112 protein-coding genes, 9 tRNA genes, 2 pseudogenes and 1 riboswitch (2 of these 124 cut by a window edge) are annotated in these 107,504 nt (G+C 66.2%); of the genes and pseudogenes, 41 read left to right on the top strand and 82 right to left on the bottom strand.

Annotated elements, in window-relative coordinates; translation table 11 throughout:
- The 5 genes from Q9Q79_RS07690 to Q9Q79_RS07670 form a co-directional block, all read right to left on the bottom strand.
- On the bottom strand, window positions 1–187 hold the 5' portion of the coding sequence (locus Q9Q79_RS07690) for a hypothetical protein (RefSeq protein WP_044569798.1). Its footprint begins 143 nt before the window's first position; 187 of the gene's 330 nt are visible here — the first part of the coding sequence; the start codon lies at window positions 185–187; its stop codon lies off the left edge, out of view.
- Window positions 187–534 carry a hypothetical protein gene (locus tag Q9Q79_RS07685; protein ID WP_005412922.1) on the bottom strand — a complete coding sequence of 116 codons (348 nt, stop codon included), beginning with the start codon at window positions 532–534 and terminating at the stop codon, window positions 187–189. The genes Q9Q79_RS07690 and Q9Q79_RS07685 overlap by 1 nt, the downstream gene beginning before the upstream one ends.
- Complete coding sequence (gene kdsA, locus Q9Q79_RS07680) at window positions 531–1,361, bottom strand: 3-deoxy-8-phosphooctulonate synthase (protein WP_005408999.1); 831 nt, start codon at window positions 1,359–1,361, stop codon at window positions 531–533. The genes Q9Q79_RS07685 and kdsA overlap by 4 nt, the downstream gene beginning before the upstream one ends.
- Window positions 1,362–1,450: 89 nt before the next feature.
- On the bottom strand, window positions 1,451–3,115 hold the full coding sequence (locus Q9Q79_RS07675) for a CTP synthase (protein WP_005408998.1): 1,665 nt from the start codon (window positions 3,113–3,115) through the stop codon (window positions 1,451–1,453).
- Between the two features lie 400 nt (window positions 3,116–3,515).
- Window positions 3,516–3,749: a hypothetical protein gene (locus Q9Q79_RS07670; protein WP_005408997.1), complete on the bottom strand. Its 234-nt coding sequence runs from the start codon at window positions 3,747–3,749 to the stop codon at window positions 3,516–3,518.
- Window positions 3,750–3,921: 172 nt separating this feature from the next.
- Here Q9Q79_RS07670 and parE point away from each other — a divergent pair, with 172 nt between their 5' ends.
- The 3 genes from parE (at window position 3,922) to Q9Q79_RS07655 (ending at window position 8,188) form a co-directional block, all read left to right on the top strand.
- Complete coding sequence (gene parE, locus Q9Q79_RS07665; protein WP_201861763.1) at window positions 3,922–5,811, top strand: DNA topoisomerase IV subunit B; 1,890 nt, start codon at window positions 3,922–3,924, stop codon at window positions 5,809–5,811.
- 191 nt (window positions 5,812–6,002) lie between these two features.
- Complete coding sequence (locus Q9Q79_RS07660; protein WP_012479721.1) at window positions 6,003–6,581, top strand: GNAT family protein; 579 nt, start codon at window positions 6,003–6,005, stop codon at window positions 6,579–6,581.
- A 110-nt stretch (window positions 6,582–6,691) separates the two neighbouring features.
- Complete coding sequence (locus Q9Q79_RS07655; protein WP_005408994.1) at window positions 6,692–8,188, top strand: S10 family peptidase; 1,497 nt, start codon at window positions 6,692–6,694, stop codon at window positions 8,186–8,188.
- Between the two features lie 371 nt (window positions 8,189–8,559).
- Here the strand turns inward: Q9Q79_RS07655 and Q9Q79_RS07650 are convergent, their stop codons facing one another.
- Window positions 8,560–9,681: an inorganic phosphate transporter gene (locus tag Q9Q79_RS07650; RefSeq protein WP_005408993.1), complete on the bottom strand. Its 1,122-nt coding sequence runs from the start codon at window positions 9,679–9,681 to the stop codon at window positions 8,560–8,562.
- 13 nt (window positions 9,682–9,694) lie between these two features.
- Window positions 9,695–10,321: a DUF47 family protein gene (locus tag Q9Q79_RS07645; RefSeq protein WP_004152833.1), complete on the bottom strand. Its 627-nt coding sequence runs from the start codon at window positions 10,319–10,321 to the stop codon at window positions 9,695–9,697.
- A gap of 292 nt (window positions 10,322–10,613) precedes the next feature.
- Between Q9Q79_RS07645 and Q9Q79_RS07640 the strand changes: the two genes are divergently transcribed.
- Window positions 10,614–11,918, top strand: coding sequence for a hemolysin family protein (locus Q9Q79_RS07640; RefSeq protein WP_032966609.1), 1,305 nt, complete (start codon window positions 10,614–10,616; stop codon window positions 11,916–11,918).
- Window positions 11,902–12,561: an exopolysaccharide biosynthesis protein gene (locus Q9Q79_RS07635; protein ID WP_201861760.1), complete on the top strand. Its 660-nt coding sequence runs from the start codon at window positions 11,902–11,904 to the stop codon at window positions 12,559–12,561. The genes Q9Q79_RS07640 and Q9Q79_RS07635 overlap by 17 nt, the downstream gene beginning before the upstream one ends.
- Before the next feature lie 93 nt (window positions 12,562–12,654).
- Here the strand turns inward: Q9Q79_RS07635 and Q9Q79_RS07630 are convergent, their stop codons facing one another.
- The 4 genes from Q9Q79_RS07630 to Q9Q79_RS07615 all read right to left on the bottom strand — a co-directional run bounded on the left by Q9Q79_RS07630 (window position 12,655) and on the right by Q9Q79_RS07615 (window position 15,868).
- Window positions 12,655–13,152 (bottom strand): pyridoxamine 5'-phosphate oxidase family protein, encoded by a 498-nt coding sequence (locus Q9Q79_RS07630; protein WP_005412916.1) that lies wholly within the window; start codon window positions 13,150–13,152, stop codon window positions 12,655–12,657.
- 68 nt (window positions 13,153–13,220) lie between these two features.
- Entirely contained in the window at window positions 13,221–14,216 is a 996-nt protein-coding gene (locus Q9Q79_RS07625; protein ID WP_099529874.1) for an LLM class flavin-dependent oxidoreductase, read from the bottom strand.
- Between the two features lie 223 nt (window positions 14,217–14,439).
- Complete coding sequence (locus Q9Q79_RS07620; RefSeq protein WP_201861758.1) at window positions 14,440–15,207, bottom strand: sulfurtransferase; 768 nt, start codon at window positions 15,205–15,207, stop codon at window positions 14,440–14,442.
- Window positions 15,208–15,502: 295 nt separating this feature from the next.
- Complete coding sequence (locus tag Q9Q79_RS07615) at window positions 15,503–15,868, bottom strand: DUF6164 family protein (protein WP_005408987.1); 366 nt, start codon at window positions 15,866–15,868, stop codon at window positions 15,503–15,505.
- A 70-nt stretch (window positions 15,869–15,938) separates the two neighbouring features.
- Here Q9Q79_RS07615 and Q9Q79_RS07610 point away from each other — a divergent pair, with 70 nt between their 5' ends.
- Together Q9Q79_RS07610 and Q9Q79_RS07605 are read left to right on the top strand one after the other, a co-directional pair.
- Entirely contained in the window at window positions 15,939–16,373 is a 435-nt protein-coding gene (locus Q9Q79_RS07610; protein WP_005408986.1) for an FKBP-type peptidyl-prolyl cis-trans isomerase, read from the top strand.
- Window positions 16,360–17,607, top strand: coding sequence for a TIGR03862 family flavoprotein (locus Q9Q79_RS07605; protein WP_201861754.1), 1,248 nt, complete (start codon window positions 16,360–16,362; stop codon window positions 17,605–17,607). Before Q9Q79_RS07610 ends, Q9Q79_RS07605 begins: the two co-directional genes overlap by 14 nt.
- Window positions 17,608–17,661: 54 nt before the next feature.
- On the opposite strand, the gene Q9Q79_RS07600 is transcribed toward Q9Q79_RS07605, so the two are convergent.
- The 4 genes from Q9Q79_RS07600 to Q9Q79_RS07585 all read right to left on the bottom strand — a co-directional run bounded on the left by Q9Q79_RS07600 (window position 17,662) and on the right by Q9Q79_RS07585 (window position 21,764).
- Window positions 17,662–18,123: a GNAT family N-acetyltransferase gene (locus tag Q9Q79_RS07600; RefSeq protein WP_043034339.1), complete on the bottom strand. Its 462-nt coding sequence runs from the start codon at window positions 18,121–18,123 to the stop codon at window positions 17,662–17,664.
- Between the two features lie 99 nt (window positions 18,124–18,222).
- Complete coding sequence (locus tag Q9Q79_RS07595) at window positions 18,223–19,845, bottom strand: FMN-binding glutamate synthase family protein (protein ID WP_005412910.1); 1,623 nt, start codon at window positions 19,843–19,845, stop codon at window positions 18,223–18,225.
- Window positions 19,846–19,900: 55 nt separating this feature from the next.
- Window positions 19,901–21,187 (bottom strand): nucleotide sugar dehydrogenase, encoded by a 1,287-nt coding sequence (locus Q9Q79_RS07590; protein WP_065183386.1) that lies wholly within the window; start codon window positions 21,185–21,187, stop codon window positions 19,901–19,903.
- Between the two features lie 142 nt (window positions 21,188–21,329).
- On the bottom strand, window positions 21,330–21,764 hold the full coding sequence (locus Q9Q79_RS07585) for a BLUF domain-containing protein (RefSeq protein WP_005408981.1): 435 nt from the start codon (window positions 21,762–21,764) through the stop codon (window positions 21,330–21,332).
- A gap of 128 nt (window positions 21,765–21,892) precedes the next feature.
- Between Q9Q79_RS07585 and Q9Q79_RS07580 the strand changes: the two genes are divergently transcribed.
- Window positions 21,893–21,979, top strand: a tRNA-Leu gene (locus Q9Q79_RS07580).
- A gap of 23 nt (window positions 21,980–22,002) precedes the next feature.
- Here the strand turns inward: Q9Q79_RS07580 and hemN are convergent.
- Both hemN and Q9Q79_RS07570 read right to left on the bottom strand, forming a co-directional pair.
- Complete coding sequence (gene hemN / locus Q9Q79_RS07575; protein WP_012479716.1) at window positions 22,003–23,412, bottom strand: oxygen-independent coproporphyrinogen III oxidase; 1,410 nt, start codon at window positions 23,410–23,412, stop codon at window positions 22,003–22,005.
- A 44-nt stretch (window positions 23,413–23,456) separates the two neighbouring features.
- On the bottom strand, window positions 23,457–23,894 hold the full coding sequence (locus Q9Q79_RS07570; RefSeq protein WP_012479715.1) for a group III truncated hemoglobin: 438 nt from the start codon (window positions 23,892–23,894) through the stop codon (window positions 23,457–23,459).
- Window positions 23,895–24,072: 178 nt separating this feature from the next.
- Here Q9Q79_RS07570 and Q9Q79_RS07565 point away from each other — a divergent pair, with 178 nt between their 5' ends.
- On the top strand, window positions 24,073–24,360 hold the full coding sequence (locus Q9Q79_RS07565) for a hypothetical protein (protein ID WP_005408925.1): 288 nt from the start codon (window positions 24,073–24,075) through the stop codon (window positions 24,358–24,360).
- Window positions 24,357–25,400 (top strand): 4Fe-4S dicluster domain-containing protein, encoded by a 1,044-nt coding sequence (locus tag Q9Q79_RS07560; RefSeq protein ID WP_201861753.1) that lies wholly within the window; start codon window positions 24,357–24,359, stop codon window positions 25,398–25,400. The genes Q9Q79_RS07565 and Q9Q79_RS07560 overlap by 4 nt, the downstream gene beginning before the upstream one ends.
- A gap of 1 nt (window position 25,401) precedes the next feature.
- Here Q9Q79_RS07560 and Q9Q79_RS07555 read toward each other — a convergent pair whose 3' ends face one another.
- Entirely contained in the window at window positions 25,402–25,638 is a 237-nt protein-coding gene (locus Q9Q79_RS07555) for a hypothetical protein (RefSeq protein ID WP_005408923.1), read from the bottom strand.
- Window positions 25,639–25,990: 352 nt separating this feature from the next.
- Entirely contained in the window at window positions 25,991–26,200 is a 210-nt protein-coding gene (locus Q9Q79_RS07550) for a hypothetical protein (protein WP_005408922.1), read from the bottom strand.
- 111 nt (window positions 26,201–26,311) lie between these two features.
- Here Q9Q79_RS07550 and Q9Q79_RS07545 point away from each other — a divergent pair, with 111 nt between their 5' ends.
- Both Q9Q79_RS07545 and crcB read left to right on the top strand, forming a co-directional pair.
- Window positions 26,312–26,713: a transcriptional regulator gene (locus tag Q9Q79_RS07545; RefSeq protein ID WP_005408921.1), complete on the top strand. Its 402-nt coding sequence runs from the start codon at window positions 26,312–26,314 to the stop codon at window positions 26,711–26,713.
- 22 nt (window positions 26,714–26,735) lie between these two features.
- Window positions 26,736–26,799, top strand: a riboswitch (Fluoride riboswitch).
- 82 nt (window positions 26,800–26,881) lie between these two features.
- Entirely contained in the window at window positions 26,882–27,274 is a 393-nt protein-coding gene (gene crcB / locus Q9Q79_RS07540) for a fluoride efflux transporter CrcB (RefSeq protein ID WP_005412844.1), read from the top strand.
- A 3-nt stretch (window positions 27,275–27,277) separates the two neighbouring features.
- On the opposite strand, the gene Q9Q79_RS07535 is transcribed toward crcB, so the two are convergent.
- Window positions 27,278–28,111, bottom strand: coding sequence for an AraC family transcriptional regulator (locus Q9Q79_RS07535; RefSeq protein WP_005408919.1), 834 nt, complete (start codon window positions 28,109–28,111; stop codon window positions 27,278–27,280).
- A gap of 134 nt (window positions 28,112–28,245) precedes the next feature.
- Here Q9Q79_RS07535 and Q9Q79_RS07530 point away from each other — a divergent pair, with 134 nt between their 5' ends.
- Window positions 28,246–28,740 carry a DUF6265 family protein gene (locus tag Q9Q79_RS07530; RefSeq protein WP_049396368.1) on the top strand — a complete coding sequence of 165 codons (495 nt, stop codon included), beginning with the start codon at window positions 28,246–28,248 and terminating at the stop codon, window positions 28,738–28,740.
- Window positions 28,741–28,798: 58 nt separating this feature from the next.
- Here Q9Q79_RS07530 and Q9Q79_RS07525 read toward each other — a convergent pair whose 3' ends face one another.
- Together Q9Q79_RS07525 and Q9Q79_RS07520 are read right to left on the bottom strand one after the other, a co-directional pair.
- Window positions 28,799–29,209: an SRPBCC family protein gene (locus Q9Q79_RS07525; RefSeq protein ID WP_033834665.1), complete on the bottom strand. Its 411-nt coding sequence runs from the start codon at window positions 29,207–29,209 to the stop codon at window positions 28,799–28,801.
- 20 nt (window positions 29,210–29,229) lie between these two features.
- Complete coding sequence (locus Q9Q79_RS07520) at window positions 29,230–30,249, bottom strand: aldo/keto reductase (RefSeq protein ID WP_049449138.1); 1,020 nt, start codon at window positions 30,247–30,249, stop codon at window positions 29,230–29,232.
- A 103-nt stretch (window positions 30,250–30,352) separates the two neighbouring features.
- Here Q9Q79_RS07520 and Q9Q79_RS07515 point away from each other — a divergent pair, with 103 nt between their 5' ends.
- The gene (locus Q9Q79_RS07515; RefSeq protein ID WP_099529871.1) at window positions 30,353–31,270 is read left to right on the top strand and encodes a LysR family transcriptional regulator; all 918 of its coding nucleotides are present in this window, start codon (window positions 30,353–30,355) and stop codon (window positions 31,268–31,270) included.
- 10 nt (window positions 31,271–31,280) lie between these two features.
- Here Q9Q79_RS07515 and Q9Q79_RS07510 read toward each other — a convergent pair whose 3' ends face one another.
- Window positions 31,281–31,799 carry an ATP-binding protein gene (locus tag Q9Q79_RS07510; RefSeq protein WP_024956607.1) on the bottom strand — a complete coding sequence of 173 codons (519 nt, stop codon included), beginning with the start codon at window positions 31,797–31,799 and terminating at the stop codon, window positions 31,281–31,283.
- 261 nt (window positions 31,800–32,060) lie between these two features.
- Here Q9Q79_RS07510 and Q9Q79_RS07505 point away from each other — a divergent pair, with 261 nt between their 5' ends.
- Window positions 32,061–33,137: a hypothetical protein gene (locus Q9Q79_RS07505; protein ID WP_062607586.1), complete on the top strand. Its 1,077-nt coding sequence runs from the start codon at window positions 32,061–32,063 to the stop codon at window positions 33,135–33,137.
- Between the two features lie 259 nt (window positions 33,138–33,396).
- On the opposite strand, the gene Q9Q79_RS07500 is transcribed toward Q9Q79_RS07505, so the two are convergent.
- A complete protein-coding gene (locus Q9Q79_RS07500) occupies window positions 33,397–33,666 on the bottom strand; it encodes a hypothetical protein (RefSeq protein ID WP_005408911.1) in 270 nt (89 codons plus the stop codon).
- Between the two features lie 124 nt (window positions 33,667–33,790).
- Window positions 33,791–34,495, bottom strand: coding sequence for a winged helix-turn-helix domain-containing protein (locus Q9Q79_RS07495; protein WP_032967134.1), 705 nt, complete (start codon window positions 34,493–34,495; stop codon window positions 33,791–33,793).
- Between the two features lie 103 nt (window positions 34,496–34,598).
- On the opposite strand from Q9Q79_RS07495, the gene Q9Q79_RS07490 reads away from it, so the two are divergent.
- The gene (locus Q9Q79_RS07490; protein ID WP_032966564.1) at window positions 34,599–35,240 is read left to right on the top strand and encodes a flavin reductase; all 642 of its coding nucleotides are present in this window, start codon (window positions 34,599–34,601) and stop codon (window positions 35,238–35,240) included.
- Between the two features lie 10 nt (window positions 35,241–35,250).
- On the opposite strand, the gene Q9Q79_RS07485 is transcribed toward Q9Q79_RS07490, so the two are convergent.
- From Q9Q79_RS07485 to Q9Q79_RS07475, 3 genes are all read right to left on the bottom strand, one after another.
- Window positions 35,251–35,796, bottom strand: coding sequence for a DUF4124 domain-containing protein (locus Q9Q79_RS07485; RefSeq protein WP_024956604.1), 546 nt, complete (start codon window positions 35,794–35,796; stop codon window positions 35,251–35,253).
- 74 nt (window positions 35,797–35,870) lie between these two features.
- Window positions 35,871–36,419 (bottom strand): GNAT family N-acetyltransferase, encoded by a 549-nt coding sequence (locus Q9Q79_RS07480; RefSeq protein ID WP_050557858.1) that lies wholly within the window; start codon window positions 36,417–36,419, stop codon window positions 35,871–35,873.
- A 43-nt stretch (window positions 36,420–36,462) separates the two neighbouring features.
- Window positions 36,463–36,960: a GNAT family N-acetyltransferase gene (locus Q9Q79_RS07475; protein ID WP_043034350.1), complete on the bottom strand. Its 498-nt coding sequence runs from the start codon at window positions 36,958–36,960 to the stop codon at window positions 36,463–36,465.
- Between the two features lie 107 nt (window positions 36,961–37,067).
- Here Q9Q79_RS07475 and Q9Q79_RS07470 point away from each other — a divergent pair, with 107 nt between their 5' ends.
- Entirely contained in the window at window positions 37,068–37,472 is a 405-nt protein-coding gene (locus Q9Q79_RS07470) for an NUDIX domain-containing protein (protein WP_062607584.1), read from the top strand.
- 49 nt (window positions 37,473–37,521) lie between these two features.
- Here Q9Q79_RS07470 and Q9Q79_RS07465 read toward each other — a convergent pair whose 3' ends face one another.
- The 3 genes and pseudogenes from Q9Q79_RS07465 to Q9Q79_RS07455 all read right to left on the bottom strand — a co-directional run bounded on the left by Q9Q79_RS07465 (window position 37,522) and on the right by Q9Q79_RS07455 (window position 40,505).
- Window positions 37,522–37,875 (bottom strand): nuclear transport factor 2 family protein, encoded by a 354-nt coding sequence (locus tag Q9Q79_RS07465; RefSeq protein ID WP_005408904.1) that lies wholly within the window; start codon window positions 37,873–37,875, stop codon window positions 37,522–37,524.
- 214 nt (window positions 37,876–38,089) lie between these two features.
- Window positions 38,090–38,450 (bottom strand): annotated as a pseudogene (locus tag Q9Q79_RS07460) (hypothetical protein); the annotation flags it as partial.
- Window positions 38,451–40,271: 1,821 nt separating this feature from the next.
- On the bottom strand, window positions 40,272–40,505 hold the full coding sequence (locus tag Q9Q79_RS07455) for a hypothetical protein (protein ID WP_049396383.1): 234 nt from the start codon (window positions 40,503–40,505) through the stop codon (window positions 40,272–40,274).
- Window positions 40,506–40,533: 28 nt separating this feature from the next.
- On the opposite strand from Q9Q79_RS07455, the gene Q9Q79_RS07450 reads away from it, so the two are divergent.
- Window positions 40,534–40,956 carry a hypothetical protein gene (locus Q9Q79_RS07450; protein WP_154344331.1) on the top strand — a complete coding sequence of 141 codons (423 nt, stop codon included), beginning with the start codon at window positions 40,534–40,536 and terminating at the stop codon, window positions 40,954–40,956.
- A gap of 356 nt (window positions 40,957–41,312) precedes the next feature.
- Here Q9Q79_RS07450 and Q9Q79_RS07445 read toward each other — a convergent pair.
- The 3 genes from Q9Q79_RS07445 to Q9Q79_RS07435 form a co-directional block, all read right to left on the bottom strand.
- A tRNA-Cys gene (locus tag Q9Q79_RS07445) sits at window positions 41,313–41,386 on the bottom strand.
- A 66-nt stretch (window positions 41,387–41,452) separates the two neighbouring features.
- Window positions 41,453–41,528: transfer RNA gene (locus tag Q9Q79_RS07440), tRNA-Gly, on the bottom strand.
- A 142-nt stretch (window positions 41,529–41,670) separates the two neighbouring features.
- Window positions 41,671–41,746 (bottom strand) — tRNA-Gly (locus Q9Q79_RS07435).
- Window positions 41,747–41,876: 130 nt separating this feature from the next.
- Here Q9Q79_RS07435 and Q9Q79_RS07430 point away from each other — a divergent pair.
- Together Q9Q79_RS07430 and Q9Q79_RS07425 are read left to right on the top strand one after the other, a co-directional pair.
- The gene (locus Q9Q79_RS07430; protein WP_201861751.1) at window positions 41,877–42,278 is read left to right on the top strand and encodes a hypothetical protein; all 402 of its coding nucleotides are present in this window, start codon (window positions 41,877–41,879) and stop codon (window positions 42,276–42,278) included.
- Window positions 42,271–42,720 (top strand): hypothetical protein, encoded by a 450-nt coding sequence (locus Q9Q79_RS07425; RefSeq protein WP_049402550.1) that lies wholly within the window; start codon window positions 42,271–42,273, stop codon window positions 42,718–42,720. Before Q9Q79_RS07430 ends, Q9Q79_RS07425 begins: the two co-directional genes overlap by 8 nt.
- 2 nt (window positions 42,721–42,722) lie before the next feature.
- Here the strand turns inward: Q9Q79_RS07425 and Q9Q79_RS07420 are convergent, their stop codons facing one another.
- The 19 genes and pseudogenes from Q9Q79_RS07420 to Q9Q79_RS07330 form a co-directional block, all read right to left on the bottom strand.
- Window positions 42,723–43,643, bottom strand: a complete 921-nt coding sequence (locus tag Q9Q79_RS07420) for an HlyD family efflux transporter periplasmic adaptor subunit (RefSeq protein ID WP_024956598.1) — start codon at window positions 43,641–43,643, stop codon at window positions 42,723–42,725.
- Window positions 43,640–44,368, bottom strand: coding sequence for an ABC transporter ATP-binding protein (locus Q9Q79_RS07415; protein WP_012479691.1), 729 nt, complete (start codon window positions 44,366–44,368; stop codon window positions 43,640–43,642). Before Q9Q79_RS07415 ends, Q9Q79_RS07420 begins: the two co-directional genes overlap by 4 nt.
- A 10-nt stretch (window positions 44,369–44,378) precedes the next feature.
- Window positions 44,379–45,518 carry an ABC transporter permease gene (locus Q9Q79_RS07410; protein WP_060380152.1) on the bottom strand — a complete coding sequence of 380 codons (1,140 nt, stop codon included), beginning with the start codon at window positions 45,516–45,518 and terminating at the stop codon, window positions 44,379–44,381.
- On the bottom strand, window positions 45,515–46,978 hold the full coding sequence (locus Q9Q79_RS07405) for a TolC family protein (protein WP_188246325.1): 1,464 nt from the start codon (window positions 46,976–46,978) through the stop codon (window positions 45,515–45,517). The genes Q9Q79_RS07410 and Q9Q79_RS07405 overlap by 4 nt, the downstream gene beginning before the upstream one ends.
- 369 nt (window positions 46,979–47,347) lie before the next feature.
- Window positions 47,348–47,423 (bottom strand) — tRNA-Gly (locus Q9Q79_RS07400).
- Between the two features lie 115 nt (window positions 47,424–47,538).
- Window positions 47,539–48,658: pseudogene (locus tag Q9Q79_RS07395) on the bottom strand (NAD(P)/FAD-dependent oxidoreductase).
- 138 nt (window positions 48,659–48,796) lie between these two features.
- Window positions 48,797–48,872: transfer RNA gene (locus Q9Q79_RS07390), tRNA-Gly, on the bottom strand.
- Between the two features lie 236 nt (window positions 48,873–49,108).
- Window positions 49,109–49,735 (bottom strand): CDP-diacylglycerol--glycerol-3-phosphate 3-phosphatidyltransferase, encoded by a 627-nt coding sequence (pgsA, locus tag Q9Q79_RS07385; RefSeq protein ID WP_005412825.1) that lies wholly within the window; start codon window positions 49,733–49,735, stop codon window positions 49,109–49,111.
- Between the two features lie 18 nt (window positions 49,736–49,753).
- A complete protein-coding gene (gene uvrC, locus Q9Q79_RS07380) occupies window positions 49,754–51,598 on the bottom strand; it encodes an excinuclease ABC subunit UvrC (RefSeq protein ID WP_005408879.1) in 1,845 nt (614 codons plus the stop codon).
- Window positions 51,595–53,007, bottom strand: a complete 1,413-nt coding sequence (locus Q9Q79_RS07375; RefSeq protein WP_076739091.1) for a hypothetical protein — start codon at window positions 53,005–53,007, stop codon at window positions 51,595–51,597. The genes uvrC and Q9Q79_RS07375 overlap by 4 nt, the downstream gene beginning before the upstream one ends.
- Window positions 53,004–53,492 carry a low molecular weight protein-tyrosine-phosphatase gene (locus Q9Q79_RS07370; RefSeq protein ID WP_005408877.1) on the bottom strand — a complete coding sequence of 163 codons (489 nt, stop codon included), beginning with the start codon at window positions 53,490–53,492 and terminating at the stop codon, window positions 53,004–53,006. The genes Q9Q79_RS07375 and Q9Q79_RS07370 overlap by 4 nt, the downstream gene beginning before the upstream one ends.
- Window positions 53,489–54,262: a 3-deoxy-manno-octulosonate cytidylyltransferase gene (kdsB, locus tag Q9Q79_RS07365; protein WP_062607579.1), complete on the bottom strand. Its 774-nt coding sequence runs from the start codon at window positions 54,260–54,262 to the stop codon at window positions 53,489–53,491. The genes Q9Q79_RS07370 and kdsB overlap by 4 nt, the downstream gene beginning before the upstream one ends.
- 74 nt (window positions 54,263–54,336) lie before the next feature.
- A complete protein-coding gene (gene lpxK, locus Q9Q79_RS07360) occupies window positions 54,337–55,356 on the bottom strand; it encodes a tetraacyldisaccharide 4'-kinase (protein ID WP_049397614.1) in 1,020 nt (339 codons plus the stop codon).
- A complete protein-coding gene (gene msbA, locus Q9Q79_RS07355; RefSeq protein WP_076739092.1) occupies window positions 55,356–57,104 on the bottom strand; it encodes a lipid A export permease/ATP-binding protein MsbA in 1,749 nt (582 codons plus the stop codon). The genes lpxK and msbA overlap by 1 nt, the downstream gene beginning before the upstream one ends.
- Entirely contained in the window at window positions 57,101–57,523 is a 423-nt protein-coding gene (locus Q9Q79_RS07350) for a biopolymer transporter ExbD (RefSeq protein WP_004152323.1), read from the bottom strand. The genes msbA and Q9Q79_RS07350 overlap by 4 nt, the downstream gene beginning before the upstream one ends.
- Window positions 57,524–57,526: 3 nt before the next feature.
- Window positions 57,527–58,189 (bottom strand): MotA/TolQ/ExbB proton channel family protein, encoded by a 663-nt coding sequence (locus Q9Q79_RS07345; protein WP_005412819.1) that lies wholly within the window; start codon window positions 58,187–58,189, stop codon window positions 57,527–57,529.
- A 3-nt stretch (window positions 58,190–58,192) separates the two neighbouring features.
- On the bottom strand, window positions 58,193–60,592 hold the full coding sequence (locus tag Q9Q79_RS07340) for a DNA internalization-related competence protein ComEC/Rec2 (RefSeq protein WP_201861749.1): 2,400 nt from the start codon (window positions 60,590–60,592) through the stop codon (window positions 58,193–58,195).
- 59 nt (window positions 60,593–60,651) lie between these two features.
- A complete protein-coding gene (locus Q9Q79_RS07335; protein ID WP_005408871.1) occupies window positions 60,652–61,995 on the bottom strand; it encodes a HAMP domain-containing sensor histidine kinase in 1,344 nt (447 codons plus the stop codon).
- Between the two features lies 1 nt (window position 61,996).
- On the bottom strand, window positions 61,997–62,668 hold the full coding sequence (locus Q9Q79_RS07330; protein ID WP_005408870.1) for a response regulator transcription factor: 672 nt from the start codon (window positions 62,666–62,668) through the stop codon (window positions 61,997–61,999).
- A gap of 145 nt (window positions 62,669–62,813) precedes the next feature.
- On the opposite strand from Q9Q79_RS07330, the gene Q9Q79_RS07325 reads away from it, so the two are divergent.
- Entirely contained in the window at window positions 62,814–63,581 is a 768-nt protein-coding gene (locus tag Q9Q79_RS07325; protein ID WP_201861743.1) for a MipA/OmpV family protein, read from the top strand.
- Window positions 63,582–63,611: 30 nt separating this feature from the next.
- Window positions 63,612–63,896: a hypothetical protein gene (locus tag Q9Q79_RS07320; protein WP_005408868.1), complete on the top strand. Its 285-nt coding sequence runs from the start codon at window positions 63,612–63,614 to the stop codon at window positions 63,894–63,896.
- A 42-nt stretch (window positions 63,897–63,938) separates the two neighbouring features.
- Here the strand turns inward: Q9Q79_RS07320 and Q9Q79_RS07315 are convergent, their stop codons facing one another.
- Entirely contained in the window at window positions 63,939–64,079 is a 141-nt protein-coding gene (locus Q9Q79_RS07315; RefSeq protein WP_173364575.1) for a hypothetical protein, read from the bottom strand.
- A 162-nt stretch (window positions 64,080–64,241) separates the two neighbouring features.
- Here Q9Q79_RS07315 and Q9Q79_RS07310 point away from each other — a divergent pair, with 162 nt between their 5' ends.
- From Q9Q79_RS07310 to Q9Q79_RS07300, 3 genes are all read left to right on the top strand, one after another.
- Window positions 64,242–64,811 (top strand): TlpA disulfide reductase family protein, encoded by a 570-nt coding sequence (locus tag Q9Q79_RS07310; protein ID WP_201861741.1) that lies wholly within the window; start codon window positions 64,242–64,244, stop codon window positions 64,809–64,811.
- A 112-nt stretch (window positions 64,812–64,923) separates the two neighbouring features.
- Window positions 64,924–65,112 (top strand): hypothetical protein, encoded by a 189-nt coding sequence (locus tag Q9Q79_RS07305; protein WP_005408865.1) that lies wholly within the window; start codon window positions 64,924–64,926, stop codon window positions 65,110–65,112.
- Between the two features lie 257 nt (window positions 65,113–65,369).
- Window positions 65,370–65,702, top strand: coding sequence for a hypothetical protein (locus Q9Q79_RS07300; protein WP_005408864.1), 333 nt, complete (start codon window positions 65,370–65,372; stop codon window positions 65,700–65,702).
- Between the two features lie 94 nt (window positions 65,703–65,796).
- Here the strand turns inward: Q9Q79_RS07300 and Q9Q79_RS07295 are convergent.
- The 3 genes from Q9Q79_RS07295 to uvrB form a co-directional block, all read right to left on the bottom strand.
- Window positions 65,797–65,871, bottom strand: a tRNA-Val gene (locus tag Q9Q79_RS07295).
- Window positions 65,872–65,969: 98 nt separating this feature from the next.
- Window positions 65,970–66,044, bottom strand: a tRNA-Val gene (locus Q9Q79_RS07290).
- Between the two features lie 107 nt (window positions 66,045–66,151).
- Entirely contained in the window at window positions 66,152–68,176 is a 2,025-nt protein-coding gene (uvrB, locus tag Q9Q79_RS07285) for an excinuclease ABC subunit UvrB (RefSeq protein ID WP_005408863.1), read from the bottom strand.
- Between the two features lie 171 nt (window positions 68,177–68,347).
- Between uvrB and Q9Q79_RS07280 the strand changes: the two genes are divergently transcribed.
- Window positions 68,348–68,842, top strand: a complete 495-nt coding sequence (locus Q9Q79_RS07280; RefSeq protein ID WP_076739096.1) for a GspH/FimT family pseudopilin — start codon at window positions 68,348–68,350, stop codon at window positions 68,840–68,842.
- Window positions 68,843–68,890: 48 nt separating this feature from the next.
- On the opposite strand, the gene Q9Q79_RS07275 is transcribed toward Q9Q79_RS07280, so the two are convergent.
- The 11 genes from Q9Q79_RS07275 to grxD form a co-directional block, all read right to left on the bottom strand.
- Window positions 68,891–68,967 (bottom strand) — tRNA-Asn (locus Q9Q79_RS07275).
- A gap of 80 nt (window positions 68,968–69,047) precedes the next feature.
- A complete protein-coding gene (locus Q9Q79_RS07270) occupies window positions 69,048–69,470 on the bottom strand; it encodes a type IV pilin protein (RefSeq protein ID WP_088430691.1) in 423 nt (140 codons plus the stop codon).
- A 38-nt stretch (window positions 69,471–69,508) separates the two neighbouring features.
- Window positions 69,509–73,273 carry a PilC/PilY family type IV pilus protein gene (locus Q9Q79_RS07265; RefSeq protein ID WP_099527152.1) on the bottom strand — a complete coding sequence of 1,255 codons (3,765 nt, stop codon included), beginning with the start codon at window positions 73,271–73,273 and terminating at the stop codon, window positions 69,509–69,511.
- Between the two features lie 11 nt (window positions 73,274–73,284).
- The gene (locus Q9Q79_RS07260) at window positions 73,285–73,803 is read right to left on the bottom strand and encodes a PilX N-terminal domain-containing pilus assembly protein (protein ID WP_076739099.1); all 519 of its coding nucleotides are present in this window, start codon (window positions 73,801–73,803) and stop codon (window positions 73,285–73,287) included.
- A gap of 2 nt (window positions 73,804–73,805) precedes the next feature.
- Window positions 73,806–74,966, bottom strand: a complete 1,161-nt coding sequence (locus tag Q9Q79_RS07255) for a PilW family protein (RefSeq protein ID WP_076739100.1) — start codon at window positions 74,964–74,966, stop codon at window positions 73,806–73,808.
- A gap of 2 nt (window positions 74,967–74,968) precedes the next feature.
- On the bottom strand, window positions 74,969–75,442 hold the full coding sequence (gene pilV, locus Q9Q79_RS07250; RefSeq protein ID WP_076739101.1) for a type IV pilus modification protein PilV: 474 nt from the start codon (window positions 75,440–75,442) through the stop codon (window positions 74,969–74,971).
- The gene (locus tag Q9Q79_RS07245) at window positions 75,439–75,954 is read right to left on the bottom strand and encodes a GspH/FimT family pseudopilin (RefSeq protein ID WP_099527150.1); all 516 of its coding nucleotides are present in this window, start codon (window positions 75,952–75,954) and stop codon (window positions 75,439–75,441) included. Before Q9Q79_RS07245 ends, pilV begins: the two co-directional genes overlap by 4 nt.
- A 161-nt stretch (window positions 75,955–76,115) precedes the next feature.
- On the bottom strand, window positions 76,116–77,504 hold the full coding sequence (gene ppnN, locus Q9Q79_RS07240; protein ID WP_005408855.1) for a nucleotide 5'-monophosphate nucleosidase PpnN: 1,389 nt from the start codon (window positions 77,502–77,504) through the stop codon (window positions 76,116–76,118).
- A 252-nt stretch (window positions 77,505–77,756) separates the two neighbouring features.
- The gene (locus tag Q9Q79_RS07235) at window positions 77,757–81,005 is read right to left on the bottom strand and encodes a TonB-dependent receptor (RefSeq protein ID WP_080101792.1); all 3,249 of its coding nucleotides are present in this window, start codon (window positions 81,003–81,005) and stop codon (window positions 77,757–77,759) included.
- Window positions 81,006–81,237: 232 nt separating this feature from the next.
- The gene (locus Q9Q79_RS07230; RefSeq protein ID WP_005412811.1) at window positions 81,238–82,014 is read right to left on the bottom strand and encodes an SDR family NAD(P)-dependent oxidoreductase; all 777 of its coding nucleotides are present in this window, start codon (window positions 82,012–82,014) and stop codon (window positions 81,238–81,240) included.
- Complete coding sequence (gene grxD / locus Q9Q79_RS07225) at window positions 82,011–82,331, bottom strand: Grx4 family monothiol glutaredoxin (RefSeq protein ID WP_005408852.1); 321 nt, start codon at window positions 82,329–82,331, stop codon at window positions 82,011–82,013. Before grxD ends, Q9Q79_RS07230 begins: the two co-directional genes overlap by 4 nt.
- Window positions 82,332–82,452: 121 nt before the next feature.
- Between grxD and Q9Q79_RS07220 the strand changes: the two genes are divergently transcribed.
- On the top strand, window positions 82,453–83,031 hold the full coding sequence (locus tag Q9Q79_RS07220) for a superoxide dismutase (RefSeq protein WP_012479673.1): 579 nt from the start codon (window positions 82,453–82,455) through the stop codon (window positions 83,029–83,031).
- Between the two features lie 115 nt (window positions 83,032–83,146).
- Here Q9Q79_RS07220 and Q9Q79_RS07215 read toward each other — a convergent pair whose 3' ends face one another.
- The 3 genes from Q9Q79_RS07215 to purE all read right to left on the bottom strand — a co-directional run bounded on the left by Q9Q79_RS07215 (window position 83,147) and on the right by purE (window position 85,249).
- Window positions 83,147–83,488 carry a carboxymuconolactone decarboxylase family protein gene (locus Q9Q79_RS07215; RefSeq protein ID WP_012479672.1) on the bottom strand — a complete coding sequence of 114 codons (342 nt, stop codon included), beginning with the start codon at window positions 83,486–83,488 and terminating at the stop codon, window positions 83,147–83,149.
- A 112-nt stretch (window positions 83,489–83,600) separates the two neighbouring features.
- The gene (locus Q9Q79_RS07210; protein WP_005408849.1) at window positions 83,601–84,749 is read right to left on the bottom strand and encodes a 5-(carboxyamino)imidazole ribonucleotide synthase; all 1,149 of its coding nucleotides are present in this window, start codon (window positions 84,747–84,749) and stop codon (window positions 83,601–83,603) included.
- Window positions 84,746–85,249 carry a 5-(carboxyamino)imidazole ribonucleotide mutase gene (purE, locus tag Q9Q79_RS07205; RefSeq protein ID WP_005412808.1) on the bottom strand — a complete coding sequence of 168 codons (504 nt, stop codon included), beginning with the start codon at window positions 85,247–85,249 and terminating at the stop codon, window positions 84,746–84,748. The genes Q9Q79_RS07210 and purE overlap by 4 nt, the downstream gene beginning before the upstream one ends.
- A gap of 58 nt (window positions 85,250–85,307) precedes the next feature.
- Between purE and Q9Q79_RS07200 the strand changes: the two genes are divergently transcribed.
- From Q9Q79_RS07200 to Q9Q79_RS07185, 4 genes are all read left to right on the top strand, one after another.
- Entirely contained in the window at window positions 85,308–85,577 is a 270-nt protein-coding gene (locus tag Q9Q79_RS07200; protein ID WP_005408847.1) for a Trm112 family protein, read from the top strand.
- A complete protein-coding gene (gene nadC / locus Q9Q79_RS07195) occupies window positions 85,574–86,425 on the top strand; it encodes a carboxylating nicotinate-nucleotide diphosphorylase (protein ID WP_005408846.1) in 852 nt (283 codons plus the stop codon). Before Q9Q79_RS07200 ends, nadC begins: the two co-directional genes overlap by 4 nt.
- A gap of 114 nt (window positions 86,426–86,539) precedes the next feature.
- Window positions 86,540–87,541 (top strand): DUF2272 domain-containing protein, encoded by a 1,002-nt coding sequence (locus Q9Q79_RS07190; protein WP_005412807.1) that lies wholly within the window; start codon window positions 86,540–86,542, stop codon window positions 87,539–87,541.
- Between the two features lie 67 nt (window positions 87,542–87,608).
- Window positions 87,609–87,959: a DUF3301 domain-containing protein gene (locus tag Q9Q79_RS07185; RefSeq protein WP_005408844.1), complete on the top strand. Its 351-nt coding sequence runs from the start codon at window positions 87,609–87,611 to the stop codon at window positions 87,957–87,959.
- Between the two features lie 46 nt (window positions 87,960–88,005).
- Here the strand turns inward: Q9Q79_RS07185 and Q9Q79_RS07180 are convergent, their stop codons facing one another.
- The 7 genes from Q9Q79_RS07180 to Q9Q79_RS07150 all read right to left on the bottom strand — a co-directional run bounded on the left by Q9Q79_RS07180 (window position 88,006) and on the right by Q9Q79_RS07150 (window position 94,134).
- Entirely contained in the window at window positions 88,006–88,458 is a 453-nt protein-coding gene (locus Q9Q79_RS07180; protein WP_005412806.1) for a ClpXP protease specificity-enhancing factor, read from the bottom strand.
- Window positions 88,459–88,542: 84 nt separating this feature from the next.
- On the bottom strand, window positions 88,543–89,178 hold the full coding sequence (locus Q9Q79_RS07175) for a glutathione S-transferase N-terminal domain-containing protein (protein WP_005408842.1): 636 nt from the start codon (window positions 89,176–89,178) through the stop codon (window positions 88,543–88,545).
- A gap of 134 nt (window positions 89,179–89,312) precedes the next feature.
- Window positions 89,313–90,062, bottom strand: a complete 750-nt coding sequence (locus Q9Q79_RS07170) for a cytochrome c1 (RefSeq protein ID WP_060380407.1) — start codon at window positions 90,060–90,062, stop codon at window positions 89,313–89,315.
- Complete coding sequence (locus Q9Q79_RS07165; RefSeq protein WP_005408840.1) at window positions 90,055–91,314, bottom strand: cytochrome bc complex cytochrome b subunit; 1,260 nt, start codon at window positions 91,312–91,314, stop codon at window positions 90,055–90,057. Before Q9Q79_RS07165 ends, Q9Q79_RS07170 begins: the two co-directional genes overlap by 8 nt.
- The gene (petA, locus tag Q9Q79_RS07160) at window positions 91,314–91,934 is read right to left on the bottom strand and encodes a ubiquinol-cytochrome c reductase iron-sulfur subunit (RefSeq protein ID WP_004151998.1); all 621 of its coding nucleotides are present in this window, start codon (window positions 91,932–91,934) and stop codon (window positions 91,314–91,316) included. The genes Q9Q79_RS07165 and petA overlap by 1 nt, the downstream gene beginning before the upstream one ends.
- A 264-nt stretch (window positions 91,935–92,198) precedes the next feature.
- A complete protein-coding gene (locus Q9Q79_RS07155; protein WP_005408839.1) occupies window positions 92,199–93,119 on the bottom strand; it encodes a lytic transglycosylase domain-containing protein in 921 nt (306 codons plus the stop codon).
- A 46-nt stretch (window positions 93,120–93,165) separates the two neighbouring features.
- Window positions 93,166–94,134: a WYL domain-containing protein gene (locus tag Q9Q79_RS07150; RefSeq protein WP_033834738.1), complete on the bottom strand. Its 969-nt coding sequence runs from the start codon at window positions 94,132–94,134 to the stop codon at window positions 93,166–93,168.
- A gap of 80 nt (window positions 94,135–94,214) precedes the next feature.
- On the opposite strand from Q9Q79_RS07150, the gene Q9Q79_RS07145 reads away from it, so the two are divergent.
- Window positions 94,215–94,835, top strand: coding sequence for a glutathione S-transferase (locus Q9Q79_RS07145; RefSeq protein WP_049395457.1), 621 nt, complete (start codon window positions 94,215–94,217; stop codon window positions 94,833–94,835).
- A gap of 148 nt (window positions 94,836–94,983) precedes the next feature.
- Complete coding sequence (gene miaB, locus Q9Q79_RS07140) at window positions 94,984–96,402, top strand: tRNA (N6-isopentenyl adenosine(37)-C2)-methylthiotransferase MiaB (RefSeq protein ID WP_005408836.1); 1,419 nt, start codon at window positions 94,984–94,986, stop codon at window positions 96,400–96,402.
- A gap of 190 nt (window positions 96,403–96,592) precedes the next feature.
- Here the strand turns inward: miaB and Q9Q79_RS07135 are convergent, their stop codons facing one another.
- Genes Q9Q79_RS07135 through Q9Q79_RS07125 form a run of 3 tightly spaced genes read right to left on the bottom strand, consistent with a single transcriptional unit; the run spans window position 96,593 to window position 99,602 of the window.
- Window positions 96,593–97,705, bottom strand: coding sequence for an ABC transporter permease (locus Q9Q79_RS07135; protein WP_005408835.1), 1,113 nt, complete (start codon window positions 97,703–97,705; stop codon window positions 96,593–96,595).
- The gene (locus Q9Q79_RS07130) at window positions 97,702–98,625 is read right to left on the bottom strand and encodes an ABC transporter ATP-binding protein (RefSeq protein ID WP_049396219.1); all 924 of its coding nucleotides are present in this window, start codon (window positions 98,623–98,625) and stop codon (window positions 97,702–97,704) included. Before Q9Q79_RS07130 ends, Q9Q79_RS07135 begins: the two co-directional genes overlap by 4 nt.
- Window positions 98,626–98,645: 20 nt before the next feature.
- Window positions 98,646–99,602 carry an HlyD family efflux transporter periplasmic adaptor subunit gene (locus tag Q9Q79_RS07125; protein ID WP_049396220.1) on the bottom strand — a complete coding sequence of 319 codons (957 nt, stop codon included), beginning with the start codon at window positions 99,600–99,602 and terminating at the stop codon, window positions 98,646–98,648.
- Between the two features lie 472 nt (window positions 99,603–100,074).
- On the opposite strand from Q9Q79_RS07125, the gene Q9Q79_RS07120 reads away from it, so the two are divergent.
- From Q9Q79_RS07120 to Q9Q79_RS07085, 8 genes are all read left to right on the top strand, one after another.
- The gene (locus Q9Q79_RS07120) at window positions 100,075–101,061 is read left to right on the top strand and encodes a PhoH family protein (RefSeq protein WP_201861739.1); all 987 of its coding nucleotides are present in this window, start codon (window positions 100,075–100,077) and stop codon (window positions 101,059–101,061) included.
- Window positions 101,058–101,543, top strand: a complete 486-nt coding sequence (gene ybeY / locus Q9Q79_RS07115; protein WP_012479661.1) for an rRNA maturation RNase YbeY — start codon at window positions 101,058–101,060, stop codon at window positions 101,541–101,543. Before Q9Q79_RS07120 ends, ybeY begins: the two co-directional genes overlap by 4 nt.
- A 48-nt stretch (window positions 101,544–101,591) precedes the next feature.
- Window positions 101,592–102,200 (top strand): hypothetical protein, encoded by a 609-nt coding sequence (locus Q9Q79_RS07110; protein ID WP_201861737.1) that lies wholly within the window; start codon window positions 101,592–101,594, stop codon window positions 102,198–102,200.
- Between the two features lie 74 nt (window positions 102,201–102,274).
- Window positions 102,275–102,883: a hypothetical protein gene (locus tag Q9Q79_RS07105; protein ID WP_065183365.1), complete on the top strand. Its 609-nt coding sequence runs from the start codon at window positions 102,275–102,277 to the stop codon at window positions 102,881–102,883.
- On the top strand, window positions 102,883–103,470 hold the full coding sequence (locus tag Q9Q79_RS07100) for a hypothetical protein (RefSeq protein ID WP_201861736.1): 588 nt from the start codon (window positions 102,883–102,885) through the stop codon (window positions 103,468–103,470). Before Q9Q79_RS07105 ends, Q9Q79_RS07100 begins: the two co-directional genes overlap by 1 nt.
- A 64-nt stretch (window positions 103,471–103,534) precedes the next feature.
- Window positions 103,535–104,416 carry a transporter associated domain-containing protein gene (locus Q9Q79_RS07095; RefSeq protein ID WP_005408827.1) on the top strand — a complete coding sequence of 294 codons (882 nt, stop codon included), beginning with the start codon at window positions 103,535–103,537 and terminating at the stop codon, window positions 104,414–104,416.
- Complete coding sequence (locus Q9Q79_RS07090) at window positions 104,413–105,663, top strand: DUF4105 domain-containing protein (RefSeq protein WP_154329328.1); 1,251 nt, start codon at window positions 104,413–104,415, stop codon at window positions 105,661–105,663. Before Q9Q79_RS07095 ends, Q9Q79_RS07090 begins: the two co-directional genes overlap by 4 nt.
- Window positions 105,664–105,669: 6 nt before the next feature.
- Entirely contained in the window at window positions 105,670–106,692 is a 1,023-nt protein-coding gene (locus Q9Q79_RS07085) for a magnesium and cobalt transport protein CorA (protein WP_005408825.1), read from the top strand.
- Window positions 106,693–106,865: 173 nt separating this feature from the next.
- Here the strand turns inward: Q9Q79_RS07085 and Q9Q79_RS07080 are convergent, their stop codons facing one another.
- A protein-coding gene (locus Q9Q79_RS07080) for an NAD-dependent succinate-semialdehyde dehydrogenase (protein ID WP_049417555.1) crosses the window boundary here: on the bottom strand, window positions 106,866–107,504 show its final stretch. The gene runs 726 nt beyond the window's last position; 639 of the gene's 1,365 nt are visible here — the last part of the coding sequence; its start codon lies beyond the right edge, outside the window — the gene reads right to left on this strand; it ends in the stop codon at window positions 106,866–106,868.

The raw sequence follows: 107,504 nt of genomic DNA, 5'->3' as shown, positions 1-107,504 counted from the left end.
CCATCGTGACCAGTGCGCCCAGCAACCACCACTGCGTGGCCTGCACGCCGTTGTTCCCGTCCCCCGGCGGCCGGAAACCGGCGGTGAAGGCCAGTACGCCCACCACCAGGGCGATCCAGGTCAACACGGACAGCCCCAGGGCGATCAGGCCCCAGGGCCAGCCTCGCGCCGATGTGGTCGCATTCATCAAAGCACTCCGTAGAACAGGGCGCCGAGCCAGAGCGAGAGCAGGATGATCGCCAGGCCAGCGGCCACCTTGCCGCGATTCAGCCTCCAGGCCTGCACAGCAGCAGCGACGCATCCCACTGCACCGAGCAGCTCTGCCACCAGCAGCGCAATGAAGTACGCCCGCAGATCGAGTGCGCTGCTGCCATCACCCGGCGGCCGCACGGACGCGGCACCGATCAGCACCAGCCCGAACATGCCTACAGTGAACAGCACGGCCAGGCCCAGTGCAATCAGGCCCCATGGCCACTGTTTCCAATGCCGGCGGCGGCGCTGGGTTTCCAGCGCCAGCCACGGGTCACGACTCACGCGAAGCGCGAGAAGCCGTGCTTCTTGGTCACTGCGTCGAGTTCCATCAAGGTCTCAAGCAGTGCTTCCATCTGGTCCAGCGGCCACGCATTGGGGCCATCGGACAGCGCCTTGGACGGATCCGGATGGGTCTCGGCGAACAGGCCGGAGATGCCCACCGCCACGGCGGCACGCGCCAGCACCGGCACGTGCTCGCGCTGGCCACCGGAACTGGTGCCCTGCCCGCCCGGCAGCTGCACCGAATGGGTGGCGTCGAACACCACCGGGCAACCGGTGTCGCGCATCACCGCCAGCGAACGCATGTCGCTGACCAGGTTGTTGTAGCCGAAGCTGGCACCACGTTCGCAGACCATGATCTGCTCGTTGCCGGTGGCCTTGGCCTTCTCCACGACCGGCTTCATGTCCCACGGCGCCAGGAACTGGCCCTTCTTGATGTTGACCGGCTTGCCGGCCGAGCACACCTTGCGGATGAAGTCGGTCTGGCGGACCAGGAACGCCGGGGTCTGCAGCACGTCCACCACCGAGGCCACTTCGTCCATCGGGGTGTATTCGTGGACGTCGGTAAGCACCGGCACGCCGATCTGCTTCCTGACCTCGGCCAGGACCTTCAGGCCCTCTTCCATGCCCGGGCCACGGAACGCGGTGCCCGAAGTACGGTTGGCCTTGTCGAAGCTGGACTTGAAGATGAAGTTGACGCCGAGCTTGTCGGTGACTTCCTTCAACTTGCCGGCGGTATCGAGCTGCAGCTGCATCGACTCGATCACGCAGGGGCCGGCGATCAGGAACAGGGGCTGGTCCAGCCCGACCTCGAATCCACACAGTTTCATGGCGTTTCCTTGTTGTCCGCAGCACCGGCCGGGCCGGTGCGCTGGGGGTTGAAGCATGCAGGATGGGGGCCGAAGCCCCCATTCACAAGTCAGGCGCGCGCTTCGGAAAGCAGCTTGCCGCCGGCCTTGCGCTCGCGTGCGGCGCGGATGAAACCGATGAACAGCGGATGGCCGTCACGCGGCGTGGACAGGAATTCCGGGTGCGCCTGGCAGGCCAGGAACCACGGGTGCGCGTCGCGCGGCAGTTCGACCACTTCCACCAGGGTGTCGTCCATCGACTTGCCGGCGATCACCAGGCCGGCATCTTCCAGCTGGGTGCGGTAACGGTTGTTGAACTCGTAACGGTGGCGGTGACGCTCGGCGACGACGTCCTTGCCATACAGCTCGCGGGCCAGCGTGCCCGGCTTCAGGCGCTGTTCCTGCAGGCCCAGGCGCATAGTGCCGCCGAGGTCGCTCTTGTCGTCGCGCTTTTCCACGTCACCGGTCGCGGTGCGCCATTCGGTGATCAGGCCGATCACCGGGTTCGGCGACTGGCGGTCGTTCTCGGTGCTGTTGGCACCTTCCAGGCCGACCACGTTGCGCGCGTAGTCGACCACGGCCGCCTGCATGCCGTAGCAGATGCCGAAGTACGGCACCTGCTGCTCGCGGGCGAACTTCGAGGTCAGCACCTTGCCTTCGAAACCACGGTCACCGAAACCACCCGGCACCAGGATGCCGTCGACATCGGCCAGTGCGGCCATGTCGGTGCCTTCCAGGTCCTGTGCTTCCAGCCACTTCAGGTTGACCTTGGTGCGCTGGCGCAGGCCACCGTGCTTGAGGGCTTCGCCGACCGACTTGTAGGCATCCTGGTGATCGACGTACTTGCCAACCACGGCGATGGTCACTTCGTCCAGCGGATGCAGGGTCGCGTCGACCGCGTCTTCCCACATCGACAGGTCGACCGGGCCGGCCTTGTCGGCCAGCTTCAGCTGGTTGACCACGATCTCGTCCAGGCCCTGCGCGTGCAGGCCCGACGGAATGCGGTACAGCACGTCCACGTCCGGCACGCTGATCACCGCGCGCTCGGAGACGTTGGTGAACTGGGCGATCTTGCGGCGCTCCGAATCCGGCACCGCCTGCTCGGAGCGGCACAGCAGCACGTCCGGCTGGATGCCGATCGAGCGCAGCTCCTTCACCGAATGCTGGGTCGGCTTGGTCTTCAGCTCGCCGGCGGCGCCGATGTACGGCACCAGGGTAAGGTGCATGAACAGCGCCTTCTCCGGGCCACGCTCGGTGCGCACCTGGCGGATCGCTTCCAGGAACGGCAGCGACTCGATGTCGCCGACAGTACCGCCGATCTCGACCAGCGCCACGTCGTAACCTTCGGTGGCTTCATCGATGCAGCGGCGGATCTCGTCGGTGATGTGCGGGATGACCTGCACGGTCGCGCCCAGATAGTCGCCACGGCGCTCCTTGCGGATCACGTTCTCGTAGATGCGGCCGGTGGTGACCGAGTTCTTGCGGCTCAGGCGGGTGCGCACGAAGCGCTCGTAGTGGCCCAGGTCGAGGTCGGTCTCGGCGCCGTCGTCGGTGACGTAGACCTCACCGTGCTGGAACGGGCTCATGGTGCCCGGGTCGACGTTGATGTACGGGTCGAGCTTCATCATCGTGACCTTCAGGCCACGGGCTTCGAGAATGGCGGCCAGTGACGCAGCGGCAATGCCTTTGCCGAGCGAGGACACCACGCCGCCGGTTACGAAAATCAAGGGAGTCATGGCTGCAAGCATCCTGTCTGGAAATGGAAAACGGCAGCACCACGCACACCCGGAGGGCGGGCATGGAGCTTGAAGGGGGTTTTCCGGTTCGCTGGGGCAGCGAGGGAGGTGCTAGGCCGTGCGGCGGCATGCGCCGGACGGGGACCACCCTGCGAGGTCGGGGCGGCCGTGCCGGTCAAATCGACCGTCACCTGCGACCCGCATTGCTGGCGACCACGCATGGCCGTGCCAGCCCATTCGCAAAGGGTGGACACGCACTTACTCCCGGAAAGCCATAGTTTACAGATTGATGGCCGCCAACCCAAGGGGCAGTTGCGGCCATCACCCAAAAGAAACGCCCCGCTGGGCGGGGCGTCGGGGGGCGAATCCCTTGCGGCAAGGGCTTCGGAGGGCGGAAGAATTACTTCTTCTTCCGCGCCTCTTCTTCCTCTTCCTGCTGCGGGGCCGGCTGGCCCTGCGCCTTCATTTCGGCATTGGCCTGGGCGCGGCGCTTGGCCTTGGCATCGGCTTCGGCCTGCGCCTTGTCTGCCTGGCCACCCTGCTGCGGGGCCGGCTGGCCGGCGTTCTGCGCCACCACCAGCGGCACTGCAACGGCGGCAGCGGCCAGGATCGCAATGGTCAGCAACTTCTTCATGAGGTCCTCCTCGCGGTATGGCTTGGATGTTTCGACCCAACGGGGGTCGCCGGCATTCAGATTCCAGCGGCTGCCATTTTACCCCCTCTGCGTCGCCGAGACTGAACCGCAGGCGTGCAAAATCCCGTGCCAGACCCCACACTTGCCCGTCGCTCCAAGCTTTCGAAGACAGATGAACGCCCGCTATAACGCCGCCGATATTGAAGTCCTGTCCGGCCTTGACCCGGTCAAGCGCCGTCCCGGCATGTATACCGACACCGCGCGCCCGAACCACCTGGCGCAGGAAGTGATCGACAACTCGGTGGACGAGGCCCTCGCCGGCCACGCCCGCTCGATCGAGATCACCCTGTACAAGGACGGCAGCGTGGAGGTCAGCGATGACGGCCGCGGCATGCCGGTGGACATCCACCCGGAAGAGAAGATCCCGGGTGTCGAGCTGATCCTCACCCGCCTGCATGCGGGCGGCAAGTTCAGCAACAACAACTACACCTTCTCCGGCGGTCTGCATGGCGTCGGCGTCAGCGTGGTCAATGCGCTGTCGACCCTGGTGGAAGTGCACATCAAGCGCGAAGGTGCCGAGCACCGCATCACCTTCCGCAACGGCGACCGCGCCACGCCGCTGGAAGTGGTCGGCAGCGTCGGCAAGAAGAACACCGGCACCCGTGTGCGCTTCTGGCCTGACCCGAAGTACTTCGACACGCCCAAGTTCGCGGTGCGCGCGCTGAAGCACCTGCTGCGTGCCAAGGCCGTGCTGTGCCCGGGCCTGACGGTCAAGCTGACCGATGAGGCCACCGGTGAAGTCGACACCTGGTACTACGAAGACGGCCTGCGCGATTACCTGAAGCTGGAACTGGGCGAACGCGAATCGCTGCCGGCCGACCTGTTCGTCGGCAACCTGAAGAAGGACACCGAGGTGGTGGACTGGGCCGTGGCCTGGCTGCCGGAAGGCGAGCTGGTGCAGGAAAGCTACGTCAACCTGATTCCCACCGCCCAGCACGGCACCCACGTCAACGGCCTGCGTACCGGCCTGACCGAGGCGCTGCGCGAGTTCTGCGACTTCCGCAACCTGCTGCCGCGCGGCGTCAAGCTGGCCCCGGAAGACGTGTGGGACCGCGTGTCGTTCGTGCTGTCGCTGAAGATGACCGATCCGCAGTTCAGTGGCCAGACCAAGGAACGCCTGTCCTCGCGCCAGGCCGCCGGCTTCGTTGAAGGCGCCGCCCACGATGCCTTCAGCCTGCTGTTGAACCAGAACGTCGAGCTGGGCGAGAAAATCGCGCAGATCGCCATCGAGCGCGCCAGCGCACGCCTGAAGACCGAGAAGCTGGTCGTCCGCAAGAAGGTCACCCAGGGCCCGGCCCTGCCCGGCAAGCTGGCAGACTGCATCAGCCAGGACCTGTCGCGCACCGAGCTGTTCCTGGTGGAAGGTGACTCGGCAGGCGGCAGCGCCAAGCAGGCCCGCGACAAGGATTTCCAGGCGATCATGCCGCTGCGTGGCAAGATCCTGAACACCTGGGAAGTCTCGTCCAACAGCGTGCTGGCCTCGGAGGAAGTACACAACCTGGCCATCGCCATCGGCTGCGACCCCGGCAAGGACGACATCAGCAGCCTGCGCTACGGCAAGGTCATCATCCTGGCCGACGCGGACTCCGACGGCCTGCACATCGCAACGCTGCTGACCGCGCTGTTCCTGAAGCACTTCCCGGCACTGGTCGATGCCGGCCATGTGTTCGTGGCGATGCCGCCGCTGTTCCGCATCGATGTGGGCAAGCAGGTGTTCTATGCCCTCGATGAGGAAGAAAAGCGCTCGATGCTGGACAAGATCGAACGCGAGAAGATCAAGGGCGCCATCAACGTCACCCGCTTCAAGGGCCTGGGCGAGATGAACCCGCCGCAGCTGCGCGAGTCGACCATCCACCCGGATACGCGCCGCCTGGTACAGCTGACCGTGGACGATGGCGAGCAGACCCGCTCGCTGATGGACATGTTGCTGGCCAAGAAGCGCGCGTCCGACCGCAAGGGCTGGCTGGAGAGCAAGGGCGACCTGGCCTCGCTGGAAGTCTGATCCCGGCACGGGGTCGGATCCCTTTGTGGCAAAGGGCTCTGACCCGGTTGCCCGGTAGTGCCGGCCGCTGGCCGGCAACCTCGACTGCCGGCCAGCGGCCGCCATTACCGGCTCATGCGCCCTTGGCATTACGCCGCCATCGGCAAACCCGGCGGCGGCATAATGCGCGTCCACCCGTGTGGACCATCGTATTGGCCAGCCACTCGCTGCTGTTTCCCGCCCTGCCGCTGCACAGCGCGCGGTTGGTGCTGAGCCCGATCCGCCGTGACGACGCGGCCGCGCTGTTCGCGCTGCAATCCAATCCGGACGTGATGCGCTGGTGGAACCATCCGGCCTGGACACGACCGGCCGAAGCCCGCGAACAGATCGACGACGACCTTGCCGCGCACGCGATCGGCACCCAGTTGAAGCTGGCCTTGCGCGAATCACCCAACGGCCCACTGCTGGGCGTCTGCGTCGCATTCGCCATTGATCGTGAGGCCATGCGGGCCGAGATCGGCTATCTGCTGGCGCCCGACCGCCAGGGCCAGGGCTACATGCATGAGGCCCTGCAGCAGATGCTGGGCTATCTGTTCCACACCCTGCACCTGCACCGCATCGAAGCCGAGATCGATCCACGCAACGTACCCTCGGCACATGTGCTTGACCGCCTCGGCTTCCACCGCGAGGGGGTGCTGCGCCAGCGCTGGCGCATCCAGGGCGAGCTTTCGGACTCGGCCGTCTATGGCCTGCTGGCCAACGACGAAGCGGCAGCCACCCTGCCCGTTTGATCCAATCTGGCCGCAAGCCGCTGCAGAACGTGGCCATGCCTTTGGACACATACGGCATGGCACTCCACCGGCCTAGCATCGGACCCCCCTTCCGCTGCCGATCCGGTGCCATGAAGTCCCTGCTGCACACTGCCGCGCTCTGCGTCGGCCTGCTCATCGCCCCCACCAGCGTGCTGGCCGCGCCCGCCGCTGACACCAAGCCCGATTCGAAAGACGACAGGACCGACGCGCCTGCGCTGCCTGCCGATGCGTCGGCGCGCCAGAGCATGCGCCTGGCCGGCCGCACCCTGGACTACACCGCCACCGTCGGCACCCTGCCGGTGCGCGATGAGAAGGGCAAGGTCATCGCCGATGTGGTGTTCACTGCGTACACGATGCCGGGCAAGGACCGGCCGGTGACGTTCGCGCTCAATGGCGGCCCCGGTGCCTCGTCGGTGTACCTCAACATGGGCGCGATCGGGCCCAAGGTGGTCACCTTCGGTTCGGAAGGCGACAGCGCCTCGGCGCCCGCGACCCTGCATGACAACCCGGGCACCTGGCTGGATTTCACCGACCTGGTATTCATCGATCCGGTCGGCACCGGTTTCAGCCGCGCGCGCATCGGCGATGACGAGGCGAAGAAGCAGCTGTACAACCCCGGCGCCGACATCGAGTACCTGTCGCGCTCGATCTACGACTGGCTGCTGCGCAACCAGCGCATGGCGTCACGCAAGTACCTGACCGGCGAAAGCTACGGCGGCTATCGCGGCCCGCGCATCACCCATTTCCTGCAGACCCGGCTGGGCGTGGCGATGAACGGCCTGGTACTGGTCTCGCCGTACCTGAGCCCGACGCTGGAAGACAACGCCGACGTCTCGCCGATGGCATGGATGCAGACGCTGCCGTCGATCGCCGCGGCGCACCTGGAGCGCCAGGGCAGGCTCACCGACGCGGCAATGCGCGAGGTGGTGGAGTACACCCGTGGCGATTACGCCACCGCGTTGATGAAGGGCCGCAGCGATCCGCAGGCGACCGAGGCGATGCTGCGCCGGGTGACCGAGCTGACCGGGCTTGACCCGCAGTTCGTGCGCCGTGCCGGTGGCCGTCTTGAAACCCAGGCCTACCTGCGCGAAGTATTCCGCGACAAGGGCACGCTGGGCAGCCGCTACGACTCCAATGTGACCGCGTTCGATCCATTCCCGAATGACCCGGAGCAGCGCGCCAATGATCCGCTGCTGGACAGCATCATTGCGCCGACCACCACGGCGATGGTCGACTTCGTGACGCGCGTGGTCGGCTGGAAGGTGGATGCGCGCTACCAGGCGCTGAACTACGACGTGAATCGTCTGTGGGACCGCAACGGCGAGCTGCGCCAGGGTGCGGTGACCCAGCTGCGCCAGGCGGTGGCGATCGATCCGCATCTGCAGGTGCTGATCGTGCATGGCTGGAACGACCTGTCGTGCCCGTTCATGGGCTCGATCCTGACGGTGGACCAGATGCCGGCGATGGGCAGCAACCCGGACCGGGTGCAGGTGCGGAGCTATCCGGGCGGGCACATGTTCTACAGCCGGGCGGACAGCCAGGCGGCGTTCCGGAAGGATGTGCAGGCGCTGTTCCAGCGCAATTGAGGGGTTCGGCCGGGCCTGCGGCCCGGCACCCGCCGGATCAACGGCAACGGCAACGGCAACGGCAAAAGCAGGGTTTCCGTGGGCTGGCGAGGTGGGGTGGGGTTGCTGGACACGCCGTAAACCCGTCCCTGGGGGCTCGATGGCGCCATCCATGGCGCCAACGGTCCTGCACCCCCCCCCCACCCCGCCGCTGACAGGTTCCTGCTGCTGTTGGTGGGTGCCGACCGTTGGTCGGCACGGGATCGGATCCCTGCTTCTGCTCTGGTAGGTGTCGACCTTGGTCGACACGATGTGTCCGGAAGAATTCTCTGCCCATGAAAAAGCCCGCCGGATATCGGCGGGCTTTTTCGTTTGCAACCCTGGCGTGGCGATCAGGTCCAGCCGAACAGCTCGAACAGCTTCAGGATCAGGTACGCACAGCCGCCGGCTGCCGGGATGGTCAGGATCCAGGCCCAGACGATGCGTTCGATCACGCCGAACTTCAGCGAGCGCGGGTTCTTGGCGAAGCCGACGCCCATGATCGCGGTGGAGATGCTGTGCGTGGTCGAGACCGGCATGCCGAAGTGGGCGGCCAGGGTCAGGATGGTGGCCGAGCTGGTCTCCGCGGCGAAGCCGTGGATCGGGTGCAGCTTGACCATCTTGTGGCCCAGGGTCTTGATGATCTTCCAGCCGCCCGAAGCGGTACCGGCGGCCATCACAACCGCACAGGTCAGCACGATCCACATCGCGATGCCGTCACCGGCGTGGGCGTCCGGGTGCATGAAGGCCAGCCAGGACGGCAGGTCATCCAGTGCGCCGGTGGCCTCGGCACCGATCAGGGTCATGGCGATGATGCCCATGGTCTTCTGCGCATCGTTGTGGCCGTGGGCGAAGCCCATGTAGGCCGCCGAGGCGATCTGGGCCTTGCCGAAGAAGGCATTGACGATGCGCGGGCGGGCCAGGCGACCGATGGCGCCACCGATCCTGGCCAGGCCGGCGATCAGGCCCCACAGCAGCACCATCACCACGATGCCGAGCAGGAAACCGGCGATCGGCGAGGTGATCATCGGCACGAACACCTTCCACAGCAGGCCCTTGTTCTGCGCCCAGCTGCCCAGGCGCTCGGACCAGATCAGGGCGTCCCAGTTGTTGTGGGCCGCCGCCAGGCCGGCGCCGCAGAGGCCACCGATCAGCGCATGCGAGGACGAGGACGGCAGGCCCTTCCACCAGGTGATCAGGTTCCAGATGATGCCGCCCAGCAGCGCGCACAGGATCACCTGCGGGGTGACCTCGACCACGTTGGTGTTGAGCAGGCCCGAAGCGATGGTCAGCGCCACCGCGGTGCCGGTCAGCGCACCGATGAGGTTCATGAAGGCGGCCAGCATCACCGCCCAGCCGGGCGAGAGCACCTTGGTCGCGACCACGGTGGCAATGGAATTGGCGGTGTCGTGGAAGCCGTTGATGAACTCGAAGACGAGTGCGGCCAGGATCACCACCAGGACAAGGGTCAACATGCGGCGGCGTCCGTCAGCTGTTCTTCAACACGATCTGGTACGCAACCACGCCGGCCTCGCGGCAACGGTCGATGGCCTTTTCCAGGATCTCGAAGAATTCCTTCAGCAGGAACATCTGCAGGTTGTCCAGGCGGCCGGAATAGATGTCGCGGTACAGCTCGAGCATCAGGCGGTCGGCCTCGTTTTCCAGCGAGCGCAGCTTCTCGTTCAGCGCGGTCATCCGGTCCAGGTTCATGTGGCGCAGGTCGGCCACCATCTCCACCACCACGCCGGCGGCCTGTTCCAGCATCGCCGCGCGCGGCGCGAAGTCGATGTGCTCCAGGTGGGTCGTGGCCAGCGAATAGCGATCGGCGAACTTCTCGATCTGCTTGGGAATCTTGTACAGGGCCGAGCCCAGCGCTTCGATGTCTTCGCGCTCGATCGGGGTCATGAAGCTGTCCACCAGCGCCTGGCTGATCTTGTCCGAGGCCGCGCGCTCGCGCAGGCGGGCCAGCTTGAAGGCGTCCAGCGCGGGCTGGCGGTCGGCCTCGCGCAGCATGGAATGCAGCGCCTTGGCGGCGTCGGAGGCCGCGACGGCGGCCTCATCGAGCAGGGTGTAGAACTGTTTGCCGGAACCGAAAATGGTCTGCAGAGAGAACATTGAGAAACCTGTCAGCCGTCGCGGGAAGGACGGCACCAGACGGAATTATGACGGCTAGATGACCATCACGGGTATCCCCGCCCCCTTTCCGGGGCTCGGAACCCTGAACCTGAACAGGCGGTTGCCACCCTGCCATGCCCCTTTGCTAAGATGCCAGCGCGCCTTCGGGCGCATCCTATGGACGACGACCCTTATCCCCCAGCGCCGCGCCGGACCCCGTTCCTGAGCGCCTGCCGCCATCGCAAGCACCCGCCCTCCCTGCCACCAACCGGGGACGACGCCCGTGTTTGAAATGATCCTGATTGTCTTTGCGCTTGTTCTGCTGAACGGCTTCTTCGCCATGTCCGAGATGTCGGTCATGACCTCGCGCAAGAGCCGCCTGAAGCAGATGGCCGCCACCTCCAAGCGCGCGGCCAAGGCGCTGGAGCTGTCCGAGAAGCCGGAGAGCTTCCTGTCCACCGTGCAGATCGGCATCACCGTGATCGGCGTGCTGACCGGCTACCTCGGCGGTGAAGCGCTGGGCGAAGCCTTCGCCGGCTGGATCCAGGGCCTGATGCCGGGCTTCGCCTATGCCGGCAACATCGGTACCGCGCTGGCGGTCAGCCTGATCACCTTCATCACGCTGATCTTCGGCGAACTGGTGCCCAAGCGCCTGGCGCTGACCCGTTCGGAGGCCATTGCCGGCCTGGTCGCGATGCCGATGAGCTGGCTGGCCAAGCTCGCCCTGCCCTTCGTCTGGCTGCTGTCCAGAACCACCCAGCTGGTGCTGCGCCTGTTCGGCCTGGGCAAGGATGAAGTCGCCTCGGTGACCGAAGAAGAGATCCGCATGCTGGTCGCCGAAAGCCACGAGGCCGGCGTGATCGATGCCCACGAGCGCGACATGATGAACCGCGTCATGCGCCTGGGCGACCGCACCGCCGACAGCCTGATGACCCCGCGCAACCGCATCGCGTGGCTGGATACCCAGGCCGGGCTGGAGCGCAACCTGGAAATCATGGCCGAACACGAGTTCTCCCGGTACCCGGTGTACCGCGACAACGACATGGACGTGGTCGGCGTGCTCGAACTGAAATCGCTGGCCACGCGCATGGCGCGCGGTGACAACGCGCTGTTCCAGACCCTGCGCGAACCCCTGTACGTCTCCGAATCGACCCACGCGATGAAGCTGCTGGAAATCTTCCGCGAGGAACAGCAGTCGATGGCACTGGTGGTGGACGAGTACGGCGAGATCCAGGGCCTGGTGACCATCAGCGACCTGATGGGCGCGGTGGTCGGCCGCCTGCAGGCGGTGGAGAACGCCGACGAGGACGCGCTGGTGGTGACCCGCGAAGACGGCTCGCTGCTGGTGGACGGCTCGCTGCCGATCGAAGACGTGCGCGAACTGATCGGCAGCAACGACCTGCCCGACGCCGAGGACGGCGACTACTACACGCTGGCCGGCATGTGCATCCATTACTTCGGCCGCATTCCGCACGCAGGCGAGTACTTCGACTGGGCGGGCTGGCGCTTCGAAGTGGTTGACCTGGATGGTGCGCGCGTGGACAAGCTGCTGCTGCGCACGTTGTCCGACGAGCAGGCCGATGAGCTCACCGCCTGAGGCCGGCAAGGGTCCGGGCGACGAGCGCCCGGCCTACCGCAACGAGGGCATCCGTACCCTGCTGGAGATGTTCGCCTCTGGCGATCCCGCCGAGCACATGCCGCTGGGCCAGATCCTCGGCAACCTGCAGCAGAGCTCGTTCGGCGTGTTCCTGTTCGTGGCGATCCTGCCGTCGTTCATCCCGATCCCGGGCATGGGCGGCGCGGTCAGCGGCCCACTGGTGGTCCTGATCGGCCTGCAGATGCTGTTCTGCCTGCGCCGGCCCTGGCTGCCCGGCTTCATTGCCCGCCGCGGGCCGAAGCGCGGCACCATGCATCGTTTCCTGGACCGCATCGACCGCCCGCTGCGGCGCCTGGACAAGATGCTGAAACCCCGCCTGCCGCAACTGCTGACACCGCTGATGGCGCACGCCTTCACCGGCCTGCTGCTGGTGCTGCTGGGCCTGCTGCTGTCGTTGCCGATTCCCTTCACCAATTTCCTGTTCGGCTTCCAGCTGCTGCTGTTCTCGCTGGCGCTGCTGGAACGCGATGGCGCGCTGATGCTGTTCAACTGGATCGCCGCCGTGGCAGCGATCGCGTTCTTCGGTTTCAGTTCGGGGCAGCTGGTGGGTCATACGGTGGAGCTGTTCCAGCGCTGGTTCTGATCCGGAATCCGGTAGAGCCGGCCGCTGGCCGGCTGCCACGTTTCCCAGGTTTGCCGGCCAGCGGCCGGCACTACCCATACCGGACATCGGTCATCACCGAAGATCGATGAAACCGTTGTCGGCCAGCGCCGCCGGTTCGTCCTGCACCGCCGACAGCACGAACGTCAACGCCTTGCCCAGCAGCGTGCCCGGACCGTCCCAGTACTCGGCACTGTCGGCGCGCACATGGATCAGGCGAAGGTTGGGGTCATCCTTGCCACCGGGGAAGAACAGCTTCATCGCCGGTGACCACAGCTCCTCGATCTTCGCGCGATCGTCGACCACGCGTGCCCGCCCCGCCACCGACACATAGGTGTTCTTCGAGGGCGAGGCATACGCCACGTTGACCCGCGGGTCGAGCGCGATCTCGGCCACCTTGGGGCTGTCGCCGGTGATCACGAACCACAGGTCACCGTCGAAGGCGACCTGCTGGGTGGCCAACGGCCGGCTGTAGAGGCGGCCATCGACGCCGGTGGTGGTGAACATCGCCACCTCCACGTCCTTGATCAGTTCGGCCAGCTGGGCGATGTGTTCGGCACGGGTGTCGGCCATGTGGGGGCTCCTTCGATATGAGCCCCCATCAGACGCGGTTTGGCCGCAATGGGCCGTGACGCAATTGTTCAGCCCGCGTGGCGGGCGTGCCAGGCCTGCATGGTGAGTCCGAACGAGCGCAGGCGCGCGCGGTGGTCGTACAGGTTGGCGGTGAGCATCAGCTCGTCGGGCTTGTGCCGTTCGACGAACGCGGCGATGCCCTCCGCCACCTGCTGCGGATCGCCCAGCACGGTGCAGGCCAGCGCCCGCTCCACGCCCGGTTTTTCGTGCGGCTCCCAGAAGGACTCGATGTCGTCGATCGGTGCCGGAATCTTGCCCGGTCGGCCGCGACGCAGGTTCACGAAACTCTGCTGCTGGCTGGTGAACAGGCGCCGCGATTCGGTTTCGCTGTCGCTGGCAACGACGTTCAGGGCCAGCATCGCGTGCGGCTGCTTCAGCGTGGCCGAGGGGCGGAACTCGCGCCGGTATACAGCAACGGCTTCATCCATCGCGTCGGGTGCGAAGTGCGAGGCGAACGCATACGGCAGGCCCATCGAGGCGGCCATGCGCGCACCGAACAGGCTCGAACCGAGGATCCAGGTCGGCACCCGCAGGCCGCCACCCGGAACCGCCTGCACCGCCTGCCCGGGTTGTACCGGCTCGAAGTAATGCAGCAGCTCGCGCACGTCCTGCGGGAACTGGTCGGCGCTGTCGAAGTAGCGGCGCAGCGCACGCGCGGTCGGCTGGTCGGTACCGGGTGCACGGCCCAGGCCGAGGTCGATGCGGTCCGGATACAGCGAAGCCAGCGTGCCGAACTGCTCGGCCACCTGCAGCGGGGCATGGTTGGGCAACATGATGCCGCCGGCACCGACGCGGATGCGCTTTGTGCCACCGGCGACGTGGCCGATCAGCACGGCGGTGGCCGCACTGGCGATGCCCGGCATGTTGTGGTGTTCGGCCAGCCAGTAGCGGCGGTAGCCCAGCGCATCGGCGTGCTGGGCCAGTTCCAGCATGTTGGCGAAAGCGGCGGTGGTGTCACTGCCCTCGCAGACCGGGGCCAGGTCAAGGATCGACAACGGGATCATCAGGCGTTTTTCCGTCACAGGATCCCCCATGCATGGGGTCGGCCAGGCGCCGCGGCCAGTGACGGTGGCGGGATGCTGATTCCCGTGTGGCGGGTTCAGGGCTGACCGGGCCGATCCGGGGTGCCCTGGTCCGCGCCAAGCGCGATTGGTAGTGCCGGCCGCTGGCCGGCATACAGGTAGATGGCTTCGCAGCCGGCCAGCGGCCGGCTCTACCCCGGAAGCGTCAGAACGCGCTGGGGCGCGGCTCCGGCAGCGGCTGGTCGACCATCGGCTTCAGCTCGGCATCCAGCGCCACGCGCTCATCGAACACGAAGCAGCGGCCTTCGTAGCCTTCGCCGCCCACCTCCTCGAAGTAGCCGAGGATGCCACCGTCCAGCTGCAGCACGTTGTCCATGCCGTCGTTGACCATCCACAGCGCCGCCTTCTCGCAGCGGATGCCGCCGGTGCAGAAACTGACCACGGTGCTGTCTTTCAGCGTCTCGCGGTGCGGCGCCAGCGCCTCGGGCAGGTCGGTGAACTTGTGAATCGGCAGCACCAGCGCATCCTTGAAGGTGCCGTACTCCACTTCCTGCAGGTTGCGGGTATCGAGCATCACCACCGGCTTGCCGGCGTCGTCATGCCCCTGCCGCAACCAGCGCTGCAGCGTGGCCGGATCGACCGCCGGCGCGCGCGGATAGTCCAGCGGCTGACCGTCGTCACGGCGGAAGCTGATGATCTCGTCCTTCACCTTGGCCTTCAGCCGCGCGAACGGCTGATGTTCACTGAAGCTGGTCTTGACCCGCATGTCGGCAAAGCGCGCGTCAGAACGCAGTGCCTCGTAGAAGTTCTCGACCGCCTCCGGCGTACCCGCCAGGAACAGGTTCAGCCCCTCGCCCGCCACCAGGATCGTGCCCCGCAACTGCGCCGCCTCGGCACGCGCCAGCAACTGGTCGCACAGGGCCTGGGGAGCGTCGATGACGGCGAAATGGTAGGCAGCAGTATTGGCGATCATCCTGGCATTTTAGCGCCTCCCGCCCCTCCGGGCAGATTCAGGGGTCAGAGCCCTCTGCGCAGCAGAGGGACCCGACCCCAAGCCCGGCAAACAACCGGAATCTGTCATGGGTGGGGCGGTGTGGGCAGGCGGGGGCGCAGAGCGCCATGGATGGCGCTCTACGAGGCACGCAGGAGCAGCTTTTGCCGTCCCCCGCCTGTCCACACCGCCCCGCCCTCCCACTGAAGCCCGGCTTTTGACGTTGCTGTTGCCGTTGCGTCTGCGGGTGCCGGGTGCAACCCGGCCAGAAGCCCCATTACCCCCGCAACAGCACGAACGGCAGCAGCACCAGCGCCGCCGCACCGGCCATCCCCAGCAGCACCAGCACCACGTAGACCGGCCGCCGCCGGAACAGGCTGCCGAAGGTCTCCGCCGTGCCATCACGCAATGCCTGCTCACGCTCGGCACGGATGCGCGGCCCGCGTTCGGCCTGGTATTCCGCCATCAGCGCCTTCGCACGTGGATGATCGGCGTCCTCGCGCAGCCACAGGCCACCATTGGAGATGCCCCAGGGGCTGGGTTCGGTGCGATACCAGGCGATGCCGTGCTGGTCGAGCAGCGTGCAGACATCGGCATATTCGTCGTCGCCGACATTGCGCAGATTGAGCAGGAGTTTTGCCATGCCCCCATGATACCCGGCGCCGATGCGCTACCCTTGCCGCCCTCGCCCTGCGCCCTTCCGGAGACGCCCGATGCGCCGCCTGCTGCTTCCCCTGCTGCTGTCCCTCGCCGCCGCTGGCTGCACAACCGAACCGTCCGGCCCACCGCCCGGCGGCACCCTGACCACCTTCGAGCGCATCGATACTGTGCCCGGCACCGGCACCGAAGCCGTTGCCGGCAGCAAGGTCACCGTGCACTACACCGGCTGGATCTACGACAACCGCACCGAAACCAAGCACGGCAAGACCTTCGACAGCTCCTTCAAGCACGGCGAACCGTTCACCTTCGCGCTCGGCGCCGGCCAGGTCATCCGCGGCTGGGATGAGGGCGTGGCCGGCATGAAGGTCGGTGGCAAGCGCACCCTGATGATCCCGCCGGATTACGGCTACGGCGACCGCCGGGTTGGCCCGATTCCGGCCGGCTCGTCGCTGGTGTTCGATGTCGAGCTGCTCGATGTCAAACCGTAATGCCGCACCGCTTCCGCGGGTCGCCGTCATCGGCGGCGGCCCGGCCGGCCTGTTCGCCGCCGAGCACCTGCGCGCCGCCGGTCTGGAGGTGGACCTGTACGAGGCCAAGGGTTCGCCCGGCCGCAAGTTCCTGATCGCCGGCAAGGGCGGGCTCAACCTCACCCATTCCGATCCGCGTCCGCTGTTCGACAGCCGCTACCGCGAGCAGTCCACGACCGTGGGCCGCTGGCTGGATGGCTTCGATGCGCAGGCATTGCGCGACTGGGCCGGCGGTTTTGGCGTGGAGACCTATGTGGGCAGCTCCGGCCGCGTGTTCCCGGTCGACCGCAAGGCCGCGCCGCTGCTGCGTGGCTGGGTGCGCCGGCTGAAGGAACAGGGCGTGCGCCTGCATGCCAACCACCGTTGGATCGGCTGGGGCAACGACGGCGCGCTGCGCTTCGCCACCGAAGCCGGCGAGATCGATGTCCACGCCGATGCCACCGTGTTGGCGATGGGCGGCGGCAGCTGGCCGCAGCTGGGCAGCGACGGCGCCTGGGTTGCACCGCTGCAGGCCCGTGGCGTGGACATCACGCCACTGCAGTCAGCCAACTGCGGCTTCGACGTGGACTGGACCCCGTTCTTCGCCCAGCGCAATGCCGGTGCACCGCTGAAGCCGGTGGTCGCGCACTGGATCGACCTGGCCGGACAGCCACAGTTGCTGCAGGGCGAATGCGTGGCCAGCGAGTACGGCATCGAAGGCAGCCTGATCTATGCGTTGGCGGCGGACCTGCGCGAGACCATCAACCGCGATGGCCACGCGATGCTGTGGCTGGATCTGGTGCCGGGCCGCGACGAGGCGCGCCTGCTGGCCGATCTGTCACGCCCGCGCAAGGGCCGCAGCTTCGGCGAGCACCTGCGTCGCCAGGCGGGCCTTGATGCGGTGAGGGCCGCACTGGTGTTCGAGATTCTGGGTAAGGAAGCCGGCAACGACCTGCCTGCCGTGGCGGCTACGCTCAAGCGCCTGCCGCTGCGCCTGCTGCGTCCCCGGCCGATGGCCGAGGTGATCAGCACCGCCGGCGGCGTGCGCCTGGATGCGCTGGATGATGGCCTGATGCTGCGGGCCGTGCCCGGCGTATTCTGCGCCGGCGAGATGCTGGACTGGGAGGCGCCGACAGGTGGCTACCTGTTGACCGCGTGCTACGCCAGTGGCCTGCGTGCCGCCGAGGGCGTAATCAGGTGGCTGGCCGGGCGGTGACGCCTGCATTGTAGAGTCGAGCCATCCTCGACTGCCTTACAGTCCCCCGGGCGCTCACCATGGCCTGCGCATGCTCACCGAAGCCAGCGCCACGCCGCTGGGATGCGGGTAGACCTGTTCGCGCACGCTGATGAATCCCTGCCGTTGGTAGAACGGCACCGCATTGAGCGAGGCCGACAGCACCACCTCACGCTCACGATCGGCCATTGCCAGCAGGCGCTGCATCAGCGCCTGGCCAATTCCCTGGCCGCCACGATCAGGATCAACGAACAACGCGTCGACTTCATTGGCATCGGCATCGAACACACCGAAGCCAAGAAGGCCGCCCTGCCCATCCTCGGCCACCACGCAGCCGCCCTGCCCCAGCAACCGCGCGTACTGCGACGGCGGCGGCGAGGCCGACCAGGGCGCAATCACTTCGGGCGGATAATGGCTGCTGCAGGTCTCGCGCACGCAACGCGTGCGCAACGCCCACAGCGTGGCGACATCATCCGTGGTGCCGGTCCGGAACCGCATGGCATCTCCTTGCAGCGTCGAGCCATGCTCGACGGTTCTTCGTTCCAACATCGCGATGAGAGAAGCAGCCGAGCATGGGCTCGGTTCTACAGCAACACGTTATCGCGACTTGCTGGCCCGCAGCGCCTGGATCTTCGGCGGCGGCTGGAAGGAATCGCTGCGCGCATCGGCCCAGAACGCATGGAACACGGCGTGGTCCGGCACCTTGTGCAGCAACTCGCCCGGTTCAAGGTAGCGGTACAGCGAGGCCAGCGAACGGATCTCAACAGGCGAAACCCGACGCAGGATATGCTCCGGACCCAGTTCCGCCGGGTCGTTCAGGCCCGCGGCACACAGCAGTTCCTTCAAGGCATGCAGCGTGTGCTCGTGGTAGCTGTACACACGGGTGGCCTTGTCCGGTGCATCCAGATGCTTCCAGCGCGCCGGGTCCTGGGTCGCGATGCCGGTGGGGCACTTGTCGGTATGGCAGCTCAACGACTGGATGCAGCCCAGCGCGAACATGAAGCCGCGGCCGGCATTGCACCAGTCGGCACCCAGCGCGATGGTGCGCGCGATGTCGAACGCACTGGTGATCTTGCCGGCTGCACCGATGCGGATGCGCTCGCGCAGATCGAGGCCGACCAGGGTGTTGTGCACCAGCAGCAGCGCTTCGTGCATCGGCACGCCCACATGGTCGACGAACTCGGCCGGCGCCGCGCCGGTGCCCCCTTCGGCACCGTCCACCACGATGAAATCCGGCAGCAACCCGGTTTCCTGCATCGCCTTGGCAATGCCGAACCACTCCCACGGGTGGCCGATCGCCAGCTTGAAACCGACCGGCTTGCCACCGGACAGCTCGCGCAGGCGGGCGACGAACTGCAGCAGCTCGACCGGTGTCGAGAACGCCGAGTGACGCGACGGCGACACGCAGTCCACGCCCATCGGCACGCCACGGGTCACCGAGATCTCGGCAGTCACCTTCGGCGCTGGCAGCACGCCGCCATGACCCGGCTTGGCACCCTGCGACAGCTTGATCTCGATCATCCTGACCTGGTCATGGGTGGCATTGGCAACGAAGCGTTCCTCGCTGAAACCACCCTTCTCGTCGCGGCAACCGAAGTAGCCCGAGCCGATTTCCCAGACCAGATCGCCGCCCATCTCACGGTGATAGGGCGAGATCGAACCTTCGCCGGTGTCGTGGTAGAAACCACCACGCCGTGCGCCTTCGTTCAGTGCGCGGATGGCATTGGCCGACAGTGAACCGAAGCTCATCGCCGAGATGTTGAACACGCTGGCCGAATAGGGCTTGGCACAGTTCGGACCGATCAGCACGCGGAAGTCATGCTTGGCGATGGCAGTCGGCGCCAGTGAATGGTTGATCCATTCGTAGTCCACCGCATAGGTGCTGCGCAGGGTGCCGAACGGTACCGTGTCCATCTCGTTCTTGGCGCGCTGGTAGATCAGTGCACGTTGCTGGCGCGAGAACGGCACGTCCTCCAGGTCACTCTGCACGAAGTACTGGCGGATCTCCGGGCCGATCGATTCCAGCCCGTAGCGGAAGTGCGCCATCACCGGATAGTTGCGGCGCAGCGTGCTGCGCTTCTGCAGCAGGTCCCAGGTCCCCAATGCCACCATCGCGGCAGTCAGGCCGACGCCCCAGTACCAGGCCGGCCAGATCGTGGCCAGCCACAGGCATATCGGGAACATCAGGATGGCGAGCAGGTAGACGATGTACCGGTGCATGGCTTTCCTCGGTTGCAACTGTTCCCGAGTCTACCGCGCCGCTCGCTGCCAAGGCTTACAAACGATCGTCAACCACGTTGCGCGGCCAGGCCGATTTGACGTCGTAGACCAGGCCGCCTGGCGCCAGCAGCGCCCGGATTGCGTCTTCATCCATTGCCTTGAAACGGGCGTGGGCCACCGCCAGTACCACCGCGTCATAGCGCCCCGCCCCGGGTTCGGCCAGCCAATCCAGGCCCTCGCCGGTCAATGCCGCCGGGCCGACCCACGGGTCGCTCACCTCCACCTGCGCACCCGCATCGCGCAGGCGCTGGGCCAGTTCCAGCGCGCGGCTGTTGCGCAGGTCCGGGCAATCCTCCTTGAAGGTCACGCCCAGCACCAGGATGCGTGCCTCCGCCGGTGCACGGCCACGCTCGGCCAGCATCGCCAGCACGCGCGCCGCCACGTGCTCGCCGACGCGGTTGTTGACCTGCCGCGCGGTGTGGATCAGGTCCGGGTGGTAGCCCACGCTTTCGGACTTGTGCAGCAGATAGTACGGATCGACGCCGATGCAGTGACCGCCAACCAGGCCTGGTCGGAACGGCAGGAAATTCCACTTGCTGCCAGCGGCGTCCAGTACGTCCTGGGTATCAATGCCGAGCCGGTCGAAGATCAGCGCCAGCTCGTTGACCAGCGCGATGTTGACGTCGCGCTGGATGTTCTCGACCACCTTGGCTGCTTCGGCCACGCGCATCGACGGCGCCGGGAACGTACCGGCGTCGATGATGCGCTGGTAGAGACCATCGATCACCGAAGCGACCTCCGGGGTCGAACCAGACGTGATCTTGCGGATGTCGGCCAGGCGCCGCTGGCGGTCACCGGGACTGACCCGTTCCGGGCTGTAGCCGCAATAGAAGTCTTCGTTGAAGCCCAGGCCCGAACCCTGTTCCAGCAGCGGCACGCACACTTCCTCGGTGGTGCCGGGGTACACCGTGGACTCGTAGATCACCAGATCGCCGGCGCGAAGATGACTGGCAATCAGCCGTGTCGCCGAACGCAGGGGCTCCAGGTCGGGCTGCTCGTATGCATCGATCGGGGTCGGCACGGTGACGATATAGACGTTGCAGGCATCGAGCAGCGAAGGATCGCTGCCGTACTGCAGATGCGTGGCTTCGGCCAGCTCGTCGGCCTCCATCTCCAGCGTGTGATCGCGGCCACCGCGCAGCTCCGCGATGCGGCCGGCATCGATGTCAAAGCCCAGTGTCGGCCAGTGCCGGCCAAACGCCACCGCCAATGGCAGGCCGACGTAACCCAGGCCGATCACGGCGAAACGCGGCGTCACCGCCGCCGCAACGGGCACGCTCATCGGCATGTCCCGTGCGCCGGGTGAAACCGGATGCGTGCCGCCATGGCTTGGGCCAACCCACTCATTCGCTGTACCACTCCGGGAAACCCGCACCAGAAAGGCTACAGCCTACCGGCCCCGATACCCCGCCGCCAAGGCGGGCTCAGGAACCCAGCGCGACCGCGGCGGGTTCCAGCTCGCCGTCGGCACCGGTCCAGGCCTGCAGCAGGCGCTCGAAACCACCGCTGCCAAGCAGGAAACCCGGCCACGCCGCGTCAACGATCTGGGTCAGCAGGTCCGCATCGATCCGCCGCGTCCCCATCGACCAGCGCGGGAACGCACGCTGCACCACCGGCGCGCGGCACAACAGCCTCATCTGCGCGTGGCTGCGTGCATTGAAGATGCGCTGGAACACCGAATCGATGCCATCTTCGGGGCCTTCCAGATACTGCAGGAAGCGGCTGCCGTCGAACATCAGGACACCGGTGACACCGGCTACACGATTGAATGCCGTGGCGTCGGCCAGCAGGCGATCAAGATCGGTTGTCCGCAGATCGGCGCGGGCCTCACTGGCATAGGCAATCGCGTGCAGCGACATCGGGTGGCTCCCCCCCTGGGAACGGTGGCTGGGACTATGACATGAACAGGGATAACAGTTAAGCACGTCGCTCACGCGCAATCCGGCTGCAGCGACACGGGTAGGCTACAATCGGCGCCGCGCTGCAGGCCCGGATGGCGAAACTGGTAGACGCATCGGACTTAAAATCCGCCGGGGGCAACCCCATGCCGGTTCGATTCCGGCTCCGGGCACCACACGCACGCAGCACATCCCGCTTTCAGATCGCCCGCGAGTAGCGTGGCTGCTCATGTGCGGCACGCAGATACGGGTCGAAGCACATTGCCAGCAACCGCAGCAACGGTCGCCCGGGTTCGCTCGCACGCACCACGCCATCGCGGTATTCGGCCAGGCCATCTTCCTGCAGCCGCTGTACCGAACGCAGGTCCTCGGCGAAGTACTGCTGGAAATCCACGCCGTGGCGCTGCCCCAGCACCGCACCATCCACCTCGCCCTGGCACATCAGCTGCTGGATCAGCTCCGCGCGCAGCTGGTCGTCGGCACTCAGCGCGACACCGCGCCAGACCGGCAACTGCCCCTGGTCCACCGCGTCCTCCCAGGACGCCAGGTCACGTGGATTCTGGCTGTAGGTGGCGCCGATATGGCTGATCGCACTTACGCCCAGGCCGAGCAGATCGGTATCGGCGTGGGTGGTGTAACCCATGAAGTTGCGATGCAGCTGGCCGGCACGCTGCGCGCGTGACAGATCCTCTTCCGGCAATGCGAAATGATCCATGCCGATGTACTGGTAGCCAGCCGCGGAGAGCTTGTCCACCGCCAGGCCCAGCAGCGCCAGCTTGTCTTCCGGCGACGGCAACCGGCTTTCGTCGATCTGCTTCTGTGCCCGGAACAGATGCGGCAGGTGCGCGTAGCCATACACCGCCAGGCGGTCCGGGCGCAGCGCCAGCACCCGTTCGAGGGTGCGGCCGAATCCTTCCAGGCTCTGCCCGGGCAGGCCGTAGATCAGATCGACGTTGACCGAACGCATGCCGCTGTCGCGGCAGGCGCGCAGGATGTCCAGTGTCTGCTGCACGCCCTGTATGCGGTTGATCGATTCCTGCACCTGCGGGTCGAAATCCTGCACGCCCAGGCTGGCCCGGTTGAAGCCCAGGCGCGCCAGCATGGCGACGTCACGGGTGTCGATGAAGCGTGGATCGAGTTCGATCGAGAAATCGCGCTGCGGTGAATCGCTGAAATCGAAGCGCCTGCGCAACCCTTCCACCAGTGTGGTCATCGCCTCGGCATCGAGGAAGTTCGGCGTACCACCGCCCAGATGCAGCTGGATGACCTCGCGCCCGTCCTCGAACTGTGGTGCCAGCAGATCGGCCTCGGCCAGCACGCGCGACACATAGCTGTGGCCACGGCCGCGATCGCGGGTGATCACCCGGTTGCAGCCGCAGTAGAAGCACGGGCTGGAACAGAACGGCACATGCACGTACAGCGACAGCGCGCGGGCCAGCTGGTTGCTGTCGGCGATCGCCTGGCGCAGCGCCGGCGCGTCGAACCCATCATGGAAATGCGGCGCGGTCGGGTACGAGGTGTAGCGCGGGCCCGGCCGGTCGTGCCGGCGCAGAAGGTCAGGGTCGAAAGTCCAGGCCAGGCCACCAGCGGCGGGAGAGAACGTGTCCATGGCGCCAGCATCGCGCCGGGCGGCCTGCGCCGCCTTGACCCAGATCAATCCTTGGCGGGCATCCCCAGCACCGGCAGGCCGACCTGCGGCCATCGCAGCATCTGGTAGCGCTTCCAGAAGGTGTCACCGATGCGCGCAGCCACGTCGTTGGCCAGCTCCTGCATCGGCGGGTTGTTGCATTCGGCGGTGGTGATCCGGAACAGCACCAGCCAGCGGTCGAACAGATCCTTGTCCAGCTGGATGGCCATGTGCTTGGACATCGGCGAACCCTTGAAGCGCCGGGTGCCGCGCAGCATCGCCGACCAGAAGTCGACCAGCTGGGCCAGATGCTCCGGCCAGTCGTGGACGTGGGCCTCGAACACCGGCCCCAATCGCTCCTCCCCGCGCACGCGGGCGTAGAAGTCGTGGACCAGGCGGGTCACTTCCTGCTCGGTGCACAGCTCGGGCGAGGCGACAGGAAGGACAGGCGGCGTTGCGTTCATCGGGGTACCCAAAGCGTGCCGGCAGTGTGCCGCAGCCGGCCGGCACCACCGTTGATCCAGATCAATGTCGGCGCAGTCCGCTGCACCTAGGCTGGCACGCTTGCAGGAAGCATGCCCTGCGGATGCCGCGCCAACCCAGGCGAGTATACGCGCCGCCCACTTTTCGATCCGGGACAGCATGAACAGACCCTCTCCCAACCGTCGCCAGCAGTTGATCCAGCAATGGGGCGCGATCCTCTGGCCCAGCTTCATCGCTGCCGGCCTGGCCAGCGTGGTGTTCTTCGCCTTCGTCGACCCGCTGCGGTTGCAGGCCATCAGTTTCCCGGGCACGCAGATCAGCCGTGAAATGGGCTACACGGCCGGCTTCTTCATGTTCTGGACGGTGACGGCGCTGTCCAGCGCGATCACCTGGTACCTGCAGCGACCGATGCCCAGCGGCGACGACGACGAGTTGCCGCTGGGATGAGTACGACCTGCACACCGAGACCACGGCACTGGCGCGGCACGCTCAGCGCCGCCTTGCTGGTGCTGTTCTACGCATTGCCATGGCTGCGCTGGGATGGCCGCCAGGCCTTGCTGCTGGATATCAACGCCCGCCGCTTCGATCTGTTCGGCTGGACGCTGTGGCCGGGAGACGTCGGGGTGCTGGTCGGCCTGCTGGCGGTGCTCGCGATGGGGCTGGCACTGCTCACCCACCTCGCCGGGCGCATCTGGTGCGGCCACGCCTGCCCGCAGACACTGTGGCGCCGTGCCTTCGACTGGATCGCCGACGGCATGGCCCGCACGCTTCCGGCACGCGTTGCGCGCGCGGCCACACAGCTGGCCTGGGGGCTGCTCTCGCTGTGGACCGGCATCACCTTCGTGGGCCTGTTCAGCCCGATCGCCGAGCTGGTGATCGCAGCGCCGCGCGCCGGCTGGAGCGGCTGGGAAACGTTCTGGGTGCTGTTCTATGCCGCCGCCACCTGGGCAAACGCCGGCTTCCTGCGCGAGCAGGTCTGCCGTTCGCTGTGCCCGTTCGCACGCATGCAGCCGCTGCTGACCGATCCACATACGCCGCGCATGCTGTACGACGCCCGCCGCGGCGAGCCACGCGGGCCTCGCCCATCCGGCCTGGGCGGCGTGCTGGGCCGTGCCCGCGGCCTGCTCGACCCGACCACTGCACAGGACTACGTGTTCCGCGCCGCGCATCCGCTGCTGGCCGGACCGATGCCGACCTTCAGCGCCGACCGTCTTGGCGATTGCACCGATTGCGCGGCCTGCATCAGCGCCTGCCCGATGCAGTTGGACATCCGCCAGGGGCCGCAGGCCGACTGCCTGGCCTGCGGCGCCTGTCTGGAAGCCTGCGCACAGCAACAGCACCGGGCCGGGTTCGGTCCGGGGCTGGTGCGCTACTGCAGTCCGCAGGCGATGGCCGGGCAACCGAAGCGCTGGTGGCGACCCCGGACCCTGGCCCTGCTGTCTTTGCTGCTGGCGCTGCTTGCCTGCGGCGCCTGGCGCCTGCTCTGAATCAACGCGGCCCGTCGGCGTGCGGTGGTACCAGCTGCGCGCGTCGGACAATGCCCAGCTGCTCGATGATCAGCGCCATTTCGTTGGTGAACTCGGTACGCTCGGTCCCCTGCGGGACGAGCCGGTCCAGCACCTGCTGGTAGGTATCCCAGAACGCCGGACCGCATCCGTGTTTGTGATAGCTGGCTTCCAGTTCGCGGCGTACCCGTTCAGCCAAGCCATGCATGCCGTATTCCATACGACCTCCGTTGGACTTGTTCTGCATCGTTGACGGTCTACCGACTCACTTGCGTGCTACTGAAAGACTCCCAGGCTTCACGCCCGGTTGATCCAAATTAGTCACAGATTTCACGACAGGTCAATTACATGCAGCGACTTTCGCGATTGAAATTATTAATCATTCACGAAACCACATACGGGACCCCGCCCCTCCCGGATGGGGTGAAGCCGACAACGCGACCCAGCCACCTGTCCGGCAGCTGGTAGGCCTCGACAATAGGTACTGCCAGAACGATCAGTTTTTCCTATTTTGCTAAGTGTACTTAACAAAATGCGCTTAGCACGCTAAATGCGACAAAAGGCGGCGTAATTCAGGCGGATTCGACTTCGGCGGCGCCCGTTGCGGGGAACAGGTTCGGGTAGCGCTGATGCAGGATGTACTGCCGCAGAGCGGGAATCGGGAAGTCTTTCGGCCATTGCGATACCGCGGAACGGCTGATGCCGAAGAAGCGCGCCAGCTCCGCATCGGTCTGGAACCCCAGCCGCGTACGCACCTGCCGCTTGTTCCAGAATTCGGTCATGGTCTGCCCTTTTGTTAACCAGACTTATTCTTGCGGCAAGGATTCTTCGCATTCCACGCGTTAAGCTGGCTTGCATAGATGAATACTCTCGGCCAACGACTCGCCGCCGCCATGAAGAAAGCCGGGCACCCCCGCCCGGCCGATCTGGCCCGCGCCGCCAAATCCACCACGGCAACCATCAGCAACTGGCTCAACGACCATGTCAGTGCGTCCCATGTGAAAGCCGAGCAGCTGTTCCGCATCGCCGATGCGGCCAAGCTGGACGCACGCGAGCTGCTGTATGGAGTGAACGGGCGCGGCGTCGGGGAGCCGGGTAACGCCTACATTCCCAGCCAGGCCCACCTTGACGTCTGGCAGGACGCCTACGAGCTGGTCAGTCACCTGGTGGCCGAGAATGGCCTGGAAATCGACCACCGCCGCCACGCGGCGCTGGACCTGCTCGCGTTCGAACTGCTGATGGATGGCTTCAGCCGCAGCAAGGTGGCCCGCGTGCTGACGACCTCGATGACGTGAATGCACCGCCGCTGGTAGCATGGACCGCGATGGGGATGGGGCTCCCCCGATAACCGCCTGAGAAGGCTGATGGCTCCTGCCAGGACGAACCCGGTGTTCGTCGACGGCAGGTCGTGCCTGCCCTCGGCGTTCGCCACTGACCCTGCGAACCCGCATTCGAGGCACGCCATGCAAGCATTGAACAACTATTTCCTGGTCTTCGTCGGCGGCGGCATCGGTGCCTGCCTGCGCCACGCCTGCAACCTGATCGGCGCCCGAGTGGCCGTCGGCAGCCCCTGGCCGTGGTCGACCTTCCTGATCAACATCAGCGGCGCCCTGCTGATGGGCGTGGTGGTCGAGGTCTTCGCGATGCGCAATGGTGCCTCGCCGCAGCTTCGCCTGTTGCTCGCCACCGGCATCCTTGGTGGCTACACCACGTTCTCTACCTATGCGCTGGAGATCGGCCTGCTGCTGCAGCGCGGGCAGCACGGACTGGCCGCGCTGTATGCCGGTGGCTCGGTGGCGCTGGGCCTGGCCGGCCTGTTCGGTGGCATGAAGCTGGCCCGGCTGGTGCTGGGCTGAGGCTCAGGCCGCTCCAGCACGCGCCTGTCCGCGCCATTCGCGTGGTGACTGCCCCGTGTGCGCCTTGAACGCGCGCGAGAGTGCCGCCTCGCTGCCATAGCCCACCTCGTCGGCAATCCGCTTCAGCGGCCGGCCCTGGCGCAGCGCCTGCTGTGCCAGCCCGACCCGCCAGCCTTGCAGGTACTGGCCCGGGGTGGTCCCCATCGCTTCGCGGAAGCTGGCGGCGAACACGCTGCGTGACATGCCGGCCACCTCGGCCAGATCCTCCAGCGTCCACCCCTGCGCCGGGGCTTCGTGCATCGCCACCAGCGCCAGCCGCAATCGCGGGTGGCCAAGCCCAGCGAACAGACCGCCGCGCATTTCGCCACCTTCCATCAGCTGGCGCAGCACCTGGATCATCACCACCTCGAACAGGCGGTTGACCATCGCCGCGCGCCCGCAACGCTGCTCGAACGCTTCTTCGAACAACAACTCCAGCGCTGCGTTGCCGCCATACAGCCCAGCCAGCGGCAGGCAGATGAAATCCGGCAACGCGGCGCTGATCGGATTGAGCCGGCCGCCTTCGAAATGCAGGTTCGCGCAGGCCATGTCGGCGCCCTGCTGCGGGTCGGTACTGAAGCGGTGCGGCATCGGCCGCGGATACAGCAGCAGGCTGGGCACATCCACCTGTACGGTCTGCTGGGCATGACTGACCTGCAGCGGTCCACGTCGCACCAGGTGCAGCTGCCCGGCTTCATCCTCCCCCTCCAGCGTGTTGATGCCGCACAGCGCACCGGCATGGAACACCGAGGCGGTGACCGCGAAGCGTTCAAGCAGAATGGCGAGACGGTCGACCATGACGGGACTCCGGGTCAAGCGAGACAAGCTCAATGTGACAGATCGTATCGGAATCAGCACTGGAAAGGACGGCACTGGCCGCATGATCTGGCGGGCGCTATACAGGCCGCACATTCCCGCGCATGGAGGCACCGATGTCACTCCGCATCGCCCTGGCCCTGTTGCCGCTGCTGCTCGCGGCCCCGCACGCGCTATCCGCCTCACCCTCGAAGATCGAGCACCTGGCCTGGCTGGCCGGTTGCTGGCAGCTTGATGGGCAGCCACCCGGTGCCGGCGAGCAATGGACCAGCCTGGCTGGAAACACCCTGTTCGGCAGCAGCCGCAGCCTGCGTGACGGGCGAACCGTCGGCTTCGAGTTCATGCAACTGCGCCAACACGATGATGGGCGCCTGGTGCTGACTGCCCTGCCCTCTGGCCAGAACGCCACGGACTTCAACGCGACCCGGGTCGATGCCAACGAGGCGGTCTTCGAGAATCCTGCCAACGACTTCCCACAGCGTATCCACTACCGGCGGCTCGACAACCAGCGCGCACATGCGCGCATCGAGATCGCGCAGGACAATCCGAAGCAGGCAATGGACTTTCCCATGCATCGCGTCGCCTGCGGTGGACCGACGCCCGCACCCTGACACGCAGACGCCCCGGACCCGCCGGGGCGCCTGCATGCGGTCAACGCCACACGGGCATTCACCCGGCCAGCGTGGTTTCCAGGGCCTTCAGGCCATCGCGATAGATGCCCTCGAACAGCGCGGACGCTTCTTCGTTGCTGACGCCCACCGGAGTGAACTCACCGGACCAGTCGATCCGCGAACCGTCGCCCTGCTCGACCACACGCAGGGTGGATCGATAGTCGCTGACCGGGAACGGGGCCTGCAGGATCGAGTAGGTGTAGCTGCGATCGGCCTGGTCGAAGGCTTCCAGGCGCTCGACGATGGCATCGCCATCGGGATTGGCCAGATGGCGCACGCGACCGCCTTCGCTGAGCGTGCTCTGGGGAATGTACGGAAGCCAGTCGGGCAATGAATCGAAGCCGCCGATGAGGTTCCAGACCTGGTCGGCCGGGGTCGGCACGGTGATGGATACAGAAGCAGTTGCCATGGGAATGTCTCCTTCGGGACTCAGATGTTGTCGATCGGCAGCGGAGCGTTGGCCGCGACCAGGCCCTGGGCGCGCAGCGCCTGCCAGAACCCGGCCGGGATGATTTCCTTCAGTGCGGCGTAGTCTTCGGCGATGCGCTCGGGACGGCTGGCGCCCGGAATCACCGCAGCCACTGCCGGGTTGGCCAGCGAGAACTGCAACGCGGCCGCCTTGATGCTGATGCCGTACTCGGCCGCGATGGCCTTGATGCGCTCGACCTTGGCCAGGATCTCCGGCGACGCCTTCTGGTACTCGAAGTGGCTGCCACCGGCCAGCACGCCGGAGCTGTACGGACCGCCGACCACGATGCCGGTGTTGCGCTCGGCCGCCTTGGGCATCACCCGCTGCAGCGCACGCTCGTGGTCGAGCAGCGAGTAGCGGCCTGCCAGCAGGAAGCCATCCGGACGGGCTTCGTCCAGGTCCAGGGTCAGCTCGATCGGCTCGACACGGTTGACGCCCAGTCCCCAGGCCTTGATCACGCCCTCCTCGCGCAGGCGGGTCAGCACCTTGAAGGCACCGCGGCGTGCGGTCTCGAAGTACGACAGCCACTCATCGCCGTAGAAGTCCTGTGCGATGTCGTGCACCCAGACGATATCCAGGCGATCGGTCTTCAGGCGCTTGAGGCTGTCGTCGATCGAACGCAGGGTGGCGTCGGCCGAGTAGTCGTTGACCAGCTTGTTGGGGCGGCCGGCGACGAACAGGCCGCCCTTCTCGCCAAGGTCGCGGGCGCTGGTGTCTTCCACTTCGTCCAGGATCAGGCGGCCGACCTTGGTGCTGAGCACGAAGTCATCGCGGTTGCGCTTGGCCAGCGCGTCGCCAAGGCGGATCTCGGCCAGGCCTGCGCCATAGAACGGGGCGGTATCGAAGTAGCGGGTGCCCTGTTCCCAGGCCGCGTCCACCGTGGCCTGGGCCTCGGCTTCCGGGATGTCACGGAACATGTTGCCCAGCGGCGCGGTACCGAAGCCGAGGGTCTTGCCAGCCAGCAGCGTGTTGATGCTCATGGGTTCCCCCTTGGGGAGGTTGTTGAAGTTGACGCACAGGCTAGGCTTGCCCGATAAGACTGTCCAAGACATAATTTAATTATCTTGAGTCCCGCAAGGTCTTATGCTCGACCTCCGCCAACTGCGCTACTTCGTGGCCGTCGCCGAAGATGAACACGTCGGCCGCGCTGCCGAGCGCCTTCACATCTCCCAATCCCCGCTCAGCCGGCAGATCGCCCAGCTGGAGGAACGGCTGGAACTGCAGCTGTTCGAACGCTCGCAGCAGCGCATCCGGCTGACCGCCGATGGCCGTACCTTCCTGGCCGAGGCGCGCGCCCTGCTGACCCACGCCAATCGGCTGGAATCGCTGGCACGCCGGCTCGGCCGCGGCGATGAAGGTGGCCTGTGCATCGGCTATCTGGAGTACGCGATGCACTCCGGCGTATTGCCGACCGCCCTGCGCGAACTGCGCGGCGACCGTCCTGCCGTACACATCGCGCTGTACAACCAGCAGTCGGACGTGCAGCTGGAAGGCCTGCGCCAACGCAGCCTGGACATCGCCCTGGTCTGCGAACCACCCGCGTTCGACGATCCAGACCTGGAAGCCACGCAGGTGCTGAACGATCCGATGCTGCTGGCGCTGTCGGCCGGCCACCCATTGGCCACTGCAGAGACCATCACGCCCGAGGATCTGGCCAGCCAGCAGTGGATCGGCGTGATGCACAGGGAAAACGCACTGCGCCACGACACCTTCATCGCCGCGTGTGCGAAAGCCGGGTTCACCCCGACCATCGCCATGGAAGCGACCGAGCCACTGGCCGCGCTTGGCCTGGTTGCCGCCGGCCTGGGCCTGACCACCGTCCAGCAGAGCCTGGATCACCAGGCGCCGGACGGCGTGGTGCTGCGCGAGCTGCCGTGGTTCAGCTACCGCACACCGCTGTGGGCGGCCTGGCACCGCATCAACCTGCGCCCCCTGGTCGAAACCTTCCGCAGGACGCTCGTGCGCACCGCCACCGAAGGCAAGCCGGCATTCGGCGACTGAGCCGACCGCGCTATGCCGGGCCTGCCTCGGTGTAGCGCATCACCATGAAACCCTCTTCTGCGGCCGGTGCAACGAAGTGGCGGGTGATCTGCTCGAATTCCTCATCGCTGGCCTCGAAGGGATGCTCGCCGCATGCATTGCGTGCACGCAGCCGCGCCTTGCAGACCTCGTCGGCGATATCGAGGAAGTGCAGTTGATGCGCGGCGCCCACTGGCGAGAACACTTCACGTGCCCACGCGCGGCTGGCGGGCGTATTGAATGGAAAATCGAGCACCACCGAGACGCCGGCCCGCAGCAGCGTACGCAGATGATCGGTCAGCACGCTGCGCAGCGTGGCTGCGCGCTGCAGATAATCGGCGACGGAGTGGATTTCACCCGGGTGCAGCGTGGCCAACCAGGCATCTTCGCTGATCAATACGTGGCGAGGATTGGCCGCCAGCTGTTGCGACAACGTCGATTTTCCTGCGCCGATCTTGCCGCACAGCAGGTGCAGGGTTGCGCCGCCATCGGCGGATGAAGGGTGTTGCATCTGCGATCTCCTCGGTGGATTCCAGTTCCCGGGAGAGCGCTGCATGCAATCCGCCTTCCCGGGCGGGTTGCAGGGCCGTGACGACCGCGCGCTACCCCGCCTTCCCGTGGGGAATGCGGATAATCGACGCGGTGACGTGCGGAGCCATGCCACCAGCGTAGAGCGCCGCCTGTACGGCCCGCAATCCCCTGCGGCAGTGCAGCGCGCGCAACATTCCGCTGGCATCTATGCTCTGCGCCATTCCCGCATGGAATGACCACGATGCGCCCCTTGCTTCGATGTGCCCTCGCCCTTGGCCTGCTGCATGCTTCGACGGCATCGCTGGCAGCACCAACCACGGCACCACGCACGCTCAGCGGCGAGCTGCAGGGCGCCCCCTGGCGGCTGGATGTACCGGCAGACTGGAACGGCGACCTGGTGATGCTGGCCCATGGCTATGAGCCCGTGGGCGTGCCACGCACCACGCCGATGGCCGCCGGTGACAGCACCGCAGCACTGCTGGGCGTGGGCTACGCCGTCGCGCAGAGCGCGTATTCCAGCCAAGGCTGGGCGGTGGCCGAGGCGATCACCGACATGGAACACCTGCGACAGCATGCCCTGGGTGAACTCAAGCGCGTGCGACACACCTGGATGCTGGGCTTCTCGATGGGTGGTGCCGTAACCATTGGCAGCCTCGAGCGTTTCCCGCAGCACTATGCCGGTGGTGTGTCGCTGTGCGGCGCCAATCTCAGTGGCGAACAGATCGCGGCCGACCTGCTGACCACACTGGTCGCGTTCGATTATTTCTTCCCCAAGGCTGAGGGGTTGCCGGCCACCGGGTTGGCGTCGCGCGAAGCAGCCATGCTGCCCCAGAGCGAGCTTTACCAGGGCATCGCCACCACGCTGCAACGCGACCCGGCGCATGCCGCGTTGCTGGCGCAGCGGCTGCAGGTTTCCCCCGATGAAGTGGCCGGCACGATCAGCCTGCACGCCCTGGTGCTGCACGAGCTGGCCACACGCAGCGGTGGCATGCCGGTCGGCAACAGGGGCACGGTCTACAGCGGCTTCGGCGATGACGCCGCATTCAACGCCGGGGTGCGGCGCATCGATGCTGTACCTGCCGCGCAGGCCAGGGTGCGCGCGACGCTGGCGCTGACCGGCGCACTGCAGCGCCCGCTGGTGATCCAGTTCAACCACAACGACCCCACCATCGTGCCGCACATGCAGACGGTGTATCCGCAGTTGGCCGCACACGCCGGTGCGCGGCCAGCGCCACGGGTACTGCCATCGGTGGGCGAAGGACATTGTGGCTTCTCTGAAGCACAGGTTGTCGATGCCTTGAAGACAGTGCAACGCTGAGTCCATCGCGTAGCGAAACGTGTCCGCCAGGCTGGCAACGCTTACGGTGCAGGGACCCGCGCAGCATGTGTCGCCTCCCCTCGATCCGACCGCGCACCTGTTCGGCATGCCCGAAGGCGAGTGGCTGGGCTTCGACATGTCGGTGCCGTTTGGCCACCCCGGTGTCGGCCGACCAGCACAGTGCCGTTCGATGCGCGCGGTCAGATCGGCGCGCTCGGCCAGGTCTTGGCCGTGCGCCCGTAGCCGCAGCAGGCGGGGATCAGCCGCCCAGCGTGCCCATCGTGAAGGTGTAGCCCGAGCTCATCAGGAATTCGCGCATGCGCATTTCCGCGCGCCGCGGTGAGGCCAGGTTGGCCGGCGCATACAGGGCGTACACCAGGCCCGATCCCTCGATATGCTCGCGGCGGACCTCGCAGCGGGCGGTTTCCGAGGCTATCACCCATCCGTCCTTCAGCCGCTCCGGCCCGATGGATTGCCCGTTCTTCAACCGAAAGGTCAGCCAACGCACATCTGCCATGATTTTGCTCATTTCCGATTCGCTCCGTGCCCGAAGCGACCCGTGATGTCCTTGCTCGCCATTGCAGCTCCCTGAGACGTGGAACTCGACCATAACGCCTTGCCATGTCGCGGGTGGCTGAGACTGGCCGCGCCGCTCAGGTCGCCAGGTTGAAGAGCCGCCACAACGCCTCGCGCCCGGGTGGCGTCAGCCGCAGTTCGCGCCGGCCCTCGACGCGCCGCAGCCAATCGTTGTTCACGAAACTGTCCAGCATCGCCTCACCGACCAGCCCTGCCAGGTGTGGCCGCCGTTCGGTGCAGTCCAGGCAGCCACGGCAGTAGCGCGCCGGCTTGGCCGCCACCGGCTGCTGCAGGAGCTCGCGCAACGGCAGGCCCAGTCCGGCAAGGAATGCGGCGCCTCCAGCGCTGATCTGCCAATGCCCTTCGCATGGCAGTACATGCCCCGCCTGCAGCAGGCGATCGGTGATGGCGACCGCGTGCACGCCGGCCAGGTGCCGATAGCAGGAACGCGCCTCGCGCAGTGCAGGCATGCTGCGCGCGGCCGCAGCGGTACAGGAAGGGGTACGGTCGGCCACGCGCAGCATGCCTTCGAGCATCTCTGCCACCTCGCTTGATGCCAGCCGGTGGTAGCGATGACGCCCCTGCGCCACCGCCACCAGCAGGTCACCCTCGACCAGCCTGCGCAGGTGCGTGCTCGCCGTCTGCGGCGTTACCCCGGCCACGCGCGCCAGCTCCATCGCGGTGTAAGCCCGTCCATCCATCAACTGCAGCAGCATGGCGGCACGCGCCTGGTCCCCGACCAGGGCACCGACACTGACAAGGGAACCGGAGGTGTGGACCATGCCCCATTGTGGCATGCCGTCATCTGCCAACAGTTCGATGCAGGCCGAAGCGTCAGCAGCCGACTGCGCGGCACAGTGCTCGCCCGCAACCGCGAGACCTGCCGTGAAGACCGCTTCGATCCATCGCCGCCGCATCACCCCTTCGGTCCTGTACCCAGGCACGCCCGTGCTGCTGATGACCACGTTGAATGACGATGGCAGCAGCAACATCAGCCCGCTTTCTTCGTTCTGGGCGCTGGGCAACCGGGTAGTGCTGGGTCTCGGTACGCAGGGCCAGGGCTATCGCAACCTGCAGCTGCGCAGCGAGTGCGTGCTGAACTTCCCCTCATCCGCGCAGGCCGCACAGGTCGAGGCGATCGCGCGGGCAACCGGCTGTAACCCGGTGCCGACCGCCAAGCAGGCGATGGGCTACGTGCACGTGCGCGACAAGTTCGCACTGGGCGGATTCACTGCCGTCGTGTCGACGCATGTTGCTCCGATGGCCATTGCCGAGTGCCCGCTGCAGGTGGAGGCCACCGTCATGGCGATGCATCCACCCGGCGAGGATGATGGCCAGGGCTTCGTGATCGTCGAAGGCCGCATCCGCTGCGTGCATGCGCACGAAGACATCACCGTGGACGGCACCCAGCACATCGATGTGACGCGCTGGAAACCGCTGATCTACCTGTTCCGGCACTACCTGGGCGTGAGCGCGCCGGTTGGGCGCAACTTCCGTGCGGAGACACCCATGCGCCTTCCCGCCTAGCGGGAACGACTCATGGCGTACCCGCGGGTACGTTGCTGAACTTGTCGCGCACCGAGCGCTCGCGTTCACGCCGGGTCGAGGCGCACTGTTCGCGCGCACTCGCCATCTGTGTATCCGCCGCCATCCGCTCGGCACTCAACGATTGCTGCAGGCTGGCAATCTGCGCACGGATGCCCGAGTCACGGGTTGCGCCGGCCAGGTTGTTGCTCGACGCGGCCATCTGCCGGTTCAACTCGGCGATCTGCCGACCGATCTGCTGGCTGCGCGACTCCAGCGGACCGTAGATGCGCGAGCGCTCGCCCTGCACGCAGTTGCGCTCGGCGATACCGGCGTCGGCCAGTTCGGTGTTCTGGTACACCGCCGCGCGGTTCGATGCCTCCCCCGCCGTTTCCGTGGAGGAACGGCTGGAACGCAGCTTCATGGGTTCAGCGCCGGCAGCACAGGGATTCTGGCTGTATACCGTTTCACCGGAAGCGCCCTTGCACTTGTAGACCTGGGCCGATGCCAGCGGGAAACACCCCAGCAGCATCATCGCCATCACTACCTTCCCCTTCATCCTGCACCGCTCCCTGGTTCATTGGACAACCGCCACGATACGGTGGTTTGGTGGTGACTGCACGCTGGCGCCGTTCAGACCGTTTCGCCCTGCAGATCGAGCAAGGCCGTGGTCCAGCGGCGCGCTCCCAGCGTGGCCACCATGCCGCCGCGATAGACGAACCTGCGTACGTGGCCGTCTTCAATGAAGCAGGTCTCGTTCTGCATCGGCACATAGCCCGCAGAGGCATAGTGCCGATGATCCAGGGCGAACAGCACGGCGAAATCGATACCGTGCCGGCGCAGCTCTGCATGGGCTGCTTCGATCAACCGCGAGGCAACGCCCTGCCGGCGAACGTCGGCACGCACCACCACGCCGCCAATCAAGCCCATGCGTTCCGGCTCGCCGTCCAGCAGTACGTTGCGTTCGTACAGCGCGAGATGTGCGACAACGTGATCACCTCCCATCGCCAGGACCAGAGCGACCGGCCCCGGGATGGCGTAGCCCTCGCCCTGCATGTCCGGGAAAGCCTGGCGAAGCAGATCCACCGCCTGCTGACGGTGTTCCGGCGCTACGCTTTGCCAGCGGCATACCTGAACGCGCATTGCCCTATCTTCGTCCAATGAATGTGTGTCCAGGCCCATCGTGCCACGGAAACATGACCGGGCCCGCAGTAACGTTTCACTGTCAGCGCAATGTGATCCAGTACGAGACGATATCCGTGTAGATGCCCTCGCGCTTGACTGCGCGCGGCTCCCTGCCGAGTACGCTGAAACCCAGCGATTCATACAGCCCGCGCGCAGCAGCATTGTCCTCCAGCACCGTGAGGGTGAGCGATTCAATGCCCTCGGCGCGCGCAGATGCAAACGCAGCAAGAAGAAGGTGGCGGGCGATACCCTGGCCACGGTGGCCGGTGCCCACATGGACACTGTGCACTTCCGCCGTATGCCGTCGCGCCGTCCGCATCGGGCGTACGTAGCGCAGGAAGCCCGCAAGCTTACCGTCGATGAAGGCGCCGAAATAACGCGTGCCGGGATCAGCAAGCTGGGCGCGCATCACGTCTGCTGTCTCATTCTGCGCCTCGGCCAGCGTGGACAGGAACGCAGCGGGCGACTCGCGAAGCGCCTGCAACCGCGCCTGCCAGAGAATGTCGGCGTCGTCAGCACCAAGTTGCCGGATGACCATGCGACACACCCGCGAGGTTGTTGATGCACAGGTGCCCAGCCTAGCGCGGGTTCGCCTGATGCGGCGTGCATGCAAGAATGAAAACCGTCCCTTCTTCATTCACCGCCATGACTGAACTGCAGATTCCCCGCGTTGGATGCGGCGCCGTCGTCCGTGATGCCGGCGGCCGCATCCTGCTGATCCAGCGCGGACGCGATCCGGAGCGCGGGCATTGGGGCCTGCCTGGCGGCAAAGTCGACTGGATGGAAACGGTGGAGGCTGCCGTCGTCCGCGAAGTCCGCGAGGAGACCGCCTTGGAAGTGCAGCTGCTGCGCCTGCTGTGCGTGGCCGATCATTTCGAGCCGGCGCTTGCGCAGCACTGGGTCGCGCCGATCTACGAGGCGCGGGCACCTGCGGGTGCCGAGGCTTCCATCCAGGAGCCGGGTGTGCAGACCGGGCTGGGCTGGTTCGCCGTGGATTCACTGCCCCAGCCGCTGACGCAGGCCACGGTGCAGGCGCTGGCCAGGCTGTAGCCGATCAGGCCACGACCAAGGCGGCACGGATGCCGCCCGGCCTTGCGGCTCACTCGATCGGAAGACCGTGCATCTTCAGGAACGAGAGTTTGTCCCAGTAGCCGCGCTGGAACGTGATCAATCCTCCGTCAACCGTGAAGAAACCGCATCCTCGCAGGCCAAGAGGGTCGCGCCATTCCAGCGCAGCGACATTGCCGGCCTCATGGATGACTTCGGGAATGCAGACCATTTCAGCAGTGCTGAATTCACGCTCGAAGGTGGCACGGATCGCATCGCGGCCCTTGATCGGGTCCTGGGTGACCTGGTGATTGATCGCGTCGGGGTGATACAGCTCCGCCAGGCCAGCAGCATCGCCTGCGTTGAAGCGCTCGATCCAGGTTTCCACGATGTGTCGGGGAGTCATCCGCATGAAGTCCGCTAAGGCCCAGACCCGATCATAGCGCTCGTACAGCACATTCCAGACCGCAGAAAAACGAAAAGCCCTGCCCGGAGTCAGGGCTTTTCAATTGGAGGCCTCAAGCGGAATCGAACCGCTGTAAACGGATTTGTAATCCCAATCAAATCCTTACTCATCAATAGCCTGAGCGGAGGCGACACCCGCCCAACCGCCCCAACCGATCGAGTGCTGCCTTGATCCGCTCAACCTCCTTCGCTCTGGCCTCGGCCAGGCGTCGGGCCTGTTGCTGCTGTTCGCGGGTCGGCGGCAGACCGGGCAGTGGCGGGGGCAACTGGATCGGCGTGCTGTCGGTCAGCCGGGCGACGGCCTCACGCAGAGGCAGCTCGGGATACAGCCGGGCCGCGCACCAGCGTTCCGCATAGCGCTTCGCCTGCCGGACGTTGGCCGCGCGCCCCCTTCACCTGCCCCATCTTCTGGCCTTCCATCCACAGGCGCACCCCAAGGGGAGTGACGCCGGCCGTCTCCTGACCGTTCTACCAGAGCGCCCAGCGCTCACCGGTCTGGACCCAACCAGAGGGAATGGGCGCAGTGCAGAAGCCCTGGTAACCGTGGGAAGGGAAGGTCGCATGGCCGGACGGATACGACCGGCCATCGTGTCAACGATTCGACAAGGCGCGCCCAAGTCCCCGGCCTGTAATTGAGCCAGTCGCCGATGCCGCAAAGCTCCCGCCAGCCACTATTGTGAACAAAAAATGAACTTCAGTTGCACCTTGGCCGGGGGTGGTTCCGCCCGTCGCCGTTTACAAATAGAGGTCTGTAAAGCACTTGGCACTCGGAGACACCCCAGATCGAGCGCCATCTATGTCCTCCCCCTGTACACGCACTACGTTCATCAGCAACAAAGGAGCGCTATGAGTCGACGGATCAAAGCCCTGAGCCTCGCTGTACTAGCCATGCTGGCAGGAGCGGCAGTTTGGTACGGAACAACCGCACCGAGTACACAGCCAAACAAAGCCGCCTCATCGTCAGAGCCATCCAGCGCTTTGGAGCACGCCACTCGAGGGCCCGCGATCTCCGCCTCGCGACCTGTCTCTTCAAGATCCACACCAGGGTCTGCGGCCAACAGATTAGTTCGTGTGCGGCAACTGTCCGGACGCGCGTACGCAGTGGAAGACTATGGACCAATCCCACCAGGGACAGTGCACGAAGTCATTTCAAGACTTTCACCGTTGGCATTAGCTGGTGATGCGACAGCGTCCTACGGAATATTTCAGAAGCTCAATGAGTGTAAGGACATCAATCGACGCGCGTCTCGAGGCGTCGCACTTCACGCTTCCGAGAATGTCGCGACCGCGTGCATTGAACTATCCGCTGAAGATGAACTGAGTTCCAGTAGATGGCTCTCGCTTGCAGCAGAGCAGGGGAACATTGGAGCACGACTCCTTTATGCCGCGGACTCACAATCCGCCCTTGGAGGACCAGCGGAGCTGCTTCGCAATCCAGACCGCACGAAGGAATACAAGCAGACAGCTGTCGGCTATCTGCAAGAAATGGCAAACCAAGGCAGTGCGGACGCACTCCTACAGCTTGGGAATGCCTATCACGCTGGTGTACTTGTCGACGAGGACCGAGTTACAAGCAGAGCTTACTTTGAAGCAGTTCGTCTCGCAGATCCGTCGATAGTGCCAGCTCGACAAGTTAGTACCTTGGACAAATCGCTAAGTGCAGAACAGCTGAACTTGGCACTTCGAAAGGGAAATCAACTCTATGACTCATGCTGCAGATAAGAAGTTCTTCCGCATCCCCCGCCGCAAGGCCATTCTACTTCTGATAGTCGTCGCTGCGATCGCACTCGCAGCAAGCACGTTCGCTTTCGAACGCGGCCCCTACTTCTGCACCGATTGTCACGTCGAATCACCGGTACCCGACGCAAGAACCCTAGAGGTCATTAAAGACTCGCGGGCACCAATCGACTATGTGCCATTCTTTGCGTGGGCGACTGGAACAACGTACCAGATATGCAATCCCACCCACTGCACCGTCTATCACGAGAATTTTGAATCCAATTGGGTGGGCGAAGGCCGGACCCCTCGCGAGGGTGTTATGCCCGAGCCAATCTACGAAGGCGGCGGCGTGGAGACTGGCGGAGGCGGCACCGAGAATGGGGGTGGCGGAGTTGGCGTCGGTGGCACCAACTTTGGCGGTGGATGTGTCGGCAACTGCAGTGGCAGGATAGATGTCGGCCCAGTCCAGCAAATTTGATTTACCGATGCAAAGCCCAGCTCACTCAACGAGCAGGGCTTTTCTCACAAATGCCACGCGCGCCGGTCATCCTGACCAGATTCCAGTAGGCAGCGATGATCCGGGCGTAATAGCACATACGCTTCTCCTGTAAGGAGTATTTAGATGGTGACCTCCATCACTGGAAGGTTGGGAGCCGCTTCAATCAGGCGACCACCTCGAACCCAGACGTTGTAAGGAATGGTTTGCTGCCGCTGGCCGAAAGCCCGCACCTGTACCCCGTCATACGTCGTCAGCGTGCTGCTGCCATCACTGTTGTGCGCGGTGACGGTCGCCAGCAATCGAGGATTGCTGCTGACCAGTTCGCCGAATTGATCCCGAAGGTCAGTTCGCATCGTTGTAGTGCCTTTCGAGGGCTGCGGCGTGCTCGATCACAACTGCCTGTTGATCGATCACAACATCAACGCGCAGCGACTCGCACTGCCCATGCCATCTCCCCGCAGCGCCAACCACTTCCATCAGGTCCAATGGCATGACTGGGCCGACCTCACCTGGCTTAATCGGCTTGGGGAACAGCGGCATAGTGAGGTCGACGGCGGCTTGCTCACTTCGTTCACCAAGGATGTTCCGCCCGCGCTCGGCGCCGACGGCAGCAACATGAATCAGTGGGCTGCTGACCTGCTGTGCGAAAAGCTGACCTGCCTCACCGTCCTTGCGTACTTTGCAGGTGACGCCCTTTCCCGGCAGCTCACCAGTGACCACCACCGCATCGTGCAGCGGTTCGCTACGTATCTGGAGGCTCTCGGCAAGGACGATGTACTCCTGCACAACGTGATCAGGAGGTGATTCCCGCCAAAGCTACGGGCTGACTGGATAGCTGGCCCGAACCCGCAACACCGGCTGCGCCGGGTCGGACTGCACACCACCGCGACACTTGCCCCGGCCAAGCCGCTGATGGCATCGAGAGGCGTGTTCGCGTCGCAGATTCTTCGCTGCCGCCTCGGTGTTGGCTAGCTCCTCCGGCACCACGCCGCGATCAAGCAGCACGTCCAGACGACGTACATACTCGTTCCTCGGCTTCATAGGACCTGCCGACAACGGGTGGCAAACAGATGATTTCATGGCCGAATCAGGAGATTCTGCACAAAGGCATCGAACGCCAGGCAAGCAAAAAGCCCTGACCGGAGTCAGGGCTTTTCAATTGGAGGCCTCAAGCGGAATCGAACCGCTGTAAACGGATTTGCAATCCGGTGCATAGCCACTCTGCCATGAGGCCAACGTACTGCGCGCCAGGAACTGGGCCCTGACAAGACAAAACCCCATGATGGGGCCTGTCGGAACATGGAGCGGGAAACGAGACTCGAACTCGCGACCTCAACCTTGGCAAGGTTGCGCTCTACCAACTGAGCTATTCCCGCGTAAGCCGACATGCTACCGGAAATCCGGAAAACACACCAGCGATTTCACCTTTCTGACTGCGCGCAAAGCCTTGTGGCCCAACGTGCCCCGCCTTGCCGTGGCGGGAGAAAAACAAGGCCCCTGCCGGGGCCCTGTAGAATCTGGAGCGGGAAACGAGACTCGAACTCGCGACCTCAACCTTGGCAAGGTTGCGCTCTACCAACTGAGCTATTCCCGCAGATTCCGTTCGACCTGCGTCGAAGGAGCGCTATTGTGTCCAAATTCCTTCACGCCGTCAACAGTCTTCACATCATGCGGTCACGGACGTCCGCAGTGGGGTACGCTGCCTCGCCCGGCCCCGTTCGCCCATGCTCCTTCGCGGCACCCCCCTGTTGATCGCCCTGCTGCTGCATCTGCTGGTAGCCCTCTTGTACTGGGCACTGATACCGCTGGGAATGAACTGGTATCGCGACCATTTCGGCTTTGCTTCACATCGTGACATCGGCCTGGGCATCGCCCAGTTCTATCTGTTCTGGATGTTCATTGGCGCCCAGCCGCTGATCGCGGTGCTGCGGCCACTGTTTGCCAAGCTGCTGGTGCTGGCGATTCCCCTGGCGTTCGCGAGTTGGACACTGATGCACAACCATCCGCTGCGCCAGCTGTACTTCACCCTCGGGCCCGGCCTGCTGGCACTGGCCGCGATCGCCATTTCCGCGTGGTATGCATCACGCAAGCGCCTGCCTGCCGCCACGGACACCGCCGATGCCTAGACGCTACGTCCGCCTGTTCTGGTTGCTGGTTGCGTTGACCTGGCTGGCGCTGATCGCCGCACTGGTCAATGCCGGCTTCACCCCAGACTACTGGCTGCTCCATCACCTGGAAGGCGCCGAGTCGCCCTACCCGACCAGCACTGTGATCGTGTTCGCGTTGCTGGGCACCGTCGAACTGGTGGTGGCCGCCTTGATCGTGAGGCCGTGGCGACTGAAACGACTGTGGCTGCGCCTGCTGATCGCCTTCGCCCTGCTGCTGGCATGGTCGGTGCCGTGGATGCTGTCAGCCATGCACCAGCCGCCGGTACACGGCATGCATCTGCTGTGGTTGTTGCTGCTGGACGTGGGACTGCTGCTGGCGCTGTGCATGGTGTCGGCGGTGAGCGCATGGCGGACGCTCAGGCGTCGAGGGCGCGCGGATGCGCCCCCGCCGCAGCACTAGGCTTACTTCCGGAACTCCACCCGCACATGCTGGCCGAAGCGCGCCTTGGCCTCGCCATCGAACTCCAGTACACACTCCACCACCTTGGCCACGCCACGCCCTGCATCTTCAGGCAGGCGTGCCTGCGCGAACACAGGGCTGATGCGCACCACGCGTGCAGACGGCAGCGTGCTGGTGTTCTCGGCGCCATCGCTATCCGGCACGACAGTAGCCTTCATGCCCACCTGCACGGCATCGGCGTAGGCGGCGCTGAGTTCGGCACGTACCTGCAGCGGGCGCGCGGGCAGCAGGGAGATTGCCGGCTTGCCGGCCTGCACGAATGCGCCAAGGCCAGGCACCTGGCCGACCACGGTGCCGGCTTCCGGCGCGCTCAGCGACATCTGCTGCAGTTTCAGCCTGGCGTGTTCCAGCTTGTGCTGGGCCAGGTCGACCTGCGCACTGGCCACGTCGACATCGGCGCGCACACCCGCCAGCTGCTGCTTGGCCGCATCGGCCTGCTGATTGGACGACACGCCTTCGCTGGCCCCCGTGGACAGGCGAGTAGCGTTGCGCTCCAGTTCGCGCAGCTGCGCCTGACTGCCCTTCAGGCGGTCATTGGCCAAGGCGAGATCGGCGCTGGCCATCGCCACCTCCTGCTGCAGCAAGGCACCATCCAGCGACAGCAGCAGCTGCCCCTTCTTCACCGTGGCGCCTTCCTTCACCGGTGCGGCGGTGATCGAGCCATCCACCGGCGGTGCCAGCGCGATCAGGCCACCCTCGACGTCGATGATGCCGCGCGCCACCGCGACCTTGCCGACGGCGGTTGCACCGGCCTTGCCCGAAGGCGACTGTGCAGGCGCAGGCGCGTCCCTGGAACAGGCGCCGAGCAGCAGTGCCGCGGACAGGGCCAGGCTGAGGGGAAGCAGGTGCGACGTCTTGGTCATGGGGCGGACTCTACAGTTTCGTTCTGGCGGCGGTCATCACGGACCATGCCGTCTTCCATGGCGATCACCCGATCGGCATGCCGGATCAGGCGCGGATCGTGGCTCACGCACAGCACGGTGGCGCCATGCGCACGTGCGTAGCGATGCAGGATGTCGATCACGCGCTGGCCGTTCTCGGCGTCCAGCGCGCTGGTGGGTTCGTCTGCGAAGATCAGCGTCGGCGACTTGGCGAAGGCGCGGGCAACGGCCACACGCTGCTTCTCGCCGCCGGACAGCTGCGCCGGGCGCATGTGACTGCGGTGGCTGAGGCCCACTTCTTCCAGCGCCTTGCGCGCCAGCGGTTCGCTTTCGCGATTGCGCATGCCGCGGTAGCCCAGCGGCAGCTGCACCTGCTCCAGCGCAGTCAGTGCCGGGAACAGATTGAAGCCCTGGAACACGAAACCGACATGGTGCAGGCGGAAGCGCTCCACCTCGCTTCGGGTCATGTGCCCCACATCCTGGCCAAGTGCGTGCACGCGGCCACCATCGGGCGCGGACAGGCCGGACAGCAGCGACAACAGCGTGCTCTTCCCGCAACCCGACGGGCCCGATACCAGGGTCAGCTCGCCAGGATAGATGTCCAGCGACAGGCCGCGCAGCACCGGCACCTGCACGTCGCCGGACATGAAGCCCTTTTCAAGTGCATCGGCCCGCAGGGTCGGGGCGACGGCGCGTGTGGAAGTCATCGGCCGGTCCTCAACGCAGCAGCAACGATGGATCGGAGCGGACGACACTGCGCACCGCCATGATGCTGGAGAGCATGGCCATCACCGCAACCAGCGCGACGCAGCCGAGGATCACCATCGGTGTCAGCTGCACCGGAACGCGCTGGGTCTGCGCGATCAACAGCACCACGGTGCTGAAGGCCGCCGCCAGCAACATGCCCACGCCACCGATCAGCAACGCCTGCTCGAACACCACCCGTGCCAGCGCATAGCGGCCTGCACCGAGTGCATTGAGCGTGGCGTACTCGCGAACCGAGCCAGCCACCACCGACGCGAACGACTGGTTGGTGATCACCGCGCCGACGAAGCAGACGATGACGGCCATGAACAACACCGCGATGCCGGCACCGGTGTCGAACAACCAGTACTGCTGCGAGCGGCTGGCGAACTCCGGCGCGGTCCAGAACTCGACCGGCGTAGCCTGGCCCATTGACGCGGCCAGGCGATCGCGCACGCGGTCGGCCAGGTCCGGCGAGCGCAGGCCCGCCACGAAGTAGGTACTGCCCTCATGTGGGTCGGTACCGGCGATGGCGCGCGCGGTATCCAGCGAAGCCAGTACGTTGACACCACCAAGGCCACGCAGGCCCGGCTGCGCGGCAACCACGCGCACGGCCTTGCCATTGATCCAGGCGCGGTTGTTCTGCAGGTCCACGCCCAGCGTATCCAGGTCGGCGCTGTCGACGATCACCGCACCCGGTTCGCGCAGCTGTGCACGCAGGTCGGCAGGCAGGATGCGCGCGAACATCATTGCATCGTCGCGGGTGGAGATGCCGGACAGATACACCGACACGTTGCCGGTACCCTGCGCGCTGGAGCGCCATTCGCCATCCACCCACTCGTAAGGTTCGACGCGGGTGACATCCGGATCCATGCGCAGGTGGCTTTCCACATCGGCGCTGATCGCGTGGCCGTAGTTGACGCTCTGGGTGCCGGGGAAACCGGCCCAGATATCGGCCGAGGATGCCTTCACATAGATCGCGGCGGTGCCGAAGATGCCCAGCACCAGTGCGGCCTGCACGATCAACAGCACGCCGGCGAAACACATCGCCAGCACCACCGGCAGGAACCGGCGCCACTCATAGGCCAGGGTCTTGCGGGCCAGCGCGATCATTGCGGTTCGCCCTCAGCCTCGACCGGCAGCGGTGCGCCACCAAGGGCGCGGTACAGCGACGCAAACGCCAGCACGCGCGCGCCCTGCGCACCGATCAGGTCGGCCTGCGAGGCCAATGCGGCACGCTGCGTATCCAGCCCATCGAACTCGCTGGACAGGCCCAGCTGCACCTGCCTCGCCTGGCGCTTGACCTGCTGGTTGGCGGCATCGTTGGCCGCGCGCAGCGACTGGATGCTGCTGTCCTGGCGTGCAAGGCTGCCCAGCGCACCTTCCACTTCGCTCACGCCTTCCAGCACGGCCTTGCGATACCCGAGCAGCGCGGCGTCCAGTTGCTTCTCATCGGCATGGAAACGCGCACGGCGTTGGCCCCAGTCCCACAGCGGAATATCGACGTATGGACCGATCGACGGACTGGAGTCGGAATTGGAGCGCGCGTTCTGGGTGAGGTTGTAGGCATACAGAATGGAGCCGCCGAGGCTGATCCGCGGGTACATCGCGGCGCGCGCCGAGCCCTTGCTGGCGGCGGCCTGCATCACCTCCGATTCGGCCAGCAGGATCTGCGGACGATGGCGCAACAGGTCCGCCGGGACCTGCTGCAGCGAGAACGTGCCCAGCGTCGGCGGCGTGCGATAGGCGCGCCAGGCCGGATCCGGGCCATCTCGCCCCAGCAACACTGCCAGCGCGCGGGCCGCGTTGTCAGCGTTTTCCCGGGCCTGTGCCGTGGCCGCGCGGGTGGCGGCCTGGCGTGCACGCAGGCGATCCAGTTCGCCCGGCTCGTCCAGACGCAGGCGCTGGCGGACCCGCGCCAGTTGTTCGCCGCGGTCGTCCACGGCCTGCTGGCGCATCAGCAGATCCTGCTGGGCCTGCGCCACGGTCAGGTCCAGATAGCTGCGCACCACGTCGGCAATCACCGCTACCTGCGCGGCATTGCGCAGCGCCTCGGCATTGCCGGCCGAGGCCTGCGCGCTCAGCTGCGCACTCTCGGCGGCGCCGAACAGGCCCAGGTCCCAGATCGCTTCAATGCCGGCATGGAAGTAGGTATCGACAGCGGCGGCGTCCTGCACCTGCTTGGCGCTGGCGGAGATTTCCGGCAGGAAACGCGAGTCGGACGTGCCAGCGACGATCCGAACGGCCTGCAGGCGCAAGGTGGCCTGCTGCAGGTCGAGACTGCCGGCGACCGCCTGATCGACCAGGCCATCCAGCGCCGGGTCGGCCAGCACCTTCCACCACTGCCTGGCGTCCACCGCCACGCCCTGGCCCTGCGGTACCTGGGTCCAGGCGCTGGGTGTGCGATCAGGCAGGTCCGGGACGGGCACCGACATGCAGCCGGCCAGGGCCAGGGTTGCCAACAACGCACCGGGGCGCAGCACTGCCTGCAGGGAGAGTCCGCGCCCTGTCCTGGGCACTGCCACTGAAGTGATACGCCTGACCACCAGCCCGCCAACGTGTAGAAGGAGCATGAAGGCTACCGTGCGATTGTGGAGCGAACATGGAGAAATGGTCTGAAAAAGGTCACAGCACGCATGCGGTTCAGGCAACGATGGCGTTGGCCTTTCGCCAGCCTTTCACTGCATGCGACGCACGGAACGCTGGTGCGACATCCGGGCCATTGCGTCTTGTTGCCCACTTCCCCGAGCCCCGCCCCTGCGGTCATGCCCACGACCGATACGCCCCGCCATTCCGATTGCGACACTAACGCTGGAATCGTCCCGCCAGGCCGCCGATATCACGCCCGCCATGACAATGCCATGGCGCGAATGTAGCGCCCCGTGCCGCCAACGTCATGACAAACGAAAAACGCCCCCTTTCGGGAGCGTTCTTCTTGAATCTGGAGCGGGAAACGAGACTCGAACTCGCGACCTCAACCTTGGCAAGGTTGCGCTCTACCAACTGAGCTATTCCCGCAGATTTCGTTCGACCTGCGTCGAAGGAGCGTTATTGTGTCGATATTGCTGCACGGCGTCAACAGGAATTTTCACGTGAGTGAGGGACGGCGTTCAGACGCCCCCACCTGCTCTCCTCACGTGCGCACGCCACGGCGGTGGAAGTAGACCTGCTCGGCCATGCGCCGCGTGGCCGCCGTGTGCAGCAGTGCATTGAGCGGCCAGTCGGCCTGCAGATGGTCCATCGCCCAGCGCAGCAGGCGCTTGCCATGGAATGCTGGCGCCACCCGCCGCGCCACCCGTTCCGCTTCCGGCCCTTGCCCACGCAGATGGCGGGCAATCGCCTCGCCGACCGCCCAGCCGTGCCGCCACGAGGAGTGGATGCCCCCGGCGGACAGCGGCGAGACGATGCCCGCCGCGTCGCCGGTCAGGATCAGCCGCTGGCCGGTGATCGGCCCATCCGGCCGGCCGCAGGGCACCAGCCCTGCACGAGTGGCCGAGGGGCGCACGGAAGGCGGAATGCCGACGACATCGCGCACGTGGTCGAGGAAGCCATCGATATCCGGCGGCCGCACCTGTTGCGGGTCATGACGCAGCGCCAATCCCACCTGCAGCCCGGTCGGATTCTGTGCGACCCAGCCGATGTAGCCCGGCGCGTAGCGCTTGCTGACGAAGCGATGCAGCGCATTGCCTTGCGCCACCTGCAGGCCGGCGAACTCGCGCTCGACGCCGTAGAGGGTGTCGCGCACCTGGCCAAGGCCGGTGCGCTGGGCCACGCGTGAGCGTGCGCCATCAGCACCAACCAGATAGGCGCATCGCCCTGCCCCATCCACCTGCCCCATCCACCTGCCAGCCGTCACCACTGCGATGGGCATCGGTGAAAGACCGTTGCAGGCGCAGGTCGACACTATTCGCGCGCAGCTCGCTGGCCAGCCAGCGCATCAGGTTCGGCGTATCGGTGGTGAGGAAGTAATAGCCCGGCGCGGCCAGCAACACGTTGCGCAGGTTCGGCGCATACAGGCGCACGTTGGCGACGCGCTGCACCAGATGCTCGGGCATGCGCCCCAACCAGGTCTGCTCCATCGCTTCTTTCACCACGATGCCGGTGGTGTGCAGGCGCTCGCCGGGGTCGGCCTTGCGTTCAAGCACGCAGACGCGCAGACCGTACTGGGCGGCAGCCAATGCGCAGGCGGCACCGGCGAAACTGGCGCCGACGATGACCACGTCGTGGTCGTAGGCGGGGGAAGTGTGAGGCATTGCGGCATCGCCGTGGAGCGTCGGAGATGCAGCTTCGAACTGCCGCGTGGTGAGGCGAAGGAGTGGCGGTGAAGTGAGGATGAAGCGTGGAACACGCAAACGAAAAACGCCCCCTTACGGGAGCGTTTTTCTTGAATCTGGAGCGGGAAACGAGACTCGAACTCGCGACCTCAACCTTGGCAAGGTTGCGCTCTACCAACTGAGCTATTCCCGCTTGGGAGGCGAAATTTTACCTATTCCAAGGATGGCGTCAAGCGCTTTTTTCAGGGTCTGCCGAGGCACCTGGCACCGCGTATCCACGCATGGCGTGGATCTACTGCAGCGTCTCCGCAAACTGATGGATCCGCCCCCTCCGTGGATGCGGCATTTCCAATAGATCCACGCCATGCGTGGATGGCAGCAACCGTGGGGTCAGAGCCCTTTCCTGCGGAAAGGGATCCGACCCCGGGCTCAGTTGCCCAGCTTCTTCTGCCGCGCACGCTCGCGCGCCGCGCGCTCGTCATCGCGCAGGCTGGGCCAGGCAGCGTGCAGGTACTGCAGGCCCGACCACAGGGTCAGTACCGCAGCAATCGCCAAAGTCCAGTCACCGATGTGGAACACCGGCCAGCCCATCCAGATGTCTTCCACCGGCACGTTCGGGGCCACCGAGTACAGCAGGCACAGCAGCGCGACCATCTGCGCGGTGGTCTTGATCTTGCCGATCATCGCCACGCGCACCTTCGCACGCTGGCCCAGCTCGGCCATCCATTCGCGCAGCGCCGATACCGCGATCTCACGGCCGACGATGACCGCCGCCCAGAACGCCATCCACGGCGTCGGATGGCCCTGCACGATCAGGAACAGTGCCACTGCCACCATCAGCTTGTCCGCGACCGGGTCGAGGAAGGCGCCGAAGGCCGACTCCAGCTGGTAACGGCGTGCGATCCAGCCATCGAGCCAGTCGGTGATCGCGGCCAGGCCGAAGATCGCCGCCGAAGCGAAGTTGGTCCAGGTGTAGGGCAGGTAGAACACCAGCACCAGCACCGGGATCATCACGATCCGCAACAACGTCAGCCAGGTGGGCAGGGTCAACTTCATGCTTGCGTGCTTCTCTCTCTACTCGGCCGCATCAGGCGTGGCCAACCCGTGCAGGTTAGCGTAGATACGTGCCGCGAGGGCGTCATTGATGCCTTCCACCTTGGCGATTTCCGCTTCGCCAGCGGCTTTCAGGCCCACCAGGCCGCCGAAATGCTTGAGCAGGCTGGCGCGGCGGCGCGGCCCGATACCGGGAATGTCCTCCAGCTTGCTGGTCATCCGCGCCTTCTGCCGGCGGCCGCGGTGGCCGGTGATGGCGAAGCGGTGCGCCTCGTCGCGCACCTGCTGGATGAACTGCAGCGCCGGGTTGGCGGCGCCGGGGCGCAGCTCGCGGCCGTCGGGCATCACCAGCGCTTCATGCCCAGCGCGCCGCTCCACGCCCTTGGCCACGCCCACCAGCAGCACACCTTCCACGCCCAGGTCGGCCAGTGCGGCCTGCGCCTGCGCCAGCTGCCCGGCGCCGCCGTCGATCAGCAGCACGTCCGGCAGCACGCCCTGCTCTTCCACCGCACGGCGGAAACGGCGGTCGATGGCCTGGCGCATGGCGGCGTAGTCATCGCCTGGCTCGATGCCGCTGATGTTGAAGCGGCGATACTGCGCGCGCACCGGACCGGCAGCGTCGAACACCACGCACGAGGCCACGGTAGCCTCGCCCAGGGTGTGGCTGATATCGAAACACTCGACCCGCTTGACCGGCTCGGCCAGGCCCAGCATCTCGCGCAGTGCGTCGCTGCGCGCATGCTGCGCGTTGCGGCTGTTGAGTTCGGTGGCCAGGGTCAGCTGCGCGTTGCGGCTGGCCAGTTCCACGTAGCCGGCGCGCTCGCCGCGCACGTTCCACTTCAGCTGCACCTTGCGCTCGGCCGAGGCCGACAGCGCGGCGACCAGCAGGTCCGCATCGGGGATCTCGCGGTCCAGCAGGATCTCGCGCGGTGGCTCGAATTCGATGTAGTACTGCGAGACGAACGCGGCCAGCACTTCCTCCGGGCTTTCTTCACCATTGGTGCGCGGGAAGAACGGGCGGGTGCCGAGGTTGCGGCCATCACGGAAGGCCAGCAGCAGCACGCAGGCCTGCGAGCCCTGCATGGCCACCGCCAGCACGTCCAGGTCGGCAGCACGGCCATCCACGTACTGCCGGGTCTGCATGCTGCGCAGCGAGGAGATCAGGTCACGCAGCCGCGCGGCCTGCTCGAATTCCAGTGCCTCGCTGGCGGCCTGCATCTGCTCGCCCAGCTCACGGGTCAGTTCGTCGCTCTTGCCTTCCAGGAACAATGCAGCGCGACGCACCGATTCGGCGTACTCGGCAGGCGCCACCAGCTCCACGCAGGGCGCGCTGCAGCGGCCGATCTGGTACTGCAGGCACGGTCGCGAACGGTTGCGGAACACGCTGTCCTCGCAGCTGCGCAGCTTGAACAGCTTGTGCATCAGGTTCAGTGTTTCGCGCACCGCAGTGACGCCGGGATACGGCCCGAAATAGCGGCCGGGAATGGCGCGCGGGCCGCGATGCAGCGCGATGCGCGGCCAGTCCTCGCGGGTCAGCAGCACATGCGGATAGGTCTTGTCGTCGCGCAGCGAGACGTTGTAACGCGGCGACAGCGACTTGATCAGCTGGTTCTCCAGCAGCAGCGCCTCGGCTTCCGAGCGCGTCACCGTCACGTCCATGCGCACGATCTGCGAGATCATCGACATGATCCGCGCATTCTTCGGACTGCCGTTGAAATAGCTGCCGACTCGGTTGCGCAGCGCACGCGCCTTGCCGACATACAGCAGGGTGTCGTCGGCCGCGTACATGCGGTACACACCGGGGGCGGTACTGAGCTGGGCCGCGAAGGCCTTGCCGTCGAAGGCCGGGGCGGGAACGTCGGTCATTCGCTGATCGGCACTTCGCTGAGCACGCCGCTTTCGGGGTCGAATCGCAGCACGGCGTGGGCATCGGTCTCGGCGATCCACACCGCACCGGCACCCACGGCCAACCCGGCCGGGCCGTGCAGGCGGCGCGGCAGCGGCTGGGTGGTCAGTTCGCCACCGCCCAGGCGCAGCGTGCGCAGGCGGCCATTGCCGGTATCGGCAATCCATAGCAGCGGCGCATCCGGACTCAGCGCGATCGACTGTGGGAACTGCAGGCTAGCCTGCGCGCGCGGGCCATCTTCGTCACCGAAACGCCAGGGGCCCTGCCCGACCAGCGTCTGCACCAGATCCCCGCGCAGCTGCAGTGCACGGATCGAGGAGCCCAGCGCATCGGCCACGTACAGCACCTGCTGCACCACGGCCAGTGCAGTCGGTTGAGCAAACGCGGCCAGATGGCCGCTGCCGTCACGCTCGTCGATGGCACCGCTGCCGGCACGCCATTGCAGGCTGCGCTGACCCAGGTGGTAGCTCCAGATGCGGTTGTCGCCGGCCATGGCGATGTGCAGCTGGTTATCGGCGATGGCGAGGCCGACCGGGTGGTCCAGCGAGACCTGCCGCGCCTGTGCTACCGGGCCCTCCACCGGCGCACCGGGGCGGCCATTGCCGCACAGCGTGTCGACGATGCCGGTCAGCAGGTTGATGCGGCGCACGGCATGGTTGCCGGTGTCGGCCACGTACAGCGCGTCGCGCTCCAGCACCAGCGCCTGCGGGCGATGGAACGCCGCTTCGGCGAGGTTGCCGTCCATGAAATCGGCCGTCCCCAGCCCGAACTGGCGCAGGATGCGGCCGCCGTGGCTGCATTCGAGGATGCGGTGATGGCCACTGTCGGCGATGTACAGGCGTTCGGTGCTGACCGCCAGGCCCAGTGGAAAACGCAGGGCCTGCCGCGGCTCCGGATGCAGCTCGGTACCGCCGCGCGGCGGTGCCGACGGCGCACCGTGGCACAGCGCATTCAACGCACGCTCAAGCTCTCCCGGAGCCCCCAGCCCGACCAGCCGTTGCTGCTCGCGACCCTGCGCGTCCAGCAGTACCACGGTCGGCCACGATGTGATGCCGAAGCGACGCCAGCCATCCCAGTCGGCATCGAGCAGGACCGGCATTGACAGCCCCTGGCGGCGCAGCAGTTTGAGTGCGGCGCCGGCGTCACGCTCGAAATCGAAGCGGGGTACCTGCAGGACCAGCGGCTGCAGCATGCCAGGGTGACGCGACAGCCATTGACTGAATTCGGCCAGGCGCTGCGCGCTCCAGGCAGAAGCGGCGTTGACGAACAACAGGGCCACCGGCCGACCGCGCAGTTCGGTCAGGGTACAGGGGGCGGCATTGAGCCAGGTGGCGAACTCGGGCAGGTCCGGGACGGGCTGGACGTTCATGGCCCGATTATGCCGGAGTCGGCGTCATGCAACAGTCGTGCCACTGCACGTTTTGCAGCATTGTCGACCAGCGTCCAGACCTGTTCGAAGTGATCACTGCCGCCGGTGTAGGGATCCGGGATGGCCGCCTGCCCCTCCCCGCCCGACCAGGGCAGGTACAGCGCCAGCCGCTCACGCTGGGCGGGTGCCACCAAGCGTCCCGCGTCCCGCAGGTTCGCCTCGTCGGCGCACAGGATCCAGTCGAAGCGGTCGAAATCAGCGGCGTGCAGCTGGCGCGCACGCAGGCCGCCGATGTCCACGCCGTGCCCGGCCGCGCAGGCGATCGCACGCCGGTCCGGCGGCTCGCCCACATGCCAGTCACCGGTGCCGGCCGAATCCACCTGCACGCGCCCCGCCAGTGGCGAAGCGTCCAGGCGGGCGCGGAGCGCGCCTTCGGCCATCGGCGAACGGCAGATGTTGCCGAGGCAGACGACCAGCAGCTTCATCGCGCGGCCAACGTCTGCAGCAGTGCTTCGGCGCGCTCCAGGTCCTCGGGCGTGTCGATGCCCGCCGGGAATGGTTCAGGCGAGATCGCCACGCTGATCGGGTAGCCGGACTCGAGCACGCGCAGCTGCTCCAGCGATTCGACCTGCTCCAGCCGGCCCGGGGGCATCGCCGCGAACTGCTGCAGGAAACCGGCGCGGTAGCCGTAGATGCCGATGTGGCGCAGCCAGGCATGCCCTTCCGGCAGCACCTCGCGGCTGCGCGCGAAGCCATCGCGGTGCCAGGCAATCGGCGCGCGGCTGAAGTACATCGCCTCGTTGCGCACGTTGCGCACCAGCTTGACCACGTTCGGATCGAACAGGGTTTCTGCATCCTCCACGGCGGTCGCCAGGGTCGACATCGGCGCATTGCCTTCAACCAGCGCCTGGGCCACCGCACGGATTCCCGCAGCCGGCGCGAACGGTTCATCACCCTGCAGGTTGACCACTACAGTGTCGTCGGCCCAGCCGGCGATGCGCGCGCACTCGGCCAGGCGGTCGGTACCGGAGGCATGCGAGGTGGCGGTCATGGCCACCTTCACCTCGGCCAGCCCGGACAGCGCGTCGGCGATGCGTTCATCGTCGGTAGCGACCCAGACCTCGCCAGCGCCGGCCTGCAGCGCGCGGCGCGCCACGTGCAGCACCAGCGGCTCACCACCCAGCAGGCGCAGCGGCTTGCCCGGCAGCCGCGAGGCGGCATAGCGGGCCGGAATGGCGACGACGAATTCGGTCATGGGGCAATACTCGGCAGGCTCGTTACAACGGGGATGCGGCCGGCGGCACGTGAATGCAAGCGCCGCCGCGCCGCTCAGTTCGGTCGCAGCTTGTCCAGGCGGTCGGTCAGCGCCACCCAGAACGCGGCAGGCAGCTCGGCACGCAACGGCACCGCGTAATGCCAATCGTTGCCGAACGCGCGGCATTTCACCGCATCCTTCTCGGTCATCAGCACCGGCAGCTGGCTGCCGAACGACAGGTCCTGCGGCTGGTAGGCCTGGTGGTCGGCAAAGGCGTGCGGCACCACGCCGATGCCACGCGCGCGCAGCATGTCGAAGAAGCGCTGCGGATGGGCGATGCCGGCCACCGCATGAACACGCTGGCCCTTGAAGTACGACAACGGGCGCGCGCGGCCACCGGCCAGCGGCTGCGCACTGTCGATGTGCAGGGCCATCGGCCACTGGCCGAAACCGCAGGCCTGTGCCGCGCTTTCCTCATCGGCCTGGCCCAGGTTGACTACGCGGAAATCGCATTCGCCGGCACGGCTGACCGGCTCGCGCAGCGGTCCGGCGGGAATCATGCGGCCGTTGCCGTAGCGCCGCTGGGCATCGACCACTTCGATCTCGATGTCGCGCGCCAGCCGGTAATGCTGCAGGCCGTCATCGCAGACGATCACGTCGCAGCCGGCCTGGATCAGTGCCTTGCCTGCGGCCACGCGGTCAGCGTCCACGCGCACCGGTACGCCGGTCTTCCAGGCGATCAGCACCGGTTCGTCACCGCCCTTGGCGGTCGGCGTGTCGGCCTGCACCCACAGCGGCTTGTCAGCGTCTTCACGGCCATAGCCACGGCTGGCGACGCCCGGCTTCCAGCCGGCCGCGCGCAGGCGCTCGACCAGGGCGATGGTCAGCGGCGTCTTGCCGGTGCCGCCGGCGGTGATGTTGCCAACCACGATGACCGGCACCGGCAGCGCGTAGCGCTTGCGCCATCCGCGCCGGTAGGCACGGCGGCGCAGCGCGGTGACGCCGGCATACAGCGGCGCCAGCAGGCGCATCGCCCACGGAACCGGGCTGCCGTCGTACCAGTACGGCGGGGTCTGGGTACCCTTGCCAGCCATCAGTCCTGCCTTTCGCGGAACTGCATGCTGTGCAGATGCTGGTACAGGCCACCCATGGCAAGCAGCTCCTTGTGGGTGCCCCGTTCGACGATGCGGCCGTGGTCCATCACCAGCACCAGATCGGCATGCTCGATGGTCGACAGGCGGTGCGCGATGACCAGCGTGGTCCGTTCGGGCATCAGACGCTGCAGTGCATCCTGCACCAGTCGCTCGGATTCGTTGTCCAGCGCGGCGGTGGCTTCGTCGAGGATCAGGATCGGCGCGTCACGCAGGATCGCGCGGGCGATCGCCAGGCGCTGGCGCTGGCCGCCGGACAGCAGCGCGCCGTTCTCGCCGACCGGGGTCTGCAGCTGCTGCGGCATGCGCGCGATGAACTCCCACGCATTGGCCGCTTCGGCCGCCGCACGGATCTGTTCCTCGCTCGCTTCCATGCCATAGGCGATGTTGGCCGCGATGGTGTCATCGAACAGCATGACCTTCTGCCCGACCATCGCCACCTGCCGACGCAGGTCGGCCAACGGATAGTCATCCAGTGCGACGCCATCGAGGGTGATCACACCACCGCTGGGCTCATAGAAGCGCGGCACCAGCCGGATCAGGCTGGTCTTGCCACTGCCGGAACGACCCACGATGGCGGTGACCGTACCCGGCTTCGCCACGAAACTGATGTCGTCCAGGGCAATGCCGCTGTCCTCGCGATAGCGCAGCATGACGTGGTCGAAGGCCAGCTCGCCGCGCACGCGCTGCACGCTGTTGCGGCCCTCGTCACGCTCGACCTGCATGTCGAGGATGCCGAACAGGCGCTCTGCGGCGGCCACGCCGCGCGAGATCGAGGTCTGCACGCTGGTCAGGCGGCGCAGCGAAGGAATGATGGCCATCATCGAGGTCATCAGGCCCATGAACTGGCCGGCGTTGAGGCGACCGGCCAGCGCTTCACGCGTCGACACCCAGACAATCACCGCCAGCGCCAGCGCGGCCAGGAACTGCACCACGCTGGAGGCGGCAGCACGGGTGACTTCCACCTTCATGTTCAGCGACAGCATGCGGTTGGCCAGGCGCGAGTAGCGCGAGATCTCATGCTGCTGGGTGCCGTGCACCTTCACTTCCTGCTGCGCCGCCAGCGACTGTTCGGCGGTCTGCGCCATCGAACCCATGCCATCCTGGATGCCACGGCTGATGCGGCGGTAGCGCTTGCCCACGTAGGACACGATCACGCCGATCAGCGGTACCACCACCAGCATCGCCACGGTGACCTTCACGCTCATCTGCAGCATTACCGCCAGCATGGCGATGATGGTCAGGGTGTCGGCCACCACGGTCTTGAGTGCGTCGGCACTGGCCTGGGTGACCTGTTCGGTATCGAAGTTCAGGCGGCTGACCATCACCGGCGTCGCTTCGGTATCAAAATGCGAGGACGGCAGGTGCAGGTACTTGGCCAGCACCTGTTCGCGCAGGTCGCGCACCACGCTGCGGCCGGTCTTGGCCAGCGCGTAGTCGCTCACCCAGGTGGCGACGCTGCGCATCAGGAACAGGCCCAGGATGGTCAGCGGCAGGATCACCGCCATGCGCGGTTCCGGGTTGACGAAACCGCGGTTGACCAGCGGCTCCATCAACTTGGTGAAGTGGTAGCCCGCCAGGGCTTCGACCACCATGGCGATGACCGCGGCCACCATGAACACCCAGTAGGCGCGGGTGTACCCCAGCAGACGTTTGTAGATCGGCCACACCGGCGCGTGATTGGAACTCATGGACGCACCTCGGGTGCTGTTGCAATGGCAATACGGCGGAAGCCGAGCTGACCCAGCGCGTCCTGCGCGGTCACCACGGCCTGGTAGGGAGTGCGTGCGTCGGCACGCAGCAGCACGGTCTGCTCGCGATCGCTGCCGGCCACGGCGGCGATGGTCTGCTTGACCGACTCTACGTCGCTGCGCAGCACTTCCTGGTCGTTGATGAAGTAACGGCCTTCGGCGTTGATCAGCACGCTGAGCGAGCGCGGCGGCTCGTTGGTCTGCTGCTGGCTGGCGGTCGGCAACTGCACCTGCAGCGTCGAACGCGCGTCGAAGGTGGTGGTGACCACGAAGAAGATGATCAGCACCAGGATGACGTCGATCAGCGGCACCAGGTCGATATGCGGCTCATCCTGGGATCGGTCGTTGCCGATACGCATCGATCAGGCCTTCGCCGTGGCGGCGCCGGACTGGCGCGCGGCCGGGGCCGGGTTCATCACCCCGGGGCGGCCGTCGAGCGTATCCAGCAGGGCGCTGGCTTCCTGCTCCATCTCCACCACGTAGCCGTGGATGCGGCCCTTGAAGTAGCGATGGAACATCAGCGCCGGAATCGCCACGATCATGCCGGTGGCGGTGCACACCAGCGCCTTGCCGATGCCGCCGGCCAGCTGGTTCACGTCGCCCACGCCGTGGTCGAGGATGCCCAGGAACATCTGGATCATGCCGATCACCGTGCCGAGCAGGCCCAGCAGCGGGCCGGCCGAGGCAATGGTGCCCAGTGCGTTCAGGAATCGCTCCATGCGGTGCACCAGGTGGCGGCCGGTGTCTTCGATGCGCTCGCGGATCTGGTCGCGCGGGCGGTTGCGGGCTTCCAGTGCGGCAGCCAACAGCGCGCCCAGCGGCGAGTTCGCCCGCAGGGTCTGCAGGTGGGCCGGGTCGAGCTTGCCGCGAGCGGCCCAGTTGCGCACTTCCTGGCCGAGGCCGGGCGGCAGCACTTCAGTCCGCCGAAGGGACCAGAAACGCTCCAGGATGATCGCCAAAGCCAGTACGCCCAACAGCAGCAGCGGCACCATCGGCCAGCCACCGGCCTTGACCAGTTCCCACACGTTTCAACCCTCCGGCCCAACGGCCGCTTGTTCGATCGGCGATAGGATAGCAGCCGACCGCGCCCGCCCAGCGGCATCCCACCACCGGGATGCATGGATGCGCTGTTCACGCAGCTGCAGGCCTTGTGCGCCAAGCCATACGCGGATCGCCCCGGAGTCGGCCGTGGCCAGCACCTCCGCGCCTTGCGCCTGCCAGCGCTGGACCACCTCCTGGCGCGGGTGGCCGAAGCGGTTCCGGTGCCCGGCCGAGACCACCGCCAGCCGCGGCGACACCGCCGCAACCCACGGCGCACTGGAGCTGCCGCCGCTGCCATGGTGCGGCACCAGTACCACGTCCGCCCTCAGCGCGTGCGGACACGCCTGCAGCAGCGCCCCCTCGGCCGGTCGACCGATGTCACCCGGCAGCAGGACCACGCCGTGACGGCTGGCGATGCGCAGCACGCAGCTGTCCTCGTTTTCGGCTTGCCGGCTGCCCGGCGCCGGGTGCAGGACCTGGAAATCAACCCCGTCCCACTCCCAGCGCATCCCCTGCTGGCAGGGCGTGGCGCCGCCGATGGCGCTGCCCGGTGGCGCCAGCAGCTGCAGCCCGGGCAACTGCCGTCGCAGGCTGGGCAGGCTGCCGGTGTGATCCAGGTGGTCATGGCTGAGCATCACCTGTCGGGGCGGCCCCTGGCCGAGCGCGCGCAGGGCCGGGACCAGGATGCGTTCGTGGCCCTCGCCGCCAGTCGGCGGCCCCACGTCGTACCAGAGCGCGTGCCGCGCCGTGCGCACCAGCACCGCCGTGCCCTGGCCGACATCGTGCACCAGCAGCTCCAGTTCCCCCGCAGCCGGTGCATGCCGGGCCGGCCACAGCAGCGGCAGGCACAGCAGCAGGCCCGCCAGGCCACCGCCGGCGCCGCGCGGCAGCAGCCACCAGAACACGCCCAGCAAGGCCACGGGTAGCGCCCAGCGCGGCGCCTCGGCCAGCCACCACATCGCCTGCGGATGCAGTGCCAACGGCTGCAGGGCCTCCCAGCTGAGCTCGAACAGCCAGGCCGCGGCACGCCAGGCCCAACGCCCCGCGCCGTCATGCAGCACGTGCAGGCCGGTACCGAGCAGCGACAGCGGAACAACCAGCATTGTCCACCACGGGATGACCGGCAGGTTGACCAGCGGCCCCAGCCGCGCGGTCCCGCCGAACAAGGCGATGCACAGCGGCAGCAGCCCAAGGCTGGCAACACCCTGCGCGGCAAGGAACCCGCGCAGCCCGCCACCGATTCCCTCCGGCCCCGTCCTCGGCAAGCACCAGAGCAGCCACAGCACGCCACCGAAGCTCAGCCAGAATCCAGCCGAGAGCACCGACAGCGGCGCAGGCAACAGCATCACCATCGCGGCCAACGCCAGCCCCTGCCCTGCGCCCACCGGGCGACGCCCGGCCCTGGCCAGTGCAACCAGCCCGATCATCAGCGCCGCGCGCACCGTCGGCAGCGCACCACCCGCCGCCACGGCATAGGTGGCTGCGGCCAGCGCCGCTCCCCATGCGGCGGCCTGCGGCCGTGGCCAGTACCGTCCCAGCAGCGGGCACAGCCACCACCACAAGCGGCACAGCAGTACACCGAAGCCAGCCACCACGCCCACGTGGAAACCGGAGATGGCGACCAGATGGGTCAGGCCCAGCGCGCGCAGGTGTTCCCAGTCGGCATCGGACAGGCCACGGGTATCGCCCAGTGCCAGCGCCTGCACGAACCGCGCGGCAGGATGTGCCACCTGCACGGCGATCGCCGCACTGCTGCGTTCCCGCCAGGCCTGCAGGCCCTGCGCCGGCAGCCACTCCCGCGCACGGGCCGGATCACGCACCGAGGCATTGCCGGAGATGCCCCGCAGCACGGCGTGGCGCTCGCCATCGAAGCCGCCGGGATTGATCCGCGAGCGTGGCGCGCGCACGCGCAACGACAACTGCCAATGCGATCCTGCGCGAACCGCATGGCGCCCGCCCTCCGCCTCGTGCGCTGGCGATCCGCGCCACGGGTCGTTCCAGGTCACCTGCAAGCGCTTGCCACGCAGCGATGGCAGCGCGCCGGCATCTTCGACATGCAGCACGAAACGCGTGTAGCCGGGCCCCTGCTGGGGAAGGTCAGCAACCCTGCCCCGCACCTGCACATCCTGCGGTGGCGCGCCGGGTGGCAGCTGGCCATGCAGGACCCAGTGCCCGTGCACCGTTGCCCAGGCCAGGCCGAGCAGGGCCGCGGCCCAGGCACGGCCGCGCCAGGGCAACAGCCAGCCGCCGGCGCCGGCGATCGCCATCGGCACACTCAGCCACAGCGGCAGCAACATCGGCATCTGCACGCAGGCCAGCGCCCCCAGCACCAGGCCTGCAGCGCAGCCAAAGCCAAACAGGGCCGGGGCGGATCGATCGGGAACCATTTCCCCAGCCTGCCGCTGGAGGTCGCAGGCTGCCTATCGGGCCTTTCCCCGTGCGCCTGTCAGCGCCGTACGGTACCGCGGTGGAAATTGACTCTGAAGCTGGCGCCGCCGCCAGCCGCTTCGCCGACGCTGACCGAGCCACCGTGGTGCTGCACGATTTCCTTCACCAGGTGCAGGCCCAGGCCACTGCCGCTGCCGGCTGCACGCAGACGGTGGAAGGGCTCGAAGATCGCTTCGCGGTCGCCGACCGGAATGCCAGCGCCCTGGTCGCTGACCTCCAGCAGGCCGCGTGCATCGAGGCGCACGCAGATCGTGCCGCGCCCGCCGCCATGGACGATGGCGTTGTGCACCAGGTTGGCGATCACCCGCCCCAGCGCCAGGCTGTCGCCATGGATCCACACGGGCGACTCCGGCGCATCCACCTCGAAGCCATAACCGGCGCCGACCACCAGCGGCGCCAGATCGGCGGCCGCCTCGCGCACCAGCAACGCCAGGTCCAGCCGCTGCAGCGCGCCGACATTGCGATCGAGACGCTGCAGGTCGAGCAGGTGCTCAGCCACGTTGCCGAGGCGGGCGACGTCGGTCAGCAACTGCGATTTCAGTTCACCCTGCGGCAGCTGCGACAGGCGCGCCTGCACCACCGCGATCGGTACGCGCAGCTCATGCGCGGCATCGGCGAGGAACTTGTCGCGCGCTGCATAGCCCTGCTGCACCTTGTCGATCGCATCGTTGAACGCTTCCACCAGTGGTGCGACCTCGGTGGACACCAGCTGCGCATCCAGGCGCGCGCCCGGCTGGCCGATGTCCAGTTCCTTGGCCTGCTGCGCGGAGCGGCGCACGCCGCGCATCGCGCGATGGATCACCGTCGGCATCACCAGCAGCGTGACCACGATCAACGGCAGGAAGAACCACAGGCCGATCAGGCGCAGCACCATCAGCGCGCCATCCAGCAACCCGCCCTTTGGAGCACCACCGACCATCACCGTGATGCGGCGTCCATCCTCGTTGCGGATCATCACCCGCGCCACGTCCAGATAGGGTGGCACCAGTGAACCCAGTTCGGTGGCGCCCACTGTCGGCAAGCGTGCCAGCAATGGCGCGTGGACCGCAGGAATCGTGCCGCGCTCCAGCCACGTGCCCCTGTCATCAACCGCCGCGAACCAGAGGTTGCCGCCGGCCCCGGCATTGAGCTTGTCCCAGCGCGCCTGGTCCAGTTCCAGCCGGCCGCCTTCGCTGTGCACGGCTTTGGCCACCGCCTCGGCCGTGAACATGTCCATGCCCCAGGAGTCCTTGTCACCCCAGGTCAGGATCAGCGCGACCACCGCGAACAGCACGGTGAACGCCTGCGCAAGGAACAGGCGCCAGGCCAGGCCCAGGGTGATGGAACGGATCGGGCGTGCCATCTCAGGCCTCCGCCAGCAGGTAGCCGACGCCGCGGATCACATGGATCTCCACGCCGGCCCCGGCCTGTTGCAGCGCCTTGCGCAGCTTGGAGATATGCGCGTCCAGTGCATTGGACTGGATCTCGTCATCGAAGCCGTACACCGCCGCCTCCAGTGCACTGCGGGTGACGGTACGCCCCTGCCGCATCGCCAGCGCCTGCAGCACCAGCACCTGGCGCCGGGGCAGCGCCAGCAGCTGGCCATCGACCTGCGCCTGCAGCGATTCGAAATCGAACTCCAGCCGGCCCAGTCGCAAGCGTGGTGTCACCATTGCCGAGGGCCGTCGCGAGACCGCACGGATGCGCGCCATCAGTTCCTCGATCGCCACCGGCTTGACCAGATAGTCATCGGCGCCGACATCCAGGCCCTCGACCTTGTCCGACAGCGTGCCCTTGGCCGTCAGCATGATCACCGCCAGGTTCGGACGCAGGGCCCGCGCAACGGCAACGAAGCCAGCGCCATCGCCATCAGGCAACTGGCGGTCGAGCAGCATCAGCTGGTGCACCGGTTCGCGCAGCGCGATGGCCGCTTCGGCCAGGCAACCAACCACATCGGCGACCACGCCCTGCCGCTCCAGCCCCGATTGCAGGGCACGGGACAGGTCAGGATCGTCTTCGACCAGGAGGATGCGCATCGGGGGCTCGGCTACCGGAAACGGTGCCGATCATAGTGCCTGGCGCCCACTTTTTCCGCTTCGGCCTGGCGGATGCGCCGACGCAATGTTCTGACAATGTTGCTCCCCCATCATGCGCAGCCATCCTCCGCAACGTCGTTGACCGATGCCGCCACTGCCCTCGACCCTGCTGCGCCCGCTGCTGTTCTCCGCTGCCTTTGGCCTGCCGGTGTTCGCGCAGGCCGCCGACAGCAACCCGGGCGTACAGGCCGGCATCAGTGCTGGCGCGACCTCGGGCGCGTATGCGCACTACGACGTCAAGCCACTGGTGGTCCCGTCCATTGCCTGGCAGGGCCAGCGCTTCTTCGCCAGCCCGGGCTCGCTGGGCATGTACCTGTACAAGCGCGAGGGCCTGCGCCTGTCGGCGGCGGCCACGCCCTACACGCTGCGCTTCAAGACCGACGACGTGAACGATCCTCAGCTGCGTCTCCTGCACAGCCGGCAGATGTCCGCCATGGCCGGCATCCATGGTGAATACAGCGCCGACTGGGGCATCGTCGAGGCCAGCGTGATGCGCGAGGTCACCGGGCACGGAGGTGGCATGGAGTCGCGCCTGCACTACAGCTATCCGATCCAGGCTGGTCGCTTCACCTGGGTGCCCAAGGTCGGCGTGGTGCACTCCAGTGCGCGCCTGCTCGACTACTACTACGGCATCAACGATGAGGAAGCGCTGCGCTCGGGACTTGCCGCCTACAACCCGGGTAGCGCGACATCACCGAGCCTGCAGATCGCAGTCAGCACGCCCCTGGGCACGAAGTGGCGCGCGACCGGCGTGGTCGCCAACCAGTGGTTCGGCGATGCAGTAAAGGACAGCCCGATGGCACGACGCGGCACTCAGTCATCGGCCTTCATTTCCCTGATGCGCTCGTTCTGAACGAGCACCCGCTACGGACAAGGACTCCCCATGGCCTCCGTCTCCCCCACCTCCGAAGCACACGCGATCCTGCGAGCGCCCGATCTGGACAGCGCCGAACGCGTCTACCTTGGCCTGATGCCCGACCTTGAGCACGTAAGCGCGCTTGCACGTCGAGCGCTCGGCCAGTCGCGCGTTGCCGACGCAGCCCGGGGATACGCGCTTTCGATGACCCTGGTCGGGCTGCGCCTGCAGGAACTGGAGATGGGCGAGGCCAGCGCGAAAGAGCACCGGCAGGCCACCCTGCGCAGCCTGCGCCAGGCCTTCAGCGCCTGAGCACCGGCCAGCCGCAACGCGGCGGCAGTGCCGCGCCCCCGCTCAGCGGAACGTGGTCCAGGCCAGCACAGCGGACAACAGGGCGACCCAGATCACTGCCTTGAACGTACCTTCCAGCATGTTGCCGCCGAACAGCAGTTCAAAGAACGGATTGGGCTTGGAAACCGGCACATGATCGCTCATCGTTGAAAGATCCTGGGGATGGGTGGAGGGCATGCACGCATGCCTGCGCGGGCACAACTCTAGTACATGCGCTCCGTCGGAGGATGTGCCGGGAACATCCGCTTAACAACCTGCGCGCCAGTTCGGGTATGTTCGACCCAACGCTGTGTTCAAGGATGATCGATGCTCAAGCGCGTCCTGTTCCCCGTTGTCGCCCTGCTGCTGTCCGTGCTGGTCATCGCGCTCGGATGGCAGAACCGCCAGCTGCGGCAGATCAATGAGCAGATGGCCACGCAGCTGCAGGACATGCGTCTTGCAGCACATGGCCTCGAACTGGGTAGTCGCCCGGATGCGCTGGTGCTGCGCACCACGCAGCAGACCTTCGTCGATATCGGCGGTGCCCGCGAGGTTCCGCAGATCCTCTATTTCTTCTCCACCGCATGCCGCTACTGCCTGGCCTCGGTACCGCAGCTGCAACAGATCGCTGCGGCCCGCGGCAACAGCGAACTGGTCGGTGTCGGCATGCCGCCATACGACCAGCTGGCGGACTACGCCGGCAAACATGCACTGCGCTTCCCGATCGCCATCGACAACGAAGCCGCCGCGTCCACGCGCTATCGCGCCACCGTCACGCCGATGCTGATGGTGCTGGCTGCCGATGGCCGCGTTGCCTACAAGCATGTCGGCCAGCTCGACGCCCAGGTCGTGCAGGCTGCCGTCGCGTCGCTCGCACCGAAGCCGGCGCTGCCCTGATCCCGCGTGCCGCGCATTGCGTCGCGGCCCCCTGTTACCGCATTCGCGCCACAACCGGCACTCCCGTGCCTTCGGCAACTGCAACTCCACAACGCCAACCAAGGAGATACACATGATCGGAAAGAAAGTGCTTTCGTCCGTCGCCGGTATCGTCGTTGTCGCGGCCATGGCCTTCGGCGCCAGCCAGGCCTTCGCCGTCTCGCCCAAGACCGGATATGCACCGGGCTGCGAACCACACCCGCAGTGCCCGTTCGGCAACGCGGGCAAGCACGGCCAGCTGCTGTGCTGCGATCCGTTGTAACCGGATCCGTGCATGGGGTCGGCATCGCTGACCTGCCACACCCGCCGCGGAGCTGAGCCAGCGCCGCGGCCATGACCGGGCCACCCCGCAGTGGCCCACCACGCCGGGCCGCCTTGAAGCGCGGCCCGGCACTTCCTGGCCCGGATTCATCCTTCCCGCAGCGACTTGGCGGGCGCTTTTCCGGCTTTCGTCGCATACCGGTTTCACAGTGCGGGGGGCAGTGCCACGCTGGACTCCCTTCTCCGGAGCACCGTGCCATGCCGATGCTTGCCCTGCTGCTGTTGTGCGCTGGCCTGTTCGGCCGCGATGCCGACGCCGGGGATGCCTCCCTGCGCAGCCAGATCCTGCAGGCCGACGTCGGGCAGGCGGGCGTGCCCCCGGCACATGACCAGACACCGGAGCCGACGGCCCTGCAGTTGTACCGGTTGCGCCAGGACCGCGTGCTGCGCGTGGGCAACCAGCGCCTGCCTGCAGGCGGCCAGCAGCATCAGGCCGGTTCAGCACGTTTCGCGCAGGTCTGGGAACGCGTGGACGGGCACTGGCGGCTGCAGCGCATGATCAGCATCGACGAATGGGTTGCCCAGCGCTGACGCTCGGCACCGGCAACCGTCGTAAACGAAAAAGCCGGCCAAGGGCCGGCTTTCATCGTGATCCACCGCTGCACCGGCAATGCCGGGAGCCAGGTGGTGGGCGGTACAGGGTTCGAACCTGTGACCCCTACCATGTCAAGGTAGTGCTCTACCGCTGAGCTAACCGCCCATCTTGTTCCTGCCGCCCGAAAGCTGGCCTTGCTACGTAAAAACCCGGCGCCAGGGCCGGGCTCTTCAGTTCACGACAGCCCCCTTCCGGAGACTTCGTGGTGGGCGGTACAGGGTTCGAACCTGTGACCCCTACCATGTCAAGGTAGTGCTCTACCGCTGAGCTAACCGCCCGTTTTTGCTTCTGAACGTCCGCGATTGCGTCGGTGCAGGCCGCGTATATTACGGATGCCGGCCGTGAAGCGCAACACTTTTGTGAAGAAGATGCTGCACCGCCGCGTTCAGCCCAGACTCGCTTCCTTCAGCTGCCGGATCTGGTCACGCACCCGTGCGGCATCCTCGAATTCCAGGTCCTTGGCGTGCTGGTACATCTGCTGTTCCAGCGCCTTGAGACGCGCCGCCAGCTGGGCCGGACCGAGCGAACGGTAATCGGCTCCGTCCTCGGCAACACCCGCCCTGCCCTTGCCCTTGCCCTTCTTGGCTTCCTTCTCCGCCGCATCCGAACGCGCACCTTCGAGGACGTCGACGATCGGGCGCGCCACCGAGCGCGGCACGATGCCATGTTCTTCGTTGTACTCGACCTGCTTGGCGCGGCGGCGGTCGGTCTCGTCGATCGCTGCCTGCATCGAGCGGGTCACCTTGTCCGCATACAGGATCGCCTTGCCGCGCACATTGCGGGCGGCGCGGCCGATGGTCTGGATCAGCGAACCGGTGGAGCGCAGGAAGCCTTCCTTGTCGGCGTCGAGGATCGCCACCAGCGACACCTCGGGCATGTCCAGGCCTTCGCGCAGCAGGTTGATGCCCACCAGCACATCGAACTTGCCCAGGCGCAGGTCGCGGATGATCTCCACGCGCTCGACCGTATCCACGTCCGAGTGCAGGTAACGCACGCGGATACCGTGTTCGGTCAGGTATTCGGTGAGGTTCTCGGCCATGCGCTTGGTCAGCGTGGTGACCAGCACTCGGTCACCGGCCTTGATGCGCGCGTTGGCCTCGCTCATCAGGTCGTCGACCTGGGTGCCCACCGGGCGGATCTCCACCACCGGATCGATCAGGCCTGTCGGGCGCACCACCAGCTCGGTGATCTCGTCGCCGGCCTCGCGGTACTCATACGGGCCCGGCGTGGCGGACACGTAGATCGCGCGCGGGCAACGCGCCTCCCATTCCTCGAAACGCAGCGGTCGGTTGTCCAGTGCCGACGGCAGGCGGAATCCGAACTCGACCAGGGTCTCCTTGCGCGAGCGATCGCCCTTGAACATGGCGCCGATCTGCGGAATGGTCACGTGCGATTCGTCGATGACCAGCAGCGCGTCCGGCGGCAGGTAGTCGAACAGCGTCGGTGGCGGCTCGCCGGCGTTCTTGCCGGTCAGGTGCCGCGAGTAGTTCTCGATACCGTTGCAGAACCCGACCTCGGCCATCATCTCGATGTCGAACTGCGTGCGCTGTGCCAGGCGCTGCGCCTCCACCAGCTTGTTTTCCGCGTACAGCTGCTCAAGCCGCTCCTTCAACTCCACCTTGATCGTTTCCACCGCGGCCAGCACGCGCTCGCGGGTAGTGGCGTAGTGGGTCTTGGGGTAGACGGTGAAACGCTGCATGTTGCGCATCGTCTCACCGGTGAGCGGGTCGAACAGGGTGATCTTCTCGACCTCGCCGTCGAACAGCTCGATGCGCAGCGCTTCGCTGTCCGACTCGGCCGGGAACACGTCGATCACTTCGCCACGCACGCGGAACGTGCCGCGCTGCAGCTCGTACTCGTTGCGCGTGTACTGCAGCTGGGTCAGGTGATTGATCAGGTCGCGCTGGTCGATGCGCTCGCCCTTGGACAGGATCAGACGCAGCGACAGGTAGTCCTCCGGCGCACCCAGGCCATAGATCGCCGACACCGTGGCCACCACGATCGCATCCGGGCGCGACAGCAGGGTCTTGGTCGCGGCCAGCCGCATCTGCTCGATGTGCTCGTTGATCGAACTGTCCTTCTCGATGAAGGTGTCCGACGAAGGCACGTAGGCCTCCGGCTGGTAGTAGTCGTAGTAGCTGACGAAATACTCGACCGCGTTGTGCGGGAAGAACGCCTTGAACTCACCATACAGCTGCGCCGCCAGCGTCTTGTTCGGCGCCATGATCAGCGTCGGTTTCTGCACGTTCTGGATGACGTTGGCGATGGTGTAGGTCTTGCCCGAGCCGGTGACGCCCAGCAGGGTCTGCTTGGCGATGCCCGCCTCGAAGTTGCTGGTCAGCTTCGCGATGGCATCAGGCTGGTCGCCCGCCGGCGAATACGGCGAGACGAGTTCGAAACGGTCGCTCATGGTGTTGCCAGTTCCCGGGAAGGACAAGTATACGGGGCAAGGGGTGACGGCCGGCTGAGGGCTTTCCGGGCAGACGGGCGCGGCAGTGCCTGATGGCGGCCGTCCCGCTGCGGCGCGAGGCTTGATGCCATGCATCGCACTCCCGCCCACTGTCGTTCAGCACCACGCGGCATGCATCTGGTCGAGATGCTGGTGGTGATCGCGGTGCTCGCGGTACTGCTGACAGTCAGCTGGCCTGCCATGCGGTCAATGCTGTTGCAGCAGCGATCGGAATCCACCCGTTTCAACCTGCAATCGGGCCTGGCCACGGCACGCTCACAAGCGATCACGCGGCGAGCGCTGATCGGCCTCTGTGCGAGCAGGGACGGCCATCAATGCGGCAGCGACTGGAGCGAGGGCTGGATCGTGTACAAGACAGATGGCGGTCGAAAGCCTCCCTCGTCCGTCAATGCCATTCTCCTGCATCAGGCGGGTCACCCGAACATCAGTATCCATGCCACCAGCAACAGCGGCCGGCCACAACTCTATTTCCAACCGGATGGCCGAAGCCCCGGCGCCAACCTGACACTACGTATCTGCGCGGATGGCCGTGAGCGTTCGCGGGTAATTGTCAGCAACAGCGGCCGCGTTCGATCAACTCGGTCGCAAACCGACCAACCCTGCTGACAACAAAAAAGGCTTGCGGATGACCGCAAGCCTTTGATGCGTAAAGCATGGCGCCCGAAGTTGGACTCGAACCAACGACCCCCTGATTAACAGTCAAGTGCTCTAACCGGCTGAGCTATTCGGGCGGGGAGGCGCATTGTAATCACCTCGGTCCGAGAGTGCAACACTCCTGTTCATGAAATTCCGGGGAGTGCGCCTTCAACCATCACCAGCATTCCGACAGCGTGCCTTTGGACGTCTTCACATTGGCTTGGTTGAGCGTCAGGTCTCCGCACTTGTCCTTCACCTGGGAGTTGGCGGCCGTCGCAGTAAAAGTAAACGTCGACTGCGCTGTCTTCATCGACAGGGTATAGGCTGCCGCCCCGCCCTCGCGAGGAGAGTTGATCGAATCTGCATTGCCGGGGAACTTGAAGCCGACATACGTGTTGTTGACCGTGTGATAACGCTCGGCCAGCTGCGCATACTCCACGAGATCGGCCTTGACCTGGGCCCGCCGGGACTTGCGCACGTGCTCGCCGTAACTCGGGTAGGCAATGGCAGCGAGAATCGCCACCACAGCCACCACGATCATCAGTTCGATCAGGCTGAAACCGCGGGCCATGCCGCCCGCTGCGAGTGCTCTGCGCATTACTCCGGTTCCTGCAGGCGAAGGAGAAACGACATTGCTCACTGGATCTGCCTCCACGACTGGCGGCCACAGGGATAAGGCAGGTACATCGGCTCAGCTCCCGCTACCGAAATCTGCATCAGGCACACGTCACCAGGAGGCGTCGGAGGTGGATCGCCGGGCTTGCCCGGGCCAGGTGGCGCAAGCCTGGGAATGATGGACAGATTGACATCACGCACGGGTGCACTGCCACCGGTGGCCAGCGATACCGCCGCGGTTCCAGCGACCGGCTTCGTTGCACCCTGCCGGACCTGCGACAACGCCGGCTCACCGCTATTGGAGGACAGGCCGTAAAGCCAGTTCGCTCCGCCCACTGAACAGCTCTGCTCACTGGCTGCCGGGACATACGTGGGGATGAACACGATACCGGATGCGACCGTCGGGTAACCCACCGCACGCTCACCCGCAGGCAGCTCGACCCGCCAGCCTCGTGCGTTCGCCGGTGGCGTATCGGCGGCCAGCCGGCGTACGCCCGCTGATGTGCTGGTCACCGCATATCGGCGCAGATTGGCCGGAGTCAGGGTCGTCGCTGGATCTGCATCGGATACGTCATTGACGCCATACAGCCCCTGCACCGCCTTGTCGAGTTGATCGCCGGCAAACCAGAAGCTGCCCGTTCCGAACAGCAGCATCACGCCACCGGAGGGGCCCGCAGTCGCCGTGAGGCCGCCGGTGATCGGCTGGCGGTAGGTCAACCTGTCGGCAGAATCGACGCTGGTTGCCGTGGTGAAAACCGGGCGTGCCGGCTTGGCCGTACCGCGCAGGTCAAACTTCCACACCGCACCGCGCTGATCAGCTGCATACGCCGTGTCGGCAAAGCCATCCCGGACGCGACTGGACTGGCCCGCTCCACCCCATCGATCGACCACGACCACATTGCCCAGGCCATTGCTGCCGGCCGGGAGACTGGTTCCCGTTTCCTCCGCTGTGATCATCCGGATTCCGGGAGAACTCGCGCCGACTGCCCGCTGCATGTCAACCACGAACAGGACTGCCTTCTTGCTCTTGCTGTCATAGCCGTTGCCAAAGATCGCCTTCCAGCTGACCGCGCCACTGCTGTCCTTGAGCGGTACGATAACCGGCTTGCCCAGCACGTGGCCGATGTTGTCACGGACACTCACATCGAGGTTGCTGTTGAGGTCACTGATCTCCCACATCAGGCTGCCCGCCGCGAACGCTCCCGGCGTGGACACGTTCAGGGCGAACACGCTGCGACCACCGGCGCCCGCCGTGGCGACCAGCGACGTCTGCCACGCACTGCCGTTATAGGTATCGCCGACAACCACGGGCCCATCCATGTAATAGCGATGCTGGAAACGCTGGTTGTTCTGCTTGGACGGATCATGGGGCAGCAGAAGATTGCCCATGTGCCCAATCGCCGTGGATGGGATGTAGGCGAATACCTCCTTGCCACCATCGGAATCCTGCACGCCATCGGCCGTCATGCCCCCATCGAACCCATGCAGCATGCCGTCGTTGCCGCCCGCATAGACCATGTAACGGCGCTGGTTGCGCTTGGCCTGCAGATAGGCCGTATACGTGGTTCCAAGTATGCCCGGGAGGGTACGGTACCCGTAGTCGTCGGTCGGAGAGCTCAGAACCGGGCCCGAGTTGATGATGTCGCCAAGCACGGTCGTGCGGTCGCGCAGCTTGCCGCCGTTGCGCTTCTCGCGCGAGGTATCGCCGCGCAGGTAAGCGATCGCGGCAGAACTACTGCCGGCAAGATCGGTGATCTCACTGGTCGCGCAGTAGGCCATGTTGCCGTACAGCCCGGTCGGCTTGCTGCACAGGTCAGCAAGGCTCACATTGCTATCCGAGAAGTCCACGGCATTGCCATTCTTCCAGTACAGGATGTTGCGGCTGGAGGCTGCGGGCAGCTTCTCGCTGGCCTCCCAGGCACGCGTGGAAACGACCTTGCGCGTCGTGGCATCGACCTTCAGCGAATATGCGGTCAGACGGCTGTACCAGTCAGTGCTGTTGTTGGTCGCCTCGTAGAAGGGTTCCACGGTTAGCGAACCGGTACCAATACGCGCTCCAGTCAGCGACTGCGTGCCCGACGGGGTTGCGCCCGCCGACACGTTCTCGATGATCCGCCGCATCGCTGCAGTGATCTCACCCGGACGTGTGGCATTCATCATCTCGCCACGTGTCTCCAGCGTGGCCCGCCACATCTCATCCACCGCGTTCGGGGTCAGATTCTCGATCGCCGAGCTCCACTTTGGCGGGTTCTTGTAAGGATCAGGGGACACCAGCCAGGGCTTCTTGGGATCCGGGACATAAGTGACACCATAGAGGTTGCCCAACGTCCCCAAGGTCACGCCATAGAAGTTCATATGCAGGTTGGTCTTGCAGTCCAGGCTTGGGTCCGGATTGCTGCCGTTGCACTCGGAAGGCACCGGTACCGAGTACTTCTCCAGCCCGGAAACAAGGCTCTCCTCGTAATACGGCAACGCCAATGCAGTCATCGACTTGGCGGTGTAGTCGTCGTTGATGTAGCCATCGGTGAACAACATTCCTGCGTTCTTCTGGCAGGAAAGAAGAACAGGAGGACTGGGGTCGGTAGAGGACTTGGTCCGCTGGAACTGCTGCCCAAGGAAATCCACCGCACGACGATTGGGTGTGCTGCTGGAAGCACGCATCTTCAGGGTGATGTCGGCGAGCAGGCTCATCTTCTCCGACTCAGCCGACATGTCATACATCTTTGCCTGGGTCCGGTCATTGATCCGGAACCAGCCCACCCGCAGGTTCGTTGCCGGTTGCAGCGCATTGGTGGCCGCACCGATCAACGCTTCACGGCGCGTCCTGTAGAAGCTGAACCAGCGGGCGAAATTATTGATCGCCGCCTTGTACTCATTGGTACCGCTGAAGTTCTCCGGTCGGATCTCATACTTGTACAACGTGCCCGGTCGCCCCCCCACCGGATCGGTCACCGCAACCGGATCGGCGGTGTAGCCGTAGGCAGCAGGCAATGTGCGCTTGTCGACCAGGAAGAAAGTGGGCGCGAAGTACTGGAAGGACGCGTCGCACTCACGGGTGACGGTGAAATCGCGATCCAGTCTCCGCCAACTACCGTCGACCGTGGTGTTTCGATCATCGATCGACGGGTTGGTGGTGCATACGAAATTGTACCTCTGGATCACCGTCCCTTTGGGTAGCACCATGCCACTGCGCAGCGAGAACTTCCAGTCATTCTGCAGTCGCGTCTCGGTCGTGGTCAGATTACGCACAAGCGAGGTAGTTCCGCTGCTGCCGCTTGGCCGCGGATCGACGGGGGCCGCCGTCGGATCGATGGTCATGTAGTCCATCTTAGCCGGGTCGCTCGAGCCGGTTTTCCACGCAGGATAGTCATCGCGTGGGTCGAAGTATGCGCCGTTGATGTCCGGCGAGCGGGCGAACCCGAAGGCATCCAATGGTGGAATTGCGGAGTTTCCCCGCCCATAGGGCGGAGTCAAGTAGTAGTAGCGAAGGCTGGTGGCATTTTTCGGCTGATCGTACCCGTACGGCGTGCTGCCGTTGTAGAAGCCCCGCCCGTCAATCCAGTGATAGACACCATCGCGGGTATTGTTCAGCGTTTCCCACACCATTGAGCCGGAATCGTCCAGCGCCATTACGAATGCAGGAGGCGTCTGTACCTCGATGTTGAGCGGCGCTTGGGCCAGCGTGCCCTGCCCCTGTGCGGCCATCAGGCTGTAGATGAAGTAGCCGCCGCCAAACAACACGACGGTGCTGCCTGCGACCATCCAACGGAACGTGCGCGAAGCCATGGCCTGCGTCCTCAAAGTTTGAATACGGTGTCGATGACCACAGCGGACGACGCCGCGTCGGCATCATCCGTGGCGAAACCGGTGATCTGATAGACCGGAAGTGCCTTTTCCAATGGCTTGCCCATGTCCAGCGAAGACTCGCCGATGATGCAAGCATCGATCTGGCGCACATTCACTGCTGCAGCCTTGTCGTTGGCGCGTTCAGCAGCCCATGCAGCCGGATCGAATCCGTCGTCGCACTTGGTGGAAATGCTGGATTCCTGAACCAGGCCACCACTGCCATCGCCTGTACGGTTGGCGATCCCTTCCACGGCGCGTTCGGCTGCGCGAACCACGCCCTCGGAGTTCTGGAAAGCGCGATTGGCCGCACGGTAGTTCGCTGCCATCCTTTCCTGGAGGCCGGCCACCTGCATGCCGGCAATGCCCAGCAATGCCAGCAGGATGAGCATGATGAGCGCGACATAGAGCACCGCGCCACGCTGCCGGTATGAGGCACCGACCGACCTGAAGGACCGAGGAAGGGTTTTCATGATCAATTCCCGAACAGGCGATTGCGCAAGGCAATCGAGACTTCGTAGCTGGAACGGTAGCGACCATCAGGCTTGTCACTGTTGGCGAAGCTCACGCCGAGCACCGACAGCGCATTTGCAGCCCCCGGCGAAGACGCAGGCGTCGGGCTACGCGCCAGGAGCCCCACCTGCACCTGCCCGACGCGCAGCCATTGCGCGGCCCCCTTCGCATTGGCATCCACGCTGACGCCTCCTGCAGCAGCCAGCTGGGTAATGTTGCCTGTCGGCGGTGTCGACAGGCCGATGTCGAGCGTGCTGTCCAGGCCATACAACAGTTGTAGGCTTTCGATGCCTTCCACCAGCTCCTCGTTGATGGCGTAACTTCCGTCGCTCCCAGCGCGTGCGCGCCGCAGTCCCGGCTGCTTCGTCTCCGGATTGATGCCGACGTAGTACACCATCGAGTCGGCCCTGTAGAGCATGGCCTGCCCTGTTGGCTGCGCCGTATAGCGGGAAAGATCGACTGATGCAGCGGTGATGCGTGCGCCGCTGAGCTTTCCTGCGAAGATATCTGCGTGACCGCAGTCAGCGATCCCGAACAAGGTGGGTGCGCCGGCCCCGCCACTGCTCAGCCGACCCACACCCTTGCCGTCAACGTCCAGCAGCGCGTTGCCGCTATCGGCAGAAATGGCTGTCACCGGCACTCCCTCCGGGGCCAGGTAACGCAGGACGAGGACGTCACTCCCACCCGTCGGGGCCGGAACTAGCTTGGTGATCGCCGCGGGCAGCTTTGAAGGCGCCGCCCATGCAGCACCCAGTGCAAGATTGCCCCCCGGCGCTGTCCCCGGAGCGTCATAGCCCTGGATGGAGACACTGAAATCCAGAGGACTGCCGTCGCCAGAGGAGGCCCCCAGATGTGAAACAGGATCCCCTTGGTTCTTCACAACATGCGCCTGGTCATTGACGCACCCCATGTGACCGGCCATGCGGATGTCACGCTCCAGGAAGTCCAGCGCAAAGCGCGCATTCTCCTGCACACGCGATGCTCCTTCAGACAGCCGAGAGGCCGTCTGCGAGGCAATGAATACCTGGATCACTCCCAGCATCAGCACCAGGCTGATCACCAGCGCGATCATGAGCTCCACCAGCGATAGACCGGCCATCGCGGCACGACGGTTCTTGCGCATGCTCACAGCTCCGTAGCCAGTGCAAAGGTGGTGGCCTTGTCCGGATCATCCGGATCCCAGCGCTGGTCACCCCATGTGATGGCAACCCTGACCACGCCACCGTTGTAGGTGACCTCGGCACCTGCATCGTCGCCCAACGCCTTCACCACCTGGCATTGCCACCGAGCAATCTTCTTCTCAATGGAAACGTCACCGGTATCACTGGTGCATGCCGTTGTCGCAGTCTTGCTGGCAGCGGCAAACGACGCGTTGGTGTACCACGCCGCCTGATAGCGATTGCTGCGCATCTGCTCGGTCAGGTCGTAGGCGAGATTCGTCGCCTGGGTGCGGTAATTGGCGCTCTGCACGAAACGGACGTTCATCGTCTGCAGCAGCGCGAAACCCAGCAGACCGAACGCCAGCACGATGATGGCAATCAGCACCTCCAGCAAAGTGAAGCCGCCGGACTGCCGTGCGCGAGGGGAGCAGCTCTTCATGGGCAGGCGTCCTTGGTGCTGCGGATCTGCCCGGAGGCGTTCACCATCAATGTGCGCTTGTGCGGCGCGCCCTGGCTGCAGACATCCGGCTGCAGAAGAATTTCCTGGTCACTGCTCGCCCGGCGCCGCCCCCGTCCGTCGAAGGCAACAACTGCCGACGGCCCGGTGATCTTCAGCTTCGGATTTCCACCAACGAAGCGCAGGACGGTTTCGCCCGATGACAATGCGCCATCGCCGTTCACATCAGCATATGCCAGCATGCCGCCGGACCAGTAACCGTCGCAGCTGACACCGTCGCTGCTGCCGCAGACTCCGCCACCACGATTGCTGCGGATCGCCTCGCTGCGGGCCAGATTGAGCAGACCAAGGATTTCATTGTTGGTGGAGGCCACGCGATTCGAGCGGATCGTGCTCTGGAAGCTTGGAAAGGCGATCGCGGCCACGATCGCCATCACGGCGATGGTGACCATCAGTTCAATCAGCGTGAAGCCGTTTTGCCGGCGCAAAGACATTGGACGCTCCCCAGCGTGTTGATGGCCACGATGGGCCATCGTCCTGCCACCGGCAAGCGGCGGCAGGATGAACGGTCAATCCAGGGCGACGGGCGTCAAAGCCTTGACGACCCGCACCTTCCCACCCCGGCCGGCGCGATCCCCATCGCACCGGCCCGGGCTCAGGCCAGCACCTGGTAGCAGGGCTGGTATTCGCCGGAGATCTTCATCCGGCGCTGCTCGACGAAAGCGCGCAGCAACGCGTCCAGCGCCTGCATCATGTCCGGGTCGCCATGGATCTGGAACGGTCCGAACTGTTCGATGCGACGCATGCCGTCTTCCTTCACGTTGCCGGCGACGATGCCCGAGAACGCCCGGCGCAGGTCGGCCGCCAGCGCGTGCGGGGCACGCCCGTGGTGCAGGTCCAATGCGGCCATCGCCTCGTGGGTGGGCACGAACGGCTGCTGGTACTCCCACGGAATCTCGATCGACCAGTTGAAGAAGAACGAGTCCTTCTGCGCCAGGCGGTGCTCGCGCACGCGCTTGATGCCGTTGGCCATCTTCTTCGCCACCGCCACCGGGTCGCCGATGATGATCTCGTAGCGCTCGGCGGCCGCGTCACCCAGGGTCAGGCGGATGAAGCGGTCGATCTGCTCGAAGTACGGCGCCGCCACGGTCGGTCCGGTCAGGATCAGCGGGAACGGCAGGTCCTTGTTTTCCTCGCGCAGCAGGATGCCGAGCAGGTACAGGATTTCCTCGGCGGTACCGACGCCACCGGCGAACACGATGATGCCGTGGCCGATGCGGACGAAGGCCTCCAGGCGCTTCTCGATGTCCGGCATGATCACCAGGTGGTTGACGATCGGGTTCGGCGACTCGGCGGCGATGATGCCCGGCTCGGTCAGGCCGATGTAGCGCGTCACGGTACGGCGCTGCTTGGCATGGGCGATCGTGGCCCCCTTCATCGGGCCCTTCATCGCGCCCGGGCCGCAGCCGGTGCAGATGTCCAGGCCGCGCAGGCCCAGTTCATAGCCCACCTGCTTGGTGTACAGATACTCGTCGCGCGAGATCGAGTGGCCGCCCCAGCACACCACCAGGTTCGGGTCACCCGGGTTGAGGATGCGCGCATTGCGCAGCAGGCCGAACACCGCGTTGGTGATGCCCTCGGACGACTCCAGCTCGGCCGCGTAGGCAGGGCCCATCTCGATGGCCATGTAGGCCAGGTCACGCACCACGGCGAACAGCAGTTCGGCAACACCGCGGATGATCTCGCCATCGACGAAGGCCATGGCCGGTGCGTTGACCAGGTCGATGCGCACGCCGCGATCCTGCTGCGCCACCTGGATGTCGAAATCGGGATACAGATCGCGCGCCGCGCGAGGATCGTCAGAGGCACTGCCGCTGGTCAGCACGGCCAGCGCGCAGCGGCGCAGCAGCTCGTGCATGCCGCCGGCAGAGGCATCGCGCAAGCGGGCCACTTCGGCCCGCGACAGCACATCCAGCCCACCGCGCGGGTAGATCCGCGCGTCCTGCACTGGCAGTGCGCGGGCTGATTTTTCGTTCGTGGTCATGTCCAATTTTTTGCTTCCTTCAAGGTTTCCGACTGTACTGCCGCCCCCTTAAAAAGCAAAACGGCCGGGAAGCCCGACCGTTGGATGTGTGCTCCCCGCGTTCGCCTTTCCGGGACCGCATCGGCGGCGTTGGCACCGCGCACATTTCTGGATGCTACGCCGATGCAGAGTGGCCTGCAAGGACTTTCGCCTGAACGGAAAACGGCCGGGTTTCCCCGGCCGTTTCCGTTTACATCATCAAGCTCTGACGGATCAGAACTTGTACTTCACAGTCAGCTGCATGGACCAACGCGACACGGCAGTGTTGCCCTTGTCATTGTTGTTTTCCTGGATCGAGGAATCATCCGCACCGGTGAACGAGTACACATACTTCCCGGTGGCCGGATCGATACCTGCGAAGTTGCCCACGCGGCGGGTTGCATAGAAGCCGTAGTCGTCAATGAGGCCCCACTTCTTGTTCAGCAGGTTGCCGACATTCATGATGTCCAGGGCGACTTCACCCTTGTGACCCTTCACGAAGCCTGGGAATTCCTGGCTGATACGAACGTCGAAGCTGTTGACCCACTTGGCGCGGTGCGAGTTGGCCGGGACCACGCTGCCACGGTAGGCCTCGAGTTCCGGGTTCTGCGCCAGCCAATCGAAGAACTTCTTCTCCATCGTTGCGCCGCCAGTGAACAGCACGTCGCCCACACCCTTCGGCACGTAGAACAGATCGTTGCCGATGGCGCTGTCGCCGTTGGCATCGTTGTAGAACACGTAGCTGTACGGACGGCCCGAGCGACCTTCGTAGAAGAGGCCGATACGGGTAGCGTTGTCACCGAAGAAGTTGTGCTTCCACTCCAGGGTGCCGGTGATACGGTCCTTGATCGCATAGCGCGAGTTGTACGCGATGTTCTCGTTGGCGTTCAGGATCTGGGTGTTGTTCCAGTTCGAGGTGTTCTGCGAGCTGGTCAGCGGGCTAACTTCCTTCGACTGGGTGTAGGTGTAACCCAGCGACCAGCCCCAGTTCTCGGTCAGCGGCTTGGCCAGCGAGAAGGTAGCCTGGCTGCCACGACCCTTGTCGGTGTTGCGCAGCAACATCACGTCACCGATGTTGTTCGGACGGTTGGCGCGGTTCAGCGCGCCGTTGGTGCCGTTCTCCATGCCCAGGTTGTCGCCGGAACGGCTGTCGATCTTGCTGTTGGCCTGATTCAGACCTGCCGGGTTCCAGTACAGCTCACGACCGTCCTGCGCCGAAACGAAGGTCGCACCCTTGCCCTTGCCGTCCGTCAGGTCCAGACGTTCGAAGTACAGACCATCCTTGACCTTGGTGAACAGCACTTCAGCCGACGCCACGATGCCGTACCACGGCAGCTCATGGTCGAACGCCAGGTTGGCCTTCCACACCGACGGCAGGCGGGTGCCCGGAGCGATAATGTCCACGTTCTGGCGAGCAATGATCTTCGACGGATCCGGAATGAACGGATTGTCGGCATCAGCACTGAAACCACCCGGGTTGCCACTGACGTTGTACTCGACGTAGTTCAGACCGGTGTTCTGGTAGGCACCTGCCAGCCACACGTTCGGTGCTGCACCGCCGAACAAGCCAACGCCACCGCGCAGCTGGGTCGGACGATCGCTGTCGAAGGTGTAGTTGAAGCCAACACGCGGCTGGAACAGGCTCTTGTCCACCAGTTTGGTGTTGTCGTAGCCGTAGCGCGACTGGATGTCGGTGTTGTACTTGTTCTGGCTGGTGAAGTCCGGGATATCAAGACGGACACCAAACATCAGGCTCAGGTTGTAGTTGATCGCCCAGGTATCCTGGATGAACAGGCCAGTGTTCTTCAGATGGAACTTGGCCGGAATATCATCCAAGCTGCCACCCGGACGCGGCACGCGCAGCTGGTAGCCGTTGGCGGTACCCTTCAGGAACGACGCCAAGTCGCGGAAGTCGTACGCGCCGTACAGATTACGGCCGTAGAAGTTCATCAGGTTATTGTCGGTGTAATCGAAACCGAACTTGACGGTGTGGTCACCGATGTACCAGGTACCGGCACCGAAGGCGCTAAGTTCCTTCGACTCGACCAGATTGGTGTGAGTGTTCTGCTCGGTGCCCAGGTACAGCGAGTTGTTGCCGAAGCGCACGCGCATCTGCGGCAGGTGCGAAGCCGCGACACGATTGGACGAGTAGTCCTTGTGCGAAACCTTGAACTCGGTCGAGAAGTTCTCGGACCAGTCACTGAACAGTTCACCCATCCAGGTTTCGTACTGGGTCGGCTGGGTGTACCAGAAGTCACTCAGCGACAGCGCGCTGCTGCTGACCTGCGGGAAGCGGACGACGTCCTGCTTCATCTTGTTGTAGCGCAAGGCCGCACGGTGGTTCTCGTTGATGTTCCAGTCGAGCTTGACGGCGTACTCTTCGATCGTCGTCTTGTTGTTCAGACCGTCAACGCCGCCGACCGGATAGCCCAGATCACTCATGCGCTTCTGGACTGCCGAGATGTCGGCGTCACTGATGCCGCCCTTGGACGGATCCTTGTTGTACGGGCTGTCACTCAGGCTCACGCCGCCGCCGCTACGCTCGTACTTTTCATAGTTGGTGAAGAAGAACAGCTTGTCCTTGAGGATCGGACCGCCGAACGTCATGCCGTAGGTCTTCTCGTCCTTGAAACCATTGAAGTCCGACTTGTCACCTTCCAGGCGCGAACGGACCATGTCCTTGTCGCGGTACGAGCCGTACACGGTGCCGTGGAACTCATTGGTACCCGACTTGGTCACGGCGTTGATCACCGCACCGGTACCGCCGGCGATGGTGGTGTCGTAGTTGGCCAGGTCGATGTTGATTTCCTGGATGGCATCCATCGACACCGGCTGACGCTCGGTCGGCAGGTTGTTGGAGCCCAGGCCGAACGGATCGGAGGCGCTGATGCCGTCGATGCGGATGGCGTTGTAGCGGGTGTTCTGGCCACCGGCCGAGATCGCGCCGTCAGCCTTGCTGACCTGCGAGATGCGCGGGTCCAGGCGGATGTAGTCCTGGATGTTGCGGTTGGCCGACGGCAGCGCGTCCATCGTTTCGCGCGTCACGTTGCTGCCGGTGCCCATCTTGTTGGCGCTGAACAGGTCCAGGCCGCCGGCGGTCGCAACAACGTTCACCGCGTCCAGGTTGGTCGCAGCCAGGTCACCGCCCAGGTTGGCGTTGACGGTGTTGACCTGGTTCAGGTTCAGGTAGACACCCTCTTCGGTCTTGGTGCCTTCACCGGACTTGGTGATGGTGATGGTGTACGGACCACCCACGCGCAGGCCGCGCGCGTTGTATCGACCCGACGCATCGGTGGTGGCACGCGAAACGGTGCCCGACTCGGTGTGGGTGATGGTGACTTCAGCGCCGGCGACAGGCTGGCCTGCGGCGGACATCACCTGGCCGCCGACACCGGCAGAGGTGCTCTGGGCGAAGGCGGGAGCGGCGGCGAGCGCAGCCACGAGACCAAGGGTGAGCTTGGACATCCGGAGTGGGTGGGTCATTTTTCGGTAGCCTCGATGCGAGTTGGCGATGGCGGAAAAAAAGCGCATCCAAACAGCCCTGCGGGTGGCTGGTCGGAGATTTATCTGGGGTTCCCTACCGCTTGGCTGAAGGCAGCCACAACGGTTAACACTAGATTAACACGCTACGCCATCAATGTGACGGTTGTGCGACAAACGGCACCGGATCGCAACGCAATCGTGACGGGATCTTCACTCCGCCTTTCCCCCGGCCTCATTCCGGCAGGGGCGCCTCACTGGCGTCGAGAATCCGGCCCCGCCAGGCAAGCCCAGCGCTGGACAGCAGGGTCACGGCCGCCGCAGCGGCGGCCTCCGGGCCCCGGGCGGCCGGGTCCTGGTCGACGGAATAGGCCCTGGCGCGCAGCGCCGTGCGCAGGGGGCCCGGATACAGGCCGCTGACCCGCACCGGGCTGCGGCCGAGTTCGTCATGCAGGCTGGTGATCAGCCCGCGCAGGCCATGCTGGGCCACACCGTATCCCCCCCAATAGGCCTGCCCCACCCGTTCGGAGGCATCGACCGCAAACACCAGGGCCGCGTCCTCGCGCTGCCGCAGCAGCGGCAGACAGGCCTGGGCCAGCCACGCCGGGGCAGTGAGCGTGACATGCACCGCACGGGCGAAACTGGCCGGGTCGGCCAGTTCGAACGGGGTCAATCCGGGGAAATGGGCGGCACAGACCAGCACTCCATCCAGGCGCCCCAGCTCGCGCTGCAGGGCCTGGGCCAGTTCGGCATAGTCGTCGGGGCCCGCACCCTCCAGATCCAGCGGATACAGCAGCGGTTCCGGGCCGACGGCCTGGACCTGGGCGTAGACACGGTCCAGGCGGCGCGGCTTGCGGCCCAGCAGGACCACGGTGGCCCCGGCGGCGGCGGCGGCAACGGCCGCCGCACTGCCCAGCCCACCGCCGGCGCCGGCAACCAGCACCACGCGATCCTGCAACGGGCGGCCATCGAGCGCCCCGTTGGTCGGTGACGTCGATGGCCAGGCACTCATCCCTGGGTCGCCTCTTCGACGATGCGCTTGAGCTCGCCGGCTTCAAACAGTTCCAGGACGATGTCGCAGCCGCCGATCAGCTCTCCATTGATGAACAGCTGCGGGAAGGTCGGCAGGTTGGAGAACCGCGGCAGGTTGGCGCGGATCTCGGGTTCTTCCAGCACGTTGACGGTGCGCAGGGTGACCGCGCCGGCAGCCATCAACGCCTGTACGGCGCGGCTGGAGAAACCGCACATCGGGTATTGCGGGGTGCCCTTCATGAACAGCACGAGCGGGTAACGATCGACCTCGGCCTGGATTTGCTGCATTACCGCCACAACCTCACTCCTTGCTTCGCCGGACAAACCGACCGCGGTGGTCGGCTAGACTGCCCACGGTAGCCGCCATTGTAAGCGGATGGAACCGGCTGCCGCCGCCCCTCTGGCCACGAACCTGTCCATGCCTGTCGAATTGCCTGCCCTGCCCTACCTTTCCGGCTCCCTGCAGCCGCACCTGTCCGCACAGACCCTGGAGCTGCACCACGGCCGCCACCATCGCGCCTACGTGGATGCGGTCAATGCCGGCATCCTCGGCACCGAGTGGGAAGACGCGCCACTGGAAGAGATCGTCCGCCAGGCCCAGGGCAAGCTGTTCGATGCGGCCGCCCAGGCGTGGAACCACGGTTTCTACTGGCAGTGCCTGCGGCCCCGTGGCGGTGGCGAACCGCAGGGCCGCCTGGGCGAGCTGGTGAAGCGCCAGTTCGGCGACGTGCAGCGCCTGCGCGAGGAATTCAACCGCACCGCGCTGGGCCTGTTCGGCTCCGGCTGGGTGTGGCTGGTGCAGCATCCGGGCGGACAGCTGGGCATCCAGGCGACCCGCAATGCCGGCACGCCGCTGACGGGTGAAAGCACGCCGCTGCTGTGCTGCGATGTCTGGGAGCACGCCTACTACACCGACTACCAGAATGACCGCGCGCGTTATCTGGATGCGTTCTGGCAGATGGTCAACTGGGAATTCGCTGAGAGCCAGCTACGCTGAGGCAACGGCTCCGCCCCGGGGTAGTGCCGGCCGTTGGCCGGCATCCCCATCGGTGTACAAGAGATGGCGAATCTGCCGGCCAGCGGCCGGCACTACCGGAAAGCAGAGCGTGGCTTCACGCGTTCTCGTGCGCGGCCACCGCATCCATCACCCGCGCCGAGTACACCAGCGCCGCACCGGCATTGAGCGACACCGCCACACCCAGCGCCTCGGCGATTTCCTCGCGGTTGGCACCGTGCTTCAGCGCGGCATCCACGTGCACGGTGATGCAGCCGTCGCAGCGGGTGGTCACCGCCACCGCCAACGCGATCAGCTCGCGGGTCTTCGCATCGAGGTGGTTGGTCTGCGCGCCAGCGTTGGCCAGGGTGGCGTAGCCCTTGACCGTATACGGTGAGAGCTTGCCGATCTCACCGATACGGCCCTTCAGTTCCTTGCGGTAGGCATTCCAGTCGAGCATGGGGGTGACTCCTGTGAAAGGAGCTCCACGCTACCACCGGGAATGTTGCGCCGATGCCTGCACCGGCGCTTCACAGCGTTGCACTGCCGGCCAGCGGCCGGCACTACCGGACTCAGCGATTGCGCAGCGCGTGCACCGCCGGCGCCACCTGGGCCTGGCGATCCAGCTCCAGTCCGACCTGCTCCAGCGCATCGGCCAGCGCGGCAGCATCGTCATCGCGCAACGTGGCATGGCCGACCTTGCGGCCTTCGCGCGGCTCCTTGCCATAGTCGTGCCAATGGCCGCTGGCCTGGCCCAGCACCGGTGCCGGGTCCGGCATCGCGCCCAGCCAGTTCAGCATGCAGGCGTGGCCGAGCATGCGGGTGCTGCCCAGCGGCAGGCCCAGCACGGCACGCAGATGGTTCTCGAACTGCGAGGTCTCGCTGCCTTCGATGGTCCAGTGGCCGGAGTTGTGCACGCGCGGCGCCATCTCGTTGGCCAGCAACTCGCCATCGCGGCAGAACAGCTCCAGCGCGAACACGCCGACGTACTGCAGGTGCTCGGCGACACGGCGGGCATAGCCGATCGCGGCCTGCTGCTCGGCATCGGACAGCACAGCCGGTGCCACGCTGGCCGACAGCACGCCGTCGACATGCCAGTTGCCGGTGACCGGCCAGGCTTCGAAGCTGCCATCGCGGCCACGCACGGCGACCACGCTGACCTCGCGCTGGAACGCTACGAAGCCTTCCAGGATCAGGCCGGTACGCTCGACCTGCGCGCCCAGTGCATCCCACGCGGCGTCGATGTCGGCCTCGCTGCGCAGGCGGAACTGGCCCTTTCCGTCATAACCAAGGCGGCGGGTCTTGAGGATGCACGGCAGGCCGAACTCAGCCGCCTTCGCAGCCAGCTCGTCACGGCTGCGGATATCAGCGAAGGCCGGCAGCGGGATGCCCAACTGCTGGAACAGGGTCTTCTCGCTCAACCGGTCCTGGGCCACCGCCAGCGCGGCCGGCGGCGGATAGACCGGCACGCGGTCGGCCAGGAACTGCGCGCTGTCTGCGGGCACGTTCTCGAAATCGAAAGTGACCACATCGACCTTGGCGGCGAAGTCCGCCAGCGCGTGGCGGTCATCGAAGGCACCGACGGTGAGCGGCGCCAGCGGGCCACTGCAGGCGTCGGCCGCCGGGTCGTACAGCTGGAAGCGCAGTCCCAGCGGCGCACCGGCCAGGACCATCATGCGGGCGAGCTGGCCGCCGCCCAGGATGCCGACGGTCAGGCTCATTGGCGCGGATCGTCGTGGGCCATCACGTCTTCGGTCTGGCGTGCACGGAAGGCGTCGAGCGCCTGGCCGATCGCCGGCTGGTCGCTGGCCAGCATCGCAGCAGCGAACAGCGCCGCGTTGGACGCGCCGGCATTGCCGATGGCGAAGGTGGCAACCGGAATGCCGGCCGGCATCTGCACGATCGACAGCAGCGAATCCATGCCGTTGAGGGCCTTGGACTGCACCGGCACGCCCAGCACCGGCACGGCGGTCTTGGCGGCGATCATGCCCGGCAGGTGGGCGGCCCCGCCGGCGCCGGCGATGATCGCGCGCAGGCCACGCGGGCCCGCCTGCTCGGCGTAACTGAACAACACATCCGGCGTCCGATGCGCGGACACCACCTTCACTTCGAACGGAACACCCAGGGCTTCAAGCTTCTGGGCGGCGTGCTGCATGGTTTCCCAGTCGGAACGGGAACCCATGACGATGCCGACAAGCGGCGCGATCGGGTTGGGGGTCATTGGCCGTCACCTGCCTTAAAGACGTATTCTAGCCATCTTCCACGCAAGACGAAGAACCATGGATCGCAAGCTGCTCGACCTGCTGGTGTCGCCGGACACCCGCCAGCCCCTGTCCCTGCTGGATGGCAAGGGCCTGGAAGCCCTCAACAAGGCCATTTCGGCCGGCGCGGTGAACAAGGCCGATGGCAACCCGCTGGCGCAGCCGCTGCGCGAAGCGCTGGTCACCCGCGACCGCAAGCAGGTGTTCCGCGTTGACGACGGCATCCCGGTGCTGCTGGCCGAGGAAGCCATCCCGACCGCCCAGATCGCCGACTTCCCGGCCGCATGAGCGCGCTGCCGACGCCGGATGCGGCCGTTGTCGCCGCCGATGTCGCGCGTGCGCTGGCCGAGGACCTGGGCAGCGGCGACGTCACCGCCGCCCTGCTGCCCGACCAGGCCGACAGCGCTTACCTGCTGTGCAAGCAGGACGGGGTGATTGCCGGCCGTCCGTGGTTCGACGCCACCCACCGCGCACTCGACCCGGACGTGCGCATCGAATGGCGTGTCTCCGAAGGTGACGCGGTCACCGCAGGCACCGTGCTGGCCCTGCTGCACGGGCGCAGCCGCAGCCTGGTCAGCGCCGAGCGCACCTCGCTGAACTTCCTGCAGACGCTGTCTGGCACCGCCACCACCACTGCCCGCTACGTGGCCGCTGTGGCCGGTACCGGCACGCGCATCCTCGACACCCGCAAGACTCTGCCTGGCCTGCGCCTGGCGCAGAAGTACGCAGTGCGCTGTGGCGGCGGCGACAACCACCGCTTCGGCCTCTATGACACGGTGATGCTGAAGGAAAACCACATCCGTGCCGCCGGTTCGCTGGCCGCGGCGGTGGCCGCCGCGCGCCGGCAATGGCCCGCGCTGCCGCTGGTGGTCGAGGTCGAGGACCTGGCCCAGCTGCGCCAGGCGCTGGAAGCCGGTTGCGAGCGCATCCTGCTGGATGACTTCAGCCCCGACCTGCGCCGCGAGGCAGTGCGCATCACGGCCGGCCGCATTCCGCTGGAAGTGTCAGGCAGCGTGGGCCTGGGCGGCCTGCGTTCGATCGCCGAGGACGGCGTTGACTGCATCTCCATCGGTGGACTGACCAAGCACGTGCAGGCCATCGATCTGTCGCTGAAGCTGGGCCCGCCGCCGGGTTGAGGCCTGGCGTGGGGGTCGATCCGTTGTCCATGGGAAAAGGGATCCGACCCCGTTCTCACACCCGGCGTTCACGACAGCGCTGCGACGCTGAGGTATCCCCCACAGGAGCCGCGCATGCGCCGGATGCTCTTGCCTGCCTGCCTGCTGCTGGCCGCGGCACCGTTGTCCGCAGCGGCCGCCGAAGCCTGCGATGTTCCGCCCCGCTTCGGCCTGAGTCCGTTGGCGGTGGCCATCCGCAACACCGCCTGCAATGAGCACCGGCTCTGGTACCGGCCCTTCATCGATCGTGAAGGCCGTGCCGCCAGCCTCAGCGTCACCGAGGCCGAAAGCGATCACCTGGCAGACAATGGCCTGATCGCCTGGCAGCGCGTGGCCGGCTACTGGCGCAACAGCGGCACGCTCAATGCGATGGGCAGCATCGCGGGCGCCAGCAGTTGCCTGGCGCCGTTGGGCACGCGCTACACCGACAGCGACTGCCGCGCCTTCCTGATCGACAACCCGTGGTCGGCCGCGTTCATTTCCTGGGTGATGGTGCAGTCCGGCGTTCCTGGCTTCAATACGTCGCCACGCCACATCGACTACATCCGTGCCGCCTACCAGGGCGGCCCCTCGGGCGTGCCGTACCGGCTGGTCGACCCGGCCACGGCCAAACCCGCACCGGGCGACCTGCTGTGCTTCCTGCGCGACCGCAGCACCACGCTCAGCTACAGCGGGCTGGTGCAGGCACTGGGCAATGGCTCGGTGGGCCACTGGAAATCGCATTGCGAAGTGGTGGTGGCGGCCAACCTCGGCGGCGACCAGACCCTGTACCTGGTCGGTGGCAACGTGATGAACACCGTAGCGATGCGGTTGCTGCAGCTGGATCGTACGGGGCTGATCAAGCTGCCTCCGGCACGCGAACGCAACAGCACCGGCATCGACCCCGGCTGCACACCAGGTCGCGAGGACGAATGCAGCTTCAACCGGCAGGACTGGGCAGCGCTGCTGCAGCTGACTGCAACCTCACCGCTGGTGATGCCCTCGCCCACTGCGACGCCGATGCAGCCCACTCCGGCACCGCAACCGGTCATCGTGCCCGCGCAGCCGATGTCCAGCGAACCGCAGCCGCGGCGGTGAGTGCAGCGCTTGATCCAGCGCGCGTTCGCCGCCATCTTTGCGGGATCGACCCCTGACGGCTGACGCCATGCCCACCCTGCTGCTGTTGCTGATTGCCGGCGGAATCATCTATTTCTTCTGGAACGCGGCGCGTTCGGCCGCCGAGCGCGCGGTCGAACTGGGGCGCAATGCCTGCCGTGCTGCCGACGTGCAATGGCTGGATCAGGCGGTGCACGCCACCGGCCTGCGCCTGTCGCGCGGCGAAGATGGCCGGCTCGGCTTCGAACGTACCTTCAAGTTCGAGTATTCCTACGACGGCATCGATCGCCACGTGGGCCGCATGGTGCTGCGCGGCGACCAGCTGATCTCATTCACTGGTCCGGGCGCGGCGCGGATCAGCCAGATCCGCGCGGATGTGGACGATGCCGAGGATGTGTAAGGGCTGAAGGCGTGCCGACCAACGGTCGGCACCCACCGTTACCTGGTTACTTGACCACGCGCAGGTTCGGGCGCCCCTTCGGCGGCGGGCTGGCTGGCGGCGTATCGTCCGGCGGCGTGCCTTCCTCGTGCAGCAGCTCATCGCTGGTCGGAGCGGTCTCGTTGCCCGGGATGTCATCCGGTAGCGCCATGCCCTGCCCGGTCTCGCGGGCGTAGACGGCCAGCACGGCGCTGATCGGCACCTGCACCGGGTAGCTGGTACCGGAGAAGCGCGCCGAGAAGCTCACCATCTCGTTGTCGATCATCAGTCGCACGACAGCACGTTCGGCGATGTTGAGCACGACCCGGCCATCCTTGACCGCCGAAGGCGGGACCTGCACGCCGGGAACGCCGGCGTCGACCAGGATGTGCGGGGTCAGCTGGTTGTCGTTGATCCATTCCACCAGCGCCCGCAGCAGGTACGGGCGGTGGCTGGTCATGTGGAAGAAGTCTTCGGTCATGCGTGAAGTGTACGCGCCCGGCGCCCCGCCGGGGCGGATCACCTGCACGCCGGTCGGCGTGCAGACGGGTAACGCAGGCCCGGATCAGACCGGCAGATCGCGCAGCTTCTTTTCCTGATCGGTCAGGCTGCGGACGAAGCCCGGGTGGCGGAAGATGCGGTTGCCGTAGTCCTCGATCGCCTTGCCGTCCTTCGGCAGCGGTACGTCCAGCGACTGCAGGCGCCAGATGATCGGCGCCATCGCGCAGTCGGCCAGGCTCATTTCCGGGTTGAGGAAGAACTTGCTGGCCTTGAACAGCGGCAGCGAGGCGGTCAGCAGCTCCTTCAGGCGCTTGCGGCCAGCCTCGGCCTGGGTCTTGTTGCCGAGCTGGATGGCCTGCACCTGTGGCACCCAGTCGTGCTCGATGCGCAGCATCGCCAGGCGGATGCGCGCACGCGAGAGCGGATCGACCGGCATCAGCGGCGGATGCGGATAACGTTCGTCCAGGTACTCGCTGACCACTGATGCGGCGTACAGCACCAGCTCGCGTTCGACCAGGGTCGGCACCGAGTGATACGGATTGAGGTCGATCAGGTCTTCAGGCGGGTTCTGTGGATCAACCGGAACGAAGTCGAAGGTCACACCCTTGGCCGCCAGGACCAGGCGTACACGGTGGCACAGTACATCGTCGTTCGAGGAAAACAGCGTCAGTGTATTGCGCATGCGTACGCTCGCCGCCATCAAAGGCTCTCCCACGACAGGAGACCGCCTGCCGCATCGGCGCCGCCGGCACCGTGCCGGCGGTCGACTCCTCCCCGAGTGTGCAACCGACCATCACAAAAGCCAATAGGCCCGTGCGATGGCCGGCGGCAGATTCAGTGAACGTCCTTCCAGTATTCCTTCTTCAGCAGGTACAGCAGGAAGGTGAGCAGGGCCAGGAACAGGATCACCCACACGCCCAGCTGCTGGCGCTTGAGCGCGGCCGGTTCGCCGGCATACTCGAGGAAGTTGGTGATGTCCCGCACCGCCTGGTCGTACTGCCCGGCATCAACCGAACCCGGCGTTTCGATCTTCAGGCCGGTCACCGGCGGGTCCATGCCGGGCGCTTCCGCCTTGCCATGGACCGCATGCTGCAGGCCCTGCATCTCCCACAGCGGGTTGGGCATGGAGGCATTGGCGAACAGCGCGTTGTTCCAGCCCAGCGGCCGGCTGCTGTCCAGATAGAACGACTTGAGGTAGGTGTAGACCCAGTCACTGCCCCGCACGCGCGAGATCAGGCTGAGGTCCGGCGGCATCTTGCCGAACCACTTCTCCGCGTTCTCCTTGGGCATCGCCACCGGGATCGGGTCGCCGATCGCCGAGCCGGTGAAGTTGAGGTTGTTCATCACCTCTTCCTCGGTCAGGCCCAGGTCCTGCGCCATCCGCGAATAGCGCAGGTACTTCAGCGCGTGGCAGCCGGAGCAGTAGTTCATGTACAGCTGCGCGCCACGCTGCAGCGAAGCGCGGTCGCCCAGATCGTTGCCGGCCTGCAGCAGCTTGGTGCCACCTTCGGCGGCGGAGGCCAGGAAACTGCCCAGCATCAGGGTGGCCGTCAGGGCCAACCGGACCATCCAGCGATCAGTCATGGGTGGTCACCCTCTCCGGTACAGGCTTGGTCTTGTCCAACCGTGTCCATAGCGGCATGGTGATGAAGAACGCGAAGTACAGGAAGGTCAGCACCCGCCCGATGTAGGTCTCGTGCACGTCGGTGCCCGGGCCGGAACCAATCACGCCCAGCCACACGAAGCACACCGCCAGCACGCCCAGCATCACCTTCGAGATCCAGCCGCGGTAGCGCACCGACTTCACCCTGGCCTTGTCCAGCCACGGCACCAGGAACAGGATCGCAATGGCCGAGAACATCACCAGCACGCCACCGAGCTTGTTCGGCACCACGCGCAACATCGCGTAGTAAGGCGTGTAGTACCAGACCGGCTTGATGTGTTCCGGGGTCACCAGGCGGTTGGCCTCGGTGAAGTTGTCGTGCTCCAGGAACAGGCCGCCGAAACCGGGCGCGAAGAAGATGATGAAGGCGGCGATGATCAGCAGGAAACCGGCGCCGACACCATCCTTGAGCGTGTAGTACGGGTGGAACGGAATGCCATCGGCCGGCGCATTCGGCGACCAGCGGTTGCCCTTCGGCCCCTTCTTGATCTCCACGCCATCGGGGTTGTTCGAACCCACTTCGTGCAGCGCGCCCAGATGCAGTACCACCAGCAGCAACAGCACCAGCGGCAGGGCGATGACATGCAGCGCGAAGAAACGGTTGAGCGTGGCGTCACTGGGCAGGTAATCGCCCATGATCCATTCGGTCAGGCCGTTGCCGATCACCGGTATCGCGCCGAACAGCGAGATGATCACCTTGGCGCCCCAGAACGACATCTGGCCCCACGGCAACACGTAGCCCATGAAGGCTTCGGCCATCAGCACCAGGTAGATCAGCATGCCCAGGATCCACACCAGCTCGCGCGGCTTCTGGTAACTGCCGTACAGCAGGCCACGGAACATGTGCAGGTAGACCACGATGAAGAACAGCGAGGCACCGGTGGAGTGCATGTAGCGGATCAACCAGCCCCACTCCACATCGCGCATGATGTATTCGATGGAGCCGAACGCCTCGGCGGCGCTGGTCTTGTAGTGCATCGTCAGGAAGATGCCGGTGACGATCTGGTTGACCAGCACCAGCAGCGCCAGCGAACCGAAGTAGTACCAGATGTTGAAGTTCTTCGGCGCGTAGTACTCGCTGACGTGCTTCCGGTAGACCGGCATCAGGCCGGGCGCGCGGGCGTTGACCCAGTCGGCCACGCCGCTGGCGGTACGGCTGAGGATATTGGCCATCAGGCAGCCCCCTGCGGATCGACACCGATGATGATGGTGTTGTCGTCCTGGTAATGGTGCGCGGGCACCTTCAGGTTGATCGGCGCCGGCACGTCCTTGAAGACGCGTCCGGACATGTCGAAGCGCGACTTGTGGCACGGGCAGAAGTAACCGCCCTTCCACTGCGGGTCGTAGGGCTCAGGCCGGATTTCGGCGACCATTTCCGGCGAGCAGCCCAGGTGCGTGCACAGGCCGACCAGCACGGAGATATCCGGCTTGATCGAGCGCAGTTCGGGGTTCTGCTTCAGCACGTAGTCCGGCTGCTGGTCCTTCTCGCCGGACTCGGGGTCCTTGAGACGGCCGTCCAGCCCGTGCAGCGCATCGAGGATGGCCTTGGACCGCTTGACGATCCAGATCGGCTGGCCACGCCATTCCACGATCAGGCGTTGACCTTCCTGCAGGGCGCTGATGTCGGCCACCACCGGTGCGCCGGCAAGCTTGGCGCGGGCACTGGGGTTCCAGGATTTGATGAAAGGAACTGCGGTGAATCCGACGCCGACGGCGCCCACCACGGCTGTGGTGGCAGAAAGAAAACGCCGACGTCCGGTGTTGACTGGATCGTGTACCCCATCGTTGGCCATCCGGCACTCCGATATTGATTAGGTAGCTTTAAGGCTGCCAGCGGATCCGGTGGGGGCCAGAGCCGCATTGAATCACGGTCGAGTGTAGCGGAACCGTCGCGCGCCACACAACGCATTGCAACAACATTGATTGCGGGGTTGCCGGCCAGCGGCCGGCACTACCTTTCAAAGGAGTGCCGACCAACGGTCGGCACCTACCGCTCAAGGAGTGCCGACCAACGGTCGGCACCTACCGTTCAAGGAGTACCGGCCAACGGTCGGCACCTACTGGTGACTCAGGGCGGTGCGGTAACGTTCGGCCAGTTGCCCGACCCGGCGCACGTAGTACTGGGTCTCGCTGTAGGGCGGCACGCCACCGTGGCGGTCGACCGCGCCTTCGCCAGCGTTGTAGCCGGCTGCGGCAAGGGTCAGGTCGCCATTGAAGCGTTTCAGCAACCACGCAAGATACTGCACGCCGCCACGGATGTTCTGCCCGGCGTCATAGGAATCGCTTACGCCGAAGCGCGCGGCGGTCGGCGGCATCAGCTGCATCAGGCCCTGCGCGCCAGCACGGCTGAGCGCGGTCGGGTTGTAGGCCGACTCGGCATGGATGATGGCGCGCACCACCGCCTCCTCCACGCCGAACTCGCGCGCGGCCGAGGTGATCTCGGCCTGGAAGGCCGAGGTGTTCAGTCGCACGGTGCCGAAGTCCACGCGTGGATTGACCCCGCAGGCATAGCAGCGCTCCATGAAGCTGTAGCGGATGGTCCGGACCGGGCCGAGGTTGGCCACCTGTGTCGGGCGCGCACTGGTGTAGTGGCGCACGCCATCCTTCATGAAGGAATACACCTGGCCACTGACCATGCGCCCGCTGCGCGAGGCGACCGGCTGTGCGGGACCGGATGCCGGCACGGACGCAGGCGCGACCGTTGCCGGCGCTGCGGCACTCGCAGCAACGGCCACCGGATTGCGTTCGATGCTGGCCACCGTGGTGGGTGCCGGCCTGGGCGCGGCCACCACCGGTCGAGGTGCCGGGCGGGTGTCACGGGTGTAGCTGATGGTGCTGCAGCGCGCGCCGGCCACCCGCTTGCTCACATAACTGGTGACGCCGTCAGCGCCCTGGCACTTGTACAGGGTTCCAGCGCTGGCCGGCGCAGCGGTCAGCGCAGCGATGATGATCGCCGTTGTCCCCAGTATCCCCTTCATGGCGGCGAGTGTCCCAGCTTCGCCGGGGCTTGCCAAGCGACGTGGCTCAGCCTGTGACCGGCGGCACAGCCAGCAGCTGGCCGAGGCCCGCCAGGCGCTGCGCCAGTTCGTCGCGCAGGCCCGGCGGGGTGGTCCAAAGCGCCACGGGCAGGCGGTCCAGGCTGAGAATCTGCGCCAGCATCATGCCGCGGCTCTCGGCGCCCATGCGCAGCAGGCAGTGGTCGGGGCCATCCGCTTCCAGTACTCCACACCACGGCGGGATGCGGCCTTCCAGCTCGGAATGGCTGCCGGACAGGCGGAGGATGGCCTGCAGCGCGAACGGCGCCTGGCTGACCGCCTGCCGCACCATCACATCGGGCGGCGCCGGGGTGCGCCGGTGCAGGCCCGGCCCGGCGCACTCACGTACGGCGCCCATGCGGTCCACGCGCAGGGTGCGCCAGTCCTGCCGCCCCAGGTCCCAGGCAAGCAGATACCAGCGTCGCCCGTAGTTGACCAGGTGCTGGGCCTCGACCTCGCGCTGGGTGACGGCTTCCTGCGCGCTGCGGTATTCGAAGGCCAGCCGTGACGCCTGTCGGCAGTGCTGGGCCAGCCGCCCGAGCAGGCGTGCGTCGGTGGACGGAAGGTCGGACAGGGTGGCCGTCGCTGCATGCACCTCGCCGGCCTGCTGGCGACGACGGGTCGGCACCAGCGGATCGAGCTTGGACAACAGGCCACGCGCGGTGTCGTCGATCCCGGCAACGGTGGCCGAGGCTGCGCGCAGGGCGATGGCCAGGGTGGTCGCCTCCTCCTCGTCCAGCAGCATCGGCAGCACCGGGGCCCCGGCCCCCAACTGGTAGCCGCCGCCGACCCCGGACGAGGCCTGCACCGGATAGCCCAGCTCGCGAAGGCGCTCGATATCACGGCGGATGCTGCGCCGGTCCACACCCATGCGCTCGGCCAACTCGGCCCCGGACCACTGGCGGCGGGCCTGCAGCAGGGCGATCAGGCGCAGCAGACGATGGGCGGTATGGCGCATGAAGGATCGAGGACAGAAGTCGTCCGCAATAGTGCCCCAGGATGGCCTCCAGTTCACCACCCACCGCAAGGAGCAATGCCATGAATTCACGCCAGATCACCCTGTACCACGCCGCCCGATCCCGCTCGAGCGGCGCCGTGGCCCTGCTCGAAGCGCTGGGTGCCGACTACCGCATGCAGGTGCTGGACCTGAAAGCCGGCGCCAACCTGGCCCCGGCCTACCTGGCCATCAACCCGATGGGCAAGGTGCCGGCCATCGTCCACGACGGCGCACTGGTGACCGAGCAGGTGGCGATCTACCTGTACCTGGCCGACCTGTATCCGGAAGCCGGGCTGGCACCGCCGATCGGCGACGCCCTGCGCGGCCCCTACCTGCGCTGGATGGCCTTCTATGGCGCCTGTTTCGAGCCGGCGATGATCGACAAGGCGATGCACCGCGAGCCGCCGCCGCGCCTGATGTCGCCGTACAACGATGCCGAGACCGTGCTGCAGGTGGTCGAGGCCCAGCTGGCGCAGGGCCCGTACCTGCTGGGCGAGGTCATGAGCGCCGCCGACGTGCTGTGGGGCAATGCACTGGCGTGGACCACGGCCTTTGGCCTGGTACAGCCGGCGCCGGCCACGGCTGACTACATCGCACGGATGAGCGCGATGACCGCGTTCGACCGTTCGCGGCAGATCGATGCGGAGCTGGTGGCGGCGTAAGGGCGCCCGCCGGGCACCGCCCGGCGCTACCGGGGCCGGCGGGATGCGGGTAGCGCGGGGCCGTGCCCCGCGAGCGCACAGCGCGGCGTACGCGCCGGGATGCAGGTAGAATTGCCGGCTTTCCCGCCACCCGAATGGATTAAGCGCCATGACCGGGACGCCAGACGTCTTTCCGCCCGCCCCGCCGGGCGGTGCCCCGCTCGTTGCCCTGCCCGCCGGTCCGCGCAAGCCCGACCAGGTGAAAGGCAAGCTGTACATCAAGACCCACGGTTGCCAGATGAACGAGTACGACTCGGCCAAGATGGCCGACGTGCTCGCCGCCAGCGATGGCCTGGAACTGACCGATACCCCGGAAGACGCCGACGTCATCCTGGTCAATACCTGTTCCATCCGCGAGAAGGCGCAGGAGAAGGTGTTCAGCCAGCTGGGCGTCTGGAAGGGCCTGAAGAACAAGGGCCGCGAGGTCATCATCGGCGTGGGCGGCTGCGTTGCCTCGCAGGAAGGCGAGGCGATCATCAAGCGTGCGCCGTTCGTGGACCTTGTGTTCGGCCCGCAGACCCTGCACCGGCTGCCGGAGCTGATCCGCGCCCGCCGCGAGCAGAAACGCCCGCAGGTGGACATCAGCTTCCCCGAGATCGAGAAGTTCGACCGCCTGCCGGAACCGCGTGCCGAAGGCGCTTCGGCGTTCGTGTCGATCATGGAAGGCTGCTCGAAGTACTGCTCGTTCTGCGTGGTGCCCTACACCCGCGGCACCGAAGTCAGCCGCCCGTTCGAGGACGTGGTGGTGGAAGTGGCGCAGCTGGCCGCGCAGGGCGTGCGCGAAATCAACCTGCTCGGGCAGAACGTCAATGCCTATCGCGGCCCCTATGGAGATGGCGAGTTCGCCGATCTCGGCCTGCTGATCCGGACCATCGCCGAGATCGACGGCGTCGGCCGCATCCGCTTCACCACCTCGCACCCGCTGGAGTTCAGCGACTCGCTGATCGATGCGTTCCGCGACGTGCCGCAGCTGGCCAACTTCCTGCACCTGCCGGTGCAGGCCGGCAGCGACCGCGTACTGTCGGCGATGAAGCGCGGCTATACCGCGCTGGAATTCAAGTCGAAGATCCGCAAGCTGCGCGCGGTGCGCCCGGACATCTCGATCAGCTCGGACTTCATCGTCGGCTTCCCCGGCGAAACCGATGCCGATTTCGAGAAGACCATGAAGCTGATCGAGGACATCGGCTTCGACCACAGCTTCTCCTTCATCTATTCGCGCCGCCCGGGGACCCCGGCGGCCGACCTGGAGGACACGATCAGCGATGCCGAGAAGCACGCGCGCCTGTCGCGCCTGCAGGAGCGCATCAATGCGCACGCCGCCGGCATCTCCGAGAAGATGGTCGGCACCGTGCAGACCGTGCTGGTGGAAGGCCCTTCGCGCAAGAACCCGAACGAACTGACCGGCAAGACCGAGAACATGCGTTCGGTGAACTTCCCGGCGCCGGCGCGGCTGATCGGCCAGTTCGTGGATGTGGTGATCACCGAGGCGCTGACCAATTCGCTGCGCGCGCGCGTGGTGGCGGAATAAGGTGCGCCGACCAACGGTCGGCACCCACCGGAGTTGATGCCGACCAACGGTCGGCACCCACCGAATTGATGCCGACCAACGGTCGGCACCCACCGAATTGATGCCGGCCAGTGGCCGGCACCTGCCGGAATTGATGCCGGCAGGCGGCCGGCACCTACCAGGGTGGATGCCGACCGTTGGTCGGCATGCCTCAATCCAAACGCTTGCGGAAACGCAGGATCGCCAGGGTCATCATCACCGCGATGAAGGCCAGCAGCGCCAGCGCGTCGTGCCACAGCTCCCACAGCGAGGCGCCGCGCAGCATGATGCCGCGCACCAGGCGCAGGAAATGGGTCAGCGGCAGTACTTCGGCCAGCCATTGCACCGGCCGCGGCATGCCCGCGAACGGGAACATGAAGCCCGACAGCAGGATCGACGGCAGGAACAGGAACAGGGTCATCTGCATCGCCTGGAACTGCGAGCGCGCGCGCGTGGAAATCAGCAGCCCCAGTGCGAGGTTGGCCAGCACCAGCAGCACCGCGGCCAGGTAGATATCGAGCAGGCTGCCGCGGATCGGCACCTGGAACAGCCAGGTGCCCAGCACCAGCACCAGCGTGGTCTGCAGCAGGCCGATGGCTGCATAGGGCAGCACCTTGCCGACCATCAGTTCGCTGCGCGACACCGGCGTGGCGATCAGCAGTTCCATGTTGCCGCGCTCGCGCTCGCGCACCACCGCCACCGCCGTGAACATCACCAGGGTCATGGTCAGGATCACCCCGATCAGGCCTGGCACGATGTTCACCGCCGAACGCCGCTGCGGATTGTAGAAGCTGGTCACGCTGATTGGCCCCCCGGCGATGCTGCCTTCGCGCAGCGGCCGCGTGTTGCTGGTCGGTCGCGTCTCCAGCGGCACCTGCGCCAGCTGGATCGCCGCGCTCTGCACCACGGTGTCGCTGCCATCAACCAGCACCTGCACCGCCTCGCGTCCATCGAAGCGACGGCGCTCGAAGTCGGCCGGCACCACGATGCCGACACTGATCTCGCCACGCCGCAGCGCCTGCATCAACTGGTCGGGCGTATAGGCTTCGCTGCGCGGCGTGATCACGCCGGTGGCGACCATGTCCTGCACCAGCGCGCGTGACGCCGCACTGTTGGCCTGGTCGGCGACACCGGCGTCGAGGTGGCGCAGGTTGAGATTGATCGCGTAGCCGAACAGCAGCAGCTGCATCACCGGAATGCCGACGATCATCGCCAGCGTGATGCGGTCGCGGCGCAGCTGGCGCAATTCCTTGAGCATGATCGCCCACAGCCGGCGCAGGTTCATGCCGCTGGCTCCCGGCCACGGCCGCGGGTGGCGGCGACGAAGACGTCTTCCAGGTTCGGCGCCACCGCCTCGATGCGGGCCTGCGGATCGGCGCTGGCCAGCGCGCGCCGCAACGCTGGCGTATCGGCGGCCGCCTCGCTGCACAGCACCCGCAGCTGCGTGCCGATCTGTGCCACGCTCAGCACGCCGGGCAGCTCAGACAACGCGCGGCTGGCCTGCCGCGGCTGCGCCGACGTGACCTGCAACGTGCGGCCGTCCAGCTGTGCACACAGTTCGGCCGGCGTGCCATCGGCGACCAGCGCGCCTCGATCGAGGATCGCCAGCCGGTGGCAGCGCTCGGCTTCGTCCATGTAGTGGGTCGATACCAGCACGGTGGTACCGGCGTCGGCAAGTTCAAACAGGGCCTCCCAGAAATCGCGGCGTGACTCCGGGTCGACCGCGCTGGTCGGCTCGTCCAGGAACAACAGCTCGGGCGCGTGCACGACGGCGCCGGCCAGCGCCAGGCGCTGCTTCTGGCCACCACTGAGGGTGCCGGCCAGCTGCGGCTGCCGGTCCAGGAGACGGTACTGCTGCAGCAGTTCGTCGACCCGCTGCCGGGCCTGCGTACGCGGCAGGTCCTGGATGGCGGCGAGGAATTCCAGGTTCTCGCGCACCGAAAGGTCTTCATACAACGAGAAACGCTGGGTCATGTAGCCGATGCGCCGGCGCAGTGCCTCGGCCTGCTCCGGCACGGCCAGGCCGAGCACCTCGATCTGGCCGGCGCTCGGTTCCAGCAGGCCGCACAGCATGCGGATGGTGGTCGACTTGCCCGACCCGTTCGGGCCCAGGAAGCCATAGACCTGGCCACGCGGCACGGTCAGGTCGACATTGTCCACGGCCAGCAGATCGCCGAAGCGGCGGGTCAGGCCCTGGGCATGCACCGCGATGTCGTTGCCGGTGTTCAGAAGCTCACCTGCACCGGCATTCCCGCCGGCAGCTTCTGCATGTCGGAGGGAGCGTCCACTTCGATCTCGGCGAGGTAGCTCAGGCGCGCGACGTCGTCACCGGTCAGTGCGTAGTACGGAGTAAATGAAGGCTCGCTGCGGATCGAGCGCACATGCCCCTTCAACGCAGTGCCTTGCCCTTCCAGGTGCACCTGCGCGACCTGCCCGACCTTGACCTGCAACCGCAATGGCTGCGGCAGGTAGACGCGCGCATAGGGGCGCTCGCCGACCAGCATCACCGCCAGCGGCGCGCCGACCGGCGCCTGGTCGCCCTGCCGGTAAGGCAAGGCATCGACCACGCCGTCGCGCGGCGCACGCAATTGCAGCTTCTGCAGGTTCACGGCCTGCACTGCCTGTTGCGCCTGCGCGGCATCGGCGGCGGCCTGGCCCTGGGCGATATCCTGCACACGGCTGCCGTGCACCCGCTCCAGCCAGGCCTGCTCGGCAGCACGCACGCTGGCCTCGGCATTGCCGGCGGCGGCACGTGCACGATCCAGCTCAGCGGCGGCAATCAAGCGCTGCTGTGCCAACGGCTGGACCCGCCGGTAATAGGCACTTGCTTCGGCAGCCTGGGCGCGCAGCGCGGCCAGTTGCGCCTGGGCCTGCGCGATCTGCTCCTGGCGTGGGCCGATCTTCAGTTCTTCCAGCTGCGCCTGCGCACGCGCTGTATCAGCCTGCGCTGCGGCGAACTGCGCGTCGCCGCGGGCCGGGTCGAGCTGCATCAGCACGGCGCCGGCCTTGACCTGCTGTCCCTCGCGCACCTCCACCGTGGCGATCACTTCGGCCGCCGGCGCCGGCACCGTGATCCGGTCCCACTCCAGCGTGCCCAGTGCAGTCGGTGTTGACTGCACACACCCGGCCAGCAGGCCGATGCCCGCCAGTCCGATTCCTCGCATCCCGTTGCCGATGCCCATGCCATCCCCTCCTGCGACGGCGACACGGTGCCATGTGCCCCGTGCACCCTCAATGATTCCGATCAGCCCTGGCGGTTTTTTCGCCACGCGCCGGCACGCCTTTTGCTGCAAGGCTCCGCACCACCTATCCACAGGTTGATTCGGCATCATTCCACAACCGTTGTGGAAATCCGCCAGCGCCCGGCTTTGTTGCTCACCCGGCAACGAAACCTGCACTGTCGTCACGATGAATGCCCCCGTGCAGGCCCCCGCGGCAGTGCTGCCGAAGCGACGAGCGACCATGACGTTTTTTTCACCAGGACCTCATGGGCCTTGTGGCACAAGCATTGCGAAGGTCTATCCACAGGTTTTCGCGCCCCCCGTCCACACCGGGTGTGGAAAACGCTGTCTGCTGGCCGTGTGCCCCGCACGCGCGCTACCCTTGTCTCCCCTGAATACACTGCGGTGGAAGGCGTCCGCCCCACCCGAAGCAATGAAAAGCATCGAGCATCGAGACTTCACCCTGTCGCCGGAAGACAACGAACGGCTGGCCAACCTGTGTGGCCCGTTCGACGGGCACCTGCGGCAGATCGAACTGAAACTCGGCGTGGAAATCGCCAACCGCGGCTTCGTGTTCCGCATCAGCGGGCCGAACGAAGCCATCGTCGAGGCGCAGAAGCTGGTTGAAGCGCTGTACGCCGAAGCCGGCGAAACGACCTTCGACAACCACGCCATCCACCTGCGCCTGGCGCAGGCCAATGTCGAGCAGATCGCCGAGCGCTCCTACGAAGCGCAGGAGGTGGCGATCAAGGTCAAGCGCGGCACGGTACGCGGGCGCGGTGCCAACCAGGCCCGCTACCTGCACCAGATCGCTACCCACGACATCAACTTCGGCATCGGGCCGGCCGGCACCGGCAAGACCTTCCTGGCCGTGGCCAGCGCGGTCGAAGCACTGAACGAATCGCGGGTGCAGCGGCTGATCCTGGTCCGCCCCGCGGTGGAAGCCGGCGAGAAGCTGGGCTTCCTGCCCGGCGACCTGAGCCAGAAGGTCGATCCCTATCTGCGACCGCTGTACGACGCCCTGTACGAGATGATGGGCGTGGAAAAGGTGGTCAAGCTGCTGGAAAGGAACGTCATCGAGATCGCGCCGCTGGCCTATATGCGCGGCCGCACGCTCAACGATGCGTTCGTGATCCTGGACGAAGCACAGAACACCACCATCGAGCAGATGAAGATGTTCCTGACCCGCCTCGGCTACGGCTCCACCGCGGTGGTCACCGGTGACCTGACCCAGACCGACCTGCCCAAGCACCTGAAGTCGGGCCTGCGCGATGCCATCGATGTGCTGCGCGACGTGGAGGGCGTGAGCTTCACCTTCTTCGAATCCCGCGACGTGGTCCGCCACCCGCTGGTGGCGCGCATCGTCAGCGCCTACGACCGCCGCGACCTGCATCAGATCCAACCTGGAGCAACTCCATGACCCGTGGTCCCGTGCGACTGGACGTCGCCATCAGTTATGCCCTGCCGCGTGCCGGTCTGCCGGCGGCAGTGAGCTTCCGCAGGTGGGTGGCTGCCGCGCTGAAGGGCCGCATCCGCGAGGCCGACCTGGCCATCCGCGTGGTCGACGCCAAGGAAGGCCAGTCGTTGAACCGCCACTACCGTGGCAAGGACTACGCCACCAACGTGCTCAGCTTCCCGGCCGAAGTGCCCGAAGGCCTGCCCAAGGGCGTCAAGTTCCCGCTGCTCGGCGATCTGGTGATCTGTGCACCTGTCGTAGCGCGGGAGGCCGACGAACAGGGCAAGGCGCTCAACGCCCACTACGCGCACCTGACCGTGCACGGCGTGCTGCACCTGCTCGGCTGGGACCACGAGGACGACAAGGAAGCCGAAGCGATGGAACAGCTGGAACGGGAGATCCTGGCCGAGCTGGGCATCGACGACCCCTACGCGGGCGAGCGCTGACACCGGGCCCTGTTCCGAGCCCACGCACTCACGGAAGAGGAGCGCAGCATGACCCTGCCCGCACTTGTGCTTGCCGCGCTACTGCAGTCCGGGGCAGGCCTGATGCCCGATCCTGACCGTCCCTCACCGTTCCCCGCCAGCGACAGCGAGGCCGACATCGCCGCAAAGATCGCCGAACTACGGGCGTTCTTCGGCAGCAGCGAGCGCGACACCCGCAACATCGTCGCCACTGCCCAGCAACGGGCACTGATCGAGCGCCTGGAAGCGCGGCACGCGGCACGTCTGGCCGGCATCTGGGTGGACAATGCGAGGGGCTGGAACGTTGTCGTGCGACTGACAGGCGCCGCACCCGAGGCCGATGAGACACATCCAGGGGCGGATGGCCCGCAACGTGTGCGCTACATCACCGGCGCCGCGATGACCGAAGCGGAGATGACGCGCCGCCTGCACGCACAGCAGGACTGGCTGCGGGCCCAGCTGCCCGACCTGTTCGGCCATGGCCTGGATGTCAGGACCGGGGAGCTGGAGGTGGAGCTGCGGGATACCCCAGCCAACCGCGCGACGGCGGCGGCCGTGCGTGACCACCTGCAGGCGCGACTGGGCTACCCGGTCAGGCTGCGCTGGTACCCAGCGGCCACGCGCTGGAGTCCGCCCTGACTGCGCCACGGCTGGAGTGCCAGCCATGCGCTGAGCTACTGTTCAACACCGGCCAGGACGCGGAAGGAAAAAGGATGAACCCAGGGAACAGCTTCACGACGTTTGCGATGGCCGCCGGCCTGCTCGCGGGCCTGCTGGTGCTGGGCGCTCACACCGTGCGCCGCATCAGCGCCCGCGACCCCGGCGGCAGGCACTGGCTGCTGCGCAGCCTGGCCCTGCTGTCGCCCGTGTGCCTGCTGGCCGGGCTGGCGATCGGCATGTTCGGCCCGCACTTCACAGGTAGAGCGGAACCCGCCCACCTGCCGGGGCTGTGGGAAACGTCGATGGTGCTGATACTGGTCGGTGCCTTGACCCTGCCAGTGCTGTGGCGAACGCTGCTGCAGCAGCGGCTTGGCAGGCCGGTCAATGCACTCCCGTTCTTCCACGCCAGCCGCACCTCGCTGCTGGTGCTGTTCGTGCTGGCCGTGATCTACATGAAAGTGGCCAGGACAGCCGCGGCGGAACTGATGCCCTGGCTGACCAGCCCGGGCCTGTGGCCGGCGGTGGCGCGCATCGCGGGGCAATCGATGCAGGTCGCCATGCTTGCGGTCGTGCTGACTCTCTCACTGATGGTCGTACGGCGGGCGATGACCGGTTTCCTGCGCCTTCTAAGCGGGCTGTTCCGACGCTCGCCGGGGCTATGATGGCGGCCCCTCGCCTGCGGAAACCGACCGTGTCACTGCGCTGCTGTCTGCCCCTGCTCTGTGCCCTCGCCGCTCCCTCCGCCTTCGCCACCCGCCTGGACCTGCCGGCCCTGATCGAATGCCGCCAGGGCGTGGCCGAGCAGGCCGCGCTGGCGCCGCTGCTGGCCGATCCGCTGAAGGCCGTGGCCCAGGGCCTGCAGCCGCTGCCGCAGGGCAACCAGTTCATGAGCGAGTTCCGGCTGGCCAGCCCGATCACCGTCTTCGGCCAACAGACCGATCGGGTGGCGGTGGCCGGCCCCAGCGTCATGGCCGTCCTCGACCAGGCCGACCCACGCCCGCTGGCCAAACGGCTGGAATTGGAGACCGGCTACGACCAGGACGGCAAGTTCATGGCCGGCCGCGAGCTGGTCAGCCGCGACGTGACCGACCCGAAGACCGGCGAGGCCCAGATCGAGTCGATCATCCTCAGCGTCTCCACCGTGGCCTCCCACCCGGGCAAGACCCTGGCCGGCTGCACCTACAGCCTGGACCTGCCCGAAGAGGCGCCGGCCGCGGCCGCCCCAGCCCCGGCCACCGGCAGTCACTGACAGGCCGTCACATCCTGCTAGACTTGGGTCAACGCCCGGCCTGCCGGGTGCCTTTTTTCCAGAGATGTCAGAAGACGACAGTAGTAGCTCCCCTGCGGAGCACAGTGAAAAGAAGCGCGGCTGGCTTGAACGCCTGACCTCCGCCTTCTCCGGCGAACCCCATACCCGCGACGAGCTGGTCGCAGTCCTGCACACCGCGCAGGAAGAGGGTCTGATCGCCGCCGATACCCTGAAGATGATGGAAGGCGCCATTTCGGTGGCCGAGCTGACCGTGGGCGACGTGATGATCTCGCGCTCGCAGATGGTCTCGCTGCCGGTTGAAGCGCCCTTCCTGGAACTGATGAAGCAGGTGGTCGAATCCGGCCATTCACGCTTCCCGGTGCACGGCGAGAACAAGGACGACATCCTTGGCATCCTGCTGGCCAAGGACCTGCTGCGCGGCGTGGTCGCCGACAACGGTCCGGCCAACGTGCGCGAGCTGCTGCGCCCGGCGGTCCTGATCCCGGAAGCGAAGAAACTCAACGTGCTGCTGAAGGAATTCCGCCTGTCGCGCAACCACATGGCCATCGTGGTGGACGAGTACGGCGGTGTCGCCGGCCTGGTCACCATCGAGGACGTGCTGGAACAGATCGTCGGCGAGATCGACGATGAGCATGACGAGGCCGAGGATCCCTCGGCGCAGATCGCGATCCAGTCCGACGGCCAGTACGTGGTCGACGCGCTGACCCCGATCGGCGACTTCAACGAGCGTTTCGGCGCGACGTTCTCCGACGAGGACTACGACACCATCGGCGGCCTGGTCACCGAGGCCGTGGGCCATCTGCCGGAAGTCGGTGACGAGCTGGCGCTGGACCGCTTCATGTTCCGCGTGGCCCGCGCCGATGCGCGCCGGGTACAGGCCTTCCACGTGACCGTGCTGCCGCCGGACGCGCAGGACGACGCTTGAAGCGCCGCGGCCTGATCCTCATGGTGTGGCTGGCACTCTACGTGCTGGCCTTGGCCCTGCCGCTGGCCGCCTTCGCGCAGCCAGCGCCGGCCATACCTGCCGTGCCCGCGGCCAGCGCTGAAGCCCCTGCTCCGCGCATCGGCGTGGTGACCATGCAGCCGGGCACGGTGTTCTTCGAACGCTTCGGCCATGACGCCATCGTGGTGGTCGATCCGCTCAGCGGTGAAGCGACCTCGTACAACTTCGGCTACTTCGATCCGTCCGAGGACGATTTCATCAGCCGCTTCGCGCGCGGCGACATGATGTACTACCTGGTGGCGCTGCCGCTGCAGCAGGACCTGTCGTACTACGACGAGACCGGCCGTGGCGCCAGCGTGCAATGGCTGGACCTGCGCCCGGACCAGGCGCGCTCGCTGGCCGCCGGCCTGGCCGAGCGGGCCAAGCCGGAAAACGCGCGTTACCACTACGATTACTACACTGCCAACTGCGCGACGATGGTGCGCGACACGCTGGACAAGGCACTCGGCGGCGGCCTGCAGTCGCAGCTGTCGGGGCGTTCGCGTGGCAACACCTATCGCAGTGAATCGGTCCGTCTGGCCTCGCCGGCACCATGGATGTGGCTGGGCTTCGACGTGGGCCTCGGACCGTTTGCCGACCAGCCGCTGTCGCGCTGGCAGGAAGCGTTCGTCCCGATGCGCCTGGCCGATGCCCTGCGCCAGGCACGCAACAGCGATGGCCGGCCGCTGGTGCAGTCCGAACAGGAACTGTTGCCGCACCGCATCGATCCGGAGCCGAAGGAGTTCGCACGCCGCTGGTGGCCGTGGCTGCTGTGCGGCCTGGTGATCGCCGCTGGCGTGCTGGCGCTGCGCAACCGCCCGCGCCTGCTGGCCGGGCTGGCCCTGCCGTTCTGGCTGCTGTGCGCCCTGTTCGGTGGCGTGCTGGTGTTCCTGTGGGGCTTCAGCATCCACTACGCTGCATGGGCCAACCGCAACCTGCTGCTGCTTTCGCCACTGGCCGTGCTGCTGCTGCCGGGCGCGATCGCACTGCTGCGCCGGCGCGTGCCGGGACGCATGTTCAGGATCGTGCTGTGGCTGCTGGCGGTACAGGCGGTGGCCGCGCTGGTGCTGCACTGGCTGAGCCTGCAGGCGCAGTACAACGTGCAGTGGATCGTGCTGCTGCTGCCGGTGCACATGGCACTGGCGTGGGTGCTGGCGCGTCGTCCTCACTTGTCCGAAACACGGCCCTGACGCACGATGGCGGGCATGTCATTGCCCGCCTCCGCTTCGGCCCCCGCTTCGGCCAACCCTACCTGCGTCATCAACTGCGTCCACTACGATGACGAGGGCAAGCGCCACGACATCAGCCTGGATGCCATCAGCGATGTCATTGCCAGCGGCAACGGCTTCGTCTGGGTCGGCCTGTACGACCCCAACGAAGACGTGCTGCTGAAACTGCAGGAAGAATTCTGCCTGCACGACCTGGCCATCGAGGATGCGCGGAACGCGCACCAGCGGCCCAAGGTCGAGACCTATGGCAACTCGTTGTTCGTGGTGGTGACCACCGCGCAGATGGTCGACGAACGCATCCAGTATGGCGAAACCCATGCCTTCCTCGGCCCGCGCTTCCTGGTGACGGTCCGCCACGGCGCCTCGCTTTCCTACGCGCCGGTGCGCGCACGCGTCGAGCGCGAGCCGCAGCTGCTGAAGATGGGCCCGTCGTACTGCCTGTACGCGGTGACCGACTTCGTGGTCGACAACTACCTGCCGATCGTGCACCGCTTCCGCGACACCCTGGACCTGCTGGAAAAGGACATCTTCGCCGACACCTACAAGCGCAGCACGGTGGTGCGGCTGTACGAGCTCAAGCGCGAACTGAACAAGATGCGGATGGCGGTGGCGCCGTTGCAGGACGTGCTGGCGCAGCTGCGCCGCTACCAGGGCGAACTGATTCCCGATGAAGTGAAGCTCTACGTGCGTGACGTGCATGACCATGCGGTGCGCATCAGCGATGTGATCGACACCCTGCGCGAGATGCTGGGCACTGCGCTGAGCGTGAACCTTTCGCTGGTGACACTGGCGCAGGGCGAGACGGTCAAGCGGCTGGGCGCCTGGGCTGCGCTGCTCGCCGCGCCGACGCTGATCACCAGCTGGTACGGCATGAACTTCAGTCACATGCCGGAGCTGAGCGAACCCTGGTCGTACCCGCTGATGATCGTTGGCGTGGGCGGTGTGTGCGTGGGGCTGTATCGGTTGTTCAAGCGCGCGAAGTGGTTGTAGCGCGTATCGACCAACGGTCGATACCCACCAAAAACGGTAGGCCACGACCGTTGGTCGCGGCGCATGGCCCGCTTCTGGTAGTGCCGGCCGCTGGCCGGCAACCCGGCAACCCGGCAACCCGGCAACCCGGCAACCCGGCAATGCCGGCCGGCGGCCGGCACTACCGTTCGGGATCAAGCCACGTAGACGGTCTTGATGTTCATGAACTCATGGATGCCATGGTCAGCCAGCTCCCGACCAAAGCCTGACTGCTTGCTGCCGCCGAACGGCAGCCGCGCGTCGCTCTTGACGATGGCGTTGACGAACGCCGCACCGCATTCCATGCGCTGCGCGAAGCGCTCGCCGCGTACCGGATCGCCGGTCCACACGCTGCCGCCCAAGCCGAAGCGGGTGTCGTTGGCCACGCGCAGTGCCTCGGCCTCATCCTTGACCCGGATCACTGCGGCCACCGGCCCGAACAGCTCCTCGTCATACGCCGGCATGCCCGGGCCGACCTGGTCGAGCACCGTGGCCGGATAGCCGGCATGGGTGCCGGCAATCGGCTCACCACCGATCAGCACCCGCGCGCCCTTGGACACGCTGGCCTGCACCTGCTTGTGCAGTTCGTCACGCAGGTCGGCGCGAGCCATCGGCGCCAGCGTGGTACCGCGCTCATCGGGATCGCCGTACTGGCGCTCGCCCGCCGCCTGTACAAAGCGACGGGTGAATTCATCGGCCACCGCCTCGACCACGATGAAGCGCTTGGCCGCGATGCAGGTCTGCCCGCTGTTGTCGAAGCGCGACTTCACTGCCGCGGCCACGGTCTTGTCGAG

The organism is Stenotrophomonas sp. a6 (genome assembly GCF_030913325.1).
Lineage (GTDB): Bacteria > Pseudomonadota > Gammaproteobacteria > Xanthomonadales > Xanthomonadaceae > Stenotrophomonas > Stenotrophomonas maltophilia.
The sequence above is the reverse complement of the archived record's forward strand: the minus strand, read 5'-3'. Positions and strand labels throughout refer to the sequence as shown.

What these genes read in the sequence shown, in the direction of transcription:
- kdsA (WP_005408999.1), bottom strand. Translation starts at nt 1,361, where the DNA reads ATGAAACTGTGTGGATTCGAGGTCGGGCTGGACCAGCCCCTGTTCCTG.
- Q9Q79_RS07675 (WP_005408998.1), bottom strand. Translation starts at nt 3,115, where the DNA reads ATGACTCCCTTGATTTTCGTAACCGGCGGCGTGGTGTCCTCGCTCGGC.
- Q9Q79_RS07670 (WP_005408997.1), bottom strand. Translation starts at nt 3,749, where the DNA reads ATGAAGAAGTTGCTGACCATTGCGATCCTGGCCGCTGCCGCCGTTGCA.
- parE (WP_201861763.1), top strand. Translation starts at nt 3,922, where the DNA reads ATGAACGCCCGCTATAACGCCGCCGATATTGAAGTCCTGTCCGGCCTT.
- Q9Q79_RS07655 (WP_005408994.1), top strand. Translation starts at nt 6,692, where the DNA reads ATGAAGTCCCTGCTGCACACTGCCGCGCTCTGCGTCGGCCTGCTCATC.
- Q9Q79_RS07650 (WP_005408993.1), bottom strand. Translation starts at nt 9,681, where the DNA reads ATGTTGACCCTTGTCCTGGTGGTGATCCTGGCCGCACTCGTCTTCGAG.
- Q9Q79_RS07645 (WP_004152833.1), bottom strand. Translation starts at nt 10,321, where the DNA reads ATGTTCTCTCTGCAGACCATTTTCGGTTCCGGCAAACAGTTCTACACC.
- Q9Q79_RS07640 (WP_032966609.1), top strand. Translation starts at nt 10,614, where the DNA reads ATGATCCTGATTGTCTTTGCGCTTGTTCTGCTGAACGGCTTCTTCGCC.
- Q9Q79_RS07635 (WP_201861760.1), top strand. Translation starts at nt 11,902, where the DNA reads ATGAGCTCACCGCCTGAGGCCGGCAAGGGTCCGGGCGACGAGCGCCCG.
- Q9Q79_RS07630 (WP_005412916.1), bottom strand. Translation starts at nt 13,152, where the DNA reads ATGGCCGACACCCGTGCCGAACACATCGCCCAGCTGGCCGAACTGATC.
- Q9Q79_RS07625 (WP_099529874.1), bottom strand. Translation starts at nt 14,216, where the DNA reads ATGATCCCGTTGTCGATCCTTGACCTGGCCCCGGTCTGCGAGGGCAGT.
- Q9Q79_RS07620 (WP_201861758.1), bottom strand. Translation starts at nt 15,207, where the DNA reads ATGATCGCCAATACTGCTGCCTACCATTTCGCCGTCATCGACGCTCCC.
- Q9Q79_RS07615 (WP_005408987.1), bottom strand. Translation starts at nt 15,868, where the DNA reads ATGGCAAAACTCCTGCTCAATCTGCGCAATGTCGGCGACGACGAATAT.
- Q9Q79_RS07610 (WP_005408986.1), top strand. Translation starts at nt 15,939, where the DNA reads ATGCGCCGCCTGCTGCTTCCCCTGCTGCTGTCCCTCGCCGCCGCTGGC.
- Q9Q79_RS07605 (WP_201861754.1), top strand. Translation starts at nt 16,360, where the DNA reads ATGTCAAACCGTAATGCCGCACCGCTTCCGCGGGTCGCCGTCATCGGC.
- Q9Q79_RS07600 (WP_043034339.1), bottom strand. Translation starts at nt 18,123, where the DNA reads ATGCGGTTCCGGACCGGCACCACGGATGATGTCGCCACGCTGTGGGCG.
- Q9Q79_RS07595 (WP_005412910.1), bottom strand. Translation starts at nt 19,845, where the DNA reads ATGCACCGGTACATCGTCTACCTGCTCGCCATCCTGATGTTCCCGATA.
- Q9Q79_RS07590 (WP_065183386.1), bottom strand. Translation starts at nt 21,187, where the DNA reads ATGAGCGTGCCCGTTGCGGCGGCGGTGACGCCGCGTTTCGCCGTGATC.
- Q9Q79_RS07585 (WP_005408981.1), bottom strand. Translation starts at nt 21,764, where the DNA reads ATGTCGCTGCACGCGATTGCCTATGCCAGTGAGGCCCGCGCCGATCTG.
- hemN (WP_012479716.1), bottom strand. Translation starts at nt 23,412, where the DNA reads ATGGACACGTTCTCTCCCGCCGCTGGTGGCCTGGCCTGGACTTTCGAC.
- Q9Q79_RS07570 (WP_012479715.1), bottom strand. Translation starts at nt 23,894, where the DNA reads ATGAACGCAACGCCGCCTGTCCTTCCTGTCGCCTCGCCCGAGCTGTGC.
- Q9Q79_RS07565 (WP_005408925.1), top strand. Translation starts at nt 24,073, where the DNA reads ATGAACAGACCCTCTCCCAACCGTCGCCAGCAGTTGATCCAGCAATGG.
- Q9Q79_RS07560 (WP_201861753.1), top strand. Translation starts at nt 24,357, where the DNA reads ATGAGTACGACCTGCACACCGAGACCACGGCACTGGCGCGGCACGCTC.
- Q9Q79_RS07555 (WP_005408923.1), bottom strand. Translation starts at nt 25,638, where the DNA reads ATGGAATACGGCATGCATGGCTTGGCTGAACGGGTACGCCGCGAACTG.
- Q9Q79_RS07550 (WP_005408922.1), bottom strand. Translation starts at nt 26,200, where the DNA reads ATGACCGAATTCTGGAACAAGCGGCAGGTGCGTACGCGGCTGGGGTTC.
- Q9Q79_RS07545 (WP_005408921.1), top strand. Translation starts at nt 26,312, where the DNA reads ATGAAGAAAGCCGGGCACCCCCGCCCGGCCGATCTGGCCCGCGCCGCC.
- crcB (WP_005412844.1), top strand. Translation starts at nt 26,882, where the DNA reads ATGCAAGCATTGAACAACTATTTCCTGGTCTTCGTCGGCGGCGGCATC.
- Q9Q79_RS07535 (WP_005408919.1), bottom strand. Translation starts at nt 28,111, where the DNA reads ATGGTCGACCGTCTCGCCATTCTGCTTGAACGCTTCGCGGTCACCGCC.
- Q9Q79_RS07530 (WP_049396368.1), top strand. Translation starts at nt 28,246, where the DNA reads ATGTCACTCCGCATCGCCCTGGCCCTGTTGCCGCTGCTGCTCGCGGCC.
- Q9Q79_RS07525 (WP_033834665.1), bottom strand. Translation starts at nt 29,209, where the DNA reads ATGGCAACTGCTTCTGTATCCATCACCGTGCCGACCCCGGCCGACCAG.
- Q9Q79_RS07520 (WP_049449138.1), bottom strand. Translation starts at nt 30,249, where the DNA reads ATGAGCATCAACACGCTGCTGGCTGGCAAGACCCTCGGCTTCGGTACC.
- Q9Q79_RS07515 (WP_099529871.1), top strand. Translation starts at nt 30,353, where the DNA reads ATGCTCGACCTCCGCCAACTGCGCTACTTCGTGGCCGTCGCCGAAGAT.
- Q9Q79_RS07510 (WP_024956607.1), bottom strand. Translation starts at nt 31,799, where the DNA reads ATGCAACACCCTTCATCCGCCGATGGCGGCGCAACCCTGCACCTGCTG.
- Q9Q79_RS07505 (WP_062607586.1), top strand. Translation starts at nt 32,061, where the DNA reads ATGCGCCCCTTGCTTCGATGTGCCCTCGCCCTTGGCCTGCTGCATGCT.
- Q9Q79_RS07500 (WP_005408911.1), bottom strand. Translation starts at nt 33,666, where the DNA reads ATGAGCAAAATCATGGCAGATGTGCGTTGGCTGACCTTTCGGTTGAAG.
- Q9Q79_RS07495 (WP_032967134.1), bottom strand. Translation starts at nt 34,495, where the DNA reads ATGGTCCACACCTCCGGTTCCCTTGTCAGTGTCGGTGCCCTGGTCGGG.
- Q9Q79_RS07485 (WP_024956604.1), bottom strand. Translation starts at nt 35,796, where the DNA reads ATGAAGGGGAAGGTAGTGATGGCGATGATGCTGCTGGGGTGTTTCCCG.
- Q9Q79_RS07480 (WP_050557858.1), bottom strand. Translation starts at nt 36,419, where the DNA reads ATGGGCCTGGACACACATTCATTGGACGAAGATAGGGCAATGCGCGTT.
- Q9Q79_RS07475 (WP_043034350.1), bottom strand. Translation starts at nt 36,960, where the DNA reads ATGGTCATCCGGCAACTTGGTGCTGACGACGCCGACATTCTCTGGCAG.
- Q9Q79_RS07470 (WP_062607584.1), top strand. Translation starts at nt 37,068, where the DNA reads ATGACTGAACTGCAGATTCCCCGCGTTGGATGCGGCGCCGTCGTCCGT.
- Q9Q79_RS07465 (WP_005408904.1), bottom strand. Translation starts at nt 37,875, where the DNA reads ATGACTCCCCGACACATCGTGGAAACCTGGATCGAGCGCTTCAACGCA.
- Q9Q79_RS07455 (WP_049396383.1), bottom strand. Translation starts at nt 40,505, where the DNA reads ATGCGAACTGACCTTCGGGATCAATTCGGCGAACTGGTCAGCAGCAAT.
- Q9Q79_RS07430 (WP_201861751.1), top strand. Translation starts at nt 41,877, where the DNA reads ATGCTCCTTCGCGGCACCCCCCTGTTGATCGCCCTGCTGCTGCATCTG.
- Q9Q79_RS07425 (WP_049402550.1), top strand. Translation starts at nt 42,271, where the DNA reads ATGCCTAGACGCTACGTCCGCCTGTTCTGGTTGCTGGTTGCGTTGACC.
- Q9Q79_RS07420 (WP_024956598.1), bottom strand. Translation starts at nt 43,643, where the DNA reads ATGACCAAGACGTCGCACCTGCTTCCCCTCAGCCTGGCCCTGTCCGCG.
- Q9Q79_RS07415 (WP_012479691.1), bottom strand. Translation starts at nt 44,368, where the DNA reads ATGACTTCCACACGCGCCGTCGCCCCGACCCTGCGGGCCGATGCACTT.
- Q9Q79_RS07410 (WP_060380152.1), bottom strand. Translation starts at nt 45,518, where the DNA reads ATGATCGCGCTGGCCCGCAAGACCCTGGCCTATGAGTGGCGCCGGTTC.
- Q9Q79_RS07405 (WP_188246325.1), bottom strand. Translation starts at nt 46,978, where the DNA reads ATGCTCCTTCTACACGTTGGCGGGCTGGTGGTCAGGCGTATCACTTCA.
- pgsA (WP_005412825.1), bottom strand. Translation starts at nt 49,735, where the DNA reads ATGAAGTTGACCCTGCCCACCTGGCTGACGTTGTTGCGGATCGTGATG.
- uvrC (WP_005408879.1), bottom strand. Translation starts at nt 51,598, where the DNA reads ATGACCGACGTTCCCGCCCCGGCCTTCGACGGCAAGGCCTTCGCGGCC.
- Q9Q79_RS07375 (WP_076739091.1), bottom strand. Translation starts at nt 53,007, where the DNA reads ATGAACGTCCAGCCCGTCCCGGACCTGCCCGAGTTCGCCACCTGGCTC.
- Q9Q79_RS07370 (WP_005408877.1), bottom strand. Translation starts at nt 53,492, where the DNA reads ATGAAGCTGCTGGTCGTCTGCCTCGGCAACATCTGCCGTTCGCCGATG.
- kdsB (WP_062607579.1), bottom strand. Translation starts at nt 54,262, where the DNA reads ATGACCGAATTCGTCGTCGCCATTCCGGCCCGCTATGCCGCCTCGCGG.
- lpxK (WP_049397614.1), bottom strand. Translation starts at nt 55,356, where the DNA reads ATGGCTGGCAAGGGTACCCAGACCCCGCCGTACTGGTACGACGGCAGC.
- msbA (WP_076739092.1), bottom strand. Translation starts at nt 57,104, where the DNA reads ATGAGTTCCAATCACGCGCCGGTGTGGCCGATCTACAAACGTCTGCTG.
- Q9Q79_RS07350 (WP_004152323.1), bottom strand. Translation starts at nt 57,523, where the DNA reads ATGCGTATCGGCAACGACCGATCCCAGGATGAGCCGCATATCGACCTG.
- Q9Q79_RS07340 (WP_201861749.1), bottom strand. Translation starts at nt 60,592, where the DNA reads ATGGTTCCCGATCGATCCGCCCCGGCCCTGTTTGGCTTTGGCTGCGCT.
- Q9Q79_RS07335 (WP_005408871.1), bottom strand. Translation starts at nt 61,995, where the DNA reads ATGGCACGCCCGATCCGTTCCATCACCCTGGGCCTGGCCTGGCGCCTG.
- Q9Q79_RS07330 (WP_005408870.1), bottom strand. Translation starts at nt 62,668, where the DNA reads ATGCGCATCCTCCTGGTCGAAGACGATCCTGACCTGTCCCGTGCCCTG.
- Q9Q79_RS07325 (WP_201861743.1), top strand. Translation starts at nt 62,814, where the DNA reads ATGCCGCCACTGCCCTCGACCCTGCTGCGCCCGCTGCTGTTCTCCGCT.
- Q9Q79_RS07320 (WP_005408868.1), top strand. Translation starts at nt 63,612, where the DNA reads ATGGCCTCCGTCTCCCCCACCTCCGAAGCACACGCGATCCTGCGAGCG.
- Q9Q79_RS07315 (WP_173364575.1), bottom strand. Translation starts at nt 64,079, where the DNA reads ATGAGCGATCATGTGCCGGTTTCCAAGCCCAATCCGTTCTTTGAACTG.
- Q9Q79_RS07310 (WP_201861741.1), top strand. Translation starts at nt 64,242, where the DNA reads ATGCTCAAGCGCGTCCTGTTCCCCGTTGTCGCCCTGCTGCTGTCCGTG.
- Q9Q79_RS07305 (WP_005408865.1), top strand. Translation starts at nt 64,924, where the DNA reads ATGATCGGAAAGAAAGTGCTTTCGTCCGTCGCCGGTATCGTCGTTGTC.
- Q9Q79_RS07300 (WP_005408864.1), top strand. Translation starts at nt 65,370, where the DNA reads ATGCCGATGCTTGCCCTGCTGCTGTTGTGCGCTGGCCTGTTCGGCCGC.
- uvrB (WP_005408863.1), bottom strand. Translation starts at nt 68,176, where the DNA reads ATGAGCGACCGTTTCGAACTCGTCTCGCCGTATTCGCCGGCGGGCGAC.
- Q9Q79_RS07280 (WP_076739096.1), top strand. Translation starts at nt 68,348, where the DNA reads ATGCATCTGGTCGAGATGCTGGTGGTGATCGCGGTGCTCGCGGTACTG.
- Q9Q79_RS07270 (WP_088430691.1), bottom strand. Translation starts at nt 69,470, where the DNA reads ATGCGCAGAGCACTCGCAGCGGGCGGCATGGCCCGCGGTTTCAGCCTG.
- Q9Q79_RS07265 (WP_099527152.1), bottom strand. Translation starts at nt 73,273, where the DNA reads ATGGCTTCGCGCACGTTCCGTTGGATGGTCGCAGGCAGCACCGTCGTG.
- Q9Q79_RS07260 (WP_076739099.1), bottom strand. Translation starts at nt 73,803, where the DNA reads ATGAAAACCCTTCCTCGGTCCTTCAGGTCGGTCGGTGCCTCATACCGG.
- Q9Q79_RS07255 (WP_076739100.1), bottom strand. Translation starts at nt 74,966, where the DNA reads ATGCGCAAGAACCGTCGTGCCGCGATGGCCGGTCTATCGCTGGTGGAG.
- pilV (WP_076739101.1), bottom strand. Translation starts at nt 75,442, where the DNA reads ATGAAGAGCTGCTCCCCTCGCGCACGGCAGTCCGGCGGCTTCACTTTG.
- Q9Q79_RS07245 (WP_099527150.1), bottom strand. Translation starts at nt 75,954, where the DNA reads ATGTCTTTGCGCCGGCAAAACGGCTTCACGCTGATTGAACTGATGGTC.
- ppnN (WP_005408855.1), bottom strand. Translation starts at nt 77,504, where the DNA reads ATGACCACGAACGAAAAATCAGCCCGCGCACTGCCAGTGCAGGACGCG.
- Q9Q79_RS07235 (WP_080101792.1), bottom strand. Translation starts at nt 81,005, where the DNA reads ATGACCCACCCACTCCGGATGTCCAAGCTCACCCTTGGTCTCGTGGCT.
- Q9Q79_RS07230 (WP_005412811.1), bottom strand. Translation starts at nt 82,014, where the DNA reads ATGAGTGCCTGGCCATCGACGTCACCGACCAACGGGGCGCTCGATGGC.
- Q9Q79_RS07220 (WP_012479673.1), top strand. Translation starts at nt 82,453, where the DNA reads ATGCCTGTCGAATTGCCTGCCCTGCCCTACCTTTCCGGCTCCCTGCAG.
- Q9Q79_RS07215 (WP_012479672.1), bottom strand. Translation starts at nt 83,488, where the DNA reads ATGCTCGACTGGAATGCCTACCGCAAGGAACTGAAGGGCCGTATCGGT.
- Q9Q79_RS07210 (WP_005408849.1), bottom strand. Translation starts at nt 84,749, where the DNA reads ATGAGCCTGACCGTCGGCATCCTGGGCGGCGGCCAGCTCGCCCGCATG.
- purE (WP_005412808.1), bottom strand. Translation starts at nt 85,249, where the DNA reads ATGACCCCCAACCCGATCGCGCCGCTTGTCGGCATCGTCATGGGTTCC.
- Q9Q79_RS07200 (WP_005408847.1), top strand. Translation starts at nt 85,308, where the DNA reads ATGGATCGCAAGCTGCTCGACCTGCTGGTGTCGCCGGACACCCGCCAG.
- nadC (WP_005408846.1), top strand. Translation starts at nt 85,574, where the DNA reads ATGAGCGCGCTGCCGACGCCGGATGCGGCCGTTGTCGCCGCCGATGTC.
- Q9Q79_RS07190 (WP_005412807.1), top strand. Translation starts at nt 86,540, where the DNA reads ATGCGCCGGATGCTCTTGCCTGCCTGCCTGCTGCTGGCCGCGGCACCG.
- Q9Q79_RS07185 (WP_005408844.1), top strand. Translation starts at nt 87,609, where the DNA reads ATGCCCACCCTGCTGCTGTTGCTGATTGCCGGCGGAATCATCTATTTC.
- Q9Q79_RS07180 (WP_005412806.1), bottom strand. Translation starts at nt 88,458, where the DNA reads ATGACCGAAGACTTCTTCCACATGACCAGCCACCGCCCGTACCTGCTG.
- Q9Q79_RS07175 (WP_005408842.1), bottom strand. Translation starts at nt 89,178, where the DNA reads ATGGCGGCGAGCGTACGCATGCGCAATACACTGACGCTGTTTTCCTCG.
- Q9Q79_RS07170 (WP_060380407.1), bottom strand. Translation starts at nt 90,062, where the DNA reads ATGACTGATCGCTGGATGGTCCGGTTGGCCCTGACGGCCACCCTGATG.
- Q9Q79_RS07165 (WP_005408840.1), bottom strand. Translation starts at nt 91,314, where the DNA reads ATGGCCAATATCCTCAGCCGTACCGCCAGCGGCGTGGCCGACTGGGTC.
- petA (WP_004151998.1), bottom strand. Translation starts at nt 91,934, where the DNA reads ATGGCCAACGATGGGGTACACGATCCAGTCAACACCGGACGTCGGCGT.
- Q9Q79_RS07155 (WP_005408839.1), bottom strand. Translation starts at nt 93,119, where the DNA reads ATGAAGGGGATACTGGGGACAACGGCGATCATCATCGCTGCGCTGACC.
- Q9Q79_RS07150 (WP_033834738.1), bottom strand. Translation starts at nt 94,134, where the DNA reads ATGCGCCATACCGCCCATCGTCTGCTGCGCCTGATCGCCCTGCTGCAG.
- Q9Q79_RS07145 (WP_049395457.1), top strand. Translation starts at nt 94,215, where the DNA reads ATGAATTCACGCCAGATCACCCTGTACCACGCCGCCCGATCCCGCTCG.
- miaB (WP_005408836.1), top strand. Translation starts at nt 94,984, where the DNA reads ATGACCGGGACGCCAGACGTCTTTCCGCCCGCCCCGCCGGGCGGTGCC.
- Q9Q79_RS07135 (WP_005408835.1), bottom strand. Translation starts at nt 97,705, where the DNA reads ATGAACCTGCGCCGGCTGTGGGCGATCATGCTCAAGGAATTGCGCCAG.
- Q9Q79_RS07125 (WP_049396220.1), bottom strand. Translation starts at nt 99,602, where the DNA reads ATGGGCATCGGCAACGGGATGCGAGGAATCGGACTGGCGGGCATCGGC.
- Q9Q79_RS07120 (WP_201861739.1), top strand. Translation starts at nt 100,075, where the DNA reads ATGAAAAGCATCGAGCATCGAGACTTCACCCTGTCGCCGGAAGACAAC.
- ybeY (WP_012479661.1), top strand. Translation starts at nt 101,058, where the DNA reads ATGACCCGTGGTCCCGTGCGACTGGACGTCGCCATCAGTTATGCCCTG.
- Q9Q79_RS07110 (WP_201861737.1), top strand. Translation starts at nt 101,592, where the DNA reads ATGACCCTGCCCGCACTTGTGCTTGCCGCGCTACTGCAGTCCGGGGCA.
- Q9Q79_RS07105 (WP_065183365.1), top strand. Translation starts at nt 102,275, where the DNA reads ATGAACCCAGGGAACAGCTTCACGACGTTTGCGATGGCCGCCGGCCTG.
- Q9Q79_RS07100 (WP_201861736.1), top strand. Translation starts at nt 102,883, where the DNA reads ATGGCGGCCCCTCGCCTGCGGAAACCGACCGTGTCACTGCGCTGCTGT.
- Q9Q79_RS07095 (WP_005408827.1), top strand. Translation starts at nt 103,535, where the DNA reads ATGTCAGAAGACGACAGTAGTAGCTCCCCTGCGGAGCACAGTGAAAAG.
- Q9Q79_RS07085 (WP_005408825.1), top strand. Translation starts at nt 105,670, where the DNA reads ATGGCGGGCATGTCATTGCCCGCCTCCGCTTCGGCCCCCGCTTCGGCC.